This window comes from Pseudomonas zeae (assembly GCF_014268485.2).
Taxonomy (GTDB): Bacteria; Pseudomonadota; Gammaproteobacteria; order Pseudomonadales; family Pseudomonadaceae; genus Aquipseudomonas; species Aquipseudomonas neuropathica.
Map to the genome: position 1 here is coordinate 1,358,520 of NZ_CP077090.1, position 113,797 is coordinate 1,472,316.

104 protein-coding genes and 1 pseudogene (2 of these 105 only partly in view) are annotated in these 113,797 nt (G+C 58.9%); 50 read left to right on the forward strand and 55 right to left on the reverse strand.

The genetic code is table 11. The features are described 5' to 3' along the window. A protein-coding gene (locus HU754_RS05875) for an NADH:flavin oxidoreductase (RefSeq protein WP_186624833.1) crosses the window boundary here: on the forward strand, positions 1–456 show its 3' end. It extends 648 nt beyond the left edge of the window; 456 of the gene's 1,104 nt are visible here — the last part of the coding sequence; its start codon lies beyond the left edge, outside the window; the stop codon is at positions 454–456. Between the two features lie 119 nt (positions 457–575). Here HU754_RS05875 and HU754_RS05880 read toward each other — a convergent pair whose 3' ends face one another. The 3 genes from HU754_RS05880 to cysZ form a co-directional block, all read right to left on the reverse strand. Beyond that, positions 576–1,517 (reverse strand): IS110 family transposase, encoded by a 942-nt coding sequence (locus HU754_RS05880; RefSeq protein ID WP_217827630.1) that lies wholly within the window; start codon positions 1,515–1,517, stop codon positions 576–578. 250 nt (positions 1,518–1,767) lie between these two features. After that, on the reverse strand, positions 1,768–2,967 hold the full coding sequence (locus HU754_RS05885) for a glycosyltransferase family 4 protein (RefSeq protein WP_186625394.1): 1,200 nt from the start codon (positions 2,965–2,967) through the stop codon (positions 1,768–1,770). A 54-nt stretch (positions 2,968–3,021) separates the two neighbouring features. Further along, complete coding sequence (cysZ, locus tag HU754_RS05890) at positions 3,022–3,774, reverse strand: sulfate transporter CysZ (RefSeq protein WP_186625395.1); 753 nt, start codon at positions 3,772–3,774, stop codon at positions 3,022–3,024. Between the two features lie 311 nt (positions 3,775–4,085). Between cysZ and trxB the strand changes: the two genes are divergently transcribed. Further along, positions 4,086–5,048 (forward strand): thioredoxin-disulfide reductase, encoded by a 963-nt coding sequence (gene trxB / locus HU754_RS05895; protein WP_007912350.1) that lies wholly within the window; start codon positions 4,086–4,088, stop codon positions 5,046–5,048. A 187-nt stretch (positions 5,049–5,235) separates the two neighbouring features. Here the strand turns inward: trxB and HU754_RS05900 are convergent, their stop codons facing one another. From HU754_RS05900 to HU754_RS05925, 6 genes are all read right to left on the reverse strand, one after another. Next, on the reverse strand, positions 5,236–5,574 hold the full coding sequence (locus tag HU754_RS05900) for a HopJ type III effector protein (RefSeq protein WP_186625397.1): 339 nt from the start codon (positions 5,572–5,574) through the stop codon (positions 5,236–5,238). Beyond that, the gene (locus tag HU754_RS05905; protein WP_034154503.1) at positions 5,567–5,863 is read right to left on the reverse strand and encodes a DUF1244 domain-containing protein; all 297 of its coding nucleotides are present in this window, start codon (positions 5,861–5,863) and stop codon (positions 5,567–5,569) included. The genes HU754_RS05900 and HU754_RS05905 overlap by 8 nt, the downstream gene beginning before the upstream one ends. Before the next feature lie 99 nt (positions 5,864–5,962). Next, positions 5,963–6,334: a dihydroneopterin triphosphate 2'-epimerase gene (folX, locus tag HU754_RS05910; protein WP_007914273.1), complete on the reverse strand. Its 372-nt coding sequence runs from the start codon at positions 6,332–6,334 to the stop codon at positions 5,963–5,965. After that, positions 6,335–6,895, reverse strand: coding sequence for a GTP cyclohydrolase I FolE (folE, locus tag HU754_RS05915; RefSeq protein ID WP_093436038.1), 561 nt, complete (start codon positions 6,893–6,895; stop codon positions 6,335–6,337). 21 nt (positions 6,896–6,916) lie between these two features. Beyond that, the gene (gene folM / locus HU754_RS05920) at positions 6,917–7,627 is read right to left on the reverse strand and encodes a dihydromonapterin reductase (RefSeq protein ID WP_186625399.1); all 711 of its coding nucleotides are present in this window, start codon (positions 7,625–7,627) and stop codon (positions 6,917–6,919) included. 133 nt (positions 7,628–7,760) lie between these two features. Continuing rightward, the gene (locus HU754_RS05925) at positions 7,761–8,327 is read right to left on the reverse strand and encodes a putative antibiotic biosynthesis monooxygenase (protein ID WP_093436046.1); all 567 of its coding nucleotides are present in this window, start codon (positions 8,325–8,327) and stop codon (positions 7,761–7,763) included. Between the two features lie 214 nt (positions 8,328–8,541). Between HU754_RS05925 and HU754_RS05930 the strand changes: the two genes are divergently transcribed. Beyond that, positions 8,542–9,501 carry a MerR family transcriptional regulator gene (locus HU754_RS05930; RefSeq protein WP_186625401.1) on the forward strand — a complete coding sequence of 320 codons (960 nt, stop codon included), beginning with the start codon at positions 8,542–8,544 and terminating at the stop codon, positions 9,499–9,501. Between the two features lie 3 nt (positions 9,502–9,504). Here the strand turns inward: HU754_RS05930 and HU754_RS05935 are convergent, their stop codons facing one another. Both HU754_RS05935 and HU754_RS05940 read right to left on the reverse strand, forming a co-directional pair. Then, positions 9,505–10,110 (reverse strand): hypothetical protein, encoded by a 606-nt coding sequence (locus HU754_RS05935; protein ID WP_016987019.1) that lies wholly within the window; start codon positions 10,108–10,110, stop codon positions 9,505–9,507. A 54-nt stretch (positions 10,111–10,164) separates the two neighbouring features. Beyond that, positions 10,165–10,641, reverse strand: coding sequence for a PAS domain-containing protein (locus tag HU754_RS05940; RefSeq protein WP_095049774.1), 477 nt, complete (start codon positions 10,639–10,641; stop codon positions 10,165–10,167). A gap of 154 nt (positions 10,642–10,795) precedes the next feature. Between HU754_RS05940 and HU754_RS05945 the strand changes: the two genes are divergently transcribed. Next, positions 10,796–11,251 (forward strand): flavodoxin, encoded by a 456-nt coding sequence (locus tag HU754_RS05945; protein WP_095049775.1) that lies wholly within the window; start codon positions 10,796–10,798, stop codon positions 11,249–11,251. Here HU754_RS05945 and HU754_RS05950 read toward each other — a convergent pair. Then, complete coding sequence (locus tag HU754_RS05950; RefSeq protein WP_186625403.1) at positions 11,241–12,128, reverse strand: LysR family transcriptional regulator; 888 nt, start codon at positions 12,126–12,128, stop codon at positions 11,241–11,243. The two genes, HU754_RS05945 and HU754_RS05950, sit on opposite strands and share 11 nt — an antisense overlap. A gap of 95 nt (positions 12,129–12,223) precedes the next feature. Between HU754_RS05950 and HU754_RS05955 the strand changes: the two genes are divergently transcribed. The 5 genes from HU754_RS05955 (at position 12,224) to HU754_RS05975 (ending at position 16,215) form a co-directional block, all read left to right on the forward strand. Further along, positions 12,224–12,610: a CidA/LrgA family protein gene (locus HU754_RS05955; RefSeq protein ID WP_095049777.1), complete on the forward strand. Its 387-nt coding sequence runs from the start codon at positions 12,224–12,226 to the stop codon at positions 12,608–12,610. Continuing rightward, entirely contained in the window at positions 12,600–13,286 is a 687-nt protein-coding gene (locus tag HU754_RS05960) for an LrgB family protein (protein ID WP_093436067.1), read from the forward strand. The genes HU754_RS05955 and HU754_RS05960 overlap by 11 nt, the downstream gene beginning before the upstream one ends. Before the next feature lie 131 nt (positions 13,287–13,417). After that, positions 13,418–14,200 (forward strand): class II aldolase/adducin family protein, encoded by a 783-nt coding sequence (locus tag HU754_RS05965; protein ID WP_077571168.1) that lies wholly within the window; start codon positions 13,418–13,420, stop codon positions 14,198–14,200. Beyond that, the gene (locus HU754_RS05970; RefSeq protein ID WP_099758022.1) at positions 14,200–15,102 is read left to right on the forward strand and encodes an alpha/beta fold hydrolase; all 903 of its coding nucleotides are present in this window, start codon (positions 14,200–14,202) and stop codon (positions 15,100–15,102) included. Before HU754_RS05965 ends, HU754_RS05970 begins: the two co-directional genes overlap by 1 nt. 201 nt (positions 15,103–15,303) lie before the next feature. After that, positions 15,304–16,215 carry an SDR family oxidoreductase gene (locus HU754_RS05975; protein ID WP_186625405.1) on the forward strand — a complete coding sequence of 304 codons (912 nt, stop codon included), beginning with the start codon at positions 15,304–15,306 and terminating at the stop codon, positions 16,213–16,215. Between the two features lie 48 nt (positions 16,216–16,263). Here the strand turns inward: HU754_RS05975 and HU754_RS29365 are convergent, their stop codons facing one another. Continuing rightward, the gene (locus tag HU754_RS29365; RefSeq protein ID WP_225919964.1) at positions 16,264–16,887 is read right to left on the reverse strand and encodes a hypothetical protein; all 624 of its coding nucleotides are present in this window, start codon (positions 16,885–16,887) and stop codon (positions 16,264–16,266) included. Between the two features lie 669 nt (positions 16,888–17,556). Between HU754_RS29365 and HU754_RS05985 the strand changes: the two genes are divergently transcribed. The 4 genes from HU754_RS05985 (at position 17,557) to HU754_RS06000 (ending at position 27,124) form a co-directional block, all read left to right on the forward strand. Beyond that, entirely contained in the window at positions 17,557–19,350 is a 1,794-nt protein-coding gene (locus tag HU754_RS05985; protein WP_186625407.1) for a DUF1302 domain-containing protein, read from the forward strand. Between the two features lie 23 nt (positions 19,351–19,373). Next, positions 19,374–20,741 carry a DUF1329 domain-containing protein gene (locus HU754_RS05990; RefSeq protein WP_186625409.1) on the forward strand — a complete coding sequence of 456 codons (1,368 nt, stop codon included), beginning with the start codon at positions 19,374–19,376 and terminating at the stop codon, positions 20,739–20,741. 139 nt (positions 20,742–20,880) lie between these two features. Then, positions 20,881–23,433, forward strand: a complete 2,553-nt coding sequence (locus tag HU754_RS05995; RefSeq protein WP_186625417.1) for a LuxR C-terminal-related transcriptional regulator — start codon at positions 20,881–20,883, stop codon at positions 23,431–23,433. Positions 23,434–23,608: 175 nt separating this feature from the next. Then, positions 23,609–27,124, forward strand: coding sequence for a dermonecrotic toxin domain-containing protein (locus HU754_RS06000; protein WP_186625419.1), 3,516 nt, complete (start codon positions 23,609–23,611; stop codon positions 27,122–27,124). A 52-nt stretch (positions 27,125–27,176) separates the two neighbouring features. Here HU754_RS06000 and HU754_RS06005 read toward each other — a convergent pair whose 3' ends face one another. Further along, positions 27,177–27,965: an IclR family transcriptional regulator gene (locus HU754_RS06005; RefSeq protein WP_095125413.1), complete on the reverse strand. Its 789-nt coding sequence runs from the start codon at positions 27,963–27,965 to the stop codon at positions 27,177–27,179. A 164-nt stretch (positions 27,966–28,129) separates the two neighbouring features. Between HU754_RS06005 and hmgA the strand changes: the two genes are divergently transcribed. From hmgA to maiA, 3 genes are read left to right on the forward strand one after another with little or no spacing between them, the layout of a single operon-like run. Further along, positions 28,130–29,434, forward strand: a complete 1,305-nt coding sequence (gene hmgA / locus HU754_RS06010) for a homogentisate 1,2-dioxygenase (RefSeq protein WP_093436108.1) — start codon at positions 28,130–28,132, stop codon at positions 29,432–29,434. 3 nt (positions 29,435–29,437) lie between these two features. Beyond that, on the forward strand, positions 29,438–30,742 hold the full coding sequence (fahA, locus tag HU754_RS06015) for a fumarylacetoacetase (protein ID WP_186625426.1): 1,305 nt from the start codon (positions 29,438–29,440) through the stop codon (positions 30,740–30,742). A gap of 12 nt (positions 30,743–30,754) precedes the next feature. Then, positions 30,755–31,390, forward strand: a complete 636-nt coding sequence (gene maiA, locus HU754_RS06020) for a maleylacetoacetate isomerase (protein ID WP_186625428.1) — start codon at positions 30,755–30,757, stop codon at positions 31,388–31,390. A 37-nt stretch (positions 31,391–31,427) separates the two neighbouring features. Here maiA and HU754_RS06025 read toward each other — a convergent pair whose 3' ends face one another. Then, positions 31,428–32,369 carry an IS110 family transposase gene (locus HU754_RS06025; RefSeq protein WP_102902457.1) on the reverse strand — a complete coding sequence of 314 codons (942 nt, stop codon included), beginning with the start codon at positions 32,367–32,369 and terminating at the stop codon, positions 31,428–31,430. 344 nt (positions 32,370–32,713) lie between these two features. On the opposite strand from HU754_RS06025, the gene HU754_RS06030 reads away from it, so the two are divergent. After that, the gene (locus HU754_RS06030) at positions 32,714–34,054 is read left to right on the forward strand and encodes an MFS transporter (RefSeq protein WP_186624936.1); all 1,341 of its coding nucleotides are present in this window, start codon (positions 32,714–32,716) and stop codon (positions 34,052–34,054) included. A gap of 122 nt (positions 34,055–34,176) precedes the next feature. On the opposite strand, the gene HU754_RS06035 is transcribed toward HU754_RS06030, so the two are convergent. Continuing rightward, on the reverse strand, positions 34,177–34,980 hold the full coding sequence (locus tag HU754_RS06035; RefSeq protein WP_116254642.1) for a SirB1 family protein: 804 nt from the start codon (positions 34,978–34,980) through the stop codon (positions 34,177–34,179). 185 nt (positions 34,981–35,165) lie between these two features. On the opposite strand from HU754_RS06035, the gene HU754_RS06040 reads away from it, so the two are divergent. After that, positions 35,166–36,185 (forward strand): Leu/Phe/Val dehydrogenase, encoded by a 1,020-nt coding sequence (locus HU754_RS06040; protein WP_186624937.1) that lies wholly within the window; start codon positions 35,166–35,168, stop codon positions 36,183–36,185. A 144-nt stretch (positions 36,186–36,329) separates the two neighbouring features. Here the strand turns inward: HU754_RS06040 and HU754_RS06045 are convergent. Next, positions 36,330–36,584: pseudogene (locus HU754_RS06045) on the reverse strand (YebG family protein); the annotation flags it as partial. 327 nt (positions 36,585–36,911) lie between these two features. On the opposite strand from HU754_RS06045, the gene HU754_RS06050 reads away from it, so the two are divergent. Then, complete coding sequence (locus tag HU754_RS06050; RefSeq protein ID WP_026000737.1) at positions 36,912–37,412, forward strand: phosphate-starvation-inducible protein PsiE; 501 nt, start codon at positions 36,912–36,914, stop codon at positions 37,410–37,412. Here the strand turns inward: HU754_RS06050 and HU754_RS06055 are convergent. The 3 genes from HU754_RS06055 to HU754_RS06065 all read right to left on the reverse strand — a co-directional run bounded on the left by HU754_RS06055 (position 37,409) and on the right by HU754_RS06065 (position 40,735). Beyond that, a complete protein-coding gene (locus HU754_RS06055) occupies positions 37,409–37,726 on the reverse strand; it encodes a DUF3509 domain-containing protein (protein ID WP_186624939.1) in 318 nt (105 codons plus the stop codon). The genes HU754_RS06050 and HU754_RS06055 overlap by 4 nt on opposite strands. A 244-nt stretch (positions 37,727–37,970) precedes the next feature. Further along, on the reverse strand, positions 37,971–39,272 hold the full coding sequence (locus HU754_RS06060) for a serine/threonine transporter (protein WP_186624940.1): 1,302 nt from the start codon (positions 39,270–39,272) through the stop codon (positions 37,971–37,973). 86 nt (positions 39,273–39,358) lie between these two features. After that, complete coding sequence (locus tag HU754_RS06065) at positions 39,359–40,735, reverse strand: L-serine ammonia-lyase (RefSeq protein WP_186624941.1); 1,377 nt, start codon at positions 40,733–40,735, stop codon at positions 39,359–39,361. Between the two features lie 135 nt (positions 40,736–40,870). Between HU754_RS06065 and HU754_RS06070 the strand changes: the two genes are divergently transcribed. Together HU754_RS06070 and HU754_RS06075 are read left to right on the forward strand one after the other, a co-directional pair. Then, on the forward strand, positions 40,871–41,818 hold the full coding sequence (locus tag HU754_RS06070) for a LysR substrate-binding domain-containing protein (protein ID WP_093436172.1): 948 nt from the start codon (positions 40,871–40,873) through the stop codon (positions 41,816–41,818). A 200-nt stretch (positions 41,819–42,018) separates the two neighbouring features. Beyond that, a complete protein-coding gene (locus HU754_RS06075; RefSeq protein ID WP_108226198.1) occupies positions 42,019–42,426 on the forward strand; it encodes an HPF/RaiA family ribosome-associated protein in 408 nt (135 codons plus the stop codon). 240 nt (positions 42,427–42,666) lie between these two features. Here the strand turns inward: HU754_RS06075 and HU754_RS06080 are convergent, their stop codons facing one another. The 4 genes from HU754_RS06080 to HU754_RS06095 all read right to left on the reverse strand — a co-directional run bounded on the left by HU754_RS06080 (position 42,667) and on the right by HU754_RS06095 (position 47,228). Further along, the gene (locus HU754_RS06080; protein ID WP_186624942.1) at positions 42,667–43,035 is read right to left on the reverse strand and encodes an endonuclease domain-containing protein; all 369 of its coding nucleotides are present in this window, start codon (positions 43,033–43,035) and stop codon (positions 42,667–42,669) included. Between the two features lie 353 nt (positions 43,036–43,388). Continuing rightward, positions 43,389–45,722 carry a TonB-dependent Fe(3+) dicitrate receptor FecA gene (fecA, locus tag HU754_RS06085; RefSeq protein WP_186624943.1) on the reverse strand — a complete coding sequence of 778 codons (2,334 nt, stop codon included), beginning with the start codon at positions 45,720–45,722 and terminating at the stop codon, positions 43,389–43,391. 88 nt (positions 45,723–45,810) lie between these two features. Further along, positions 45,811–46,743: a DUF4880 domain-containing protein gene (locus HU754_RS06090; protein ID WP_186624944.1), complete on the reverse strand. Its 933-nt coding sequence runs from the start codon at positions 46,741–46,743 to the stop codon at positions 45,811–45,813. Then, complete coding sequence (locus HU754_RS06095) at positions 46,740–47,228, reverse strand: sigma-70 family RNA polymerase sigma factor (RefSeq protein ID WP_186624945.1); 489 nt, start codon at positions 47,226–47,228, stop codon at positions 46,740–46,742. The genes HU754_RS06090 and HU754_RS06095 overlap by 4 nt, the downstream gene beginning before the upstream one ends. Positions 47,229–47,418: 190 nt before the next feature. Between HU754_RS06095 and HU754_RS06100 the strand changes: the two genes are divergently transcribed. From HU754_RS06100 to HU754_RS06125, 6 genes are all read left to right on the forward strand, one after another. Then, positions 47,419–47,724: a DUF3649 domain-containing protein gene (locus HU754_RS06100; protein WP_016986986.1), complete on the forward strand. Its 306-nt coding sequence runs from the start codon at positions 47,419–47,421 to the stop codon at positions 47,722–47,724. Next, the gene (locus tag HU754_RS06105; protein ID WP_186624948.1) at positions 47,721–49,307 is read left to right on the forward strand and encodes a PepSY-associated TM helix domain-containing protein; all 1,587 of its coding nucleotides are present in this window, start codon (positions 47,721–47,723) and stop codon (positions 49,305–49,307) included. Before HU754_RS06100 ends, HU754_RS06105 begins: the two co-directional genes overlap by 4 nt. Continuing rightward, positions 49,307–49,633, forward strand: coding sequence for a DUF3325 domain-containing protein (locus HU754_RS06110; protein WP_093436188.1), 327 nt, complete (start codon positions 49,307–49,309; stop codon positions 49,631–49,633). Before HU754_RS06105 ends, HU754_RS06110 begins: the two co-directional genes overlap by 1 nt. Position 49,634: 1 nt before the next feature. Further along, entirely contained in the window at positions 49,635–50,201 is a 567-nt protein-coding gene (locus HU754_RS06115; protein ID WP_186624949.1) for an RNA polymerase sigma factor, read from the forward strand. Then, positions 50,198–51,187, forward strand: a complete 990-nt coding sequence (locus HU754_RS06120; protein WP_186624951.1) for a FecR family protein — start codon at positions 50,198–50,200, stop codon at positions 51,185–51,187. The genes HU754_RS06115 and HU754_RS06120 overlap by 4 nt, the downstream gene beginning before the upstream one ends. Before the next feature lie 205 nt (positions 51,188–51,392). Next, positions 51,393–53,822: a TonB-dependent siderophore receptor gene (locus HU754_RS06125; RefSeq protein ID WP_186624953.1), complete on the forward strand. Its 2,430-nt coding sequence runs from the start codon at positions 51,393–51,395 to the stop codon at positions 53,820–53,822. A 214-nt stretch (positions 53,823–54,036) separates the two neighbouring features. Here HU754_RS06125 and HU754_RS06130 read toward each other — a convergent pair whose 3' ends face one another. Further along, positions 54,037–54,912, reverse strand: a complete 876-nt coding sequence (locus tag HU754_RS06130) for an AraC family transcriptional regulator (RefSeq protein WP_186624955.1) — start codon at positions 54,910–54,912, stop codon at positions 54,037–54,039. A 139-nt stretch (positions 54,913–55,051) separates the two neighbouring features. Between HU754_RS06130 and HU754_RS06135 the strand changes: the two genes are divergently transcribed. Next, complete coding sequence (locus tag HU754_RS06135; protein WP_186624957.1) at positions 55,052–55,954, forward strand: DMT family transporter; 903 nt, start codon at positions 55,052–55,054, stop codon at positions 55,952–55,954. 19 nt (positions 55,955–55,973) lie between these two features. Here the strand turns inward: HU754_RS06135 and HU754_RS06140 are convergent, their stop codons facing one another. The 5 genes from HU754_RS06140 to HU754_RS06160 form a co-directional block, all read right to left on the reverse strand. Beyond that, entirely contained in the window at positions 55,974–56,483 is a 510-nt protein-coding gene (locus tag HU754_RS06140) for a DUF2165 family protein (RefSeq protein WP_116254631.1), read from the reverse strand. A gap of 148 nt (positions 56,484–56,631) precedes the next feature. Beyond that, positions 56,632–57,606, reverse strand: coding sequence for a 2-hydroxyacid dehydrogenase (locus tag HU754_RS06145; RefSeq protein WP_186624959.1), 975 nt, complete (start codon positions 57,604–57,606; stop codon positions 56,632–56,634). Positions 57,607–58,341: 735 nt separating this feature from the next. Then, a complete protein-coding gene (locus HU754_RS06150) occupies positions 58,342–58,716 on the reverse strand; it encodes a DUF6124 family protein (protein WP_186624961.1) in 375 nt (124 codons plus the stop codon). A gap of 482 nt (positions 58,717–59,198) precedes the next feature. After that, a complete protein-coding gene (locus tag HU754_RS06155; protein WP_186624963.1) occupies positions 59,199–59,573 on the reverse strand; it encodes a DUF6124 family protein in 375 nt (124 codons plus the stop codon). A 411-nt stretch (positions 59,574–59,984) separates the two neighbouring features. Next, complete coding sequence (locus HU754_RS06160) at positions 59,985–60,953, reverse strand: LysR family transcriptional regulator (RefSeq protein ID WP_186624965.1); 969 nt, start codon at positions 60,951–60,953, stop codon at positions 59,985–59,987. A 276-nt stretch (positions 60,954–61,229) separates the two neighbouring features. Here HU754_RS06160 and HU754_RS06165 point away from each other — a divergent pair, with 276 nt between their 5' ends. The 4 genes from HU754_RS06165 to HU754_RS06180 all read left to right on the forward strand — a co-directional run bounded on the left by HU754_RS06165 (position 61,230) and on the right by HU754_RS06180 (position 66,129). Then, positions 61,230–62,729 carry an efflux transporter outer membrane subunit gene (locus HU754_RS06165; RefSeq protein WP_186624967.1) on the forward strand — a complete coding sequence of 500 codons (1,500 nt, stop codon included), beginning with the start codon at positions 61,230–61,232 and terminating at the stop codon, positions 62,727–62,729. A gap of 140 nt (positions 62,730–62,869) precedes the next feature. Continuing rightward, a complete protein-coding gene (locus HU754_RS06170) occupies positions 62,870–65,062 on the forward strand; it encodes an FUSC family protein (RefSeq protein WP_186624969.1) in 2,193 nt (730 codons plus the stop codon). Next, complete coding sequence (locus HU754_RS06175; RefSeq protein ID WP_007914106.1) at positions 65,052–65,252, forward strand: DUF1656 domain-containing protein; 201 nt, start codon at positions 65,052–65,054, stop codon at positions 65,250–65,252. Before HU754_RS06170 ends, HU754_RS06175 begins: the two co-directional genes overlap by 11 nt. Before the next feature lie 10 nt (positions 65,253–65,262). Further along, positions 65,263–66,129 (forward strand): efflux RND transporter periplasmic adaptor subunit, encoded by an 867-nt coding sequence (locus tag HU754_RS06180; protein ID WP_186624983.1) that lies wholly within the window; start codon positions 65,263–65,265, stop codon positions 66,127–66,129. Positions 66,130–66,249: 120 nt separating this feature from the next. On the opposite strand, the gene HU754_RS06185 is transcribed toward HU754_RS06180, so the two are convergent. Together HU754_RS06185 and HU754_RS06190 are read right to left on the reverse strand one after the other, a co-directional pair. Then, on the reverse strand, positions 66,250–66,648 hold the full coding sequence (locus tag HU754_RS06185) for a DUF4440 domain-containing protein (protein ID WP_186624985.1): 399 nt from the start codon (positions 66,646–66,648) through the stop codon (positions 66,250–66,252). Next, positions 66,645–68,015 (reverse strand): MFS transporter, encoded by a 1,371-nt coding sequence (locus HU754_RS06190; protein WP_186624987.1) that lies wholly within the window; start codon positions 68,013–68,015, stop codon positions 66,645–66,647. Before HU754_RS06190 ends, HU754_RS06185 begins: the two co-directional genes overlap by 4 nt. 109 nt (positions 68,016–68,124) lie before the next feature. Between HU754_RS06190 and HU754_RS06195 the strand changes: the two genes are divergently transcribed. Further along, positions 68,125–69,006: a LysR family transcriptional regulator gene (locus HU754_RS06195; RefSeq protein WP_186624989.1), complete on the forward strand. Its 882-nt coding sequence runs from the start codon at positions 68,125–68,127 to the stop codon at positions 69,004–69,006. 109 nt (positions 69,007–69,115) lie between these two features. Here HU754_RS06195 and HU754_RS06200 read toward each other — a convergent pair whose 3' ends face one another. Both HU754_RS06200 and HU754_RS06205 read right to left on the reverse strand, forming a co-directional pair. Then, the gene (locus tag HU754_RS06200; protein ID WP_186624991.1) at positions 69,116–69,940 is read right to left on the reverse strand and encodes an SDR family oxidoreductase; all 825 of its coding nucleotides are present in this window, start codon (positions 69,938–69,940) and stop codon (positions 69,116–69,118) included. Between the two features lie 35 nt (positions 69,941–69,975). Further along, positions 69,976–70,440 carry a multidrug transporter gene (locus tag HU754_RS06205; protein ID WP_093436253.1) on the reverse strand — a complete coding sequence of 155 codons (465 nt, stop codon included), beginning with the start codon at positions 70,438–70,440 and terminating at the stop codon, positions 69,976–69,978. Between the two features lie 178 nt (positions 70,441–70,618). On the opposite strand from HU754_RS06205, the gene HU754_RS06210 reads away from it, so the two are divergent. Next, positions 70,619–73,453, forward strand: a complete 2,835-nt coding sequence (locus tag HU754_RS06210) for an RHS repeat domain-containing protein (RefSeq protein WP_186624993.1) — start codon at positions 70,619–70,621, stop codon at positions 73,451–73,453. A gap of 287 nt (positions 73,454–73,740) precedes the next feature. Here HU754_RS06210 and HU754_RS06215 read toward each other — a convergent pair whose 3' ends face one another. From HU754_RS06215 to HU754_RS06280, 14 genes are all read right to left on the reverse strand, one after another. Then, a complete protein-coding gene (locus HU754_RS06215) occupies positions 73,741–75,192 on the reverse strand; it encodes a mannose-1-phosphate guanylyltransferase/mannose-6-phosphate isomerase (RefSeq protein WP_007914094.1) in 1,452 nt (483 codons plus the stop codon). Positions 75,193–75,407: 215 nt separating this feature from the next. Beyond that, positions 75,408–76,064 (reverse strand): alginate O-acetyltransferase AlgF, encoded by a 657-nt coding sequence (locus HU754_RS06220; protein WP_007914291.1) that lies wholly within the window; start codon positions 76,062–76,064, stop codon positions 75,408–75,410. 14 nt (positions 76,065–76,078) lie between these two features. Next, the gene (locus tag HU754_RS06225) at positions 76,079–77,254 is read right to left on the reverse strand and encodes an alginate O-acetyltransferase (RefSeq protein ID WP_186624995.1); all 1,176 of its coding nucleotides are present in this window, start codon (positions 77,252–77,254) and stop codon (positions 76,079–76,081) included. 10 nt (positions 77,255–77,264) lie between these two features. Then, positions 77,265–78,830 carry an MBOAT family O-acyltransferase gene (locus HU754_RS06230; protein WP_093436261.1) on the reverse strand — a complete coding sequence of 522 codons (1,566 nt, stop codon included), beginning with the start codon at positions 78,828–78,830 and terminating at the stop codon, positions 77,265–77,267. A 382-nt stretch (positions 78,831–79,212) separates the two neighbouring features. Next, a complete protein-coding gene (locus HU754_RS06235; protein ID WP_186625003.1) occupies positions 79,213–80,337 on the reverse strand; it encodes a mannuronate-specific alginate lyase in 1,125 nt (374 codons plus the stop codon). A gap of 8 nt (positions 80,338–80,345) precedes the next feature. Then, the gene (locus HU754_RS06240) at positions 80,346–81,806 is read right to left on the reverse strand and encodes an alginate O-acetyltransferase (protein WP_038357618.1); all 1,461 of its coding nucleotides are present in this window, start codon (positions 81,804–81,806) and stop codon (positions 80,346–80,348) included. 10 nt (positions 81,807–81,816) lie between these two features. Then, complete coding sequence (algG, locus tag HU754_RS06245) at positions 81,817–83,388, reverse strand: mannuronan 5-epimerase AlgG (protein WP_186625009.1); 1,572 nt, start codon at positions 83,386–83,388, stop codon at positions 81,817–81,819. Between the two features lie 26 nt (positions 83,389–83,414). Continuing rightward, on the reverse strand, positions 83,415–84,896 hold the full coding sequence (locus HU754_RS06250) for an alginate export family protein (protein ID WP_186625017.1): 1,482 nt from the start codon (positions 84,894–84,896) through the stop codon (positions 83,415–83,417). Further along, the gene (gene algK, locus HU754_RS06255; protein ID WP_189661611.1) at positions 84,893–86,398 is read right to left on the reverse strand and encodes an alginate biosynthesis TPR repeat lipoprotein AlgK; all 1,506 of its coding nucleotides are present in this window, start codon (positions 86,396–86,398) and stop codon (positions 84,893–84,895) included. The genes HU754_RS06250 and algK overlap by 4 nt, the downstream gene beginning before the upstream one ends. A gap of 9 nt (positions 86,399–86,407) precedes the next feature. Beyond that, a complete protein-coding gene (locus tag HU754_RS06260) occupies positions 86,408–87,577 on the reverse strand; it encodes an alginate biosynthesis protein Alg44 (RefSeq protein ID WP_034154564.1) in 1,170 nt (389 codons plus the stop codon). Between the two features lie 35 nt (positions 87,578–87,612). Next, positions 87,613–89,094, reverse strand: coding sequence for a mannuronan synthase (gene alg8 / locus HU754_RS06265; protein ID WP_161986611.1), 1,482 nt, complete (start codon positions 89,092–89,094; stop codon positions 87,613–87,615). Positions 89,095–89,181: 87 nt separating this feature from the next. After that, complete coding sequence (locus tag HU754_RS06270; protein WP_007914305.1) at positions 89,182–90,498, reverse strand: nucleotide sugar dehydrogenase; 1,317 nt, start codon at positions 90,496–90,498, stop codon at positions 89,182–89,184. Between the two features lie 809 nt (positions 90,499–91,307). Further along, complete coding sequence (yaaA, locus tag HU754_RS06275) at positions 91,308–92,087, reverse strand: peroxide stress protein YaaA (protein ID WP_186625021.1); 780 nt, start codon at positions 92,085–92,087, stop codon at positions 91,308–91,310. 175 nt (positions 92,088–92,262) lie between these two features. Next, a complete protein-coding gene (locus tag HU754_RS06280; RefSeq protein WP_217827574.1) occupies positions 92,263–93,408 on the reverse strand; it encodes an integrase core domain-containing protein in 1,146 nt (381 codons plus the stop codon). Between the two features lie 275 nt (positions 93,409–93,683). Between HU754_RS06280 and HU754_RS06285 the strand changes: the two genes are divergently transcribed. The 6 genes from HU754_RS06285 to HU754_RS06310 all read left to right on the forward strand — a co-directional run bounded on the left by HU754_RS06285 (position 93,684) and on the right by HU754_RS06310 (position 99,039). Further along, complete coding sequence (locus tag HU754_RS06285) at positions 93,684–94,823, forward strand: polysaccharide deacetylase family protein (protein ID WP_437182478.1); 1,140 nt, start codon at positions 93,684–93,686, stop codon at positions 94,821–94,823. 337 nt (positions 94,824–95,160) lie between these two features. Next, positions 95,161–96,555 carry a PhoH family protein gene (locus tag HU754_RS06290; protein WP_016985016.1) on the forward strand — a complete coding sequence of 465 codons (1,395 nt, stop codon included), beginning with the start codon at positions 95,161–95,163 and terminating at the stop codon, positions 96,553–96,555. Positions 96,556–96,796: 241 nt separating this feature from the next. Further along, positions 96,797–97,270, forward strand: coding sequence for a cyclic pyranopterin monophosphate synthase MoaC (gene moaC / locus HU754_RS06295; RefSeq protein WP_093437022.1), 474 nt, complete (start codon positions 96,797–96,799; stop codon positions 97,268–97,270). Next, positions 97,267–97,521: a MoaD/ThiS family protein gene (locus HU754_RS06300; RefSeq protein ID WP_095050975.1), complete on the forward strand. Its 255-nt coding sequence runs from the start codon at positions 97,267–97,269 to the stop codon at positions 97,519–97,521. The genes moaC and HU754_RS06300 overlap by 4 nt, the downstream gene beginning before the upstream one ends. A gap of 3 nt (positions 97,522–97,524) precedes the next feature. Further along, on the forward strand, positions 97,525–97,977 hold the full coding sequence (moaE, locus tag HU754_RS06305) for a molybdopterin synthase catalytic subunit MoaE (RefSeq protein ID WP_095050974.1): 453 nt from the start codon (positions 97,525–97,527) through the stop codon (positions 97,975–97,977). Positions 97,978–98,262: 285 nt separating this feature from the next. Then, positions 98,263–99,039, forward strand: a complete 777-nt coding sequence (locus HU754_RS06310) for an ABC transporter substrate-binding protein (protein WP_093437010.1) — start codon at positions 98,263–98,265, stop codon at positions 99,037–99,039. A 100-nt stretch (positions 99,040–99,139) separates the two neighbouring features. Here the strand turns inward: HU754_RS06310 and HU754_RS06315 are convergent, their stop codons facing one another. The 5 genes from HU754_RS06315 to HU754_RS06335 all read right to left on the reverse strand — a co-directional run bounded on the left by HU754_RS06315 (position 99,140) and on the right by HU754_RS06335 (position 104,451). Further along, positions 99,140–99,766 carry a helix-turn-helix transcriptional regulator gene (locus HU754_RS06315; RefSeq protein WP_064586076.1) on the reverse strand — a complete coding sequence of 209 codons (627 nt, stop codon included), beginning with the start codon at positions 99,764–99,766 and terminating at the stop codon, positions 99,140–99,142. 93 nt (positions 99,767–99,859) lie between these two features. Then, the gene (locus HU754_RS06320) at positions 99,860–100,987 is read right to left on the reverse strand and encodes an NAD(P)/FAD-dependent oxidoreductase (RefSeq protein WP_186625360.1); all 1,128 of its coding nucleotides are present in this window, start codon (positions 100,985–100,987) and stop codon (positions 99,860–99,862) included. Between the two features lie 150 nt (positions 100,988–101,137). Then, positions 101,138–102,082 (reverse strand): ornithine cyclodeaminase family protein, encoded by a 945-nt coding sequence (locus tag HU754_RS06325; RefSeq protein WP_186625362.1) that lies wholly within the window; start codon positions 102,080–102,082, stop codon positions 101,138–101,140. 136 nt (positions 102,083–102,218) lie between these two features. Next, complete coding sequence (gene rhlB, locus HU754_RS06330) at positions 102,219–103,697, reverse strand: ATP-dependent RNA helicase RhlB (RefSeq protein ID WP_186625364.1); 1,479 nt, start codon at positions 103,695–103,697, stop codon at positions 102,219–102,221. Positions 103,698–103,794: 97 nt separating this feature from the next. Continuing rightward, positions 103,795–104,451: an alpha/beta hydrolase gene (locus HU754_RS06335; RefSeq protein ID WP_186625366.1), complete on the reverse strand. Its 657-nt coding sequence runs from the start codon at positions 104,449–104,451 to the stop codon at positions 103,795–103,797. A gap of 467 nt (positions 104,452–104,918) precedes the next feature. Between HU754_RS06335 and HU754_RS06340 the strand changes: the two genes are divergently transcribed. From HU754_RS06340 to HU754_RS06355, 4 genes are all read left to right on the forward strand, one after another. Beyond that, positions 104,919–105,950, forward strand: a complete 1,032-nt coding sequence (locus tag HU754_RS06340) for an amino acid ABC transporter substrate-binding protein (protein ID WP_095050968.1) — start codon at positions 104,919–104,921, stop codon at positions 105,948–105,950. Between the two features lie 66 nt (positions 105,951–106,016). Beyond that, positions 106,017–107,198, forward strand: coding sequence for an amino acid ABC transporter permease (locus HU754_RS06345; RefSeq protein WP_093436981.1), 1,182 nt, complete (start codon positions 106,017–106,019; stop codon positions 107,196–107,198). Between the two features lie 10 nt (positions 107,199–107,208). Continuing rightward, on the forward strand, positions 107,209–108,303 hold the full coding sequence (locus HU754_RS06350; protein ID WP_093436977.1) for an amino acid ABC transporter permease: 1,095 nt from the start codon (positions 107,209–107,211) through the stop codon (positions 108,301–108,303). Positions 108,304–108,314: 11 nt separating this feature from the next. Next, entirely contained in the window at positions 108,315–109,079 is a 765-nt protein-coding gene (locus HU754_RS06355) for an amino acid ABC transporter ATP-binding protein (protein ID WP_008080191.1), read from the forward strand. A gap of 53 nt (positions 109,080–109,132) precedes the next feature. Here HU754_RS06355 and HU754_RS06360 read toward each other — a convergent pair whose 3' ends face one another. Both HU754_RS06360 and HU754_RS06365 read right to left on the reverse strand, forming a co-directional pair. Next, positions 109,133–109,621, reverse strand: coding sequence for a type II toxin-antitoxin system MqsA family antitoxin (locus HU754_RS06360; RefSeq protein WP_034154577.1), 489 nt, complete (start codon positions 109,619–109,621; stop codon positions 109,133–109,135). Beyond that, complete coding sequence (locus HU754_RS06365) at positions 109,618–109,929, reverse strand: type II toxin-antitoxin system MqsR family toxin (RefSeq protein ID WP_186625368.1); 312 nt, start codon at positions 109,927–109,929, stop codon at positions 109,618–109,620. The genes HU754_RS06360 and HU754_RS06365 overlap by 4 nt, the downstream gene beginning before the upstream one ends. A 166-nt stretch (positions 109,930–110,095) precedes the next feature. Between HU754_RS06365 and HU754_RS06370 the strand changes: the two genes are divergently transcribed. The 6 genes from HU754_RS06370 to HU754_RS06395 all read left to right on the forward strand — a co-directional run. After that, positions 110,096–110,755: a FadR/GntR family transcriptional regulator gene (locus HU754_RS06370; RefSeq protein ID WP_186625370.1), complete on the forward strand. Its 660-nt coding sequence runs from the start codon at positions 110,096–110,098 to the stop codon at positions 110,753–110,755. After that, positions 110,745–112,049: a CynX/NimT family MFS transporter gene (locus HU754_RS06375; RefSeq protein WP_093436962.1), complete on the forward strand. Its 1,305-nt coding sequence runs from the start codon at positions 110,745–110,747 to the stop codon at positions 112,047–112,049. Before HU754_RS06370 ends, HU754_RS06375 begins: the two co-directional genes overlap by 11 nt. A gap of 204 nt (positions 112,050–112,253) precedes the next feature. Next, positions 112,254–112,724, forward strand: a complete 471-nt coding sequence (locus HU754_RS06380; protein ID WP_077571232.1) for a nuclear transport factor 2 family protein — start codon at positions 112,254–112,256, stop codon at positions 112,722–112,724. A gap of 39 nt (positions 112,725–112,763) precedes the next feature. Beyond that, positions 112,764–113,066, forward strand: coding sequence for a GIY-YIG nuclease family protein (locus HU754_RS06385; RefSeq protein ID WP_008083651.1), 303 nt, complete (start codon positions 112,764–112,766; stop codon positions 113,064–113,066). A gap of 50 nt (positions 113,067–113,116) precedes the next feature. Then, positions 113,117–113,317: a hypothetical protein gene (locus HU754_RS06390; protein ID WP_186625371.1), complete on the forward strand. Its 201-nt coding sequence runs from the start codon at positions 113,117–113,119 to the stop codon at positions 113,315–113,317. 317 nt (positions 113,318–113,634) lie between these two features. Continuing rightward, positions 113,635–113,797, forward strand: partial view of a phage portal protein gene (locus HU754_RS06395; protein ID WP_225919991.1) — the 5' portion only. It continues 746 nt past the right edge of the window; 163 of the gene's 909 nt are visible here — the first part of the coding sequence; its start codon is at positions 113,635–113,637; its stop codon lies beyond the right edge, outside the window.

Below are 113,797 nucleotides of genomic sequence, written 5' to 3' on the forward strand. Positions count from 1 at the left end.
TTCCCGATCATCTTTCGTTTCTCGCAATGGAAACAGCAGGACTACACGGCGCGTCTGGTGCAAACCCCGCAAGCGCTGGGTGAACTCCTCAAGCCGCTGTCTGACGCTGGCGTGGATATTTTCCACTGCTCGACGCGCCGCTTCTGGGAGCCGGAATTTGACGGTTCCGAGCTGAACCTGGCCGGCTGGACCCGCAAACTCACCGGCAAGCCGACCATTACCGTTGGCAGTGTTGGCCTGGATGGCGAGTTCCTGCAATTCATGGTCAACACCGACAAGGTCGCGCAACCGGCCAGTCTGGAGAATCTGCTGGAGCGTCTGAATAAAGAGGAGTTCGATCTGGTGGCGGTGGGGCGTGCGTTGCTGGTCGATCCGGATTGGGCGCAGAAAGTCCGCGAAGGGCGTGAACAGGATATTTTGCCGTTCAGCCGTGAGGCGTTGATGACGCTGGTTTAAGCGGCGTTCTCACTGACCCCTTCGCGAGCAAGCTCGCTCCCACAGGTTTCTCTGCTGTTCACAAAATTTGTGTTCACTGGAGATCCCCTGTGGGAGATTCTATGGTTGAGGGGAAGCCCTCAACTGACTTTTGCCTGATATTCGCTTTGCCCTTTCAGCAAGGCGAATACCACCCGAGCAAGCTTGCGAGCCAGCATCACCAACGCCTGCGTGGTGCTGAAACCCCGTGCTCTTTGGGCTTCGTAAAACCCTTTCCAGGCTATCGTACGGCTAGCCGACATCGCTGCGTTGTGCAAAAGTCGGCGGGCCTCGGGGTCTCCGCGCTTGGTCAAGCTGCGGCGGCCGTCCTTTTGCCCTGATTTCGATACCCGTAAATCCATGCCCAGGAAGGCGATAAACGCATCCGCGTTGCTAAACTCCCCCCGCTGAAACGCCGTGAGCAGGCGCGCTCCGGTCAGAAATCCAATGCCCTCTACTTTCAGGCAACGCTTCAATTGGCCGAGCAAGCCGGCTTGTTTGAGCTGATCGTTGATCGTCTTTTCGATCATCGTTTCAAGCCGCTGCATGGATTTTACTTGTTCAGCAAAAGCTGCCTTCAACAGCGGCTCATTCGACCAGCTCTGCACCAGGCCGACCCTTGCCTGGACCAAAGCCGCGCGGCGGCGGAAAAGGCTCAGGAGCTGGCGGTAAAGCGGTGATGGCGGGGTCCAGGGGCGCAACTCCTCGGCTTCGTTCTTCAGGTAACGGGCCAGCAACTTGGCGTCCAAGGCGTCGGTTTTGGCGCGGATCTTCACGCCTTCGCGGTAATGTTTGAGTTCATAGCCGCTCACCATGTAAATCGTGCAACCGGCCGCATAGGCCAAATCAGCGAATTCCAGGTGGTAGATGTTGGTTGCCTCAATGGCAATAGACACGGGGCCGAGCAAGGCTTTCAGCCACTGCTTGATGGATGTTTTGGTGTTGGGAATCGCTTCAAGCAGATCGCTATCGGCCTGATAAATCACCAGTTCATTTTTGGCAACATCCACGCCAACGATCGGATTTGATAGAGCGACTGGCATTGCCACAGGATTTCCTCCGGGATAAGGTTTGAGCACTTGAAGGGCTCACCCAGAGGCGCAGGCTTGTTCCTATCGTCGGTCTAGCCAGATGCATTCTTTATCGGCGCTTGGGTGAAAGGAGGAGGGGCGAAATCTCCCACGGTCTGTACTGCGTCAACAGTCAGAATCGAGCCTTGTCCCTCCTCCTCCCTTCAAGTCCTACCATACAAGCGAGCTTGCTCGCGAAGGCGGTTCTAACGTCAGCAGAGAATCAGGGCAATGTCTGCGCATTCGGCACCACTTGCTCCCCCACACAAGCCCCGCGCAAATGCTTTTCAAACTGCTCGATAACCGCCGGCCAGCCCTGGCGACTCGCATGCTGCCGCGCATTCAGGCGCACGCAGCGCAACGTTTCATCCTCTTCCAGCAACCACGCCGCCGCCTCGCAAAAGGCTTGCTCATCACCAGGCATCGCCAGCACGCCGTTGTAGCCATGGCGAATATGCTGCGCCGCCGCAGCCTGATCGTAGGCCACCACACCCAGCCCGGATGCCAGCGCCTCCAGCACCACATTACCGAAGGTTTCGGTCAGGCTTGGAAACAGAAATATATCGCCGGACGCATAGTGCGCCGACAACGCTTCACCGCGCTGCGCGCCGCAGAAAATCGCCTCGGGCACATCCTTTTCCAGCGCTAGCCGCTGCGGCCCGTCGCCGACGACGATCAGTTTCAGATTGCGCTGTGGATAAGTGTCGCGCAGGTTTTCGAAGCAACGTTTGAGCAGGCCAAGGTTCTTCTCCGGCGCGAGTCGTCCTACGTGAATCACCGCAATGTCCTGCTCGGACAGGCCCCATTGCTCACGCAAGGCGTTCAGCCGTTTGCTCGGATGAAACAACTGGCTGTCGACACCACGCGATAACAGTGCCAAGCGCTCGAAATGCCGCCGTTCCAGTTCCAGGCGCTGGCTGACGCTTGGCACCAGCGTCATGGCCGAGCGATTGTGAAACCAGCGCAGATAATGCGTGAGCATCCGCGTCAGCAGACCGAGCCCGTATTGGCTGGTGTATTGCTGAAAATTGGTGTGAAAACCGCTGACCACCGATATCCCCAAACGGCGCGCCGCACGCAGTGCCGACAACCCGAGCGGGCCTTCCGTGGCGATGTACAACACGTCGGGACGCTGGCGCTTCCAGCGCCGCAGCAGTTTGTGCATCGACGACTGACCCCATTGCAGCCCCGGATATCCCGGCAACGGCCAGCCCCGACACAGTAGCAGCGCGTCATCTTCACTGCGCTGCGGATCACCGGCCTGACGCGGCCGCACCAGTTCAACCTGATGCCCACGCGCGCGCAGTCCATCGCACAAGCGGCCAAGGGTATTGGCCACGCCGTTGATTTCCGGTGGAAAGGTTTCGCTGATCAGAGTGATATGTAGAGCTGTCGTCATGACCCGAGTATCGACTGAGGCCATGTCGTGCTTGTGACGTTCGGATGATGGATTTGTGACGGGCTGTTTGTTGCCGGCCTAGCGTTGAGCCACAAGATTCTCGGCACCGCGCTCACGCACCCAGAACAACGTCGCCCCTGCCACAGCCGCCGGCATCATCAGGATGTTGACCACCGGGATCAGCAGCACCAGATAGACGATCCCGCCAAAGCTCATGCTCTGCCAGCGCTTTTGCCGCAACCAGGCAAGCATTTCGTTCCAGCCCAGTTTGTGGTTGTCCGCCGGGTAGTCGATGTACTGGATCGCCATCATCCACACGCCGAACAACAGCCACAGCGGTGCAGCAATGATATTCACCACCGGGATGAACGAGAGAATGAACAGTCCGATCGCCCGTGGCAGGAAGTAGCCGAGTTTGCGCATTTCCCGGGCGAAGGTGCGCGGGACCATCGCGATCAGTTCGCCCCAGCTGAACGCCGGGAAGTCATCAGTGCCGCGTACCACCACTTCGACTTTCTCGGCAAGGAAGCCGTTGAACGGTGCGGCGATCACGTTGGCCAGCATGGTGAAAGTGAAGAACACCATCAGCGCCACTAGCACTACAAACAGTGGCCAGAGGATGTAACTGAGGAAGCTCAGCCATTCGGGCAGCGATGGCATCAGCGTATCGACCCATAGACTGAACTGGTGGCCGGCCAGATAAATCAATCCGACGAACAGCACCAGGTTGATCGCCAGCGGCAACAACACGAACAGGCGCAGGCCGGGGCTGAGAACCAGTTTGAGGCCTTCGCGCAGGTATTGCGGGCCGGACAGAACAGGGGCGGGCATAAGGTGCTCCGAGCAAGGGAAAACGCGCCGACCTTACCGACTTTGCAACGACGGCGAAAGCGCGGTAGAGCGATCGACATTCACTGTAACAAAGACGTCCATCTCGTCAGTGTGTCGGCATAGAGACCACCTATGAGCTGGATTGTTAAACCGTATTTCCTTAATCTTGCCCCCCTCGATACGCTGCACCCAACTTTTTACAGGACTGTCGAGCTCAAGCCTTCCCCTAGGTTTTCCACGGTCCTTTTTTATTCCCGCCGGCAGTCCGGCGATCCGTGCCAGTTTTTCGGCCCGGTCAACAGGAGCAGGTCATGTCTGAAGTCCGTCATTCGCGAGTGATTATTCTCGGTTCCGGCCCTGCCGGTTACAGCGCTGCGGTATACGCGGCTCGCGCCAACCTCAAGCCACTGCTGATCACCGGCATGCAGGCTGGCGGTCAACTGACCACCACCACCGAAGTCGACAACTGGCCGGGCGACGTTCACGGCCTGACGGGTCCAGCCCTGATGGAGCGGATGCGCGAGCACGCCGAGCGTTTTGAAACCGAGATCGTTTTCGATCACATCAACGCCGTGGACTTTGCTGCCAAGCCTTACACCCTGACCGGCGACAGCGCGACCTACACCTGCGACGCCCTGATCATCGCCACCGGTGCCAGCGCGCGTTACCTGGGCCTGCCATCGGAAGAAGCGTTCATGGGCAAAGGCGTTTCCGCCTGCGCAACCTGCGACGGATTCTTCTACCGCAACAAGCCTGTTGCAGTGGTCGGCGGCGGCAACACCGCTGTTGAAGAAGCACTGTACCTGGCCAACATCGCCAGCACCGTGACCCTGATCCACCGTCGCGAAACCTTCCGCGCCGAGAAGATCCTGATCGACAAGCTCAACGCTCGCGTCGCTGAAGGCAAGATCATCCTCAAGTTGAACGCCAACCTCGACGAAGTGCTGGGCGACAACATGGGCGTGACCGGTGCGCGCCTGAAGAACAACGATGGCAGTTTCGACGAAATCACCGTCGACGGCGTATTCATCGCCATCGGTCACACCCCGAACACTTCGCTGTTCGAAGGCCAGTTGACCCTCAAAGACGGTTATCTGGTGGTGCACGGCGGCCGTGAAGGCAATGCTACGGCGACCAGCGTCGAAGGCATCTTCGCCGCCGGTGACGTGGCTGACCACGTTTACCGTCAGGCAATCACCTCGGCCGGCGCCGGCTGCATGGCCGCACTGGACACCGAGCGTTACCTGGACGGTCTGCAGAACGCTTCGTTCTAAATCGCAGACATAAAAAAACCGGCCAGATTGGCCGGTTTTTTTGTGCCCGAGAATCACAGTCACCACAGATCAAATGTGGGAGCGAGCCTGCTCGCGAATGCGGTGTATCCGTCGACATCAATGTTGAATGTCAGTCCGTATTCGCGAGCAGGCTCGCTCCCACAGGGATTTTGTGTGGATAGAGGAATCAGCGGCGGGTCAGGGGTTGAGCGGTGAATTTGACGCCGGCCAGACCGTGCTGGATCAACGCACGGATATTGCCGTGATCACTGCCCTCAGGCGTCGCCACTACCGAGCGGTAATGCTCGCCGAACGCCAGCAGCGCTTCTTCATCGCTCAGGCCTTCCAGCAGTGCCAGACCCAGGGTCTTGCAAGAACCTTCGTTCTGCCCGGCGGCGTTTTCCACGCCACCGTTGTTGAACGCCTGCGGCTGATAGTCGTAACCGGCGGCGATGAAGGCCAGTGTGTCGGCGAAAGCGTGTTCGCCGGTCTTGAGGCTGGCGCGCAGGGTGTTCAGATCACTCATGGGTTTTTCCTTTGGCGAACGCGGCTTGTTGCTCGGCATTGGCTTCTTGCTGAAATTGGGCTTTCCACTCGGCGTACGGCATGCCGTAAACCACTTCGCGGGCGTCGTCGAGGCTGACCTCGATCTGGCGTTCGTCGGCTTCGGCCTTGTACCACTTCGACAGGCAGTTGCGGCAGAACCCGGCAAGGTTCATCAGGTCGATGTTCTGCACGTCCTTGCGGCTGTCCAGGTGGGCGACCAGCCGGCGGAAGGCGGCGGCTTCGAGTTCGAGGCGTTGTTGCTCGTTCATGGGAGTCTCTGCGAGACAGCTTCAAGCGGCAAGCTTCAAGCTGCAAGGTTAAATCGGGGTCGGTCGTTAGCTTACCGCTTGCAGCTCGAAGCTTGAAGCTCAGCGGCTAGCCGCGAGCGTGATCGATACCGACTCGGCAAAACGCAGCGCGTGCGGCTTGTCGACTTCAACTTCGGCATACAGCACTGAACCGTTGCTCATCACCAGATCGAGCAATTCCTGAGTCAGGCGTTCGAGCAGCGCAAAGCGGTTGCCCTCGACGTGGGCGATGATCGCTTTGGTGATCGTGCGGTAATTCAGCGCGTGGTCGATATCATTGTCACGCACCGCCTCCTGCGCGGCATACAGAATGGTCAGGTTGATCAGCACATCCTGCTTGTTGAGGATTTCGTCCTCGTTGATCCCGATAAAGGTGCGCAAGCGCAGATCCTTGACCCGGATGCGCGCCATTCCCGGCTGAAGTTGTGGCATTTACTTGCTCCGTCCAATCAATTGCAGGAACTCCTGGCGAGTGTTGCTCGACTCGCGGAACGCGCCGAGCATGACCGAGGTGTTCATGGTCGAATTCTGTTTCTCGACACCGCGCATCATCATGCACATGTGTCTGGCTTCAATGACGACCGCGACGCCGGCGGCATCGGTGACCTGTTGCACCGCATCGGCAATTTGCCGGGTGAGGTTTTCCTGAATCTGCAGGCGCCGGGCGAACATGTCCACCAGTCGCGCGATTTTCGACAGACCCAGCACCTTGCCCGTCGGAATATAAGCCACATGGGCCTTGCCGATGAAGGGCAGCAGGTGATGTTCGCACAAAGAGTACAACTCGATGTCGGCGACGATGATCATCTCGTCACTGTCCGAGGCAAACAGCGCGCCGTTGACGATCTCATCGACGCTTTGCTCGTAACCGTGACACAGGTATTGCATGGCCTTGGCCGCGCGCACCGGGGTGTCTTGCAGTCCTTCGCGGTCGGGATCTTCACCGAGGCCAATGAGGATTTCGCGGTAATTCTCGGGCAGTGAGCGGGTCATGGGCAGCCTCGCAGGCAGGTGTTATTTGACGTGCCTTCCGCCGTTGACGGTCAGGGTCGTACCGGTGACATAAGGGTTGTCGAGCAGATAGCGCAGGCTCTGGTAGATCACTTCGCTGCCGGGTTCGATGCCCAGCGCGGACTTGGCCAGTGCCTTGGCGCGGTACGCCGCGTCGTCGTCGGGATTGAACAATAGCAGGGCCGGGGCGATGCCGTTGACCTTGATGGTCGGCGCATAGCGGGCGGCGAAGGACAGGGTCAGGCTGTCGAGCCCGGCTTTGCTGGCGCAATAGCCAATGTGCTTGCTGCTGCCCTTGCGGGTGACATCGTCGCTGATATGAATGATGTCGGCGGGCGTAGAGTGCTTAAGCAGTTCACCGCAGTGCAGGTTGATCAGGTACGGTGCGAGCATGTGCAGATTGAACATGCGCGTGAAGGCTTCGGCTTCGCTGCCCGGGGTTTCGGCCAGCCACTCGGAGGCGTTGTGCACGATGGCGCGCAAGCTGTCGGTGTGGGTTTTCAGTTCGGCGATGAAAGCGAAAATCGCGGCTTCGCTGGAAAAGTCGGCGAACAGGCCGAGGGCGCCCAGATCGCGCAGCGTTTGCACGCCGGGGCGTTCGCTGCGGTAAGTGAAGATGACGCGATAGCCATCCTCGAGCAGCCGCTGCGCACAATGCAGGCCGACACGCTGGCCGGCACCGGTGATGAGGATCGGGGCTGAGGAATCAGGCATGAACGGCTCGCATCGCGGTTGGAGCAAAAACTATAACAGCGACGAGCCTGAAAAGATCGCAGCCTGCGACAGCACCTACCCTGGTCTGTGTTCAGTCCTGCAGGAGCTGTCGAGTGCAACGAGGCTGCGATCTTTAATGTTTCTGAGGTGTCGCCGAAACAGGCAGTCGTACCGGCGTACTGTTCAGCCAGTTCGCCAGCAATCGGGTCGACAATGGAATAAAGAAGTAAACCATCAACGGCGTCAGGCACGCCGTGCTGATCAACATACGCGGCAACAGGCTCAGTTCTGCGAGCAACGGGCCGAGGACAAAGTTGAACAGCAGTGACACCGGAAAGAACGCCAGCCAGATCGCGACGGCCTGTTTCCACCGTGGAGGACGTTGCCCGGCAGCGCCGAACCAGCCTTCGATGCCACTGACTCGATGTTCTTTCGGGTGGGCAAACAGGTCGCTGCCACGGCTCAGCCACGCGGTACGTGAAACCGAATGTTCCCATGCATGCAACGTCTGCTCATCGACAAAGCGGAAGATGATCTGGAATTCGTTATCGCCGGGCGGCGGAGCGAGCACGCCAGAGCCCAGGTAGCCGGGGAAATCAGTGGCCAGTTGTTCGCCTTCGCGCAGCCAGGCGATCAAGTCCTGATAACGGCCATCAGCGACGCGACGGGCAACCATCAGCGTGACAGGGGAAGTAGACATTATGTATCTCCGTATTTCATTTGCGTTGCTCCGGGTAGGAGTTTCGCCTGACGCAGGACCGGGGTAGAGGCCTGCGTTTTTCAACAAGCAAGGATTATTCCGGTTTTTCCCGATTAAACCAGCGACTTTCGTCGCATTTCTGCACTTGATCGCAATCGGGGCATAAGCGTTAGAATGGGATCCAAATCTCTCCGACATGGAAGTTGAACACCCTATGCCTGTCATCACGGACGCAAAGCCTGCTTCGCAGACATCTTCTGCGCTCGAGCGCGAGGATCTGTTCCCTATCCGTGAGGTCGCCCGCCTGACAGGTGTAAACCCGGTGACCTTGCGCGCGTGGGAGCGGCGCTATGGTCTGATTCAGCCCACGCGCACCGAAAGTGGGCATCGGCTCTATTCGATGACCGATATCGAGCGCGTGCGCAGCATCGTCGACTGGATTGATCGCGGTGTCGCCGTGAGCAAGGTCGGCAAGATCCTCGCCAAGACCGAACCGATGAAAGTATTGGCGCACATCATCCCGGATGACTTGGTGCAGGCGGATTACCTGCAATGGCAGGAGCAGATCCAGCAGGCGGTCAGTGCGTTCGACGACCAGCAACTGGACCGCGTCTATGGGCAGATTTTCTCTTCATACTCATTGCCGGTGGTGTTTCAGGACATCCTCATGCCTTTGTGGCTGCAATTGTTGCAGCGCCAGGAGGCTTTCGGGCAAACCAGCGAGTGGCTGTTCTTCGATGGATTCCTGCGGGCGCGGGTATTGCAGCGGATCGTCATGCTGCGTGGTACGCAACCGCGCCGAGTGATCGTCAGCGCGCTGGCCGGGCAATGTCGAGAGCTGGAGTTGTTGGTGGCGGCGCTGTTTCTCAGCGACAGCAATTCCGGTGTTCGTGTGCTGACCACAGGTCAGCCGTTCGATGAACTGACGTTGGTCTGCGAAAAGATCAAACCTGATGCACTCGTGCTGTTTTCCAATCACGCGCCCAGCGCCGAATTGCCTCGGCGTCTGAACCGCTTGGCATTGAGTCTCGATTGTCAGTTGATGCTGGCGGGCGACGCTTCAGATCTGGCACAGGACAGCCTGGCCGGATCCTCTGTTGCTTGCCTGGGCAATGAAGGCGCGAACATGCGTCAGCGCATGCTGCAGTTTCTGGCCGGCAATCTGGATACCTGAAACTCAAGTGTGAAGGGCAGGGTGCGTCAGACGATGTTGCTGCAGGATGAACTGGCGCAGACGCTCGGTTTCATCGGTGTCGGTCTGGCTCAGTTCGTAGGCGTAGAAACCGCTCTCGGTTTCCCGTTCGAAATTGCCGCGCAATGAAATCCGCTCGTAACCCGAAGGGCTGAACCACAGCGCGAAATGCTTGGGCGGTTTGGTCTTGTTGCGCACTTCCAGCAGCACACCTTTGTGCGAAACCTCGTGGACCCACAACGTGCCCGGCTGACCTTTGGCGTTTTCCAGAGCTACCGGCTCTTCGAGAGTCAAACGCCATGGCCGCACCATCGGGCCATCTTCGTAAATACTCGGTACGCCGAGACGCAGGTGCAACGCGTGAAACTCGTCTTCGACCAGATGCAACGGGAAGGTCATCTGCTGATTTTCGAAGTTGGCCTGAATGGTCACTTGCTCGTGAGCGGCCAGGCGCGTGAGCAAATCACGGATTTGCGAACCGCCGTTAACCAGCAGACTCGACGTCGCATCCCGCACGTTCAGTTGCGGGTTGTGCTGCATGGTCTGGATGAAATCCAGCTCATCCTGAGTGAGGAGGGCGTCGCGCTGCATGGCTAACTCGAAAGATATAGTTACAAAGTCATTGGTGATTGTAGTTAATGACACTTAGTTCGCGATTTTGTTTTGACCGTTTGTCGCTTTCAATGCAGCCAGTTCTGCTTTGAGGGCAACGACCTCAGCTTCCAGTTGAATCACGCGCTGTTGTGCCTTGACCTGAACGGTGACGTCCTTCTGCACGCCAACGAAATACGTCTGCCCGTCTTCGACATTTTTCACCGTCGAAATCGACAGTTCATTCCAGAACGGCGTACCGTCCTTGCGATAGTTACGCAGGATTTCCCGGCACGAGCCGCCGTTATCCAGCGTCTCGCGAATCAGTTTCAGGCTGTCCTGATCGCGGTCTCCAGACTGCAGAAAGCGGCAGTCCTGATAGAGGATTTCCTCACTCGTGTAGCCGGTCAGTCGTTCAAAGGCCGGGTTCACATAGATCAGGATATCGTTCTGTTCACCTTCTTTCTCCGCGACCACTATCCCGTCATTCGACGCATTGATCACCATTTGCAGCAGGCTGGCGTTGATCATCTTTGAATCCTTTCAGAGTTGTCAGTGGCAGGCATTCTAGAAGAACCGCACGGCCTGTCTACTGGCCATTACCGCCAATTGAGATCCAGTCGCAGCTTTGCGCTTGAGACTGTTACTATCGCGGCTCTTTTTTTTCAGTTTCAGGATCAGATTGATGAAAGTCGCCATCCTCTCCGGTTCGGTCTACGGCACCGCCGAAGAAGTCGCCCGTCACGCCGAGAACCTGTTGAAAGCCGCTGGCTTTGAAACCTTCCACAACTCGCGCGCCAGCCTGGCCGACATCCAGGCGTTCGGCCCTGAAGCATTGCTTGCGGTGACCTCGACCACCGGCATGGGCGAATTGCCCGACAACCTGCAACCGCTGTACTCAGCGATTCGCGACCAGTTGCCCGCCGCACTGCTCGGTTTGCCGGGCGCAGTGATTGCCTTGGGCGACGCCAGTTACGGCGACACTTTCTGCGGCGGTGGCGAGCAAATGCGTGAACTGTTCGGCGAGCTGGGTGTGCGCGAAGTGCAAGAGATGCTGCGCATCGACGCCAGCGAAAGCGTCACCCCGGAAACCGACGCCGAGCCTTGGCTGGCGCAGTTGATCGACACGCTCAAGGGCTGATTCCACGCTCGCGCAACAGCGCCAGCCATGCCTGCGCCGCTTTTGACAGATACGCGCCGCGCCGCCAGATAAACGCGATATCCCAACGCAGATAATCCGGCGCGCGTAAGGTCAGGCGCACCACGCCTGGCCGCACCAGACCGCGTGCAACCACGCTGGGCAACAGCACCACGCCTTGCCCGGCGGCCACCAGCGCCGCAAGGAAATCCGCCTGACCGCTGCGCCCGCCTTCCTTCGGCGTAAAGCCCAGTTGCTGGCACGCCTGCAGCAAGCGGTCGTTGAGCACGAAGCTGCGCTGATAGAGCAGAAAGGGCGTCTCGGCCAATTCCTCCAGACCGATTTCACCTCGATCGGCCAGTGGATGATCCACCGGTAGCAGGGCGTCGAGTTGCTCATCGCAAAACGGCTGACAGTCGAATTGCGGATCCTTGGGCAACAGACTGCCGCCCAATTCCAGTTCACCGCTCAGCACAGCCTGCTCGATATTGCGGCTACCGCCCTCGAGCAACTGAATGCTGATATTCGGGTAGCGTCGCCGGTATTCGGCAAACAGCCCAGCGAACAGCGCGTCACTGCCCAGCAGCGGCAGACCGAGACGCAACTCTCCGCGTGCCAAATGACTCAGGTCGTCCAGTTCCGCGAGCAGTTCGTTGCGCAAGCGCAGCATGCCTTCGGCCCGTTGCAGCACCACGCTGCCAGCGGCCGTCAGGCGCAATTGCGAACCCAGCCGCTCCAGCAAAGGCGTGCCGAGACTCTGCTCAAGTTGCGCGATCTGTTTGCTCACCGCTGACTGGCTGATGTGCAGGGTTTTTGCGGCTTGGGTAAAACCGCCTTGATGCATCACTTCGACAAAGCTGCGCAGTTGTTTGAATTCCATTGTCCGATTCCATTTTGGAATGGTATTGAGTCTAACAATTCGCTTCGGGGATGGCAGGGCGCTTCGTAAAATAAGCGCCTGTCTGGAGCAAAATCATGAACGCCGTCCCGCTCAAACATCTGTCTCGTCTTCTCGCTGAACTCGCTGTATTGCTCGGCCTCTACTTGCTCGGCTGCCAACTCGCGGTCTGGCTGGCGTGGCCGATTCCTGGTGGTGTGATCGGTATGGCGCTGTTGCTGCTGGCCTTTGCCTTTGGCTGGATAAAACCCGCCGCCCTGCAATTGGGCGCAGGGTTGCTGATGGCCGAGATGTTGTTGTTCTTCATTCCTGCGCTGATGAGCCTGCTCGACTATGGCGCACTGTTGCGCAATGACGGCTGGCGAATCCTGTTGGTGATCGCCGCCAGTACATTGATGGTCATGCTGGTGACGGCTTTCACCGTAGAACTTGCCGTGCGCATGAGGCGTTCCCATGAAGCTTGAATGGATGCCGATGTTCTGGCTGGCCTTCACCCTGTTGGCGTATCTGTTCAGCCGCTGGTTGTATCGGCGCACCGGGCGCTACGTCTTGTCACCACTGATTCTGGTGCCGGCGTTGCTGCTGGCGCTCGCCGTGCCCCTGCACACTGCCTATGCCGAATATTCCAGCAACACCCACTGGCTGATGCTGGTGCTCGGTCCCGTCACCGTGGCTTTTGCCGTGCCGATCTGGCAGCAACGCCGTTTGTTGATGCGGCACTGGTCGGCGCTGTTGTTGGGCATGGTTGCCGGCAGTGCGGCGTCGATCGGCACTTCATTCGGGCTGGCCAGGGCGCTGGCGCTCGACAGCTCGGTGACGCTGTCACTGGTGCCGCGTTCGATCACCACACCGTTCGCCATGCCGCTGGCGCAGGACCTCGGCGGCGTGCCGGAGTTGACCGCGGTATTCGTGATGTTCACCGGAGTGTTCGGGGCGATGCTCGGTGGCGTGTTGTTGAAGTGGTTGCCGTTGCGCAGTGCTCTGGCGCGCGGTGCGCTTTTCGGGGTTGGCGCGCATGGTGCCGGTGTCAGTCGGGCCCATGAAGTGGGCGGCGAAGAAGGCTCTGTCGCCGGGCTGGTGATGGTCTTGACCGGGTTGCTCAATCTGTTTGCCGCGCCTTTGTTGGCGTCGTGGCTTTGACATGGATCCAAGGAGTTTGCCTGGCTGACCCGCTCAGTCATCAAGCTGGCTGGCAATGCAACTACGCAATGCTCTGCGCCTGACTAGACTGCTCGTACGTGCAGAACAATAAGAACGCAGAGGTGCATACAGTGAGCGTAGCCCCCGTCCAATCGTCCCTTAATGTCAAAGACCAGGTCAGTGCCGCAGAGTGGCAGACCCGTGTCGATCTCGCCGCTTGTTATCGTCTGGTCGCGCTGCATGGCTGGGACGATCTGATCTTCACCCATATTTCCGCCAAGGTGCCTGGCACCGAAGATTTCCTGATCAACCCGTTTGGTCTGATGTTTCATGAGATCACTGCGTCGAGCCTGGTGAAAGTCGATCAGGCCGGCAACAAACTCATGGACAGCCCTTACGAAATCAACCCCGCCGGCTACACCATCCACAGCGCCGTGCACGAAGTGCGGCACGATGTGGTTTGCGTGCTGCATACCCACACCGCCTCCGGTGTCGCGGTGTCGGCGCAAAAGCAGGGTGTGTTGCCGATCAGCCAGCAGTCGCTGTTCGTGCTTTCGAGCCTGGCTTATCACGCTTACGAAGGCGTGGCGCTGAACCATGAAGAGAAAGCGCGCCTGCAAGCCGATCTTGGCGAGAACAATTTCCTGATGCTGCACAACCACGGTCTGCTGACCTGTGGCGGCACCATCGCCGACACTTTTCTGATGATGTTTACCTTCCAGCGCGCCTGCGACATTCAGGTCATGGCGCAAACCGGTGGCGCTGAACTCATTGCCATCGAACCGCAAATCCTGGCAGGCGCCAAAGCGATGATCGCCGGTGTCACCAAAAGTGCTCAAGGCATGGGTGGCGCGCTGGCCTGGCCAGCGTTGCTGCGCAAACTCGATAAACAAGACCCCGGATATAAACTCTAATGCCTCTTGCCGAGATTCCTCTGTGTGTCTGGCGTAAACGCAGCCAGACGTTTGTCTTTCGTGGCCAGCCGATTCGCTACTGGACGGCCGGGCAGGGTGAGCCGCTGCTGCTGATCCACGGTTTTCCGACCGCCAGTTGGGATTGGCATTATCTGTGGCAGCCGCTGGCCCAGCGATATCGGGTGATTGCCTGCGACATGCTCGGCTTTGGCGATTCGGCCAAACCGCTCAATCACACCTACAGCCTTTTGGAGCAGGCTGACCTGCAGCAGGCATTGCTCGCGCATCTGCAGGTCGGGCAACCGGTTCACTTGCTTGCTCACGACTACGGCGACAGCGTTGCCCAGGAACTGCTCGCCAGGCACTACGAAGACAAGATCGAGATCGCCAGTTGTGTGTTCCTCAACGGCGGGTTGTTTCCGGAAACCCATCGTCCGGTGCTGATGCAGAAACTGCTGCTCAGCCCGTTGGGCTGGATGATCGGTCGGGCGTTTACCCGTGATGCTCTGGTGAAAAGCTTCCGGCAGATCTTCGGTCCGCAAACCCGGCCGAGCGAAAGCGAACTGGACGACTTCTGGAGCCTGGTCGACAGCAATCGCGGGCCACGGATCATGCACAAATTGATCAGCTACATTCCCGAGCGTCGAGTGCAGCGTGATCGTTGGGTGAGCGCGATGCAGCGTGGCGAGATTCCGTTACGGGTGATTGATGGCGAAGTCGATCCGATTTCCGGGGCGCACATGGTCGAGCGTTACCGTGAATTGATCCCCGACGCCGACACGGTGTTGCTGCCAGGCATCGGCCACTATCCACAGACCGAGGCGCCGGTGCAGGTGCTCAAGCATTATCTGGAGTTTCGCGATCGTTTTGTGCTGCCACCGCGCAAAGTCGCCTGCTCCTGAAAGATCAAAAGATCGCAGCCTGCGGCAGCGCCTACACAAATTCAATGTAGGCGCTGCCGCAGGCTGCGATCTTTTGATCTTTTGACGCCTTCATCATCCCCTAACCTTATCGCACACCATTCAGCCTCAGCCGTATTCGTTGTGACCCAAAGCCCTGTGCCTGACACTCGGACTCAATACTGGCCTGCTGGAGTTGCTGCGATGAATGAGTCTGTGCGTTTCGAAGATAAAGTTGTCATCGTCACCGGAGCCGGTGGTGGCCTCGGACGCGCCCACGCATTGTTGTTCGCCAGGCAGGGCGCCAAAGTGCTGGTCAACGACCTCGGCGGCTCGACCCAGGGCGAAGGCGCCAACGCCTCCGCTGCCGACCGCGTCGTCGCCGAAATCCGCGAGGCCGGCGGCATTGCCGAAGCCAACCACGACTCGGTCACCGACGGCGACAAACTGGTGCAAAACGCCCTTGATGTCTTCGGTCGCGTCGACGTCGTGGTCAACAACGCCGGGATCCTGCGCGACAAGACCTTCCACAAAATGGACGACGCCGACTGGGATCTGGTTTACCGCGTCCATGTCGAAGGCGCCTACAAAGTCACCCGCGCCGCGTGGCCACACCTGCGCGAGCAAAACTACGGCCGGGTAATCTTCACCGCCTCGACCTCAGGCATCTACGGCAACTTCGGCCAGTCCAACTACGGCATGGCCAAACTGGGTCTTTACGGTTTGACCCGTACGCTGGCCATCGAAGGTCGCAAGAACAACATCCTCGTCAACGCGATCGCGCCTACCGGCGGCACCCGCATGACCGAAGGCTTGATCCCGCCGCAAGTATTCGAGCAATTGAAGCCAGAACTGGTCAGCCCGTTGGTGGTGTATCTGGCCAGTGAGCAATGCCAGGAAACGTCAGGGCTGTTCGAAGTCGGTGGCGGCTGGATGGGCAAGGTGCGTTGGGAGCGCAGCCTCGGTGCCGGGTTTGATCCGCGGGTGGGCTTCTCGCCGGAAGATGTCGCGGCGCACTGGCAGCAGATCTGTGATTTCGAAGGGGCGGCGCATCCGAAGGACAATATTGAGGCGTTGAAGGAAATGATGGCGAATTTGCAGAAGTATTCGCTTTAAGAAACGTTTGAGCCTCGCTGCGTTCTGGATGCGGCGAGGCTCCTTCTATTACTCCTCGTACCGCTTATCAATCATGAATTCCGGGATTTCCCAGTTTGGACCCGGAATGGCAACAGCCGCATTACCCTCAGCCAGTACACCCTCACGAAATAATTCCTCGTATGTTCTCCACAATTCACCGCGCGCGATAACTTCAAAACGATAACGTCCGAACAGTGTGTCGATGGAGGGAAATGCCAAACCGATAGCCAAAACTGATAACAAATCTCTGAGATTTTCTTGCCTGACAGCTTGTTCGAGTTTGGCAGTCGAACTCTTGGATCTGCTGACGCATTCAAATGCTTCCAACTCTTGTTTTTTCGCCGCGTCGATGGCCTCTTCCGTATAGCGTAATGACTCATCGTCGCTCAGTTTGAAGTCTTCAAGTGTGGCCGTATGGAGGTTATTCCAAAGGGACGGATTACTTTTGGGAATGTAGTCGTCGGCGAATCCCATCGCTCTGAATCGCTCCATCATTCGAAGTGAATAGGCATAGAACCGTCGATCGGTATCGGTTATCTCGAGCTTGCGCTCCAGTATGGCGTCAAGACGCTTGATCATGATGAGGTTGGCTGCAGACCCTTTTCCTTCAATTTTTGTTTCGGCGCCCTCAACAAAACTTTGCTCCAACATTCGTTTTACTCACTGCGAATTTTTCGGTTTGCGGAGCAATTAACCTACATCAGCTTTCGAACGGAAATATCTGCATCAATCGTCAGTAATGACCTGCCTGGTTGTATGAATAATGTGGAAAGCGGTTTGATAGCTTGGCATTAAAAGACCAAAAGGATATTTCCTACAGCAATGGGGGGATCTTCCCGCTGATGCAGGTGATGTGAGTAAAACGGCGCCCATAAAAAAGGCCGCTGCAAACGCAGCGGCCAAGGTAAGACGTTGGATCAAGGAGCTACAAATCAACGTCAGTGAACACCGGGGCGATAAACCGAAGTCTTCGATTCATCTGAAATCTGTCAGCAATGGCCTGAGTCGCTCAAAGGCCAGTGCTTCGTGCTTTGCGGCGTGTGCCGTGAAAGCGCGTTCAGAATAAGGTGTTGAACACGTAGGAAAAATACCGATTCCGGACATGCACTGTTGCGGGGCACGTAACAGTCCCATGTGCGGATGTGCACCATGCGCGGCACTGATGTTCTTCCATCCAGCCGATCCATGAACGGCGCAAAGCCCCGTCGTTCAAGGCCATTCATCCTTTCGAGCGACAACACGAATACCTCCTTGGTGCGCTTATCGACCCGGTCACCCGGCAGTAGGGTGGGGCCTTCTGTCACTCACCGGGGAAGACGCATGACAAAAACAACAATGCGCGCCATCTTCACACCGCAGGCGCTGGCCGCCGCGGTGGCTTTGGGGTGCTGCGCCCAGGCGCACGCGGTTGCGTTCAACATTGGCGAGATCGAGGGCACCTTCGACTCTTCGCTGTCGATCGGTGCGAGCTGGGGCATGCGCGATGCCGACAAGTCGCTGGTCGGCACGGTCAATGGCGGGACCGGGCAATCCTCGACCGGTGATGACGGGCGTTTGAATTTCAAGAAGGGTGAGACCTTCTCGAAGATCTTCAAAGGTATTCACGATCTTGAACTCAAGTACGGCGACACCGGTGTCTTCGTGCGTGGCAAGTACTGGTATGACTTCGAGCTGAAGGACGAAGACCGCGAGTTCAAGCCGATCAGCGACAGCGGACGCAAAGAAGGTGCGAAATCTTCCGGCGCGCAGATCCTTGATGCATTCGTCTATCACAACTATTCCATCGCCGATCTGCCGGGCACCGTGCGCGCGGGCAAGCAGGTGGTGAGCTGGGGCGAAAGTACCTTCATCGGCAACTCGATCAACAGCATCAACCCGATCGACGTTTCGGCGTTTCGTCGCCCCGGAGCGGAGATCAAGGAAGGCCTGATTCCGGTCAACATGCTGTTTGGCTCGCAAGGCCTGACCGATCAACTGACCGTCGAAGGGTTCTATCAACTGGAGTGGGATCAGACCGTTCTCGACAACTGCGGCACCTTCTTCGGTGTCGATGTGGCGGCGGACGGTTGCAACAACGGCTACACCGTTGGCAACCCGGCAATCGCACCGTTTGTGCCGCTGACCCAGGCTTTTGGCCAAGGCATTCAGGTGACTCGCGAAGGCGTGGTGATCCCCCGTGGCGGCGACCGCGATGCGCGGGATTCCGGGCAATGGGGAACGGCGTTGCGCTGGCTCGGTGATGACACCGAATATGGCCTGTACTTCATGAACTACCACAGCCGTACGCCAACGGTTGGCACTACCACGGCTGGCCTGTCGACGCTGGCGGCATTGCCGGGCATGGTCGGGATCGCCAATGGCCTGGCTCCCGGCAGCGGTTCCGGCCTGGCGCAGAGCGTGATGCTCGGGCGCGGTGGTTACTACCTTGAGTACCCGGAAGACATTCGCCTCTACGGCGCGAGTTTCTCCACCACATTGCCGACCGGCACGGCATGGACTGGCGAAATCAGCTACCGCCCGAATGCGCCGGTACAGGTCAACACCAATGACCTGACGCTAGCGCTGCTCAATCCGATTGCCGGTGGCGCTGCTTCGCCGATCGCCACCACTGCGGGAGCCGACAACAAGGGCTATCGGCGCAAAGAAGTCACGCAAATCCAGAGCACCCTCACGCACTTTTTCGATCAGGTGTTAGGCGCGGAACGCCTGACCGTGGTAGGCGAAGCTGCGGTGGTGCATGTCGGTGGCCTGGAGTCGCGCAGCGATCTGCGTTATGGCCGCGACTCGGTATACGGCCAATACGGTTTCGGTGGTGATACCGACGGTTTCGTCACCTCGACCTCATGGGGCTACCGTGCCCGGGCGATCCTCGATTACGCCAACGTGATCGGCGGGGTCAACTTCAAACCCAACCTGTCGTGGTCGCATGACGTCGCCGGTTATGGCCCCAACGGCCTGTTCAACGAAGGTGCGAAAGCGATCAGCGTCGGCGTCGATGCCGACTACCGCAACACCTACACCGCAAGCCTCAGTTACACCGACTTTTTCGGTGGCGACTACAACGTCCTCGAAGACCGTGACTTCGTCGCCCTGAGCTTCGGCGTGAACTTCTGATCTGCCCGAGAAGGATGAATGCAATGCGCAAAATGATTCTGCAATGTGGTGTGCTGGCCCTGAGTCTGCTGGCGGCCAACGTGATGGCTGCGGTGTCGCCGGAGGAGGCCAATAAACTCGGCACCAGCCTGACGCCGCTCGGCGCCGAGAAGGCCGGCAATGCTGACGGTTCGATACCGGCATGGACCGGCGGCATCCCGAAAAACGCCGGGGCGGTGGACAGCAAAGGCTTCCTCGCCGACCCGTTTGCCAATGAAAAACCGCTGTTCACCATCACTGCAGCCAACGTCGACAAGTACAAGGACAAGCTCTCGGACGGGCAGGTGGCGATGTTCAAACGCTACCCGGAAACCTACAAGATCCCGGTCTATCCGACCCATCGCACGGTCGCCGTACCAGCGGAAATCTATGAGTCGGCCAAACGCAGCGCGCTCAATGTCACCAGCATTAACGATGGTAATGGCCTGGCCAATTTCACTGGCAACCGCTACTACGCCTTCCCGATTCCGAAGACTGGCGTGGAGGTGTTGTGGAACCACATCACCCGGTATCACGGCGGTAACCTGCGGCGCATCATCACCCAGGTGACCCCGCAGACCAACGGCAGCTACACGCCGATCCGCTTCGAAGAAGAGATCGCCGTGCCGCAACTGATGAAGGATCTCGATCCGGAAAAAGCCGCCAACGTGCTGACTTTCTTCAAACAGTCGGTAACGGCGCCTGCACGTCTGGCCGGTAACGTGCTGCTGGTCCACGAAACCCTCGATCAGGTGAAGGAACCGCGTCTGGCGTGGATCTACAATGCCGGCCAGCGCCGCGTGCGTCGGGCGCCGCAAGTGGCCTATGACGGCCCGGGCACCGCCGCCGATGGCCTGCGCACGTCGGACAACTTCGACATGTTCTCCGGCGCTCCGGATCGCTACGACTGGAAACTGGTCGGCAAAAAGGAAATGTACATCCCGTACAACAGCTACAAACTCGATTCGCCGAAGCTCAAGTACGACGACATCGTCAAGGCCGGGCATATCAATCAGGACCTGACCCGCTACGAACTGCACCGCGTCTGGGAAGTGATCGGCACGGTCAAGCCGAGCGAGCGGCACATCTATGCCAAGCGTCACATGTACATCGATGAAGACAGCTGGCAAGTGGCGCTGGCGGACCACTACGACGGTCGCGGGCAACTGTGGCGTGTCGCCGAAGGTCACGCTCAGTACTACTACGATCACCAGGCGCAGGCCTACACACTGGAAGCGCTCTACGACATCATTGCCGGTCGCTACATTGCCCTGGGAATGAAGAACGAAGAGAAGCACAGTTTCGAGTTCGGCTTCGAAGCCAAGGCTGCCGACTACACGCCAGCGGCCTTGCGCGCAGAGGGCGTGCGGTAACGGTTGTGATACACAGGCGAGGCAAAAGGCGACCGCTCGGTCGCCTTTTTTATGGACACCAATCAGCGCGCTGAATACTCGTCAACAAGTGCAGGGGAGAGGGCTAGGGTGAGGGCACAACGATAAAAAGGCTCACCCGATGACCGCTATGACTGCCTGTCTGGATCGCCCCGGATTCTTGCCCAGACTATCTTCCCATCATCAACTTCGGCCTCGACTGAGTGAGCCGCTACTGACATCGGTGGCGCGGATCAGGCTGATTTGCGCGCCGCCCGGCAGTGGCAAAAGCGCGTTGCTCTCCGAATGCCTGTCACAGGCACCGGCACACTGTGTAGTGCACTGGCTGCCACTGATGGGCGTGTCGTTGAGTACGGAGGAGTTCTGTCGGCGGCTGAGTCTGGCATTGGGGCTGGCAGCAATGGATGAGGCGCAATTGGCGGCGGCACTGGCACGCTGGTCAGCGCCCACCTGGCTGTTTATCGACGACTATTGTCGGCTCCCCGACCCGGCTCTCGATGTATTGTTGGACCGCTTGCTGGCGCGCAGCAGCCCGGCATTGATCTGGTGGATCGGCACGCGTCGACGCCCCCAGTGCAATTGGCCACGGTTGCTGCTGGACGACGAATTGTTTGAATGCGAAAGCGCGACGCTGGCGCTGACCCCGGAAGAAATCGCCCAGGCGTTAAAACACCTGTCCGCGGAGCAGGCTGCCAGTGTGGCCGCGCGGATTGTTCATCGAACCGGTGGCTGGTGCGCCGGGGTGCGCATGGCGCTGCTGCAAAAATGCGACTGGTCGCAGACCCTTCAGCCGCAGCAACGGGTGGAAACGCTGCTGGATTATCTGCAGCACGAACTGTTCAGCGGTCTGACGCCGGAGTTGGCCGAGGTCTGGCGGGTACTGGCGAATCTGCCGCGCTTCAATGCTGAGTTGTGTGAGCACTTGTTCGGTGCCGGAGAAGGCGCGGACTACCTGCGCACCCTGCAAACGCTGGGTTGTTTCATCGAACCATGGAATGACTCGTCCCAGTGGTTGCAGATCTTTGCACCTTTGGCTCAAGTGATGCGCGATGAGCGTTGGCCTGCGGCCCGCTCATGGCATCGTCGGGCATGCCAATGGTTCGCCGCTGCCGGGGACTGGCGCTCGGCTTTCGAGCAGGCGTTGCTTGCCGAGGAATTCGAAACGGCAGTGAGTCTGTTGCAGCACTTCAACTTCGAGCATCTTTTTGAAGAGCAAACGGTGGTGCTGTTGTTGCGCCTGCATGAATCTCAGGGGGAAGGAGTGACCTTGGGATCACCGCAGTTGGTTGGTCTGATTACCGCAGCTCTTCTGTTTGCCGGCCGTTTTGAACAGGCCACGCAGTGCATCGCGCACTTGGCGAGGTTCATGCCGCAACCTTCGGCGGCACTGGAACGACAACTGATTGCAGGCTGGCAAGCACAACAAGGCTGGCTGATGCATTTGCAGGGGCGTATGACGCCTGCGCGCGAACTTTTTCAGCAAGCTCTGGAAGCGCTCGATGGCGATGCCTGGGCCACAAGGCTGCTGTGCCTGTCAGGGCTGACTCAACAAGCCTTGCTCTGTGATGAACTCGAACAAGCGCACGCCATCAGTCGCGAAGCGTTGTGTCTGGCGCGGGCACAAGGCTCCTTGCTGTTTGAAGGCTTGCTGGAACTTGATCACGCGCAGTTGCTTGAGCAGCGTGGTGCTCCAGCCCGCGCTGACAACCTGCTACTGAGCATTGAGCAGTTAATTGGCCAGCGCGCTGAGCGGCCATCGCCGCTGCTCGGTCGTATCGCCCTGCGTCGTGGTCGATTGGCGTTGGTCATGGGGCTGGAGGAGCAAGCCGCGGTTCTGTTCAAACGTGGCCTGGAGGATTGTCTGCGCAGTCACGATAAACGGGTGTTGTTCGGCTATCTGGGGCTGGCGCAGATAGCGGCCAACCACTGTGAATACACGCAAGCATTCGAGCGCTTGCACGAGGCTGAGCGGTTGATGCAGCAGCGCAGGATTCCAGACACGGTTTACCGTGGTGTGTTGTTACAGGTCAGTAGCCAGATCTGGCTGCAGCAGGGGCGGGCGCAGTTGGCACATGAGGCGTTGAGCCGGGTGCTGCGCCACTATCAACCGCCGAACGCGTTGCAGGCACCTCCGGCGACGGTTCAACTGATTGCGCGTATCCAGTATTTGCTGATATTGGCCACGGCATCTTTGCAGCGCGGTAGTGATCTCCCGGAGCAACTTCAGGTGTTGCTGGATAAAGCCCGCAAGTGCGGGGCGCAGACACTTGAGGCGGAGTTGCATTTTGCCCTCGCCGAAGTGGCATTGCTGCACAGCGAGTCGTTACGGGTGGTTGAGCATGTGGAGTGCGCGTTGAAGATCGTCCGGCGCTCGGAGGCGCAATTGCTGATACGCCAGGTCACCCTGCGCTCGCCGAACATATTTGATCGGACAAATGTGCTGGAGGAAAAGCCACAAGTTGTAGCCGAATCTGAAGCTGAAAGTTCACTGAGTCAGCGAGAGTTACAAGTCTTGGTGTTGATTGCGGCAGGTGATTCCAATCAACAAATCGCAGAAAAACTTTTCCTTTCATTGCATACCGTTAAAACTCATGTCCGAAGGATCTATATAAAATTGGGGGTGATGCGTAGAACGCATGCGGTGGCCAGGGCCAGAACATTGGGTTTGATGTAGGTGCGAGGTTGTTAGATGTTTGTAGTTGTAACTTAGGGGCTTGTTGGTGTTGTAATTAAACACTGTTGGAAACAGTGTGGTGGGTATCTTTCTGCTCTGAATCTGAATTAGCTTGATTTGGCGAGGCAAGTTGTAATTGGCCACTTGTCATTATCAAGCTGATAGAGATTTCATTATGGAAATTAATAAAGAAGCCGAAAGCCAAAGTCTGCGTGAAGTGGGGAAGGCCCTGGAAAGTATCTCGCAGGAATTGAAGCGTGTTCCGTCATTTTCAGTGGTGGTGCAGGACACTTTGCGTGAAGCGTTATGGAAGGTCTCCGAAGGTGTGCGGCTGAGCAGCCTGTTCGTCAATGTCGTGGCGGGCGCCAAACCGAAAAATAAACAGCCGGTCGGACGTTTGCTGGATGTCGCGCTTGAGTGCCTGCAAAGTGGTCGGCCGCCAAACTATGATGTCAATGATTATGGTGTTTTCAATCACCCGAATTTTACCAGTCGTGAAGACATTCTTACGCAAGTCCCGATCTCGGCTATTGAAAAATCAGTAGCAGATTTGCTGAAGAAACTGGAAGTCGATTACACGGCGACTGTGCGGCAGTACTGGGAAAATCCGACCGTTCAAAAAACAAGTGGAGCTTATCCTCAGTTAACGCGAAAGTCTGCTTTAGGTGTGCTCGAAGCTAACCTTTTCATTAGTGAGCTGGAGGCGCTGACGATTCAAGGGGTCATTACTCAGCAACAAAGCGCGCTGATCAGTACGACCGTACAACCCAGTCTGACCGGCACTTGTTACGGGGTTTTCATTGAAGGTCAGAATGGCAAATACATCGAGCAGAACGCGATGTTTGTATTGCCCCTTACAACCCCTGTCTATGAACAGTTGATTCCCGGTGAGCAGGGCGCTGTCGTACTCTACTGCGCGAATCGTGGTCTCGAAGTGTTTTCTTCCATTTGGAAGCTTGAACAAGCGTTGTTGAGCCGACTGGGCTCCTCGGAAACTCAGGAAGAGTTTCTGCAAACGCTGTCGCTCAGTGAACGCGTTGGGTTCGCCTACGTCCCTGCTATTCGTTTTTTGAAAGTTCGTGCGAATTTGTTTGAGAGATTCGTTGATAAGCGGATTCAGACGATGTACAGCGACATCACTGGGTATCTTGAATCTGTCGGTAAGCCAGGTTCGGAGTTTGATAAAATTGTTGTCGCCGTAGAGGCCGCACAATCGTTGCCCGATTTGAATCGTCAGGCCAGAAAACGCCAGGTACAACTGATTAAGCATGTCGAGCGGAATGCTTGGCCGCAATGGTTGAAAAGCACTTCCGATGTCAATCAGGAAGTGTATGTTTCCCTGCAAAAAGAGCTGCTTGAAGCCGAAGTAAAACTTCATGAGGTCACTCACGGAGTTGCTTCGCTGAAAGACTACGCGCGGTTGGCCGTAGAGGACTTCATATCGCCGGGTAAAGATGAGCGTATCGACCCGGACACGGTATTCGTGAAAGTCACCCATACCGTGCCTCTGGCGGATGGAAAAAAGGTGGAACTCACCGAGCGCAAAACGCTGACTCAGGCCTTTATGCAAGGTGCTCATGATCTGGCAGGGCAATATCAGATCGTTCCGGAGGTCCCCTCCAGTCTGCCAAAGTTGAGTCCATCGAACATCCTGCGTGCCATCAAGTCGTTGGACGTTCGTGTTGCCTATACCTCGGCTCAACGTCTTCTGTATTCGCAAGCCGAAGTTACCGAGTCGCTGCGTTTGGTCCTTAGCCGTAAAACAGCGCTGACCCTGTTCGCGGCGATCCTGCAGAAACACGTGGGACCTTCAGCTCATAAATTGGTGATGGGTTATAACCTCGGCGATACGTCCATTGAAACGCTAGGCGTGGCGCTCAAACACTGGTTCAAGCCTTTCAATGGTTTGCTGGTTTATCGCAGGAAAGGTGTGGCAGCCGATCGCAGCGCGCATGTCCTGCATATACCGGGTTCGTCAGCCGGGCAGGAGTGGTTTGAGTTCACCGACCTGAAAAGCTTGCAGCAAAAGTTGGCGCAATGGGCGGCCAAGGCTGAAACCTGGGCGTACTTGCTGAGTCAGGCACATGCCAGCGACAGTGCGCAGATGCAAAGTGATTATCTGAGTCTAAAACCATTTGAGGTACTGAATGAATGGTGGTGGTCTAAGATTAAGTTGGTCGATTTACCCGAAGCGGAGCCTTTGTTCGGAGCCGTTCAAAATCACATCTTGTGGAGTATCGATCAAACCGAGGCTGCCACCCCTCAATGGTACAGAAAGGCCAGCTCGAACGATCAGCACCTGCTCAATCGTCTGAACGCTGATTTCAAGGCTATTCACCATCATTCCCGGGAAATGCTGGCGGTCGAGCCGTTCAAACAGTTTGCCAGCCATTTGGTGAAGAAGGAGCTGAAGCAGTATTTTGCCCGGACAGGTTCAGCTGTGGACATTAATCCTGACGAGGTATGGGTCAAATTTCACGCAGACTCGAAGATCAGCCTGACCGATCTGTTTATTCAGTGGCAAAAGTGGCGCAGTGACGTAAGCGCGTTCGAGAAATTTTTCACCTGGGTGAACCCTCAATTGGCCGGTATTGAAAATTTGCGAGAGCAACTCAGACAGGCCACCTTCTGGACGTTTACCGGACAACCCATTGCCCAACTGAATGCCAGAGTTATCAATGATCTGATCGATCTGAGGCCCGGTGAAAAGTATCTTCAATATCTGAAAGATAAATTCCTCAATGCGTCCGACATTGACTTGAAAGCAAGTCTGTATCGAAAAACAAAACAAAATGAAATGCTCCGGACCGCGTTGATTCAGAAAATCAAAGGCGAGCTCTCCCTCGACCAATTCAGCTGGTTGCAGGGACTCATTAACGGATTTGATCGCGATCTGCCTCGTCAGGGCATCATCACCACGGGTGGGAAGCCGGGCATTGGCGTTTACGAGTTCACTCTCAGGGGACGCGCCCTTGTCGGGGCTTACGTTTTTGGGCGCAAAGTCAGCGGGCGTGATGAGTTTTTTGTCTATATTCCCGATACGCCTGATGGCAAGGATTTCTTCCCTGTCCAGGAACTTGCAGGTCGATTGAAAAGCGTGACCTTCAACAAAAAGGTCTTGAGCCTCGCTCGTCTGGAACATCAGCAGGCGGTGAAAAACCTCCTGGACACCTACTGGGACTCGAACCCGGTAGCGACCAGCAATCCGGAATTGACCAACAGTTATCCAGTACTGGCTTTCAAACAGGAGTACCTGGCTAAAATCGGGCAACTCGTCGCTGATGTGGATTTTCAGACGAGCAGTTATCTGGAAGCGCTGTGGAAGGATGTGAGGGTACTGGCCGAATTTGCCCTGGATGTAGCTTCGATGTTCATTGCGCCACTTGGCCTGGCACTGACCGTACTGCGCATTACTCAGTCGGTTGTGCTGGGCATTGTGGCTTCCAGTCAGGGCTCGGATGAGGCTGCGAACGCACACTTTGCATCGGCGTGGCGAGGGGCGATTCTGTTGTACGTTGGCAAAGTGGCGGCGATCGGCGCGCCCGTGAACCCGATTGCTCTGCTATCGAGCGTCAGGGATTTCGCCGATGTGATGGCAGGCGTCACCGGTGTTGAAGTCAGCATCAACTACGTGACAGCAATCACCGCACCTCCTGCGGTCGTGAATAGCACCACTCGTCTGCTCAACTGACAGATGAAACTGCGCGAGTAACGGCCCTCGTTACTCGCTCGATTGGCGCCGTTCAGGCCTGCAGAGGTTCATAACCCATCCGCCAACTCACGGCCCGCGTCGCCGCCAGCAACCGCTGCGCCGCCGGGCCGTTTTCGTCGGCGTGGAACAATGAAGTGGGGCCAACGATGGTCAACACGGCGGCGACCTGGCCGACGGCGTTGAACACCGGGGCGGACAACGCATCCACACCCGGCATCAGCAGGCCATGCACATGATGCAGACCGCGTTCGCGGATCTGTTCGCACAGGGTTGCGTAGGTTTTTTCATCCTTCAATGGATGATCCACAGCGGCAATTTCCTGCTCGCGCAACTCATCGGTTTCCCGATGGGGCAAGTAGGCGCTGAACACCAGTCCAGTCGATGAACTGAGCAGTGGCAACACTGAACCCAGTTGCGTCACCACCGTCACCGCGCGCACCGCCGGTTCGATATGCACCACGGTCGCGCCCTGATTGCCCCACACCGCCAGAAAGCAGGTTTCGTTGAGTTCGTCGCGCAGTTCGGCCAACGGCAGGGCGGCGACTTTCAGCACGTCCATACTGTTGAGTGCGGCCAGGCCTACGCGCAAGGCTTCGCGGCCGAGCCCGTAATGGTTGGTAGCGGTGTTCTGCTCGGCGAATCCTGAAGCGATCAACGCTTGCAGATAGCGATGAACCTTGCTCGCCGGCATCTGCACATGTTCGGCCAGACGCGACAACGAAGTGGACGGCGACAACTCGGCCAGAGCCTTGAGGATGTCGGTGCCGACTTCGGCGGAGCGGACTTTCTGTTTGCCGTTGCTGTCGCTGGTTTTTTCCATGGTGCGGCCGGGTTCCGAAACGAATGGGCGTCTTTATAGCTTGACGCTGGATAGCGAGCAAATTACGTTATGCGTAATCGAATTACGATAATAACAACCCCGGCGTGCCGAAACCTCTGAGCCAGAGCGATGGGCCACTGCCGACTCCCTGTTCAGGAGGCTCCATGAACCCCGATTCAACCGCCCAGGCGCTGGCGTATCAGTCCGGTTTCGGCAACGAATTCAGCTCTGAAGCGTTGCCCGGCGCGCTGCCCGTTGGCCAGAACTCCCCGCAAAAAGCCCCCTACGGCCTCTACACCGAATTGTTTTCCGGCACAGCATTCACCATGACCCGCAGTGAAGCGCGGCGCACCTGGATGTACCGGATCCAGCCGTCGGCCAATCACCCGGCCTTCGTCAAACTGGAGCGGCAACTGGCCGGTGGGCCGCTGGGCGAAGTGACGCCCAATCGCCTGCGCTGGAACCCGCTGGAGATCCCGGCCGAGCCGACCGATTTCATCGACGGTCTGGTGAGCATGGCCGCTAACGCGGGTGCAGAGAAACCGGCCGGCATCAGCATCTACAACTACGTCGCCAACCGCTCGATGGAGCGGGTGTTCTTCAACGCCGACGGCGAACTGCTGCTGGTGCCGCAACTCGGCCGTCTGCGCATCGCCACCGAATTGGGTGTGCTGGAAGTCGCGCCGCTGGAAATCGCCGTGCTGCCGCGCGGCCTGAAATTCCGGGTTGAATTGCTCGACCCACAAGCGCGCGGCTATGTCGCCGAGAACCACGGCGCGCCGCTGCGTCTGCCGGATCTGGGACCGATCGGCAGCAACGGTCTGGCCAACCCGCGTGACTTCCTGACCCCGGTTGCCGCTTACGAGAACCTCCAGCAACCGACCACGCTGGTACAGAAGTTCCTTGGCCAGTTGTGGGCCACCGAACTCAATCACTCGCCGCTGAACGTGGTCGCCTGGCACGGCAATAACGTGCCGTACAAATACGACCTGCGCCGGTTCAACACCATCGGCACCGTCAGCTTCGATCACCCGGATCCGTCGATCTTCACCGTGCTGACTTCGCCGACCAGCGTGCACGGTCTGGCCAACCTCGACTTCGTGATCTTCCCGCCGCGCTGGATGGTCGCCGAGAACACCTTCCGTCCGCCGTGGTTTCACCGCAACCTGATGAACGAATTCATGGGCCTGATCCAGGGCGAATACGACGCCAAGGCCGAAGGCTTCGTGCCCGGCGGTGCGTCGTTGCACAGCTGTATGAGCGCCCACGGCCCTGATGGCGAGACTTGCACCAAAGCAATCAACGCCGAACTCAAACCGGCGAAGATCGACAACACCATGGCCTTCATGTTCGAGACCAGTCAGGTGCTGCGCCCAAGCCGCTTCGCCCTCGACTGTCCGCAACTGCAATCCACTTATGACGCCTGCTGGGCCACTTTGCCCGCCACGTTCGACCCGACCCGGAGATAACCCATGACGCAGAATTCCATCACCCGCAGCTGGGTTGCCTCGGCCAACGGCCACGCTGATTTCCCGCTGCAGAACCTGCCGCTGGGTGTGTTCAGCAGCAACGGTGCGATGCCGCGCGCTGGCGTGGCGATTGGCGACCATATCTTCGATCTGCAAGTAGCGCTGGAAGCCGGGCTGTTCGACGGTGTTGCGCGCAGCGCTGTCGAAGCCATGCACGGCGGCCAGTTGAACGCATTCTTCGAACTCGGTCGTGAGGGGCGTGTGGCACTGCGCACCCGTCTGCTGGAACTGTTCAGCGAAGGCAGCACGCACCGCGGCAACATCGAAGCCCAAGGCGCGAAACTGCTGCCCCTGGCCGCCGATTGCCAGCTGCATCTGCCGGCACGCATCAGCGATTACACCGACTTCTACGTCGGCATCGAGCACGCGCAGAACGTCGGCAAACTGTTCCGCCCGGATAACCCGCTGCTGCCGAACTACAAGCATGTGCCGATCGGTTATCACGGTCGCGCCTCCACCGTGCGTGCTTCCGGTACCGACGTGCGTCGCCCTAAAGGCCAGACGCTACCGGCCGGTCAGACCGAGCCTGTGTTTGGCCCGTGCGCGCGCCTGGACTATGAGCTGGAACTGGGCATCTGGATCGGTCAAGGCAACGAGATGGGTGACTCGATCGCCATCGGTGACGCCGCTGATCATATTGCCGGTTTCTGCTTGCTCAACGACTGGTCGGCGCGCGATATCCAGGCCTGGGAATACCAGCCACTGGGGCCGTTCCTGTCGAAGAGTTTCATTACCAGCGTCTCGCCGTGGGTGGTCACCGCCGAAGCGCTGGAACCGTTCCGCACCGCGCAGCCGAAGCGTCCTGAAGGTGATCCGCAGCCGCTGCCGTACCTGTTCGATAAACGCGATCAGGACGGCGGTGCCTTCGACATCGAACTGGAAGTTTTGCTGCTCACCGAAGCCATGCGCGAGCAGAACCTGCCGGCCCATCGCCTGACCCTGAGCAACACCCGCTACATGTACTGGACCGTCGCGCAAATGGTCGCGCACCACAGCGTCAACGGTTGCCAGTTGCAGGCCGGCGATCTGTTCGGTTCGGGCACCTTGTCCGGCCCTGAAAACGGTCAGTTCGGTAGCCTGCTGGAAATCACCGAGGGCGGTAAAAAACCGATCGAGCTGGCTTCTGGAGAAGTACGTAAGTTCCTTGAAGATGGCGACGAAATCATCCTGCGCGCACGTTGCGCTCGCGACGGTTTTGCCTCGATCGGCTTCGGCGAATGCCGCGGCAAAGTGCTGGCGGCGCGCTGACAGGAGTGGGTTATGGATCTCTATACCTATTACCGTTCGACCTCGTCGTACCGCGTGCGAATCGCGCTGGCGCTGAAGGGCCTCGACTATCAGGCGTTGCCGGTCAATCTGATCGCGCCGCCGGTTGGCGAGCATCGGCAAGCGGCGTATCTGGCGATCAATCCACAGGGGCGGGTGCCGGCCCTGCGCACTGATGAAGGCGGTTTGCTGATTCAATCGCCGGCCATCATCGAGTACCTGGAAGAACGTTATCCACAGGTGCCGTTGCTGCCGGAAGATTTGTTCGCCCGCGCGCAGGTGCGCGGTGTGGCGGCGGTGATCGGTTGCGATGTGCATCCGCTGCACAACGTCAGCGTGCTCAATCGCCTGCGCCAGTCGGGGCACGACGAGCCGCAGGTAGTGGAATGGATCAGTCACTGGATCAGCCAGGGGCTGGCGACGGTGGAGCAATTGATTGGCGACGAGGGCTTCTGTTTCGGCGAGTGGCCGTGCGTGGCCGATGTGTACCTGATTCCGCAGTTGTATGCAGCGGAGCGGTTCAATGTCTCGTTGGATGCCTACCCGAAAGTCCGCCGCGTTGCCGCACTGGCGGCTGAACATCCGGCGTTCATCAAGGCGCATCCCGCCAACCAACCCGATACCCCGTAATTCCCCTGTGGGAGATTCTATGGTTGAGGGGAAGCCCTCAACTGACTTTTGCCTGATATTCGCTTTGCCCTTTCAGCAAGGCGAATACCACCCGAGCAAGTTTGCGAGCCAGCATCACCAACGCCTGTGTGGTGCTGAAACCCCGTGCTCTTTGGGCTTCGTAAAACCCTTTCCAGGCTATCGTACGGCTAGCCGACATCGCTGCGTTGTGCAAAAGTCGGCGGGCCTCGGGGTCTCCGCGCTTGGTCAAGCTACGGCGACCGTCCTTTTGCCCTGATTTCGATACCCGTAAATCCATTCCCAGGAAGGCGATAAACGCATCCGCGTTGCTAAATTCCCCACGCTGAAACGCTGTGAGCAGGCGCGCTCCGGTCAGAAATCCAATGCCCTCAACTTTCAGGCAACGCTTCAATTCGCCGAGCAAACCGGCTTGTTTGAGCTGATCGTTGATCGTCTTTTCGATCATCGTTTCAAGCCGCTGCATGGATTTTATTTGTTCAGCAAAAGCTGCCTTCAACAACGGCTCATTCGACCAGCTCTGCACCAGGCCGACCCTGGCCTGGACCAAAGCCGCGCGGCGGCGGAAAAGGCTCAGGAGCTGGCGGTACAGCGGTGATGGCGGGGTCCAGGGGTGCAACTCCTCGGCTTCGTTCTTCAGGTAACGGGCCAGCAGCTTGGCGTCCAAGGCGTCGGTTTTGGCGCGGATCTTCACGCCTTCGCGGTAGTGTTTGAGTTCATAGCCGCCCACCATGTAAATCGTGCAACCGGCCGCATAGGCCAAATCAGCGAATTCCAGGTGGTAGATGTTGGTTGCCTCAATGGCAATAGACACGGGGCCGAGCAAGGCTTTCAGCCACTGCTTGATGGATGTTTTGGTGTTGGGAATCGCTTCAAGCAGATCGCTATCGGCCTGATAAATCACCAGTTCATTTTTGGCAACATCCACGCCAACGATCGGATTTGATAGAGCGACTGGCATTGCCACAGGATTTCCTCCGGGATAAGGTTTGAGTACTTGAAGGGCTCACCCAGAGGCGCAGGCTTGTTCCTATCGTCGGTCTAGCCAGATGCATTCTTTATCGGCGCTTGGGTGAAAGGAGGAGGGGCGAAATCTCCCACGGTCTGTACTGCGTCAACAGTCAGAATCGAGCCTTGTCCCTCCTCCTCCCTTCAAGTCCTACCATACAAGCGAGCCTGCTCGCGAAGGCTGAGTGTCAGTCACCATTCATTTTGCTGACACAGCGCATTCGCGAGCAGGCTCGCTCCCACAGGGTTCGGCGTTGAACTACCCCAAAATCATAAAAACAAAACAGGTACCTTGCGATGCACAACCAGATTGCCAGCTTCCGGGCGGCACTCGACGCCCGTCCTGTGTCCCGTTATCAGTGGTTGCTCTTGATCCTGCTCGCCTTGCTGCTGGTCACCGATGGCTATGACGCCCAGGTGCTCGGTTATGTGGTGCCCGCGCTGGCGCAGGATTGGGGTCTGGAAAAGTCTGCATTCGGGCCTGTTTTCAGTGCCAACCTGCTCGGTCTCACCCTTGGTTCACTGGCGGTTACGCCGCTGGCTGACCGCTTTGGCGTACGACGGATTCTGCTCGCTTGCGTACTGATCTACGCCACGCTGACCGTGCTGATGGTCTTCGCAGACTCGCTCAATACGCTGATGATCGCGCGCTTTATCTGCGGCATCGGCATGGGCGGGGCGATGCCCAGTGCTATGGCGTTGATGTCGGAATATTCGCCACCGCGCCTGCGCACCTTGATGGTGACGCTGGCGGCCTGTGGCTTCTCGTTCGGTGGCGCAGCCGGTGGTTTCGTCGCGGCAGGCTTCATCGACCAATTCGGTTGGCAAGCGGTGTTCCTCGCCGGTGGCGTCACGCCGTTGCTGCTGTTTCCGTTTCTCTGGTGGATGCTGCCGGAGTCGTTGCCGCGTTTGCTGCGTGATGCGCCACCGTATGCGCGACTGCGCAAAGTCACCGCGCGGATGTTGCCGGATTGGCAACCGCCCGTTGCCAGCCTCGAACAGAACGAGCGGGAGCAGGGCAGCAAACTGACGGTGGTCGAGTTGTTCCGCAATGGCTACGCGCGACCGACGTTGCTGATCTGGGCAACGTTTTTCGTCAGCCTGATTCTGTTGTATTTCATGATCAGCTGGCTGCCGACGCTGCTCCTGGAAAGCGGCCTGAAACTCAACGAAGCCAATCTGGTGACGTCGATGTTCCTGTTCGCCGGCACCATGGGCGCGATCTGCATGGCCTGGTTCGCTGACCGCTTGAAGCGCAAGGTGCGGTTGTTGTCAGCGGTGTTGGCAGGGGCGGCGCTGTGCACGATCCTGCTGGGGCTTAATCACGACAATCCGCGATATCTGGTCGCCTGCGTGTTCGCCGCCGGGTTCTGCATCATCGGCGGGCAACTGACGCTGAATGCGTTTGCCAGCAATTTCTATCCGGCGCATGTGCGTGCGACCGGCACCGGTTGGGCATTGGGCGTGGGGCGTTTCGGTTCGATTCTCGGGCCGCTGTTCGGCAGCCTGTTGTTGGCGATGCACATTCCAGTGGCGCAGATTTTCTTCTTCTGTGCGATTCCGGCGGTCATCGCCGCGTTGCTGATTATTCAGGTGCGTTCGCCCACTGAAATAGCGCAATCCCCTGTGGGAGGCTGATGTGTTGGCTCTGCGCTGAACCCTGTGGGAGCGAGCCTGCTCGCGATGGGGGTGTGTCAGGCACTAATGATCTGACTGACCCACCGCTATCGCGAGCAGGCTCACTCCTACAAAAATCGTATTCAGTGGACGACGGAGTTGGGCGGCAGGTGGCTGAGGCGTTCAGTCAGGCGCAGGCGCTGAATCGGGTCGTCGCTGAGCATCAACGCATGCTCCAGATCAAAGCGCTCGGCATTCGGGCAGTCGAGCCGCTGATAAAGACTGGCCCGTGCCAGGTAATCGACGGCGCCAGCGTCACCCAGTTCGAGCACCCGTTCGGCGTCGATCAGCGCGGCGATAAAATCATCATGAGTCAGGTGCAGCTGGCGCAGGTTGCGCGACAGGCGCTGGAGCATCTGCTTGGGGCTGGCGGTCAGCAGATGCTCGGCGGTCAGCTTCATGTTCGGCCCGTACTGGCGCTGCAACAGTTCGCGACAATCGTTTGGGTACAAACGCCGGCCGCCGCACGGATCCAGCAAGTGATCAGCGCCGGGCACCCGCAACAGGAAGTGTCCGGGGAAGTTGACCCCGACCAGAGGAATCTCCAGGCCACGCGCCAGCTCCAGGGCAATCAGCGCCAATGCCAACGGCTGGCCGCGACGGGTCTGCAACACTTTGTGCAACAGCGCCGCTTGCGGGCGCAGCGGCAGGAAGTGGTCCTGGGCAAAGCCCAGATCAGTCATGCGGCGCAACAGGGGCTGCGCCAGTTCACTGACCGGCAACATCGGCAAGCCGTAACTGACTCGTTGTTGCAGGTCTTTGAATTCTTGTAACAGCGCGTCGGGATTGACCGTTTTTTCGTGCTCGGCCGCCATCCACAGCGCGGCTTCGAACAGCGCGGGCGGTGAACGGTGCAGGCATTCGAAAAAACGTTGACGCGCACTCATCGAAATCTCCGGGGAATGCCTCGTTTTAGCCCCGCCCGCAAGATTCGTCCAGTCCCCCGCTGCGCGGGTGTCGGGTTATGCCGCAAAGCCGTTGTCGGCGCGGGCGCTTATTCCGGTGCGCTCCAGCAATTTTCAGGCGCAGGCCTATACTGGCGTTCTACAAGAAGTGATTCGGGAGCCCAACGATGTTTGCGCTCATGCAAAGCACTCGCCTGGAATCGCTGCACCTTAGCGTTGATCCGGTCACCGGGTTGAAGGCGGTCATTGCCATCCATAACAGTCGCCTCGGGCCAGCCTTGGGCGGATGTCGTTATCTCGCCTATCCCAATGACGAATCCGCCGTCGAAGATGCCATTCGCCTCGCTCAGGGCATGAGCTACAAGGCTGCGCTGGCGGGGCTGCCGCAGGGCGGAGGCGTGGCAGTGATCGTGCGCCCGGCTCATGTGGAAAATCGTGGTTCGCTGTTCGAAGCTTTTGGTCGTTGCATCGAACAGCTCGACGGTCGCTACATCACCGCCATCGACAGCGGCACCTCGGTGGCGGATATGGATTGCATCGCCCAACAGACTCAGCACGTCACCAGCACCACCTCGGCCGGCGACCCCGCTCCGCATGCCGCGATGGGTGTATTTGCCGGCATTCGCTCAACGGCCATGGCGCGGCTGGGCAGCGACAACCTCGAAGGCTTGCGCATCGCGATTCAGGGCCTGGGCAATGTCGGCTTTGCCTTGGCCGAGCAATTGCACGCCGCCGGCGCGGAACTGCTGGTCAGCGATATCGACCACGGCAAGGTACAACTGGCGATGGAACAACTCAACGCTCACCCGATCGCCAACGACGCGTTGCTCAGTACGCCGTGTGACATCCTCTCGCCGTGCGGTCTGGGCGGGGTTTTGAACAGCCATACCGTCACGCAATTACGCTGTTCGGCAGTGGCAGGCTCTGCCAATAACCAGCTGACACATCTGGATGTGGCCGATCAACTGGAACGGCGCGGGATTCTGTATGCGCCAGACTACGTGATCAATGCCGGTGGTTTGATCTACGTCTCGCTGAAACATCGTGGTGAAGAGTTGTCGACGATTACCGCGCATCTTTCGAAAATCAGCTCACGGCTGACCGAAGTCTTCGCCCACGCGCAGGCGGAAAAACGTTCGCCGGCACGAGTGGCGGATGAGTTGGCGGAGAAAGTTTTGTATCGCTGAGTTTCACAGGCATGAAAAAGGCCCTGAGCCATTCGACTCAGGGCCTATTCAATTTGGGCTGGATTACTTCGCAGCCTTCGCCGCTTTGGCTGGCTTCGCAGGCGCTTCAGCAGCTTCCGTCGCTTCACCATTCTCCATCGGTTCGGCCGGTGCATTGAGCAGTTCGGACAGTGCATCCGGCTGGCTTTTGAACGCCCGGGCGAACACATCGCGATTCTTCGCCATGTAGATCCCGGCTTCTTCCACTTGCTGTTCAGTCAGGGACGGAACGGCTTTTTGCAGCACATCGGCCAGATATTCGGCCAGTTCGAGCATTTTGTCATGACGGTCAGCTTCGGCTTTATCCATGAACAAGCGCTCCAGATCTCGGCTGCTGCGGTATACCACTTCGACGGCCATTCACCACCTCACATGCCTTCACATTAAGTTGTCTTGACGACTACTGTATCCATATACAGCGAAAAGGATAAGCGAATCCCTGCGCCATGGGTAGTGGCTTTTCAATGTAGACCGGATTTCGGGTTTGTCAGGCCAACCGTGTCGCTGCATTCGCGAGCAGGCTCGCTCCCACAAAAGCACAGCGGTGCGACCAAACGCCACGGCGCGGGTTTGGCGGCGGCTCGCCATGATGGCGTGGCCTCTTTTCTGCATGAAAACCGTTACGTGCAGAAAACTGTCACGTCCAACACGCATCATCCGCTCGCATTCGAGCTAAGGAACATCATCGTGAAAATCAACTGGGCCGAGAAACTGCGGCAAAACGTGCATCAACTGGCCGAGTCCCTGGGCAACCTGTTCGTCGAAACCTTCCACTATCTGGCGCTGTTCGCCATCGGTGCGGTGACGGCATGGGCGGCGGTGATGGAATTTCTCGGGATGCTCGAGGAAGGCCATATCAAGATCGATGACATTCTGCTGCTGTTCATCTATCTCGAATTGGGGGCAATGGTCGGGATCTACTTCAAGACCAACCACATGCCGGTGCGCTTCCTGATCTACGTGGCGATCACCGCGCTGACCCGTTTGCTGATCTCCAACGTCTCGCACCACAACCCGCCGGACATGGGCATTATCTACCTGTGCGGCGGCATTCTGTTGCTGGCGTTCTCGATTCTGGTGGTGCGTTACGCCTCGTCACAATTTCCCTCGGTGAAGATCGAGAAACCGCAGCGCAAACTTGGCGCCGGTTCCAGCGAACATCCGGAAGTCGAGAAGGGCGAGCTTTAAAGCCCGGCTGCTTGCCCGGGCTGGCCGATGATGCGTGGTGGTGGCGGGGTCAGCCCGTCGCCGCTGGTCATCGCTTCGAGGATCGCCATGGCGCTGTGGCCTTGCTCGATGGCAATGCCGAACTGGATGCTTTGCACCAGACGCTTGAGGCGCACGGGGTCGTTGCGCTGCTCGGCGCTGATCATGCGTTTGGCCACGATCCGGCCGCTGTTGGACAGGGTCAGCATGATGCTGCCGTCCAGGCCTTGAATGCTCAGGTTGATCTGATAGTCCGGCGCAAAGGCATCGGTAATGATCTGAAAAGGATTGTCCATGATGCGTCACCGCCTGATTGAACGTGCAGTTGTTGACCGGCCGTGATCGGGTTGGTTCGCCCAACCGGATCATCGGCCATTCCGTGGCCTGTATTTGTTGCTTCATGTAGAGCTGTCGAGTGAAACGAGGCTGCGATAGCTCCCACAGGGGAGTAGCAAGGGCTGTGCCGGGAAAATTGTCGAACAATGAACACGGGCATAAAAAAGGCGAGCCGCTTGGCTCGCCTTTTTTTATGGCGCGTTTTCAGGGCAGAACCGAGTAGATGATCGCTGACAGTGCAATCAGGCCGATCAACACCACAAACACGTTGGACGCCTGGCCCGAATACTGGCGCAAGGCCGGCACACGGCGGATGGCGTACATCGGCATCAGGAACAACAGGCAGGCAATCACCGGCCCGCCGAGGGTTTCGATCATGCCGAGGATACTTGGGTTGAACGTTGCCACGGCCCAGCAACTGAGGATCATGAACACGGCGGTCGCACGGTTCAGCCAGCTCGCTGACACCACCCGGCCACGGCTGCGCAGGCTTTTCACGATCATGCCCTGGAAGCCTTCACTGGCACCGATGTAGTGGCCGAGGAAGGATTTGGTGATCGCCACCAGCGCAATCAGCGGCGCAGCGTAAGCGATGACCGGGGTCTGGAAGTGGTTGGCCAGGTACGACAGGATCGAAATGTTCTGCGCCTTGGCCGCTGCCAGATCCGCCGGCGACAGCGCCAGCACACAGCTGAAGCAGAAGAACATCACCGTGACGACCATCATGCCGTGAGCCATGGCGAGGATGCCGCTGGTTTTGCGTTCGGCCTGCTCGCCGTAACGTTGTTTCTGCTCAACCGCGAACGCGGAAATGATCGGCGAATGGTTGAACGAAAACACCATCACCGGAATCGCCAGCCACATTGTCTTGAAGAAAGCGGACATTGGCATGGCTTCTTGGGCACTGGCAAAAAACGCACCGTTCCAGTTTGGAATCAGGCTGAGCGCCAGTAGCAGCAATGCGGCAACAAATGGATAAACCAGCACGCTCATGGCTTTGACGATGACGCTTTGACCACAGCGCACAATCGCCATCAAACCGAGGATCAACACCAGCGAGAGGATCGCCCGTGGTGGCGGGGCGATGTGCAATTGATGCTCGAGGAAACTGCTCAGGGTGTTGGTCAGCGCCACGCTGTACACCAGCAGAATCGGGAAGATCGCGAAGAAATACAGGAGCGTGATCAGCTTGCCGGCACCGATGCCGAAGTGTTCTTCGACCACTTCGGTGATGTCCCCGGAACGCCCGGACAACACGAAACGGGTCAGCCCACGGTGGGCAAAAAACGTCATCGGGAAAGCCAGTACGGCAAGAATCAACAAAGGCCAGAAACCGCCGACGCCGGCATTGATCGGCAGGAACAAGGTGCCAGCACCGATCGCAGTGCCGTACAGACCGAGCATCCAGGTGGTGTCGAATTTGTTCCAGCCCTTGTGGGCCGTTTCTGCATTGCGTGTGCGGTCTACAGCGGGATTTTCGGCAGCAGGTGTACGTACATCGGTCATCGGTATCGCCTCGTTATTATTTTTGCTCGGGCTCACGGTTGGCAGGCGGCTTTGTGCGGCCTGCCGGGGCGGTCAGGGAATGCGCCTCAGCATTCCACCCAGCTCACGGCCAGGCCGCCCCGTGAAGTCTCTTTGTATTTGTCGTGCATGTCGGCGCCGGTATCGCGCATGGTGCGGATCACCCGATCGAGGGAAATGAAGTGCTTGCCGTCACCGCGCAGGGCCATTTGCGTGGCGTTGATCGCTTTCACGGCGGCGATGGCATTGCGCTCGATGCACGGCACCTGCACGAGGCCGCCGACCGGGTCGCAGGTCAGGCCAAGGTTGTGTTCCAAGCCGATTTCGGCGGCGTTCTCCAGTTGTTCCGGGGTGGCACCGAGCACGTCGGCCAGGCCAGCAGCGGCCATCGCACAGGCCGAACCGACTTCGCCCTGGCAGCCGACTTCAGCGCCGGAGATCGAAGCATTTTTCTTACACAAAATGCCGACAGCAGCCGCGCCCAGAAAGAAAGCGACGACATCATCGTCAGACGCGTCCGGATTGAATTTCATGTAGTAGTGCAGAACGGCCGGGATGATTCCGGCTGCACCGTTGGTCGGCGCGGTGACCATGCGCCCGCCGGCGGCGTTCTCTTCGTTGACGGCGAGGGCGAACAGGTTGACCCATTCCATTGCCGACAGAGTGGAACTGATCACGTTCGGCTTGCCGATTTCCAACAGGCTGCGATGCAATTTCGCTGCACGACGCGGCACATTCAGACCTCCGGGCAGAATCCCCTCGTGGCGCAGACCCTGTTCGACGCATTCGCGCATTACCGACCAGATGTGCAGCAGGCCCTGGCGGATTTCCGCGTCAGTGCGCCACGCGCGTTCGTTGGCCATCATCAGTTCGGACACGCGCAGGTTGTGCTGTTTGCACAGCGACAGCAGTTCGGCGGCGCTGGAGAAGTCGTACGGCAACGCCACGTCACCGGCCGGGGCGACACCGGACTCGGCTTCTGCCGCTTCGATGATGAAACCGCCGCCAATCGAGTAATAGGTCTGCTCGAACAGCTCGGCCGTTTCGCCAAAGGCTGTCAGGGACATGGCGTTGGGGTGGTAGGGCAGGCTCTCGTCCAGCAGCAGGAGATCACGTTGCCAGTCAAAGGCAATTTCTCTCTGACCGGCGAGGGACAGTTGGCCGGTCTCGCGCAGTTGCTGGATACGTGGATCGATGGTCGCCGGATCGATGCTGTCCGGCCATTCGCCCATCAGGCCCATCACCGTTGCGCGGTCGGTGGCGTGCCCGACGCCGGTGGCCGACAGTGAGCCGTATAAACGGATTTCCACACGGCGCACATCGTTCAATAAACGTTGATCAATCAGCACCTGAGCGAAGGTCGCGGCGGCGCGCATCGGGCCTACGGTGTGGGAACTGGACGGGCCGATGCCGACTTTGAATAGATCGAAAACACTGATAGCCATGCTAAACCCTTACAAGCAATGGAGTAGGAATCGCTGCCATTTTTTGTAGGACAAGCGCAATGTCGGCGATACTGCCTACCTCGGTCCAACGTGACTAACGAAACTTCCTAAGTAAGCCTTTAGCAGGACTAAACGATGAGCCGTCAATTGCATGCGCAGACCTATGTCTGGCTGCAGGTGTTTTCCTGTGCCGCGCGGCACCTGTCGTTCACCCGTTGCGCCGAAGAACTGCACATCACCCCGGGGGCGGTCAGTCAGCAAATTCGTCAACTTGAAGAACGACTTGGTTTCCGTCTATTTCATCGGCGCGCGCGTGGTGTGGAGCTGAGTGCGGAGGGGCAGCGGCTGGCTATCACGGTCAACGAGGCGTATGGCAGCATTGATGCCGAACTACGTCGACTGGACGCCGGGATGATCAGCGGGATTTTGCGTGTGCGCTCGATTCCGTCGTTTCTCAGCAAGTGGCTGACGCCGCGCTTGCCGCGCCTGCAGCAACGCTATCCGGACATTCAGTTGCGCTTGGTGGCAGAGGACAGCAGCGTGCCCTTGCACGAAGGCGATTTTGATCTGGCGATCGATTTGAACGACGGCAGCTACCCGGGATTGTTATCCACAGCCTTGCTCGACGAGCAGATTTTCCCGGTGTGCGCACCGAGCCTGTTGCGCGGGCGACCACCGTTGCACGGACCGGCGGATCTGGTGCATTTCCCGGTACTGCACGACATCACCGCCTGGCGTGGCAGTTATGAATACGCGGAATGGGAATTCTATTTGAACGCGATTGGTTTTGAGGGCGCCGACGTACGGCGTGGGCATACCTTCAATCGCAATCATCTGACCATCGAAGCGGCGATTGCCGGCATGGGCGTGGCGATTGCCCGCCGCACCTTGCTTAACGATGAATTGGAGCGAGGGACGTTGATTGTGCCGTTTGGCCTGTCGGTGCCCAATCACAAACGCTATGTGTTGCTCTATGCACCGGGGGCTTTAAGCCATCCGGGTGTGCGTGCGGTGCATGATTGGCTGGTCGAGGAGGCGGGGATATTTCGCAGTTTGCACCCGTTGAACGACGGGCAGTTGTGAGCAAATTTTGCAACATTGCCAAGCGACCCAACTCCCGACCTTACCAGTGCTTTGCCCGGTTGTCCGGCTTTTTTTGCGAATGAATATTTATCTTTTTTCAGGGGTTGAAATGTTCGGCAGTCGGGCCGATTGTTGTAACCAGGAGGTCAGGAAATTCAACTCAAGGCCTCTCACGAGCTAGCTGAAATAAGGGATGAACTATGCAAATCCAAGTCAACAGCGATAACCATATTCAAAGTAGTCAACGACTGGAGGAGTGGGTACGTACAACCATTGAGAGCACGCTCGAACGTTATGAAGAAGACCTGACCCGTGTCGAAGTCCACCTGAGCGACGAGAACGGTGACAAACCAGGTCCCCATGACTTGCGCTGCCAACTGGAAGCGCGGCCAAAAGGCCATCAACCGATTTCCGTGACCCACAAGGCCGATTCGCTGGAACAGGCAATCGACGGCGCTGCCGAAAAACTCGAGCACGCCCTGGAGCATCTTTTCGGCAAACTGCGAGGTAAACCACGTGCCGCTGTGGTGCCAATCGACGGCAAAGCCAATGACAAACTGCTGGCGGAAGAGTTTGACGAGAACGAACAGGCAGCGATCAACAGTTGATGCGCTGATTTTATAAGCCAGCCAATGAGAACGGGCCTGCGAATGCAGGCCCGTTTTTTGTTTGTAGCAGAAAAGCCCCTCACCCCAGCCCTCTCCCGGAGGGAGAGGGAGCCGACCGAGGTGTCTGAAGAGGTACGTCGACCTGAAAAACTACGTTGATTATGGATTCGGCACAGTTCTTTCAGGTCGATGAATTTCTGAAGCATCCAGCTATCAGTCCCCTCTCCCTCTGGGAGAGGGTTAGGGTGAGGGCATTTTTCGATTCGCCGCAATTCTTATGATCTGCTCCAGCACGTCATTCATCTGCTGAAGTATTTCCAGATTGTTGAAACGTATGACTTGAATGCCTCGCTGGTACAGATGGTTTGTTCGGCGCTGGTCGTACATCAATCCCGGCGTTTCAAAGTGCTGACCACCATCCAGTTCAATCGCCAACTTCAGCTCATCACAATAAAAATCCAGCACGTAAGGCGGACAGGGAAACTGCCGACGAAATTTCAGATTGGCGATCTGGCGGGAGCGGAGTTTTTGCCAGAGCAGGTGTTCACAGTCGGTTTGGTTGACGCGTAACTGGCGGGCGAATTGGGCGAGGGTGGGGCGAGTTTGCATGCTTCACGATCCTTGTGAAGTTGGTTTGAAGTTTTACTGTAGACCATGACCCGCTGACCCTCACCCCAGCCCTCTCCCGGAGGGAGAGGGGGCCGACCGAGTCGTATTGCGGGGTACATCGACCTGAAAGACCGAGTCGATTATGGATTCGGCAAAGCGGTTTCAGGTCGAGTCGATTATGGATTCGGCAAAGCGGTTTCAGGTCGAGTCGATTATGAATTGGGCAAAGTAGTTTCAGGTCGAGTCGATTATGGATTCGGCACAGCACGTTCAGGTCGGCGTACCTCGCAAGCATCCCCCAATCAGTACCCTCTCCCTTAGGGAGAGGGCTAGGGTGAGGGGCTTTTCAATCCTCAGAACGCTACAGAAGTCTGGACGTACACCGTACGCGGCTCACCCACATACTTGCCCTTGTTGTTGTCATCAAACGAGCGCGTGAAGTACTGCGTGTTGAAAATGTTCTTCACGCCCACCGCCACATTCAAGTCCGACAACTGCGGACCGAAGTCATACCCGGCGCGGCTGCTGAACAGCATGTAACCGGGGATCTTGCCGGTGCTGCCATCGGCGCTTTCCTTCGAGGTGTTGGCGTTGTCGGCGAACTGGTCGCTCTGGAAGCTGCTGTCGAGATTAAGCTTCCACGGTCCTTCGCTGTAACCCACACCAATCGTGCCTTTGTGTTTCGACGAGAACGGCACGCGGTTGCCCTTGTTCGGTCCATCTTCGCGGATAGTCGCGTCAACATAAGCGTAAGTGGCGTAGACATCGAAACCGGCCAGCGCCGGGCTCAAGTCATCCAGCGCGTAATTGACGCTGGTTTCGATCCCTTGATGGCGGGTTTCGCCTCGGGCAATTACCGAGTCGTTGGTCTGGTTGCTTTCGTACTGGTTGTCGAAGTTGATCAGGAACGCGCCGATCTCCGCGCGCAACGCGCCGTTGTCATAGCGCGTGCCGAGTTCCCACGTGCGCGCCTTCTCCGGTTTTACTTCGCCGCTGGTCACCCGGTTGGGCATCTGGCTGTATTGCACACTGCCGAAGGAGCCTTCGGTGTTGGCGTAGAGGTTCCAGCTGTCGGTCAGGTGATAGAGCACGTTCAACGCTGGCAGTGCGGTGTTGTAGTCGCCCTTGTATTTGACGTTGGTCAGGTTGTTGGTCTGCTGCGATTCGATCATTTCGTAACGCACGCCCGGGGTGATCGTCCATTTGCCGATGTCGATGCGGTCGTCGACGAAGAACGCATTGGCCTCGGTGCCGCCACGGGTGTCGCGGTCGTTGCGGCTGGCGGTGGTCGGGTATTGGTTGCTGCTGATCGGTGTGCGATAGCGCAGTTCGTGACCGGCCTCGTTGATGTAGCGATAGCCGACGCCGACTTCATGGCTGGTCGGGCCGAGGTCGAAACCTTGGGCGAATCGGGTTTCCAGGCCACGCACCCAATACTCGCGCGGTGACAGCGAGAGGAAGGTGCCCTGATCGAGATAACCGCTGCGCAAGGTCTTGGTGAAGAACGTGTTGGCGGTGAATTCGCGGCGATCTTCCTGATAGCGATAGCCGAAATTGAACATCGTGCGGCGGCCCCAGAACTGGTCCTTCGGGCGCGTCGATTGATACGGATCGGCGTCGTAATCGGCCACGTTCAGACCGCCGGGCATGTCAGCCTTGCCTTCGTAATACTGGGCCATGGCGTTGAAGCTATTGGCTTTGTCGAGCTGGTATTTGCCCTTGAGGATCAGGTCGTCGATTTCAGTGTCGCTGTGTTCGCGCCAGTCGCCGCCGCGCGTCCCGGAGTAGAGCAACGCACCGCCGAGGCCATTGGCGTTAGTGCCGCCGGCCAGCAGGTTGGCGCTGGTCTTGAAGCCGTCGTGGCTCGACGATGGGCTGGTTTCCGTCTGGAAGCCACCCTTGACCGTTGGCTCGTCAGGAATCGCCCGGGTAACGAAGTTGACCACGCCGCCGACGTTCTGCGGACCATAACGCACGGCGCCACCGCCGCGCACCACGTCCACGGCATCCATGTTGCCCATGCTGATCGGCGCGAACGACAACTGCGGTTGGCCATAAGGCGCGAACGGCACCGGGATGCCATCCATCAACACGGTCGAGCGGGCAGCCAGTCGCGGATTCAAACCACGAATGCCGAAGTTCAGCGCCATATCGTGGCTGCCGGTGCCGTTGTTTTCCGGGGCGTTGACGCCGGGGATGCGGTTGAGCACATCGCGCGCCTGCGTCGCGCCCTGACGCTCGAATTCTTCGCGGCGGATCACATCGCGCGCACCGGGATGTTCGAACACATTGATTTGCGCAGCATCGCCGAGCCAGTCGCCGACGACAGTCGAGGTGTCCAGCTCTAGCGCGGCATCCGCCACCGGTTGCAGACTGAACGCGTTATTGCCCTCGGCGCGTGCTTGCAGACCGCTGCCTTCGAGCAATGCGTTCAAACCTTGTTCTGCGGTGTAACTGCCTTCCAGGCCACGGCTTTGCACGCCGCTGGTGACTTGCGAACCAAACGAAATCAGCACGCCCGCTTCACGGCCAAACTGGTTGAGGGCGTTTTCCAGTGACGACGGCGCGATGTGATAAGCCTTGGCTTCAGCGGCCAGTGCGGCGGGCAGGGCGCTGAAACTCAGACTGGCGCCGAGGACGAGATTGCGCAGGCTGCGGGCCAGTGGCGTGAGGCGGGTGGGGTGCATGGTGGATGATCCTGAGAAGGTTGAATCAAGGGGGCTTTCCTTCTCTGTCACGCCAGATCTGAAAAACGGCTCATTTATTTTTGAGTTTTCAAACCCGCGCTTCGACGGTCACCCAGTAGCGGGTAAAACGCCTCACCTTCACCGGCAAACTGATTTCCAGCAGATCAAGAATCCGCTCGCTGTCGTCCAGCGGGTAAGTTCCGGAAATCAGCAGGTCGGCAACGTTCCGGTCGCAATTGAGCTGGCCGCGACGATAGCGGCCGAGTTCATCGAGAAAGTCGCCCAATCGCATATGCGCGGCCACCAGCATGCCGTCGGCCCAGGCGCCGCTGTTCGCGTCCAGAGGTTTGGCCTCGCTGACGGAGGTCGAGGTAAAACTCAACTGACGCGCGAGCGGCAGCAACATCGGCGCGCGTCCATTACCGATCAGTTCGACGCGACCTTCGAACAGCGCAATCTGCGTGCGATCGGCAAACTGACGCACATTGAGGCGCGCGCCTTGGGTTTTCAGAAGGCCCTGAGCCGTGCGCACTTCGAAAGATTGCGCGGCCGTCAGGAGGATTTCGCCTTCGAGCAAGCGGATCAATCGCTGCGCACCGTCGACGTCCACGGCACTGGCGGTATTGAGTTGCAACTTATCACCGCCACCCAGGGAAATTTTGCGTCGCTGCCCCAGCGGGCTGCGGTAATCAGCGAGCAGCGACGGCACAGGATTGTGCTCGCGCATGCCCCAAGTGACCGCCGTGCCCGCGCCGAGAATCAGCAACAGTTTCAGTGCCTGACGACGACTGCCGGACTTCGCCCCGTTCAACGCCGCATGCGCCAGCGGCGAAGACACACCGCGCAGACGCTGATTGACCCGCTGAATATGCTCCCACGCTCGCCGGTGTTCGCTGTGTGCCTCCAGCCATTGTTGCCAGGCCTGTTGCTGGCGCGGGGAGAGCGTGCTCTGCTGCATTTCCATCAGCCAATGCACGGCCTGCTCAGCCACTTGCGAGGAGAAATCCGGCGCGCGGTTCATAGGGCGAAGTAGCAGCGCATGGCGGCTTTGTTCAGGTGACGTTTGACCGTGGCCACGGATATGCCCAGTTCAGCGGCGATCTGTGGATAAGTCAGGCCATCGACCTGCGCCAGCAAAAAGGCGCGTTTGACCTGACGCGGCAAACCGTCGAGCAACTGATCCAGCTCCATCAGGGTTTGCAGGATGATCGCCTTGTCTTCTTCCGACGGCGCGACCATGTCCGGCATCTGCGCCAAGGTGTCGAGGTAAGCGCGTTCGACATCCTGACGGCGGTAATGATTGAACAGAACGCGCTTGGCCAACGTCGTCAGAAAGGCGCGTGGCTCGATGATCACCGATGGCTCGCGGGCGGTCAGCACCTTGATAAACGTGTCCTGCGCCAGATCCGCTGCGCTGTCCGGGCAGCCGAGTCTGCGCCGCAGCCAGCCGGTGAGCCAGCCGTGATGGGCCTGATAGAGCGATTCGACGGGATGGGCGGACGACAACGGTATTACTCCGGGCGCTTGATGGCGCGGTAGAGAGTATGCGTTAGAGAACAAGAACTGTTCGCATTGTAAGGGGCGAAACGCTCAACCGGCAATCAGATGCTTTTGCGTATGAGAATATTTATCATTAATATTGCTCGCCTGTAGGTTCGGCTGATCGGCCGGACGTTTTTCGTTTCAGGGTCGAAACATGAAAGGCAAACTCGCCACACTTCCCATGTCCTATCGTCTGGCCGTCACCTCACGGGTGCTGGCGGCGGTGTTTGGCGGCTATCTCGTCGCGGCGCTGGCCAGTGTCACCCTGACGCTGTGGCTGCCGTTGAGCCGCGCCGAAGCGGTGGTGACCGGCATGACCATTTCCTTTCTGGTCTATCTGGTGGCGGTGCTCTGGTGTTTCGCCTGTCGTACGGCGTGGTCGGCCTGGGTCGGTTTGCTGGTGCCAAGCGTGATTCTGGCGACCATCTCTGGCGCAGCACGTGGATTGGGCCTGGCATGAAAGAGGGCTTTCGTCAGGCGATGGCCTGGCTGCACACCTGGGCCGGACTGCTGTTCGGCTGGTTGCTGTTCGCGATTTTCCTGACCGGGACGCTGGCCTATTTCAAAGATGAGATCAGCCACTGGATGCAGCCGGAAATCCCCGCGCGATCGGTGAGTGCCGAGACGAGCCTGACGCTGGCCCAGGATTATCTGCAGCAACACGCGGCCGGCGCCTCACGCTGGCTGATCGATTTGCCTGATGCCCGAGATCCCGGCCTGACCGTGCGCTGGCAGCCAGTGCCGGCCAATCCCGGTGAGCGCGGGCGCTTCGAGTCGAAAACCCTCGACGCGCAGACCGGCGCCGAAGTGCAGGGCCGCGACAGCATGGGCGGCGAGTTCTTCTATCGCTTCCACTTCCAGTTGCAAATGCCTTATCCGTGGGGCCGCTGGCTGGCGACGATTGCCGCGATGGTGATGTTCGTCGCGCTGATCACCGGGATCATCACCCACAAGAAAATCTTCAAGGACTTCTTCACCTTCCGCCCGCGCAAGGGTCAGCGCTCCTGGCTCGACGGGCATAACGCGGTGGGTGTGCTGGTGTTGCCGTTTCACTTGATGATCACCTACAGCAGCCTGGTGATTTTCATGTCGATGGTCATGCCGGCGAGCATCGTCGCTTCGTACGGCAGTGACGTGCGCACGTTTTATGATGAAGTTTTCCCCGCCTCGAAAACGCCCGAACGCGCCGACAGCGCGGCACCGTTGGCGGCCATGGCGCCGCTGTTGAGCAAGGCCAGCGAGCAATGGTCGGGCGGCCATACGGCGCGTCTGTCAGTGAGCAATCCGGGGGACGCCAATGCCACGGTGGTGCTGTCCCGTGCGGGAGATCGCGTGGTGCATGATTTCGGCCGCGCCGTGACCTTCAACGGGGTGACCGGGCAAATGCTCGGCAGCACACCGGAGCAGCCAATGGCGATGGCGGTGGGTGGTGCGTTCTATGGCTTGCACATGGGCCACTTCGCCGGGCCGCTCCTGCGTTGGCTGTATTTCATTTGCGGATTGGCCGGCACGGCGATGATCGGCACCGGGCTGGTGATCTGGTTGGGCAAGCGTCAACTCAAACACGCCAAGAGCGGCGTGATGCCGTTCGAACTGCGGCTGGTTGAAGTGCTGAACATCGCCAGCATGGCCGGGTTGGTTGCGGCGGTGGCTGTATTCTTCCTGGCCAATCGTCTGTTGCCAGTGAGCCTCGCCGAGCGCGCAGATTGGGAAGTGAATGCGTTCTTTATCACTTGGGCTGTGAGTGTGCTGCACGCGCTGCTGCGTCCGGGACGAAAGGCCTGGGTTGAGCAACTTACCCTGAGCGCCGCCCTGTTTGTCGCGGTGCCGCTGGTCAATGCGCTGAAGACCCCGTGGAATCTCGCCGTCAGCCTGATGCAGGGTGATTGGGCGTTAGCCGGGTTTGATCTGACGTGCCTCGCAACCGGTTTCTTCCTGGCTTGGGCCGCGTGGAAAATGCAGCACACCGGCAACACCGTCAGCATTAAAAAGCCCCGCCGCGAACAGGCCCGGCCGATCACCCTTGAACAAGGGGCGAACTGATGCTCTTGCCCTTGTTGCTCACCTACACCGGATTCACCGCGTTGTGCCTGTCGATGCCTCGCCACCACGATGAATTGCTCGGTCACAAACCGTCCACGCGTCGCCGTCAGGGCCTGAAAGTCGGCGGATGGTTATTGCTGTGTTTGTCGCTTTGGGCGGCGGTGAAGGCCAACGGCTGGAGCTTCGGCCTGGTCGACTGGTTCGCCGTGCTGATGCTCAGCGCCTTGGCGTTGGTTTTGTTGCTGCCGTATCGCCCGCGTTTCGTATTGGCGCTGGCCGGGGTCAGTCTGCTGGCCAGCCCGGTCGCCGCATGGGCGCAGTGCTGAAGTGCTGATCGGTCTGCCGCCAGAATCCCGCGACGATGAGCCGCGTGGGGCGCGTGCGCATTTTCTTCAGGTGTTCCTGTCCCAGCGTTCGCAAATGGAAGCGCTGGTGAACCGGCGCGTCGGTTGTCGGGCGACGGCGGCGGATCTGGTCCAGGATCTGTTTCTGCGTTTCTGGCGGCGGCCGCTGGTGCAGGTCGAAGAACTCAGCACCTATCTGTTGCGCTGCGCCGGCAATATCGCGATCGATCATCTGCGCAGCGAAGGCACGCGCACGCGGGTCAACGAAGGCTGGCAACCAGACGCGCCGCACAGCCACGGCAGCGAACCGCAAGCAGCGCTGGAAGCGGGCAATGATCTGAAGTATGTCGAAGCGGCGTTGCGCGCCTTGCCCGAGCGCACTCGACAGATCTTTTTGCTCAATCGCATCCACGGCCGCAAATACGCGGACATCGCCAAAGCCATGGGCCTGTCCCAAAGTGCCGTGGAAAAACATATGATGCGCGCCCTCGAGGCCTGCAAGGCCAGCCTGCGCGAACCCGCGCCACGCCTGCCAGGGAAAGCACCGTGAAGCCCTCCGATTCCGTCGTCCCCACGCCCGCGCAAGAGCAGGCTGCGTTTGCCTGGCTGAGCTTGTTGCATGATCGGCCGAGCGCCGGCGATCAATTGACCTTCAGCCAATGGCTGCGGGCCGATCCGGCGCATGCCGAAGCTTACGCACAGGCTCAGGTTGTGTGGGAGTTGAGTGAAGGCCCGGCGCGAACATTGGCCGATGAAGAAGCCTTCGCGTTGCAGGATTACCTTAATGCGATGGACCGCCCGCGTCGTTCGCCCGTTTTACGCTGGTCCGGCGCGCTGGCGATGGCCGCGTGCTTGTTGCTGATGATCAGCCTTGGCACCGGTTGGCAGCCGCAGCGCTGGATCGATGACCTGGGCGCCGATTATGTCTCGGCACCCGGTGAGATCCGCACGGTGACACTGGCCGATCAATCGCAAGTGACGCTGAATGGCGACAGTGCGATTGCCGTGGATTTCAGTCATGGCGAGCGGCATGTGCAATTGCGTCGCGGTGCCGGTTTCTTCAGCGTCACGCATACGGGGGATCCGTTTGTGGTCGCGGCGGAGAAGGGCGAGGCGCGGGTGCTTGGCACGCAGTTCGAAGTGCGACTGCAGCCTCACGGTGCGCAGGTTACGGTGTTGTCCGGGCGCGTTGGTGTGACGGCGGATCGTGATGCTGAGCAGCAAATTCTTACGGCCGGTCAGCAGGTCGCTTACGGTGACGGTACGGCAGAAAAACTGCATACGGTGGACAGCGAAGCGCAACTGGCCTGGCGTCAGGGCTGGCTGACTTATTACAAGTCGACGCTGGCCGATGTGATCGAGGATCTGCGGCGTTATTACCCGGGGCGGATTGTGTTGCTCAACGATGAGCTGGCGGCGCGCAAGGTCAGTGGCAGTTTTCCGAGCAAGGATCCGCAGGCCGTGTTGAGTTCGCTGCAAGGGGTGATGGGGTTTGAGCAGCATCAGGTGTTGGGTCATCTGATTATTTTGCGTTGAGGCTGCTGGCCTCTTCGCGAGCAGGCTCGCTCCACAGGGGAACGCATTCCAAATGTAGGAGTGAGCCTGCTCGCGATGGAACCCGATCGAACACCACAAAAAATAATTTTCAAATGTTGGTGAGGTAAACCTCAGCCCCATCCGTGTAGTGACTGAAACTGCGAGTCATTCGCATCCGTTGCGGTTCTACACAGGTCATTGAGCAATGAAGTCCAGGGCAAAATCGGGTTCGGTCAAACAATGGTTAGGCGTTTCGGCACTGAGCTTTTCGGCATTGGCGCTGTTGCCGCTGAGCGTCGCGCTCGCCGCTGAAACCATCAGCAGCCAGGCGCAAAAGCAGTTCAACTTTTCCCTGGTCGCCAAACCGCTGCCCCAAGCCTTGAGCGACTTCAGCCGCGTCACCGGGCAAAGCGTGGTCTACACCGACGAAGCGCCGTACGGCCTGACAGCTCCGGCTGTCAATGGCCAGATGAGTGCCGAACAGGCATTGCAACGCTTGCTCAGTGGCTCTGGCCTCAACTTCCGCCGCACCGACAGCCACACGCTGGCGCTGGAGCCTCAGCCTACTGAAGGTGCGCTGAATCTCGGCGCCACGACCATCACCTCGACCCGCGACGAATCGATGAGTTATCAGCCACCGGAAACCAGTTCGGTGATGCGCTCCTCAGCTTCGCTTCAGGAAGTCCCGCAAACCGTCAACGTCATCCCGGCGCAAGTCATCCGCGATCAGGCGCCGCGCAATCTGGATGACGCGCTGGCCAATGTCAGCGGCATCACCCAGGGCAACACCTTGGGCAGCACTCAGGATTCGGTGATGACCCGCGGTTTCGGTGACAACCGTAACGGCTCGATCATGCGCGACGGCATGCCGATCGTGCAGGGGCGTGGCATGAACGCCACGGTCGATCGGGTTGAAGTGCTCAAAGGCCCGGCCTCGTTGCTCTACGGGATTCAAGACCCGGGCGGTGTGGTCAATATGGTCAGCAAGAAGCCTGAACTTACCCAATACAATGCGCTGACCTTGCGCGGCTCGACCTACGGCGAGGGCAAGAACGGCAGTGGCGGCACCTTCGACAGCACCGGCCCGTTGGGCGATTCCGGGCTGGCCTATCGCATGGTGCTCGACCACGAAGACGAAGATTACTGGCGCAACTTCGGCACCCACCGTGAAACCCTGATCGCCCCGTCGCTGGCCTGGTTCGGCGAGAGCACCAAGCTGTTGTTCGCCTACGAACACCGCGAATTTCTCACGCCGTTCGACCGTGGCACGCTGATCGATCCACGCACCAATCACCCGCTGGACATCTCGCGCAAAGAGCGCCTCGACGAGCCGTTCAACAACATGGAAGGCCGTTCGGACCTGTATCACTTTGAAGCCGATCACGAGCTCAACGACGACTGGAAAGCCCACTTCGGTTACAGCTGGAACCGCGAAACCTACGACGCCAGCCAGGTCCGCGTGACCGCCATCGACACCAAAAAGGGCACGCTGACCCGCAGCATGGACGGCACCCAGAACGCGATCAGCACCGACCGTTTCACCACGGCCAGTCTTGAAGGCAAGGTCAATGTGCTGGGCATGCAGCATGACCTGGTGTTCGGCGTCGATGACGAGTACCGCAAGATCTACCGCGAGGACTTGATCCGGCAGAAAAGCCTGACCACCTTCAGCTACCTCAATCCGGTGTATGGCCGCGAAGTCGCCGGCACCACGGTCAGCGCTCCCGACAGCGCGCAGACCGATGAACTGCGCAGCGATTCGGTGTTCCTGCAGGACTCGATTCACCTCAACGAGCAGTGGATTCTGGTCGCCGGCGGGCGCTTCCAGGAATACGACCAGTACGCCGGCAAAGGCGTGCCGTTCAAGGCCAACACCGACAGCAACGGCCAGAAGTTCGTCCCGCGCGCAGGTCTGGTGTATCGCTACACCGACGCCTTGTCGTTCTACGGCAGCTACACCGAATCGTTCAAACCCAACTCGACCATCGCCCCGCTGAGTGGCAGCAGCACCGTGCTCGACGGCAGCATCGCCCCGGAAGAAGCCAAGTCGTGGGAGCTGGGTGCGCGACTGGACATGCCGGGGCGTGTCACCGGCAACATCGCGTTGTTCGACATCAAGAAACGCAACGTGCTGGTGGCCAATTCCGAAGGCCCGACGACGATCTACAGTGCCGCCGGTGAGGTGCGTTCGCGCGGTCTGGAAATGGACCTGACCGGTCAGTTGAGCGACCACTGGAGCATGATCGGCAGCTACGCGTACACCGATGCCGAAGTGACCGAAGACCCGGACTACAAAGGCAAGCGCCTGCAGAACGTGGCGAAGAATTCCGCTTCGTTGTCGGCGGTGTATGACTTCGGCAGTGTGATCGGTGGCGACCAGCTGCGTGTCGGCGCCGGGGCGCGTTATGTCGGTGAGCGTGCGGGTAACGCGGTGAATGATTTTGATCTGCCGAGCTACACCGTGGCCGATGCGTTTGCCACTTACGACACTCGGGTCGAAGGGCAGAAGGTCAAGTTTCAGCTGAATGTGAAGAACCTGTTTGACCGCACGTACTACACCTCGGCGGCGAGCCGGTTCTTTGTGTCGATGGGGGATGCGCGGCAGGTTTCGTTGTCCAGCACGCTGGAGTTTTAAGGCAAGATCAAAAGCCCCTCATCGGAACGCCGCCCGCCTAACCCTCTCCCCGAGGGAGAGGGGACTGATTGGGGGATATTGGAGAACTCCGCCGACGTGATCGATCTTTACCGAATCCATAATCGACTCGGTCATTCAGGTCGATGTACAACGCCAGACACCTCGGTCGGCCCCCTCTCCCTCTGGGAGAGGGCTGGGGTGAGGGCAGAAGGGCTCAACGCAAAAACGCCTGCCGATACTCCCCCGGCGTCCCGCCCAGAACCTGCTTGAACCGATTGGTGAAATGACTGGCGCTGGCAAACCCGCACGCCAGCGCAATCTCACCCAACGGCAACGCCGTGCCGCGCAACAACTCCCGCGCCCGGCTCAGGCGCCGCGCCAGCACATATTGATGCGGCGGCAGGCCGAAACTGGTGCGAAACATCCGCGCAAAGTGGTATTCCGACAGCGCACACAATCCGGCCAGTTGACCGAGGCTGATCGGCTCGGCCAACTGGTTGTCGATGAACTCCACCAGTTGCCGACGCTGGTGTGGTGCCAGTCCGCCCTTCAATCGCAAACCCTGACGCGCGCCGACCTGACTGAGCAAAGTGTGGCTGATCAACTCATGGGCGAGGCTGCTGGTTAGCAGACGCTCGGCTGGCTCGTCCCAATTCAGCGTCAGCAACTGCCGGAAGCGTTGCGCCTGTTGCGCGTCTTCGAGAAAGGTCTGCTCGCGCAACTGCATCTCGCGGGGTTCGCGATCGAGCAGCGTGACGCAACCGAGGGCGAATTGTTGGGCGCTGAAATACAGGTGCGCCAAGCGAATATCACCGTTGATCACCCAGCCCGATTCATGATCGGCCGGCAGGATGCACAACTTGTCCGGCCCGCCTTTTTGCCCGGGCTGATCGCGACGAAAAGTGCCGGTGCCACCGGCGATGTAGCAGGACAACGTGTGGTGGCTTGGCGCTTCATAATCCTGCGCATCGTGGTGGTTGGTCCACAAAGCGGCAGACAAGCCGTCACCGAGCTCGGCGCTGTGCACCAGGCGTGCGTTCGGCGAGCTGTTCAACGCTTGAAAGACTTGCAGGGTATCGATGGCGGCCATGGTCGGTTCTCTTCAACGCCTTGCATCCTACTCCGTAGACACCGCGCTGCCAGCCTGCCGCCAGACAAAAGCGCAAGAATCTGCAAGCGCACAAGCCTGACCCGGACGGACACTCAAGGCCTACCGAGGAGTGTCTGCCATGAACCTGTCGTTGTATTTGCTGACCGTGCTGATTTGGGGCACCACCTGGATTGCCCTGAAATGGCAGCTTGGCGTGGTGGCGATTCCGGCGTCGATCGTCTATCGCTTCGGTCTCGCCGCGCTGGTGCTGTTTGCGCTGTTGCTGCTCAGTCGGCGCCTGCAACCGATGAACCGCCGCGGGCATCTGATCTGCGTGGCTCAGGGCTTGTGCCTGTTTTGCGTCAACTTCATGTGTTTCCTGACCGCCAGTCAGTGGATCCCCAGCGGTCTGGTCGCGGTGGTGTTTTCCACCGCAACGCTGTGGAACGCGCTGAATGCGCGGGTGTTCTTTGGCCAGCGCATCGCGCGCAATGTGCTGATGGGCGGTGCGCTGGGGCTGTTCGGCCTGGGCATGTTGTTCTGGCCGGAACTGGCCGGGCATCACACCAGCCCGCAAACCTTGCTGGGACTCGGCCTGGCCTTGTGCGGCACCTTGTGTTTCTCGGCGGGCAACATGCTCTCGAGTCTGCAGCAGAAGGCCGGTCTCAAGCCGCTGACCACCAACGCCTGGGGCATGGCCTATGGCGCGGCGATGCTGTCGGTGTGGTGCCTGGTCAAAGGCATTCCATTCGACATGGACTGGAGCCCGCGTTACGTCGGTGCGCTGCTGTATCTGGTGATCCCCGGTTCCGTCATTGGTTTCACCGCGTATCTGACGCTGGTCGGGCGCATGGGGCCGGAGCGTGCGGCTTACTGCACGGTGCTGTTTCCGGTGGTGGCGCTCAACGTTTCGGCGTTTGCTGAAGGTTACCAATGGACAGCGCCGGCGCTGGTCGGTCTGGTGTTAGTGATGCTGGGCAATGTGCTGGTGTTTCGTAAACCGAAAGCAGTGGTGCCGCCAGTACAGGGAAAGTTGGCTTGAAATAAACGAGCGCTGAACGTCAGCGCTCGACTTTCAAGGTGATGTAAATCATCACCGGGAATATGAAGTCAACAATATGCCGTGCCCAGTCCTTGGCATTCCATGATTGCGAAGTGTCCATGTCGAACCATTCCACACCCACGGTTTGCAGGCACACGTAATAAATGAAGATGGCCGCGAGTATGCCCATGATCGAGAACTTCTTTGCCTCATGGAATACCTCGGCAGGGGCATTGATATGGCGCAACAACTGATAGGTGCCCATCAGGCACAGCGCGGTATAGGTGACTTCCAAAGTGATGATGAACCAATAAATCCGGTGATGAATCATCGGCGATTCGATGGCCCGATACTTGATGGTTTCGCTGGCAGTGGTGGTGTCCATGCTCAGGATATGGGCCACGTAAGTGTAGTTTGAGTCATAGTCGGTGAAGTTGTGGATCATCACCAACAGGCCAAAGAAACTGATGTAGGCCATCAATATAACTTTGCTGTAACGGATAAGTTTGTCGGTGGTCAGGGTGTTCAATGTTTTGGCTCTCCATAGCGCTTGTCGATTATTCGGCAGCCAGGCAGAGCTTATAACGCTGTTGTTTGAATTGGTTTGTTGTTCAATTTCAAGTTGTGTATGGCAATAACTAACGGGCAAGTGCGATGTTGCACTTGCCCGTATTTTTTTATCCGCGCCAGACTTGCGGGTTGACCAGATCCTGCGGGCGTTCGCCGAGCAGGGCGCTGCGCAGGTTGGCGAGGGCGCGATTGGCCATGGCTTCGCGGGTTTCATTCGTCGCTGAGCCGATGTGCGGCAGGGTCACGGCGTTACTCAACTGGAACAGCGGCGATTCGGCCAGCGGTTCTTTTTCGTAGACGTCGAGACCAGCGCCACGAATGCGTTTGTTTTGCAGGGCTTCGATCAACGCCGGTTCATCGACGACCGGGCCACGAGAGATGTTGACCAGAATCGCGTCGGGTTTCATCAAGGCCAGTTCGCGATGGCTGATCAGGTGGCGGGTCTTGTCGCTGAGCGGCACTACCAGGCAGACGAAATCGGCCTCGGCGAGCAGTTGATCGAGGCTGCGAAATTGCGCGCCGAGTTGTTCTTCCAGTTCGGTCTTGCGGCTGTTGCCACTGTAGATAATCGGCATGTTGAAACCGAAGTGGCCACGGCGGGCGACGGCGGCGCCGATGTTGCCCATGCCGACGATGCCGAGGGTTTTGCCGTGGACGTCACAGCCGAACAGTGGCGCGCCGACGCTGGCTTGCCATTGGCCGGCCTTGGTCCAGGCGTCGAGTTCGGCGACGCGGCGGGCGCTGCTCATGATCAGGGCGAAGGCGAGGTCGGCGGTGCTTTCGGTGAGCACGTCGGGGGTGTTGGTGAGCATGATCCCGCGTTCGTTGAAGTAGGCGAGGTCGTAGTTGTCGTAGCCGACGGAGACGCTTGAGACCACTTCCAGTTTTGTGGCGTTTTCCAGTTGTGCGCGGCCGAGTTTGCGGCCGACACCGATGAGGCCATGGGCGTGGGGCAGGGCTTCATTGAATTGGGCGTTGATGTCGCCGGCCTTTGGATTGGGGACGATGACGTCGAACTCTTGCTGGAGGTGTTCGATCATGGGCGGGGTAATGCGGCTGAAGGCCAGGACAGTTTTTTTCATCGTTTTTGGCTCTTGTTCGGGCTTGATACCAAGCACGCTAACATTTTTGTTTTGGGGTGTCTTGGCGGCCTTTGGGCCGACCATGTTGTGGTTGTTCGGTGTGTATATCCGTTTCTTCGGTAACGGCGGCTTAGGGTTTCGCCCTGACGGCGACTCACTTTTTTTACAAACGCCTAAAAAAAGTAAGCAAAAAAACGCTTGCTCCTGCGTGCGGCCCGCTCGCTGGGGCTCGGGGTTCCTTCGCTGCGGGATCGATCCGGGCGCAGCGCCTACGGTTTGCTTCGCTGCACCTCCTCTCGCTGTGTTTGGCTTCGCCAAACGGTCGCTGCGCTCCCACCCCCGGATCAATCCCTCCACTCAGCCTCCCGACGTCGCCCGTGGATCAAGATCAAGAGCAGGCGAGCTGACACTCGGCCTATTGAGTGGTGAAGAGCACGGCGCGCACGGCTTTGGTTTTTGTGGTGCTCTTGCCCCTCACCCCAGCCCTCTCCCGAGGGAGAGGGAGCCGATTTTTAAGCTTTTCGAAGTGTGTGTTCGACTCGGTATTTCACGTCGGCGTAACTCGTCCAAACACCTCGGTCAGTCCCCTCTCCCTCCGGGAGAGGGCTAGGGTGAGGGGCTTTTGATCTGTTTGCAGAATCTGAGGGTAGACTCGGTATTTCACGTCGGCGTATCTCTCGCAATCACCTCGGTCAGTCCCCTCTCCCTCCGGGAGAGGGTTAGGGTGAGGGGCTTTTAGCTGTGTGCCGGGGATTGGGAGATTTCGTGGTTATCCAGCACCCGATTCACCGCCAGTTCAGCGAGCATGATGATCTGCTGAATCGCCAGAATCGTGCGCCGTTGCGGCAAGTCGATGTAGGCGGCGATGTCGCTGGTCATCAGGCTGGCTTGTGCCAGTGATTCGCAGGCGTGGACCAGCAGGCTTTCGCTGTCCTGTTCGGGGGCGACCTGGAACATGGTGCTGGGTTTGTGAAAGCGCAGGGTTAACGCGTTGGGTTTGAGGTAGTGGTCGAGGGCGCGCTCGGCGGCTTCGTGGAATTTCTTCGAACCGGGGAATTCGTAGGGGGTGGTGTCGTCGGTTTCGGGGGGATTTTGAGGGGGATTGAGCACGGTGGAACTCCTTGAAGTGCTCCATTCATAAGCCGAGCGACCAAGCCCGGTTGCTGATTCGTCAGCGACACCCAAATCCTAGCCACCGAACTTCCGACGGACAACCTGCAAAACCTGTGGGAAACATCCGCGAAATCCCGGTTTTCGTAGGAGTTGTCGTAGGTGTGGATTGCTTGATTTTTAAACAGAAAGTCCCTCAGTCGCAGGCTGTGGCTGATCTGCGTGAAGATGATGTTCTGTTTAAAGTTAGCGCGATGACCGCAGCCGAACTTACGTCCTGCCCGCTGGATGGAAAGACACGCGCTCGGCTTTTGTTTTGCGGTGAATTTACCCCTCACCCCAGCCCTCTCCCGAGGGAGAGGGAGCCGATTTTTGGGCCTTTCAAAATCTGAATTCGACTCGGTATCGCACGTCGGCGTAGCTCATCCAAACACCTCGGTCAGTCCCCTCTCCCTTTGGGAGAGGGTTAGGGTGAGGAGCTTTTAGCTGTGTGCCGGGGATTGGGAGATTTCGTGGTTATCCAGCACTCGATTCACCGCCAGTTCGGCAAGCATGATGATCTGCTGAATCGCCAGAATCGTCCGTCGCTGCGGCAGGTCGATGTAGGCGGCGATGTCGCTGGTCATGAGGCTGGCCTGGGCCAGGGATTCGCAGGCGTGGACCAGCAGGCTTTCGCTGTCCTGATCGGGGGCGACCTGGAACATGGTGCTGGGTTTGTGAAAGCGCAGGGTTAACGCGTTGGGTTTGAGGTAGTGGTCGAGGGCGCGCTCGGCGGCTTCGTGGAATTTCTTCGAACCGGGGAATTCGTAGGGGGTGGTGTCTTCGGTTTCGGGTGGATTAGGCGTTGGTTTGAACATAGGAAACATACTCGTGGCAAGTTGAGTTGAAGCTGCCACTTTTCGTTTTCCAGGCGAAAGGGTGGCAGCTGTGCGCGGACTGGAAAAACCGGTCAACTCACCAAAACCGGCAGGCCCTAGGGCCTCCCGCGCACAGCCGCCATAACATTGCGAGCTAAAAAGCGCCGCAGTATGCCATGAGCTTTGGTAGTTGAAATCGGGTTTTCCAGACCCGGTCGCTGATGCGTCAGCGACACCCAAATCCTAGCCACCGCACTTCCGACGGACAACCTGCAAAACCTGTCGGAAAGATCCGCGAAATCCCCGTTCTGTAGGAGCTGCCGTAGGCTGCGATCTGTTGATTTTTAAACATCAAGATCAAAAGATCGCAGCCTGCGGCAGCTCCTACAGAAGACGCATTGTGTTTAAAAATCAGTTAGCGACACGCACGCCGGCAAGACTGCTGCTTAATTCGTATGCGGCCAATTCCGCCTGATGCGCCGCGAGAATTTCCGGCAACGACCCGCGCAGATACTCAACCCACGTCTTGATCTTCGCATCCAGATATTGCCGCGACGGATAGATCGCATACAGGTTCAGCTCTTGCGAGCGGTAGTTCGGCATGACCCGCACCAGTGTGCCGTTGCGCAAGCCTTCGATCGCCGCATACACCGGCAACACGCCCACGCCCATGCCACTGGTGATCGCGGTTTTCATGGCGTCGGCGGAGTTCACCAGAAACGGCGAGCTGTTGATGGTGACCATTTCCTGGCCTTCCGGGCCGTCGAAGGCCCATTTTTCCAGGGGGATCACCGGGCTGACCAGGCGCAGGCAGGCGTGGTTGAGCAGGTCGCTGGGCTTTTGCGCGGCGCCGTTGGCTTTCACGTAGGCCGGGGAGGCGCAGACGATGCTGTAGGTGATGCCCAGGCGTTGCGACACAAAACCCGAATCCGGCAGTTCGCTGGCGAGCACGATGGACACGTCGTAGCCCTCGTCGAGCAGGTCCGGCACGCGGTTGGCCAGGGTCAGGTCGAAGGTCACGTCCGGGTGGGTTTTGCGGTAGCGGGCAATGGCGTCGATGACGAAGTGCTGGCCGATGCCGGTCATGGTGTGCACTTTCAATTGTCCGGCCGGGCGTGCGTGGGCGTCGCTGGCTTCGGCTTCGGCCTCTTCGACGTAGGCAAGGATCTGCTCGCAGCGCAGCAGGTAGCGTTTGCCCGCTTCGGTGAGGGCGATGCGCCGCGTGGTGCGGTTGAGCAAGCGGGTTTGCAGGTGGGCTTCCAGGTTGGAGACCGCGCGCGAGACGTTGGCGGTGGTGGTGTCGAGTTGCACGGCGGCGGCAGTGAAGCTGCCGGCTTCGGCGACACAACTGAAGGCGCGCATGTTTTGCAAAGTGTCCATGGGGTGCTCTCAAGGGAGATGGCAAATTGTGACACGAAGTTTCGGGGGCTGAGACCCCAGACTTAAGGATTATCTCGTTAACCGTAACAAAGATTCACAGAAATCCCAGCTTATCGCCGTACGGGGCCTTCCATAGAATTGCGCCGATCCCTGTAGGCGCTGCCGAAGGCTGCGATCTTTTGATTTTGTTTTAAGGGAATCAAGATCAAAAAATCGCAGCCTGCGGCAGCTCCAACACGGGTTCTCGATCTACCCCTCTCTCAGGAATTCGCAGCTGTGCCGCGTCGCATCAACAGAGCGCTTTTGCCGCTCAGTGTTCTGGCTTTTACCCTGGGTCTTGGCGGCTGCATCTCAACGGACGGAATTGCCCCACAGGGCACGGCAATGGAGGCCAATACACTGGCCACCGATGACGCCATCGCCCACGCCGCCCGTGACGCCAACTGGCCCACCGCGCAATGGTGGCAAGCCTACGGCGACCCGCAACTCAATCGCTGGATCGACCTCGCCGTGCAGGGCAGCCCGAGCATGGCCATGGCCGCTGCGCGAGTACGTCAAGCCAAAGCCATGGCCGGTGTCGCCGAATCCGCCGAGTCATTGCAGATCAATGGCGAGTCGACCCTCAAACGCCACAACTGGCCGACCGATCAGTTCTACGGCCCGGGCGATCTGGCCAACACCACCACCTGGGATAACAACGCCGCGTTGGGTTTCAGCTACGCGCTCGATCTCTGGGGCCGTGAAAGCAATGCCAGTGAACGCGCGGTGGATCTGGCGCACATGAGCGCGGCCGAGGCGCGGCTGGCGCAACTGGAATTGCAAAACAACATCGTCCGCGCCTACATCGAACTGTCGCTGCATTACGCTCAGCGCGACATCGTCGCCGCGACGCTCAAGCAGCAACAACAGATCCTCGATCTGGCGCAAAAGCGCTTGAACGGCGGGATCGGCACGCACTTCGAAGTCAGCCAGGCCGAAACGCCGCTGCCGGAAACCCATCGTCAGCTCGATGCGCTGGATGAAGAAATCGCCCTGAGTCGCAACCAGATCGCCGCGCTCGCCGGCAAAGGTCCGGGGGCGGGCGCACAGTTGCAGCGCCCGACATTGTCCCTCGGTGCTGCGCTGAAACTGCCATCGGCATTGCCCGCCGAATTGCTCGGCCAGCGTCCCGATGTAGTCGCCAGTCGCTGGCAAGTGGCGGCGCAGGCGCGCGGTATCGATGTGGCGCATGCCGGGTTTTACCCCAACGTCGATCTGGTCGGCAGCCTCGGCTACATGGCTACCGGCGGGGGCGCGCTGGAGTTTTTGACCGGCAAGAAACTCAACTACAACGTCGGGCCGGCGATCTCGCTACCGATCTTCGACGGTGGCCGACTGCGCGCCGAGTTGGGTGAAGCCTCCGCCGGTTACGACATCGCCGTGGCGCATTACAACCAGACGCTGGTCAATGCGCTGAAGAATATTTCCGATCAGTTGATCCGCCGCGAGTCGATGGACAAGCAGCAAGGCTTCGCCGCCGAGTCGGTGGCCACGGCGCAGAAGACCTACGATATCGCGATGATCGCTTATCAGCGCGGCCTCACCGATTACCTCAACGTGCTCAATGCGCAGACGTTGCTGTTCAAGCAGCAGCAGGTGCAGCAGCAGGTGCAGGCGGCGCGGTTGAGTGCGCATGCCGAACTGGTGACGGCGCTGGGTGGTGGACTGGGGGCAGGCAACGATGTGCCGACTGCCGAGAAAACCCAAGCGCCGAAAACCCCGGTTCTCCTGCATTGAACACACATCAAATTGTAGGAGTGAGCCTGCTCGCGATAGCGGTGTATCAGTCAACAGAAATGTTGGATGTAAAATCGCCATCGCGAGCAGGCTCACTCCTACAGGTATCGCGTCTTGCCTGAATTCTTGAGCACAATTAAATGACCCCCTTGCCCGCACCTCTGCGCTGGCTCTACTCCCTGGAATGGCGCCGTGGTTTCTTCGACTGGGCGCGCAGCGATGGCGTGACCTGGGTCTACATCTTCAAGGTGTTGATCGCCGCATTCCTCACGCTGTGGCTGGCCATGCGCCTGGAATTGCCGCAACCGCGCACGGCGATGATCACCGTGTTCATCGTCATGCAGCCGCAGAGCGGCCAGGTGTTTGCCAAGAGTTTCTATCGCTTCCTCGGCACGTTGGCCGGGTCGGCGATGATGGTCACGTTGATCGCGTTGTTCGCGCAAAACACCGAGCTGTTCCTCGGTTCGCTGGCGATCTGGGTCGGCATCTGCTCGGCCGGTGCCGCACGTTGCCGCAACTTCCGCGCCTATGGTTTTGTCCTCGCCGGCTACACCGCGGCGATGGTCGGATTACCCGCGTTGGCGCACCCGGACGGCGCGTTCATGGCAGCGGTTTGGCGAGTGCTGGAGATCTCGCTGGGGATTCTCTGCTCGACCCTGATCAGCGCCGCGATCCTGCCGCAAACCGCCAGCGCGGCCATGCGCAACGCCTTGTATCAGCGCTTCGGCGTGTTCGCGCTGTTCGTCACCGATGGCCTGCGCGGGCGCAGCAAAGCCGAGTCTTTTGAGGCGAGTAACGTGCGCTTTATCGCCGAAGCCGTGGGGCTGGAAGGGCTGCGCAGCGTGACCGTGTTCGAAGACCCGCACATGCGTCGGCGCAACGGTCGCCTGAGCCGTTTGAACAGCGAATTCATGGGCATCACCACGCGCTTCAACGCGCTGCATCAGTTGCTTGAACGCTTGCGCGGCAATGGCGAAGAACATGTGGTTGCCGCGATCAGACCGGGTCTGCAGGATCTCGCCGAAGTGCTCGACGGCTTCAGTGGTCGTGCCCTTACCAGCCCCGACGCCGCCCGTTTGGCGACAGCGCTGGCGACCTACAAGGAGGGGCTGCCGGCACGGGTTCGAAGCTTGCGAGCAATCTTCCAGGAAACCGATCCAAGCGACGCCGAACAACTGGATTTCCACACTGCGTACGAACTGCTGTATCGCTTCGTCGACGACCTGCACAGTTATGCACAGACCCACGCGTCATTGGCCGATCACCGCCACGAGCGCGAGCGCTGGGACGAACCATTCACCCCGCAAACCAATTGGTGGGCGGCAGCGGCTTCGGGGATTCGCGCCTCGTTCATCCTCATTGTGCTGGGCAGTTATTGGGTCGCGACCGCTTGGCCAAGTGGCGCGACGATGACCCTGATCGCCGCCGCCACGGTGGGTCTCTCGGCTGCTACGCCGAACCCGAAACGCATGGCGTTCCAGATGGCATGCGGGACCTTCCTCGGTGCGCTGATCGGCTTCGTCGAGATGTTTTTCATCTTCCCGTGGATCGATGGTTTCCCGCTGCTGTGCGTGATGCTCGCGCCGGTGATCGTGCTCGGTTCGTTCCTCACGTCGCGCCCGCAATACGCCGGTGTCGGCCTAGGTTTGCTGATCTTCTTCAGCACCGGTTCGGTGCCGGACAACCTCACGATCTACAACCCTTACACCTTTATCAACGACTACATCGCCATGGTCATGGGCATGCTGGTCTGCGCGGCGGCGGGGGCGATTATCCTGCCGCCGAACAGCCGCTGGTTGTGGAGGCGTCTGGAGCAGGATCTGCGTGGCCAAGTGGTTTACGCGATCAGCGGCAAGCTCAAAGGCCTGGCGTCGAGTTTCGAGAGTCGCACCCGTGATTTGCTGCATCAGGCTTACGGTCTCGCGGCCGGGCAGCCGAAGGTACAGAAGAACCTGCTGCGCTGGATGTTCGTGGTCCTGGAAGTCGGCCACGCAATCATCGAGCTGCGCAAGGAGCAGGCGATTTTGCCGGTGCACCCGGCCTATGCCGAATCGCAACCGTGGCGCCAGGCGATCCGCGTAATGGGTCGCGCGCTGGTGCGGCTGTTTCTGCAACCGAACGCCAGCAATCTCGAACGCGCACTGGTCGCTGTCGATCATGCGATCAGTCGCGTGGCGGCGACCGATGAGCCATTCGCGCCGCACTTCGATACCTCAGCATTGCGTCGGGTGAAGAGCTATCTGCACTTCATCCGCACTTCGCTGCTCGACCCGCAATCTCCACTCGCTGCCTACGCCGTCGCCAAGCCCGAAGGACTTGCCCATGCCTCGTGAAATCGCCTTCCACGGCGTGTACATGCCGACCATGACCTTGATGTTTTTCATCGCTGCGGCACTGGCCTGGGCGGTGGACCGCTTCTTGTCGGGGTTCGATCTGTACCGCTTCTTCTGGCACCCGGCGCTGTTGCGTCTGAGTCTGTTTACCTGTCTGTTCGGCGCCATGGCGCTGACTGTCTACCGTTGAGAACATCGTGATGAAAAAGTTTTTCAGCCTGCTCGCAACCCTGTTGGTGCTGGCCCTGGCGTTGTGGATCGGCCGCACGCTGTGGGAGCACTACATGAACACGCCGTGGACCCGCGATGGTCGGGTACGCGCCGACATCATCAACGTCGCCGCCGACGTCACCGGTGAAGTCATCGACGTGCCGGTGCGCGACAACCAACTGGTGAAGAAGGGCGATCTGCTCATGCAGATCGACCCTGAGCATTACCGCATCGCCGTCAAACAAGCACAGTCTTTGGTTGCCTCGCGCAAGTCGACGTGGGAGATGCGCAAGGTCAATGCCCATCGCCGCGCCGACCTCGACAACCTGGTGATCTCCAAGGAAAACCGCGACGACGCCAGCAACATCGCCGACGCCGCCCTGGCCGATTACCAACACGCTCAGGCGCAACTGGAAGCCGCCGAACTCAACCTCAAACGCACCGAAGTACGCGCGGCGGTCGACGGTTATGTGACCAACCTCAATGTGCATCGCGGCGACTACGCGCGCATCGGCGAGGCGAAAATGGCCGTGGTCGACATGAACTCGTTCTGGGTTTACGGCTTCTTCGAAGAAACCAAACTGCCCCACGTCAAAGTCGGTGACAAGGCCGACATGCAGTTGATGAGCGGCGAAGTGCTCAAGGGCCACGTGGAGAGCATCTCGCGCGGCATTTATGACCGCGACAACCCGGAAAGCCGCGAGCTGATTGCCGATGTAAACCCGACGTTCAACTGGGTACGACTGGCACAGCGGGTGCCGGTGCGGATTCATATTGATGAAGTGCCGGATGGGGTGCTGTTGGCAGCGGGGATTACCTGCACGGTGGTGGTGAATCAGAGCACGGTGGTTAACTGACAGACCGTGTGGCTCCTTTCGCGAGCAGGCTCGCTCCCACAGAGGTCATGCATTTCAAATGTGGGAGCGAGCCTGCTCGCGAATGGGGGCGACTCGGTATTTCAGACCAACACCGAGCAATCACTCAGCGCAAAACGTCTCCTGCAAATGCAGCCACAACACCCGCCCGGTTTCGAGTTTTTCAAACACCACGGTCGAACGCCGATCCGTGTGCACACCGCTCGCATCGCTCTGCTGTTCGCGGTAACTCACCGTCGCGCCGCGCTGATGCAAAGCAATCACACGTAACTCACTGAGCTGGATTCTGAAACCTTTCTTCTGTCCGCCTGCGGCTCGGAACAGCACGCGCAAGGCATCGACATCCAGGGCTCGGCCCAACGGCGTCACCATGGAAAAGCGTGGCGAAAAACGCGCCAGCAAGCGCTGCAACGCGGCGTCATCTTCTTCTACGGCAAACCATCGTTCGATGGCTTCGTGCGCCTGGATCACTTCGTCCAGGTAGGGCGTGGCGTCGTTCATGCAGTTTTTTCCTCAAGGGTAGTCGGGTTCAATAGCGCGAGCACGTGGGTCGAGTCGAAACGCAGGACGGCGACCATCGGCAACAGCGTGAGCAGCGCGGCAGCGATAAAACAGGCTTGGAAACCAACACCGCCCAAGGCGCCCAGCAGTGAACCGAGCAGCGCCGCCGCGAGGCAGAAACCGAGTTGACGATTGATGTTCCACAGGGCACTGGAGTGGCCCATTTTTTCTGGCGCGATGCCAACAAAGGCCAAAGTCTGCGCGGTGACGCTGCACAGGCTACCGCCCAGCCCCATCAGGGCATAGGCAATGATCAGCGGCGTGCTGGCGAGTTGTTCGCTGCGCATCAGCAAAACGATGCCCAGGCATTGCACGAGCATGCCGGCGCTGAGCAATGGCTTGGGGCCGAGGCGGTTGAAGCTGCGCTTGCCAAGCATGATCGCCACGCCCGAGCCGACTGCCCACGGCAGCATCAGCGCGCCGGTTTGTGCCGCGCCGACACCGAGGTTGTGCAGGTACAGCACGGCTATCATGTGGGTGCCGGTGAACACCCCCGGCACGCACAGGTAGATCAGCATCGCCAGACGCAACGACGGGTTCTTGATCAGTTGCAGGTCGAGGATCGCGCCGGGTTTGCGCCAGCCATCGCGCAGGTAAATGCACAGGGTCAGAAGGCTCAGCAGCAGGGCAACGATGCCGAGGTTACGGGTGTCGGCGTCGCTCAACAGACTGATGGCGATCAACAGTAAACTTAGCGCCAAGGCGGCCAGCAGCAGGCCGCGCGCGTCCAGCGTCGGGCGTTCAGTCAACGGTTGATCGGCTTTCAACCAGAGCAGGCCAAGCCCAAGTGCGAGCAGTGTCACCGGCAGATTCAGGTAAAAAATCCAGCGCCACGACAGCGCTTGAACGATCAGTCCACCGGCCGCCGGCGACAGTGCCGGCACCAGCAGCGCCACCAGCAACACCACTCCGGTGAAGTGCGCGCGTTGCGTCGCCGGGAACTGTCGATACACCAAGGCCTGGCCCACCGGCAGCAGCAGTCCGCCACCGAGGCCTTGCAGCAGTCGCCAGGCAATCAGGCTTTCAATCGATCCCGCCTGCGCCACCAGTGCCGAGCCCACACCGAACAGCAGCAGCGAGGCGAGGATCAAGCGCCGCTCGCCGATCCGGGTCGCCAGCCACACGCTCAGCGGAATGATCAGCGTCAGGCCCAACATGTAGGCGTTGCTGATCCACGCCAGTTGCGTCACCGAGGCGTGCAATTGTTGCGCGATGTCGGGGTAGGCGATGCTGGCGACGAACATGTTCAGCAAGTCGAGCGCGAAGCCCAACAAATACACCAGCGCGACTTTCGAGCGATAAGCCATGGCAGCTTCCCTGTGATGAGACGTGCAGGGTAGGGCGCTTCGGGTCATAGGAAAACGCTGGTTTGGCTGCTAGTTTGTCAAAATCATTTTGACAAAGAGTGCTTTGGATATGGTCAGTCTGGATCGGTTTGACACCTTCAAAGCGGTGGTCGAGGCGGGGTCACTCACGGCTGCTGCCGACACATTGGGGCAAACGCGCGCCGTGGTCAGTTTCAACCTCAAGCGCCTGGAGGAAGAACTGGGCGTGACCTTGCTCACCCGCAATACGCGGCAACTGGCGCTGACCGATGCCGGTGAGCGCTTTTATCGACGCTGTTTGCGCACACTGGATGAGGCGCGGCTGGCGATCGAAGAGGCGCGTTCGGAGCACGCTCAGCTTAAGGGCACCTTGCGCATCACCACGACTGTCGAGTTTGCTCTGGCCCAGGTGGTGCCGGCGCTGGAAGTGTTTCGCCAGCAGCAACCGCAACTGAATATTCATTTGTCCACATCATCGACCCATGCCGATCTGATTTCCGAACGGTTTGACCTGGCGATTCGTCTGGGGCGCATGCACGACTCCAATCTGCGTGCAGTGCAGTTGTCGACGTTCGAAGTGTTTGCAGTGGCGGCGCCGGGGTTGGTCGAACGCTTTGCGCCGGTGGCCACGTTGGCAACGCTGGAGTCGATGCCGACGTTAGGGCATGGGCGGGTGCCGGAAATGACCGTGAGCGATCCGGCCGGTGTGGAGCATTTCTATCAGCCTAAACCGGGGAACACCGCGATTGTTGCGGATAACTCGGCAACGCTGCGGGCCTTTGCATTGACCGGGCAAGGTGTGGCGATTTTGCCGCAATGGTTGATTCAGGACGATCTCGAAGCGGGGCGGTTGCAGCGTTTGCTGGTGGATTACCGGTTTGCGCAGCAGGGGGTGTATGCGTTGTACCCGGACACCCGGCATTTGCCGCTGAAAGTGCGGGCGTTCATTGATTTCATGAAAGGCTGGGGATGAGTGTTGGCTGATCTGGCCTCTTCGCGAGCAGGCTCGCTCCCACAGGGGACCTTCGGCATGACAGATATCCAATGTGTGCGAGCCTGCTCGCGAAAGCGTCAACCCGGTCTCAGAGCTTTGCGCGCAACCCGAACCGCTTCATCAATGTCGACTCCAGCAACCCTTTAGGCAGCAACGCCGCCAACAACGGCAACGCCCGACTGCCATTACCAATGCGGATCAAGCGTGGCGGTTTGCTCTGCTGCACAGCCTTCAACAGTTCAGCGGCAAACTCACTGGCCGGGGTCGGCTTGTCCTGCGACGCCTTGGCCCGCGCGCGAATGCCTTCACGCAGTGGAAACCACGGCGATTGTTCATTGATCAACTGTTCGGCTTCATGCCCGGCGTTCTTGGCAAAACTCGACTGGATTGCCCCCGGTTGAACCTCCATGACGCGAATGCCGAACGGTGCCAGTTCCATGCGCAAGGCATCGCTCAAAGCATGCACTGCCGCTTTCGAGGCGCAGTACGCACCGGCGAACGGCGTGACCAGAACCCCTGAAACGCTGCCGATATTCACCACCAGCCCCTTGGCCCGGCGCAGCACCGGGAACAGCGCGCGGGTGACGCCGACAATCGAAAACACGTTGGTTTCGAACTGGCGCTGCATGGCCGCCACACCGCCGTCGAGCAGCGGTCCCATAGCGCCATAGCCGGCGTTGTTGATCAGCACATCGAGGCCGCCGTGTTGCTGGTTGATCCGCTCGGCGAGTTGTTCCAGCGCCGCGCTGTCGTTGACGTCGAGTTGCACCGCAGTGAACCCGGCTGCCGCCAGTACCACCACGTCTTCAGCCTTGCGCGCACTGGCCCAGACTTCGTATCCGGCGGTTTTGAACGCATCGGCGAGGGCGCGGCCGATGCCGCTGGAACAACCGGTAATCAACGCAACGGGCATGGCGCATTCCTTGTGCAAAAAATCGGGGGAGGGGATCAGTCGGAGAAACTACCCTGCAATCGCTCGGCGCGAAACTCCAGGGTTTGCGGGCGATATCCGGGGCGCAGGGGCGGCATCGGCAGGCAGTCTTCCCATTCGCCGCCGGCCTGCAATTCGCCGGGGCCACGATAGCGCGGGGCGGTGTATTGGTTGTCGGCCAGATTGACCGTGTCGCCCGGCGCGTAGGCAGCGATGCGCCAGCGCAGTTCGGTCAGGGGCACGTCGTTGCCGTTCTTCATTTTCAGTTGCAGCGGACGATCGGCCGGGCATTGTTCGGGGGCGTAGGCAATACGCATCTCAAGGCGCGCCAGTTGCTTGATCTCGCGGTTGTCCAGCCACACCACCCACATGGCCACGAAACCCAGGCCAATCGCCGCCGCCACCGACACCGGCAGGGCCTTGGCCGGGTAGCGCAACAGCAGGATCAACCAGGTGATGACCAGCAGAATGCCGATGAACATGTTGGAACGCTCCTTGAGTTCGTGCACACCATCCTACCGAAGGGCTGTCGGAATGGACATTCGGCTGTCAAACCACTGCACCGTTGGTCGGGACTGTAATTTCTGACAGTTGGCATGTGCGCCTCGAGTTGCTTTGCTACTGGCAGACAAAAAGGACGCTATGGTGCGGAGGGATATCGTGGGCGTGCATAGCAAAACACCGTCACTGCTGGTGCGCGACCCGCGTGGATTGTCGATACGTACGGTCGATTATTGGCGCAGCGAAGAGATTGGCCCGGCTCAGGCTCTGGTGCACCGCACCTTTCATGATCCGGCGGGGCGGCCGGTCGCTCAGTGGGATCCGCGGTTATGGGCCCTGCACGCAGACGGTCCGCTGGTCCGCGCCAACCTGACCACGGTGTTTGCGTTGAGCCGACAAGTACTGCGCTCGGACAGCGTTGATGCCGGAAGGCAAATCGCCTTGCCCGGGCTCGCTCAGCAAGCGCTGTTCGAGTGGGACAGCCGCGGTACCACGCGCGAAGTGCAATACGATCAGTTGTTGCGTCCGATGGTGGTATTCGAAGAAGGACAGACCCAACCGCGACGCTGCGTCGAACGTTTCCTGTACGGCCAGCCCGGCGTCGCTGACCCGGTCCGCAACCAGCTCGGGCAACTACTTCGCCATGACGACCCGGCGGGCAGCGTGTTGTTGGAAGCCTTTGCCATCAGCGGTCAATGCACTGAAAACATCCGGCAATTCACGCAGGATCCGGCGACTCCTGACTGGCCCGAATCGGTGGCTGAACGGAGCCGGTTACTGGAACCCGGCGAGGGAGCAACAACCCTATGGCGTTTCGGGCCGCTGGGCCAAGTGATCGACCAGCTCGATGCACGGGGCAATCGCCAAGGCAGTGAATTGTCACTCGATGGGCGCTTACGGGCCAGTCACCTGCAATTGAAGCACCAATCTGAGCCGCGAACGCTGGTGAGCGATATCCGCTATAACGCGCAGGGGCAAGTCGAATACGAACGGGCGATTAATGGCGTCGTGACGACATTGACTTATCGACCCGAAGACGGTCGCTTGCTGAAGCGCTACGCCGCCAACAGCGCTGGTGAAGCATTGCAACATTTGCTCTATGACTATGATGCGATGGGCAACGTACTGAGCATTGAGGACAAGGCCCTGCCGATCCGCTATTTCGCCAATCAACGCATCGATCCGATCAGTCGTTTCAACTACGACAGCCTTTATCAGCTGAGGGATGCAACCGGCTGGGAGGCGGGCTCTGCGAGCCAAGGCCCAGCCTCCATTCAACGTTTCGATCCGGCGGCGCTGAGTAACTACCGCCAGACCTACCGCTACGACGAGTCCGGCAACCTGCTGGAGTTGACTCATGTCGGCGTGCGTAACGGTCGCAAGATGAAAGCCTCTCTTTTCAGCAATCGCTGTCTACCTTACAGAGATGATGTTCCGCCCACGGAAGATGAAATCACGGCGGCATTCGATCCCCGAGGCAACCTGCGGGCACTGGAGCCTGGGCGGCCACTGATGTGGAGTCTGCGTAATCAACTGCAGTCGGTGACTCCTGTGGAGCGGGGCGATGAGCGCAATGATGTTGAACAATATGTCTACGACGGTGGAGGCTTGAGGGTGCGCAAAACTCGCTCGTTGCAGACAAACATCCGTGGCCTGGTTTACGACGTGCGCTATTTGCCAGGACTGGAACTGCGCAGCAACACCGGTACTGCAGAACAGCTGCAAGTGATCATCGCCGAGGGTGTACTCAACAGTGTGCGCGTGCTGCATTGGGAAAGTGCACTGCCCGGTAGTGCCAATGACCATTATCGCTACAGCCTTACTGATCATTTGGGATCGACCAGTCTGGAACTGGGCAAGGATGCCCGGATTATCAGTCAGGAAACCTTTGATCCCTTCGGTGAGACGGCGTGGAGCAAGGACACCGAAGTCAGTTACAAAACCATTCGTTATTCGGGCAAGGAACGGGATGCGACGGGGCTGTACTGCTACGGTTATCGCTATTACATGCCTGGCTTGCAGCGGTGGCTTAACCCGGATCCGGCGGGTGCTATCGACGGTCTTAATCTGTACCGGATGGTGCGCAACAATCCGCTGACTTACAAGGATGCGGATGGAGCCGAAACCCGAAAAAAACAGGCCAACGGTTTATGGACGCCAGTGCTCGCGGTCGGCGCGGATCGTGACATTCCAGGGGCGGTTCCTGTTGATGCAGGTAAAGCGCACAACTCGGTGTCGTTCACCGCCAAAGCGACCAATATTCGCGAGGCGTTAACGGTTCCGCAATTCAGTCAACAGACCGTCAATACCGACTTGTTCATGCCCCAAAAGGCTGGGTATTCCAAGGACATCGCTTCGCAACTTGCGAAGAAGCAGGGTGGCGCCAGCTTGATATTTTCCATGCAGCGAATAAGTTACAGCGGCCCTGTACGCGGAGAGTTCAATGCGATCAAGGTTGTCGATATTCCTGGCGGGGAAATACCTGACCAATCCAGCGCCGTGTCAGGTTATTGGGTGGCTCAGGGTGGTTATATCGACATACCGATGCATCCAAAGGGGACCGAACCCGAATACGTTTTTACGCCCGGGTTCAGTGGTTGCTCGCTGACCGTCGATCAGCTGAATGACAACACTTTGAGGGTACGGCATGTTGAGGGTAATAAAGAGGCAGACCAATACAATCGCTTGTCATCAGCCGATCATGGAATGGGCATGAGTGTGGCCATGGAATACATGGACTATGGCTTCGATAATGAAGGTGGCAAGGTCGTAACCCAACTAACTGCTTTCGCTTTCATGAAGTACGAACCCAAAACCAAGTCTTGGGATATCCACTATCAGAGCAGTCAGGGGGCGGCAACGATCGGGGTTTATTCCAGAGAACGAAAACTGTTCGGAGGATCGAAGTCCTTTGCCAGTGTGATGGAGAAACCGAAGGTGCGAAGGACGATGAGCAAGCAAGCGGTTACCGTCCGCGCACGCCCACACGGGTAAAACAACTGCCTGAATCGATGTGGCGAGATTCGCAAAGCATAAACATCAGCGCCGCGTAAAAATGTTGAATCGGGGAAAGAGATTTTCGCGCTCCTGTCCTCATGACTCAACACGGAGGAAAAAACTGTCAGTCAGCGATACTTCGTATTGATCAATCGGGACGCTGTCGAAAAAAAAAAGGGCAACACTGTTCAGCTCGGTAGCGTTTTAAAAAAAAGCCCCCGCCCAACCCGCTGCGGATAGGGGACGCAGCAGGCTGGACGGGGGCTTCTTGTTTTATCGATCAGTTATTGCGCGATGGTCTTCACCGACACGCCGCGTTCGATCGGGGTGGAGCGGCCGTAGATATCTTCGAAACGTTCGATATCGTCTTCACCCAGGTACGAACCCGATTGCACTTCGATGATTTCCAGCGGGATCTTGCCCGGGTTGCGCAGGCGGTGCACCGAGGCGATCGGGATGTAGGTCGACTGGTTCTCGCAGAGCAGGAACACGTTTTCATCGCAGGTCACTTCAGCAGTGCCGCTGACCACGATCCAGTGCTCGGCGCGGTGGTGGTGCATCTGCAGCGACAGGCACGCGCCCGGTTTTACCGAGATGTGCTTGACCTGGAAACGCCCGCCCATGTCCACCGAGTCATACGAGCCCCACGGACGATAGACCTCGCAGTGGTTCTGGGTTTCGCTGCGGCCTTGCTCGTTGAGCGTGTTGACCATCTGCTTGACGCCCTGAACCTTGTCTTTGTGGGCGATCATCATGGCGTCTTTGGTTTCGACCACCACAATATTTTCCAGACCGATCACCGACACCAGTTTGCCGTTGCCGTGGATCATGCAGTTCTTGCTGTCCTGAATCACTACATCGCCTTTGGTGACGTTGCCGTTGGCGTCTTTCTCGTTGACTTCCCACAGCGACGACCAGCAACCGACATCGCTCCAGCCAGCGGTCAGCGGCACGACGCAGGCGCGCTGGGTTTTTTCCATGACGGAGTAGTCGATGGAGTTGTCCGGGCAGCAGGCGAAGGTGGCTTCGTCGAAGGTGATGGTGTCGGCGTCCTGCTGGCTGCGTTCGAGGGTCAGCAGGCAGGTGTCGTAGATGTCCGGGTCGTGCTTTTTCAGTTCTTCGAGGAAGCGGCTGGCGCGGAACAGGAACATGCCGCTGTTCCAATAGTAGCCGCCGGATTCGACGTACTCGGTGGCACGTTTGACGTCAGGTTTTTCGACGAAATGCGAGACGCGGCTGACGCCTTCTGGCAGCAGCGAATCGCCGGTGGATTTGATGTAGCCGTAACCGGTTTCCGGTTTGGTCGCCGGCACGCCGAACAGGACCATTTCGCCGTTTTCGGCAGCGACGGTGGCCAGAGCCAATGCGCGTTGCAGGGCTTTCTGATCTTCCAGCACGTGGTCGGCCGGCAGTACCAGCATCAGTTCGTCACGGCCTTCATTGACCAGCATCATCGCAGTCAGCGCTACGGCTGGCGCAGTGTTGCGGCCGAACGGTTCCATCAGGATGCGCTGGCATTCCAGTTTGCGATTGGCCAACTGCTCGTTGACGATGAAGCGGTGATCCTTGTTGCAGACCACGATCGGGGTGTCCATGCCTTCGAACACCAGGCGCTCGAGGGTCTGCTGGAACAGGGTGTGTTCGCCGGTCAGGGCGAGGAATTGCTTAGGGAACTGCTTACGCGAAAGCGGCCAGAGACGCGAACCGCTACCACCTGACAAGATCACCGGAATCATATTGTTTACTCCATAAAATCGATTGGTTAGAGGCACGAACGCTGTGTCGTTTCACTCTTGTTTTTGTCTCGTATCCGAACTGACAACCCGGTCAAGGGTGGGAGCGAGCCTGCTCGCGAAAGCGGCGTATCAGTCGACATTGATGTTGGATGTCAGACCGTATTCGCGAGCAGGCTCGCTCCCACATGGGGCACTGCGTCAGTTCGGGAAATTTGTTAGCGAGTCGATACCGGGCGTTTCACCCAGACTGGCGACAGGCTGCTGCCGCTGCCGGTGACGTACAGCACCGCGGCTTCACCTCGCTCAAGGGCGACCGGTTTGACGTCGCCGACTTTCTTGTCACCTTCGTACAGCGCCAGGCTGACTTTCACCGGGTTGATTTCACGTTCGCCACGGCCCTTGGCGGCCACGTTCGGCACCACATCGGTCTTGCCGTCGGCGGTCTTCAGGGTCAGCGGCTTGTCGCTGAGGTTCTGTACGCGCACCAAGGATTTCTGCTTGTTCTTGAACGGCGGCTCTTCAATCAATTGCGGCGCGCCGGAAGCGTTGTTGACCAGGGTGTAGTAGTGGTCACCGGCGAGTTTCACCGGCAGGGTCTGGCTGCCAACTTTGGCGCTGTAATCACCGCCCGGCATGAAGCTGAAGTCACTGCTGGCCAGTGGCGCAACGTCGCTCAGGTTGGTGCTGCCGACAGTGGCGCTGACTTCAGCGTTGCTGGCGTTATAGACACGCACAAAGGTCGAGCCTTTCGGTGCGGTCGGGCCGTACAGCGCGGCGTCGCCACCGGCGAAGGCAGGCACGGAAAGCACGCTGAGGCCAGCAACCAGTGCGAAGCTTTTAGCGAGACGACGAGGAGTAGTAGTGAAAGTCATGGTGTACCTCTCTTTCAGTTTTGCGCCCGATCGGGCGTCTCGGATTTAGTGTTGATGGCTACGTTTTGTTGGCGAGCACCGGCTTGTTTAAGCTCTGCGACCCACTGCGGGTCGGCGTCGCCGATTTCGTTGTTCACAGGCAGATAACGTTCAGGAAACTCCCAGATCAGCACCTGTGGCGGGCTGTTCTTGAAGTCATCACTTTTCAGGTAGCTGAGCATCGGCAGGATCGGGCCGTGGCCGTCTTCGGCGTAGCTCACCACGTCGCTGTGCAGCGCTTGCTTCAGCGCACCGACGAAGTTCCAGTTGGGGTTGGCGCTGTAGCTGGTGCCGACCAGTGCCACCGGCACTTCATTGCTGGCGAACAGCGCGTCGTCACCGGCAGGCTGCTCGCCCGCTGCGACGGTATTGCGTTTTTGCAGCGGCTCTTGCGCCGGCATCAGGTTTTCGAACAGCGGATCGAGCGGCAGGAACAGACGCAGGTCGCCCTTGTGCGTGACCTTCTCGGCTGGCGTGGTGACGAAGCGCTGCGGCTCGCCGCTGAGCGGGAACTTGTCGGCGATGGTTTTCGCCAGGGTGTTGGCTGCGATCTCGGCGCCTTCCGGCGTCCAGTGGGTGTCAGTCCGCAGGAACACTTGCTGACCGTTCTGCTTGGCCTGTTGCAATGGCTTGAGCAGGTCCGGGGCGAGGATCTTGTCGGCCGCCACACGTTGGTGGAAATCCTGATAGAGGTTTTCGTGGATGCTCGCCGGTTTCACTTCACCCAGATGCTCCGGGTACAGACGAACCTTGGCCGGCACGATCGCCATCACCAGTTTCACGCCTTTCGCTTTCAGGGTCTGGCGCACGCCTTCGACCAGCGCGTAGTTGCCTTGCAGGTTCAGCTCTTCGTTGACGATCGGGTTGAATTCCTCATCGCTGTACAACCACTGATCGCGACCGAGCACCACGCCCGGACGACCTTCGTTGAACAGTTTGAAATCCAGCGCGGCCCAGAGATTGGTGCCCAGACGCTTGATCGGGAATTCATCGTCGTAGTGGGTTTCCACAGCCTTGGTCCAGCGGCCATTGAGCACCGTAGCGTCGGCATTGGTGCTGAAACCGAAGAAGCTGCGAACCGACCACAAACCAAGGACCAACAGGGTCACCAGGAACAGGGCGATGTAGAAGATGCGTAATGAGCGGGTCATGTCAGATCCCTCAGAACTGGAAGTAAAGGAACGGCGAGAAGCTTTGCGCCGAGAGTTTGAGAATCGAGGCGATGAACAGCAGCAGGATCAGACCGCGCATCACGTAACGGGACCAGTCCGCCGTCCAGTAAGCCGGTTGCACCTGGGCTTCGACGCCGACGGTGTAGCCAGGTTCATGGATGCTCGCCGGGTTTTCGCCGGGTGCGGCTTTGATCATTCCCGGGGTCGCGGTGGCAGGGCCGTTGGCCTCGACGTTGACTTCAGGCTTGGTCTTGGCTGGCGGTTGATTGGTGTACAGATCGCGCAGACCGAAGAACGCCAGCGTCACGTACGCCACTACCAGAGTCGCCACTTGCAGGCCGGTGAGGCTGGCCTGATTGAGTTCCGACAGCGACCAGTCGCCGAAGCTGAACATCGCGCCGTACATGCGCCCGGCAACGTGCAGATTTTCGGCACGGAAGATTACCCAGCCCATGACCACGAGCAGGAAGGTCAGCGCCCAGCGGATCGGGTTGAGGCTGCGCGGCGAGGTGTTCAGGCCCAGCGCCTTTTCAATCGCCAGCCACATGCCGTGCCACGCGCCCCAGACGATGTAAGTGATGTTCGCGCCGTGCCACAGACCACCGAGGAGCATGGTCAGGAACAGGTTGCGATAGGTCATCAGCGTGCCTTTACGGTTACCGCCGAGGGTGATGTACAGATAGTCACGCAGCCACGTCGACAGGCTGATGTGCCAGCGGCGCCAGAACTCGGTGATCGACTGACTGATGTACGGCTGCTTGAAGTTTTCCATGAAACGGAAACCCATCATCAGGCCCAGACCAATCGCCATATCGCTGTAGCCGGAGAAGTCGAAATACAGCTGCGCGGTGTAGGCCAGCGCGCCGAGCCAGGCATCGCCGGTGGTCGGGTTTTGCAGGGCGAAGCAATGGTCAGCGACCACCGCGAGGGTGTCAGCGATGAAGACCTTCTTGATGAAACCCTGCATGAACCGCGTGCAGCCCTCGGAGAATTTATCGAGGGTGTGCGTGCGGTTGTTGAACTGGTCAGCGAGGTCGCGGAAACGCAGGACCGGGCCGGCAATCAAGTGCGGGAAAATCGCCACGAACGCCGCGAAGTCGATCAGGTTGCGCGTGGCCGGGGTGTCGCCGCGATACACGTCGATGATGTAGCTGATCGACTCGAAGATGTAGAACGAGATACCGATCGGCAACAGCACGTGGGTGAGGATGAACGGCTCAAGACCGACCGACGTCATCATCGCGTTGATGCTGTCGACACCGAAGTTGGCGTACTTGAAGTAGCCGAGGATGCACAGGTCAACCGCGACGCCAAGCAACAGCCAGCGCTGCGCCGGTTTGGTCCGCACACCGGCGGCACCGACTTTAAGGCCGATCCAGTAGTTCCACAGCGTGACAGCTGCGAACAGCGCGAGGAAGTCCACACGCCACCAGGCATAGAACACGTAGCTTGCGATCAGCAGCAGCAGGTTGCGATAGCGTTGCCCGCTCAAGTAGTACAAGCCGAGAAAGATCGGCAAGAACAGAAACAGGAACACGTTGGATGAAAATACCATCCCGATCTCTCCATGTTTGAACCAACAGTCAAGGGCCAAAGCCCCCCCAAACCCCCCGTGGTCGTGGAGGGGTGAAACGGTGTTTCTGTCAGGGTTGTGCCGGGCCTTGAAAACTTGCCCTCACCCCCCGCCCTCTCCCGGAGGGAGAGGGAGCCTGATCTCCATGGTTTTCAAAAATGGAGATCGACTCGGTATTTCCTTGCAGCCTGATCTCGGTTGTTTTTCAACACCTGAGATCGACTCGGTATTTCTGTGCAGCCTGATCTCGATTGTTTTTCAACACCTGAGATCAACTCGGTATTTCCTTTCGGCGTAACTCGTACAGCCACCTCGGTCAGTCCCCTCTCCCTTTGGGAGAGGGTTAGGGTGAGGGGCTTTTGCTTTATGAGCCTTTGTTGCCCTTCTCATGCGACGGGTCGTAGACCTTGGTCAGATCCCCACCCAGGCGGAAGGTCTTGAACGGCTGCATGCCGTGCTTCTTCTCGATCACATCCGGCGGGCAGGTGTAGAGCGTGCAGAACGGTTCGAGCCAGGCGAATTTCATGTCCTCTTTCAGATCGGTCATGTCCTGCTCTTTGCCGTTCTTCTTCTCGAATTCATCCGGGTCTTTCACCCCCGACAACACTCGATCACCGAGACGTTTCAGCGCGCCGTTGTTTTCCTGACGCAGATCGACACCGTTGACCTGGGCGAAACTGGCGATCATCGCCAGCGGCGGCAGGGCGTAGTTGTGATAGGCGAGGGCGCGTTGCTGGCGCTTGAGTTCGTTCGGCAGGAAGCCGTCGGCATCGACTTGGTTGACGCCAACCTTGTATTCCTTCACTGCCCAGTCAAACAGGTCGCGGCGGTTGGTCGCGACCGAAGTCGCCATCACCGACCAGGCGGCCCAGTACGAGTGGTTGTTGGTTTTTTCCAGCGGCAGGTTGTCCCAGTCGCTGACGACCTGGTCAGCCATTTTGCTGAACCATGCCTCGATCAACTGCGCTTCCTGCTGATGCTGCGCCAGCGGATGTGAGTCGGAGAACTTCAGGCGAATGTACGAAGAGGCCATGCTGCCCAGCGCCCATTTGCGCATCGACTTGCCGGTGTGGTTGAAGTCTTTCGACATCAACGCATCGGCCTTGGCCCACGCGGTCAGCCAATTCAGCGTGCAATCGAGCTGCTCCGGGCGACCGTCGCGCATGAACTGCATCACCCGTTTGGCGGTGCCGCGTTCCAGCGTGGTGATGTCTTTGGTGGTGTCGCGAAAGGCTTTTTCCGACTGCACGTTCAGCGTTGCGCGGGCCTTGTCCGAACCTTCGTATTTGCTGCGAAATTGCAGCGGCCCGGTGTACGGCGTCGGCATCGCATCGCAGCCTTCGCTTTTGTCACCGGTCTTGAATTTATCCACAGGCGCAAAATAGCCCTGAGGTGGACGCAGTGGCGCGGCGGCCTGCGCGGTGCCGGCGAAGATTGCCAGCCCGAGCAGCGTCGGCGCTAAAAGAGTTTTCAGTTTCGAGTTTCGCATAGCAGACCTCATTGCCCGACCTGAGCGGTTTGTTGCCCAGCGCCCGGGAATACGTTGCGTTTGCAGATTTTCGCTTCGACTTTCTGTGGCGCGGTGCCCGCTTCCGGGCCCTGGACTTCGACCGCCAGCAGGTTTTGCGAGGCCCAGTCTTCGTCCGTGCGCAGCTCAAAGGCGAAACGACCGTCGGTGTCGGAGGTTTCCGGTTTCTCGATCTTGATGTCCTCGTGGCGACCGTTCATGTACCAGAGGGTGGCTTGCAGGGTTTTCACCGAAGGGTCGGCGAAGCGGATGTCGACCTGATGGCTGCTGTTCTGCAGGTTCAGGTTCTTGCTGTTGACCAGCAGTTCTTGTTTGCTGCCCGGCTTGAGCGTGGTGCTCGCGGACATTTGCGCGTCTTTGCCTTCGCAACCGTTGTCGAGAAGAGACATCATCTGGCGATAGATGGTTTCCTGGTCGAGGCGGTACAGCGGCGAGAATTCCCAGATGAGAATTTTCGGCGGGGTCTTCTGGAATTCGTCGCTGCCGAGGTACTGCAACATCGAACCTTCCAAGCCACCGCCGGGGAAGGCGACGTTGAGAATGTCAGCGCCGATGGCTTCTTCGAGGAAGCCGGCGAAGTTGTAGTTCTTGCCGCTGTGCGAAGTACCGACGAGGGTGATTTGCGGGTTGCCGGAATCACCGAACAGGTCGCCATCGCCAGCCTCACCTTTCGGCTCGGTGGTGAACTGGTCCATGTACTGGATCGCGTAACTGGTGCCGCACAGTTGCCCGGCCATGTTGTGCAAGGTACCGGTCTTGCCCATGCGCCCGGAGCGCTTGGTTTCGAATTCACGCTTGGGAATGTCGGCGAAGGCCGGGATCTGCTTGACCTTCTCGGCAACAATTTTCGCCGTGCGCTGTGCGCCGTAAGGGGTCCAGTGCTGGTCGCCGCGGAAGTAGAAATCGTGGGCGGGCAGGGTGTCCGGCAGCGATTCGTTGGTCAGCGGCGACAGGTCTGGCACCACGTAACCCATCTTGGCGAAACGGCCGAGCATGGTCTTGTAGTTGCCCAGTGCTTTCTCGTAATCGAACGCGGCTTTTTCCTGCGGGTTGAGCTTGTTGCGGTTCACCAGGCCACGGGTCGGCTGGTAAACGATCACCAGTTCGACACCTTTGGCCTTGAACGCATCGTGCAGTTGTTGCAGGCGCTTGTAGCCGGCCGGGGTGGTGTTGAATTCGGTGCGCAAATCTTCCTGCGTGCGGAACAACCAGTCGCCTTGCGCTTGCACCAGGGTGGTGAAGTTTTGCTGATAACGCGTGGTGTAGTTCTTCGCGTCATGCGCCGCCGGGCACAGGTTGCAGCACGGTTCGGCGCTGAATTTTGGCGGCGTGGCGGCGGCGCCTTCGTCGGCACGGGCGCCGTTGCTGGCCGCGAGAATGCCCACGGTCAGGGCCGACAGGCTGAGTAATTTGATCAAGTGTGGGTGCATAAAATTATCCTCAGTCCTGCATTTCGGTCTGGCGTTCGACAGGGTCGATCAGCACGGCTTTCTGCTGGCGCACCAGCAGGTCGAGAATTTCATCCTGGCGCTCGCCGAGGATGCCGTTGAAGCTGATGCCGCTGGATTTGGTCGGCGCCAGCATCGACACGCGATACAGCTCGACGCTCAACGGTGAATCGATCGACAGCGGGCCGCTGCCATTGGCCGCCAGCTCACCGCCAACGACGATCAGCGACACCTGCGCATCGAACGGGTCGAGCTTGATGTCACGGTCGGTGTCGGTGAGGTCTTTGATGTGGCCGTAGACGCCGGTCAAACCGTTGGCCATGGCGACGTTTTCGTAGAGGCGGATGTTCACGCTGTTACGAATGCGGATGCCGTGGCGCTTGTTGCTGATGACCTTGTTGCCCCACAGCAGGTTGTCGGCGGACTCATAGAGCGTGATGCCGTCGGTGTGGTTCTTGTAGATCTCGTTGTAGGCAATGATGTTGTTGACGCTGTTCCGGTCGATCACCAGGCCCGAGAGGTGGTTGTCGTAGCTTTTGTTGTTGAAGATGAAGCTGTCGTTGACCTCACGGGAAATAATGATCCCGTGCTTCTTCTTCGTGCCGTGCACGGTGTTCTCGGCAATGATCAGGCCGTGGGAACGGTCGTGCGGGTCGATGCCGTAGACGATGTTGTCTTTGTAGGTGTTGCCCTTGACCACAAAGTCGCGGGTCTCGTAGCAGTAGAAGCCGTACCACATGTCGGAGAACTCGGAGCCGACGATCCAGCCGGTCGGTTCAGGACGCTTGAGGACCTTGGCCATGTTTGGCGTGTACTGGGAAATACTCACGCCGTACGACTTACTGTTGGCGTAACCGAAACTGGCCATCTTGCTGTTGACGATGTAGGTCTCGGTGCCACCCCAGGCGAGCAGAAACGGACGGAATTCCTTCGGCGTACGGAAAGTCGCCGGGCCGTTGTCCTTTTCGCGCCAGCCGGTGACTTTGGTGTCACGCACAAACAGTTGGCCGTCGTTGACCAGGAACGAACCGGCCTCTTGCGACAGGCGCAATTCCTGGGTTTGGCCGTCGATTTCGAGGATGCCTTTACGGCCGACGACGATCGGCAGCTTCGACAGGTACACGCCCGGCGAGGTCTCGCTGAAGTACTGCTTGGGCAGTTTCTGCGCCAGGTCTTTGAGGTTCATGTAGCCGTCATCGACGAAGATCGCCTGGGGGATGCCGTGCTGACGCACCACCCATTCGGCCATCTTGTTGTCGCCGCCGATAAAGTCCTTCAGCGCGTCTTCCTGCATCATCCGGCGCACGCTGACTTTGCCTGCTTTGCTGCGGACGATTTTCGCCGCAGCGGCTTCGGCGGTGTAGCCGGAAATGTCCGGCAGTTTCGGCGCGGCCAGGTTCAGCGCTTCGGTCGGCGCGCTGCTGACCGTGTAGGTCTTGGCTTGTTGCAACTCTTTCGCGGTGGTCACCGGTTTAACCGGCTCCACAGTCGCGAAGGTGCTGGCGCTGGCCAGCAGCATCGCGCCGGCCAGCAGGCTGAGTGAGCCTGTCCTGGTGCTGATCATGTCGGGCACTCCCTTGGCGGTTTGCATCAGAAGCGCCAGATCACGTCGATGAACGCGCGGTGCATGTACGAATCAACCTGCTTGCCGTAGGCATCGCCCGGTTTGAACACACCGCCACGGAAGCGCACCAGGGCCGATGGCTCGTCGATCGACTGGCTCAACGCCGCCGGCAACAGGCCTTGCTTGAAGTACTTGGTGACGACCAGGTCCATCTCCTGACCCAGATCCTTGTTGCCGTCTTCAAGCGGCAGCGAGGTGCTGGAGAGGATCGCGCCGGTGGCGTCGTCGGTGTTGTTTTCCACGGCGTTGATGCCGTTGCTGCCCACCGGCTTGTTGCCGTCGACACGCCAGAACTTGTGGTAGATCAGGCTGGCGTCGTACTCGTCGTTGACCATCCACGAACCGAACAGCGTTGCGGTTTGCATGTTGTTCATTTCGCCACGGAACGCTTCACCGAAACGGTGAACCCGCGAGCGGGTACCGGTGTAGTTGGAGCGGTTGCTTTCCAGGCCGTTCTGCTCGTAATCGGCGCTGGCGCGGGCGTAGGCACCGCCGACTTGCCATTGCGGATCGAGGCGCAGGCGCACACCGATGTCGGTGGTCCAGCCGTTGACGTCTTCGCTGCGCTTGGCTTGTGCCGGGCGCGAGCCATCGGCGTTGAGGGCGTTGACCGTGTCACGGTCGCCGCTCATGCCGGTGATGCTGCCCCAATAGTTGACGGTGTTGGTGTTGCGCCAGTTGTAGGCGTCGCTGTCGGCGGTCAGGCCGAGCCAGCTGATGTCACCGTTCTGGGTTTTATCCAGCGAGTCGCGCGGGACGCCCGGCTCGGCGTAATCGAGTTTGCCGTCATCGTGGGTGTGATGACCGCGAATGCCGACCCATTGCCCTGGCGTCCACTGGTAAGCGGCATCGGCGTAGGCGTGCAGGCGATCCTTGTCTTTCGGCGCCAGCTCTTTGAGGTCGGTGCGGTATTCGCTGAAGCGTTCGGCGACACCGGCGTTGGCGCGCAACAGGGTGGTGTCGAAGGTCCAGTTCAGCGCTTCGATGTTGGTGTCGCGCCATTGGCCGTCGTCATTGCGCAGACGCTGGCGACCGAACTTGAGCATCTCGCCCGGGTACGGGGTGAGGCCGCTGTAACCGACCCAGAACTCACGCATCGCCAGGTAGTTTTTCTTGGTTTTGCGATCACTGTTGTCGGTGGCTTGTTCACCGTCGGATTGTTGCAGGGTGTCGGTTTCGATGATGTCGGTCGAGGTCACCGCCTGGCCCATGGCGTAGGCGCTCCACGCGCCGCTTTCGCCGTAGATCCACGGACGCAGGTCGAGGCCGACGCCGTTGACGTCGCCGCCCTTGGCGGTGCCGAGGTCACGGTCGTCTTCGGACTGGCCGGTGACTTTCACTTCGAGGCCGAAGTTCTTGGTTTCAGTCATCGCGGCCAGTGTCGGGCAAGACCAGATCAGCGCGAACGAAAGGCCAATGCCGGCCTTCACGAATGGATTCAACTTCATAATTTTTCCTCGCCGTCTTCTTCTTGCAGGGCGTGCAGTTGCAGCGTGTTCGGGTTTAGAGCGCCACGGCTGGCTTGCTCTTGTTGCAGCAGACGCTGGGCTTCGGCCAGACGCTCGGGCGGCAGTTGCGCGGCGAGGGTGGTCGCCAGCTCATCGGCTTGCGGAGTGTTTTGTGCTTTGGCCAATTGGCTGAACACGTAGGCGTTGAGCGGATCGGGCTTGGTGCCTTTGCCTTGGGAGAACAGCTGGGCGATGGCGAAGTCGGCGCTGTTCTGGCCGTTGCGCGCAGCGGTCAGCAGGTGGTCGAGGGCTTTCTGCGGATAGACCTTGCCCAGGTAGCCACGGCGATAGATCTGGCCGAGGTAGTAATCGGCGGCGACTTCACGGCCGACGGCTTTCTGGAAATGTTCTTCGGCGACTTTGGCGTCGGCCGGGACCAGTTTGCCTTCGTAATAGAGCTTGCCCAGCAACAACTCGGCGCGTGGCTGGTCGGCGGCGCGGCCGTTGTCGAGGTACTTCATCATCTGGTCGACGTCGCCCAGTTCCGGGTAGTCGTAGAGCAGTTGTGCGAGGGTCACCCACGACGCCGGGTAACCCGGAGCGATCGGCTCGAGCAACGACTGCGCGGTTTTCTCGTCAGTCTTGCCGAGGGTCGAATCGGCCAATACGCGGGCGACGGAATCAACACGTTGAGCGGTGACGGTGCCACGGCTGTAGCCGGCTTGCATCTGCTTGATCAATTCGGCCTGTTGCTCTGGCTGGGCACGTTTCTGATAGACCGTGGCCAGTTCGACGTAGCAGATGTCGGTGGTGTTGAGTGCGGCTTTGCAGATCTTTTCCACATCATCCAGGTGCTGGTCGTAGGTGCCTTGGGTGCGATACAGCAGCACCTGCGCCAGACCCGCTTCCGGGTAGCCGGATTTGCGCCACTGATCGATCTGCTGCTGGGCGTTGATGTTGGGGAAGCTGTGCGGGTATTGCAGGTACAGCATCGCCAGCGGGATCAACGTGTTGCCTTCGCCATTGGCGGCGGCTTTTTTCAGCAGGCTTTCGGCTTCGTGGTGCTCGGCTTCGGTGGAACCCGGCTTGGCTACCAGCAGGCGACCGAGACGCGCCTGAGCGCGCGGCGAAACACTGGCAGCGGCGCGGTAAGTCGCTTCGGCCTGTTTCATTTGCTCAGGGTCGCGGCTGTCGACCTGGATATCGGCGAGGCCGACTTGCGCTTCGCTGTAACCGAGATCGGCCAGTTGCTGATAATTCTGCGCGGCGGTGGCGGTGTCGCCACGTTTGAGCGCTTCGTTGGCCAGACGCTGATCGGGCAGGCCGGCGCAACCGGCCAGACTCACCGCCAATGCCAAGGCACACACCGTTCCCATGTAGGAGTGAGCCTGCTTGCGATTCAGGCAACTCGGTACATCAGACAAACCGCGGCGCTCCCATCGCGAGCAGGCTCGCTCCCACAGGGTCGACGGTGTGTTGAAGATAGGAGTAGTCACAGGCATATCCTCGACTTAAAGACCGGCAGCCATGGCTTTGTCGATCAGCCAGTTCAGGTTCGGGCCACGGTCGCTGTTCACTTCCACCGGGCGGCCGGCCAAGCTGCTGTCGAGCGGCTCGTCAGGCTGGATCTGTACGCGGATGTCGGAGGAGAGGTCGGCGCTTTTCAGGCTGGTGCTGCTGACGATCTTGCCGGTGCGGGTCTTGTCTTCGCCGGCGATCTGGAAGCTCACCGGGGTGCCCGGACGCACGTCGCCGAACTGGCGATAGGAGAAGCGCGCATCGACGGTGGCCTGGGTGTTGCGCGGCACCAGTTGGAAGATCACGTCGCCTTTGCTCGCGTATTGACCGTCCGCCACCAGTTGCTGGGCCACGGTGCAATCGCACGGCGAAGTCAGGGTGCCGGTCATTTGCTTGCCGAACAGTTCTTCAACCTTGGCCGGCGACAATTGATCTTCTTCCAGATGACCCTTGAGCACGTCGAGCATGCTGGTGCTGAAGGTCGCCAGTGGCGCACCTTTGGCCGCGACGCCGTCGGACTTGACCAGACTCTGCACGGTGCCGTCACGCGGCATGGTGATGTTCATCCCCGGTACGCTGACCAGACCGGCCTGCGCGTGGCTGACGAAGTACATGCCGTATACCGATTTGAAAATGAAGCCCGCCGCGACCAGGCCGACCGCGAAGATACCGGCGCTGAAGGTCACTGCTTTCAGGCGCCCGAACGGGGTCATGCCGGAGCCGCCGTCCTTGACCTTGCGTGCCTTGGTGAAGTTGTCGCGCTGCAGGGTCGCCAGCACTTCGCCGATGCTGACGATGTCGCCGGCCAGGTGCGAAGTGATCAGGTGGCGCAGGGTGGAAATATCCTGCGGCTCCAGATTCTGGAACTGGCAGCCGGCACGGCCGGTCTGGCGGTCGAAGGAACGCACTTGCAGTTCAACGTCCATGGCGATGCCGAGGTTGTCGATGACGAATTGCAGACGCGCCTTGTACACCTGGCCAATGGTCAGTGGCATTTGCCCGGCGTTAAACGCCAGACCACCGGCGGACAGGTCCAGGACCCGCGCTTCGACCGGCGTCCGGTCGGGACCGAAGAAGCGTAGTTTGGCCGGGATTTTCACGCGGGCGTGTTGGCGTTGGGCTTCGGATTCATGCACTACGTTGGCGTTGACGGCGGTATTCATGGGGGCGATTTCCTTGTTAATTCAATAGGGGCAGGTCAGACCATCATCAGCAGCACGGCGACGAAAATGCTGCCGGCGGAGAAGGTCATGGTCCGAGACGACCAGGTGTTGAACCAACGTTGAAAGCTGGCGAGATCACGGGTCAGGGAAGTGGGTTGGCGAGTCCAGGATTGTTGGTCGAGGCGGAAGAACACGTAGATCTTCACCAGCGCACCGACGATCTGGTTGTAATACAGAATCGCTGGGTAAGCCGGGCCAATGCGGTGACCGGAACACGACAGCAGCAACGTCAGGATCAGGCGGGTGATGCCGATCCACAGCAGGTAAACGAGGATGAACGCGGTGCCGTACTTGAAGCTGGCGATCATCGCCACGGTCAGGCCAAGCAAGGAGGTCCACATCGATACGCGCTGATCGAACAGCACCACCGAGGTGAAGGCGCCGAGGCGTTTCACGCCCAGGCCCAGTGCTCGCGAGTTCTGCCGCAGGTTGTTGCCGTACCAGCGGAACATCAGTTTGCGGCTGGCCTTGATGAAGCTCTTTTCCGGCGGGTGTTCAACGGTGTTGATCGCTGCGTCAGGCACGTAGAAAGTGTCGTAACCGAGGCGCATCAGGCTGAACCAGCTGGACTTGTCGTCGCCGGTCAAAAACTTGAAGCGGCCTAGACGCCAGTGTTGCAGCGAGTCGCTTTCCACGTCGGCGATGAATTCCGGGTTGGTCACCACGGTGGCGCGAAACACCGACATACGACCGGTCATGGTCAGCACGCGCTTGGACAGGGCCATTGAGCACATGTTGATGTGGCGCTGGGCGAAACGCAGCTTGTGCCATTCGCTCATGATGTAGCCGCCGCGCACTTCGCAGAACTCGTTGGTGGTCAGGCCGCCGACGTTGCCGAACAGCTGGAACCACGGCACGGTCTTGCGCACGGTGCCTTCGCCGAGCACGGTGTCGCCATCGATCACGGCTACCACGGCGCGGTCGTCCGGCAAATGGCGGGAAATCGCGCGGAAACCATAGGCCAGGCCATCACGTTTGCCGGTACCGGGAATGCGCACGAAGTCGAGCTTCACGCGGTCTGGCGGATTCATTCGCGCCCACAGCGCCTTGACCAGCAGCTCATCGGACATTTCCACGATCGAGCAGACCACGGTGGTCGGCAGTTCGCAGTCGATGGCTTCGCGGATCACCGAGCTGTAGACCTGCGCAGTGGTCAGCGCGTCGATACGGAAACTGGTGACCATCAGGAACACATGCGACGGGTCCGCCGCCTTACCCAGCTTGCGTACTTTGCGACGCAGGTGCGGGTAAACGATGTAGAGAAAAATCATGCCGCGCACAAAATGCGTTGCACCCATCGAGTAGCGCCAGATACCCACGGCGCCAATCAGGAAAATGAAGTCCTTCGACTCGGAGTCGAATGTGGACGTGGGCAGCATCAAGGCCAGGCCCATCAGCAGACTGAGATAAAAAAGCCAGCCGGCTGATTGCAGAAAAAAATGTTTGAGCTTGCTCATCAGCGTCATCCGAAGGTAAGGGAGGCTTCAAGCTGCAAGCTTCGAGCTGCAAGTACTGCAGCTCGAAGCTTGTCGCTTAGGTCTGCATTACCAGCAGATACCCTCGGTGCGCGTACCAGCGTCGGTGGCTTTGGCCATGAAGCCGACCAGGTCGATGACCTGTTTGCCGTGCGGCGCTTGCTGGGCCAACGGGCGGAACTTCTCGTCGCGGTTGCCGAGGATGATCACGTCGGAGTTATCGATCACCGAATCGAAGTCCGCGTTGAGCAGGGACGACACGTGCGGGATCTTCGACTCGATGTAGTCCTTGTTCGCGCCGTGAACACGGGCGTACTCGACGTTGCTGTCGTAGATGCTCAGGTCGTAACCCTTGCCGATCAGCATCTCGGCCAGTTCCACCAGCGGGCTTTCGCGCAGGTCGTCGGTACCGGCCTTGAAGCTCAGACCGAGCAGGGCGACTTTACGTTTGTCGTGGCTTTCCACGATGTCGAAGGCGTTCTGCACTTGCGATTCGTTACTACGCATCAGCGAGTTGAGCAGAGGCGCTTCGACGTCCAGCGAACCGGCGCGGTAGGTCAGGGCGCGCACGTCTTTCGGCAGGCACGAACCGCCGAAGGCGAAGCCCGGGCGCATGTAGTACTGGGACAGGTTGAGGGTCTTGTCCTGGCAGACCACTTCCATCACTTCACGGCCATCGACGCCGACTGCTTTGGCGATGTTGCCGATTTCGTTGGCGAAGGTCACTTTGGTCGCGTGCCAGACGTTGCAGGTGTACTTGATCATCTCGGCAACGGCGATGTCCTTGCGGATGATCGGTGCGTCGAGTTCTTCGTACAGCGATTGCAGAACGTCGCCCGAGGCCTTGTCGAACTCGCCGATGACGGTCATCGGTGGCAGGTCGTAGTCGGCAATGGCGGTGGATTCACGCAGGAATTCCGGGTTGACCGCAACGCCGAAGTCGACACCGGCCTTCTTGCCCGAGCAGTCTTCGAGAATCGGGATCACCACGTTGGCCACGGTGCCCGGCAGCACGGTGCTGCGCACGACGATGGTGTGGCGGGTGGTTTTTTCACGCAGGACAAAACCGATCTCGCGGCATACCGCTTCGATGTAGTTCAGTTCCAGGTCGCCGTTCTTTTTGCTCGGCGTACCCACGCAGATCATCGACAGGTCGGTGTCGCGAATCGCCTCGGCGAAGTTGGTCGTGCCACGCAGACGACCGGTCTGGATACCCTGTTGCAGAAGTTCGCCCAGGCCGGGTTCAACAATCGGCGACTTGCCGGCGTTGATCATGTCGATCTTGTCTTTGGCAACATCGACGCCAACTACGTCATGGCCCCGTGCAGACAGGCAACCGGCACATACTGCGCCAACGTAACCCAAACCAAATATGCTGATGCGCATCGCAATTACCTCTGTATATATCAGGCCTTAGAGGCCGGAGTTAATGGTGTTCAGCGTTCATTAGTGCACTCGAAAGTGCGGCACACAGGCGCCACAATGCCGTGTGCAGGCATACTAAGTTTCGAGTGTCTAAATAAGTGCACTCAAGATGTGCGCAACCAGGCCTTGTTGTTATGACTTGCCCTGTTATGCAGCCGATCCTCTTTGGAGAAGACTCTTGTGCAATCGTCTTGCGCGCTCGATGTCAGGATGAAAGTCCCGTAAATCAAGCGGTTGGGTGCTCAGGCGAGCACGTTTATTAGGGCGCGGCCATGGCCTTTGTAGGGGATATAAATGGTGCGTATCTCCTGTCCATCGTCTGTTTTGAGACTAGTTAGTCATCTAGGCAAGTTGCTGTGACAACTTGGTTACATGGCTATCTGCTCTGCGTAAGTTATCTCGTACAAACTCGGCGAGAATCGTTACCGGTGGTATGAGCTATGCATTCGGACGAAGTTCCTGTCCGCTCATCGCGAAATCTGAAATTTCTTGAAATATTGTCAGAGATGGCACTAGTCTCAATTTGATAGCACTTTCGTTTTCGACCTTTAATAACAGGCGAAAAATCACGTTAGATAGTTTTGTGCCACTACGCTGAAAAAAGTTAGGTGCCACTACTGAAAAAAATGATCAGTGTCGAGTGAAACTAATCTTAGAAAAGACAGGGAGGGTTTTCTGGCGCCATTAAAATGGCGAAATGGTGCGAGGGTTTTTTGACATCGTGCGAGCTGCACGACTCTTTATAGAAAGAGTCGTGCATTGGGCATGCTTTATTCCGGGGCGTGGTCGCGCAAAAACACCAGATTGTCGGGTTTCGACTGTTCGACGCTGTAGCGATAACCCTGCACATCGAACTGTTTGAGCTGGGCCGGATCGTTGATCTTTTCCTGGATCACGAAACGGCTCATCAGGCCCCGGGCTTTTTTCGCGTAGAAGCTGATGATCTTGTACTGACCGTTCTTCTGGTCCTTGAACTCGGTGTTGATGATCCGCGCGTTCAGGGCTGTGCGTTTCACTGCCGAAAAGTACTCATTGGAGGCGAGGTTGAGCAGCACGTCGTCGCCTTGATCGGCCAGCGCTTCATTGAGCCATTCGCTGATGCGCGTACCCCAGAAGGCGTACAGGTCTTTGCCACGGGCGTTGGCCAGTTTGGTGCCCATTTCCAGACGATAGGGTTGCATCAGGTCGAGCGGGCGCAGCAGCCCGTAGAGACCGGAGAGCATGCGCAGGTGTTTTTGCGCGTAATCGAAATCGGCTTCGCTGAAGGACTGGGCGTCGAGACCGGTGTAGACATCGCCCTTGAACGCGAGCAGTGCCTGTTTGGCGTTTTCCGGAGTGAAGGCAGGCGTCCAGCTGCCGAAGCGCGCGGCGTTGAGCCCACCGATTTTGTCGGACACGTGCATCAGTTCGCTGATCTGCGCAGGCGTCAGGTCGCGCAGTTGCTGGATCAGTTCCTGGGAATGGTCGAGGTATTGCGGCTGGGTGAAGCGCTGGGTCGCCGGCGGTGTTTCGTAATCGAGGGTCTTGGCGGGGGAAATCACCATCAGCATGAAGTCGTCTCCTTTAATCGTGGGGGCGATTCTAGGGGGTTGTCCGATTTGACTCCAGCTATGGGGGTTATAGGTCGGGGTTAGCAGAGGCATTTGCGACGGTTGGTGGATTTTTCCCTCACTGTAGAGACCGGTACATCCTTTACAAATTAGACCGGGGACATCGTTTACACCTTTACAGGCTTGAAACGCGTTTGACGCCGCTTTCAAGCCTGCCTAAACAGTGGCTGCAAAGGTACAGTTCCCAAGTGTCATCAGCCACTTCCTTCAGCGCGATGTCCTCTCCAATCAGAGCTTCTCCCAGAAAAATCAGCTGTCCTTTCCATTTAATTTCCCCATTTGACCGAACCTTGCGTACTTCAACATCGGAACCGTATTCAAGCGCAGGCAAGTAACCGGGATAAGCGCGTATCGACGGGCGATAGACAGATGCCGGCGGTTTCATGCCCAGCGCGGTGTGCGGTCGGTGGTGGTTGAAGTCTTGGATGAAATCCTGAAAAGCCAGCTGCTGGCGCACCAGGTTTTCCGCCGGTGGCACTGCTGCCTTTAGCGTTCGATGCATCCGTTCATGTCGACCATTTTGGTCGGGACGGCCAGGTGTAATCGTTTCGACATGGATTCCGAGCCTGATGAACCAAACCGATAACTTCGAAAGTCGCGCCAGACCTGTCGACGCAAAAGGAGCGCCATTATCAGTGCGGATCACATCCGGCAGCCCATATTCTCGAAAAGCCCACTCGAAGCCTTCCCGCGTCGGCGCTCCGTGCGTACTGGGCAAAGCGCGACAGACGAATAAAAAGCGGCTCATCTGATCGGTAATGGTCAGCGGATAGCACCAATTACCGTCCTGCATTTTGAACTGCCCTTTGTAATCAGCACACCAAGTCTGGTTGGGCGCGTCGACCGGACGTAAATGTGTTGGAGCACGGGGACGCGGGGGATAGGGCCGTCGTGCCACCACCAAACCAGCTTTCTTCAACCACTCCCCGGCGGTACTCGCCGCCGGCCATTGGATATGCGGATCGGAATCGCGCAGGCGACCAATGATCTGCTTGGGTCCCCGATCGGGATGTTCGTTTTTCTTGGCCAGCAACTTGGCGATGATTTCATCGGAAGTTTGGTGAGGGCAATTCAGCGGCTTACGCGACTGCTCTTTCAAGCCATCCACGCCCAACGCTGCATACCGTTCCAGCCACTTGTCGATGGTTGGACGACTGACGCCATACCGCCGGCTTAATTGGCTTTTGGTGTAGCTGCCGCTGAGCCAATCGCTAATTAACTTCACTCGTTGATCCATTGGGGACTCTTGTTTCCAGGGCATGGTCAGCACCTCCTGACCATGATTGATACCTGTAAACCATGTCCCCGGTCTCAAACGTAAAGGATGTATCCGGTCTTTACCCACCCCAGCCCTCTCCCGGAGGGAGAGGGGGCTGACCGAGTTGTACTGTCGATTTACGCCGACATGATCTATCGAGTTGAACTCAAATTTTGAAATCAATGAAGGTCAGCTCCCTCTCCCCCCGGGAGAGGGCTGGGGTGAGGGCGGCATCCTTCACCCTTGCACATCAGCTATAGTGCCGCGCGGGTTTTGTTATGGAGACATCCCTTTTGCGCATTGTTCTTTTATTCACCGCGTGGCTGTTGAGCTTCGGTGCCGTCGCGGCGCCGGGCGATGTGGCGACGCTGGATCGCAGCACCTGGCCGGAGCAGCTTAGCAACCCGACCCTGTTTGACGTGGCGTCACGGGCGGAAATCCTGATGTTCGCCCGTGTCCTGCTGGGCACCGAGTCGATGGACGAGGCCGCTCTGGCGCAGCGTCTAGGCTTACGCACGGTCAATATCGATGCGGTCAACATTCTGCGCCAACGCCTCTGGCCGCGCCTGCTGGCCAACTACAACTTCGCCCAGCAAAGCTGCGATCAGGACGCCTCGTTCTGCTTCCTTGTAGAAGACTTGCCAACGCTGCGCGAGCAAGCCGCCAAGTTCGTCGTCAGTGACGACAGTTATTACACCAAGTGGGCCGAGCCGAGCCGGATCTTCCATGTGCAGTACCTCGACGAGTTGTTGCGCAAGGCCGCGTTGTCGCCGCAGAGCAGCAACGAATTCGATCGTTTCGGTGACTACGAGCGCAACGGTGACGCGATGCACGACCGGCTGTTCCTGCTGACCTTCGACAGCGCCGCCAATCTGCAACCGGACAACACCGGCTGGCTCACCGAATACCTACGCAAATCGAACCTGAGCGGCACGTTCTTCGTGCTGGGCAAGGATATTCAGGCGCGACTGGCTGATCGCTCGGTGAGCAGCCTGCAAGCAGAGTTCTCGAAACAGTGCGTCGGCGTTCAAGGCTGGGAGTTCCGTTCCCACAGCCACTGGCAGGACTGGCAGGATTCGGTGCGGCGCAGCGCAGATCTGGTGAAGAACAAGTTGCCGGAAAACTACGTGCCGCTGTTTCGTCCGCCGGAAGGGCAGCGCCGCAGCGATGCGCAAGGTTTTTTCAACACACAAGGCCTGCAAGTGGCGCTGTGGGACATCGATGCCCAGGACGGCGCCGGCAAACTCAAGGGCGCAGCGAGCGCGCAGAGGGTGCTGACTCTGATGCTGTTGTGGCGACACGGGGTGATCAATTTCAACATGAAGCAGGACGCGGTGAAGACCTCGTTACCGTGGTTGATCACGCAGACCGCGCAGAGCGGTATCGGTTGGGAAGACTGTCAGGACGCTTTTCGCTGAGAAACGAAAAAAGCCCGGAAACATTGGGCTTGGGGCGATTTTTTTGAAGAGTTCGATGCAGGCGGACTTCCGACTTTAGCGGGGTCTGGGCAGTCCGCCAAGGGCTTTTCGTCACTCTGAAAAATAAACTTAAAAAAACCGTCAAAGTACTTTTTTATGTCATCGGTTTTGGAGTATTACGAAGACAGACCGCCGAAACCTGCAACACAGGTGGCGTCTTCCAAGACCCGTTTGTTTGCAGTCACTTGAATCTCCGCAGGTGAGATTTCGGCAGTCACTTCGAGGCGCAGCACCGCTCAGGTATTGCGTCCAATGGCTCTGACAAAGGTGACCGAGTATGGATGATCACGGACGTAGCCCTTCCTCCAACCAGCCAATCCTTTATGTACTCGATACCAACGTATTGATTCACGATCCAAATGCCCTGCTGAATTTCGAAGAACACCACGTCGCGATCCCGATGACCGTGCTTGAAGAGCTGGACAAGCTCAAGAGCGGGCATCACAGCGTTGCCGCCGAATGCCGTCAGGCCATCCGGCTGATCGACAAGACCCTGGGTGACGCTTCCCCTGAAGACGTCGAGCTGGGTGTGCCGATCCAGCGCGGTAAAGGCGGGCCGAAGGGCTTGCTGTCAATTCTGATGAGCAAACAGGCCGAATCGAATCTGATTCTGCCCGAGCATCTGAACGACAATAAAATCATCAACCAACTGATCGATTTGCACACCCGCGATCCGAAAAAGCCTGTGGTGCTGGTCACCAAAGACATCAACATGCGCCTCAAGGCGCGCGCCTGTGGCATCGATGCCGAGGATTACAGCACCGACCAACTGGTCGATGACGTGTCTCTGCTGCCTAACGGCTATCACAACATGACCGGCTCTTTCTGGGACCGCGTGAGCAAGGTCGACACCCGCCAGGATCACGGCCGCACCTGGCACCAAGTGCAACTGATCGACAACCTGCCGGCGGTGCACATCAACGAGTTCATCATCGACGAACAGGGCTTTGTCGGCTGGATCAAGGAGATCGACGAGGCCAAGCTGCTGATCCTCGACCTGCATCAGGAACCGCTGCTGCATCAAGAGGCCTGGGGGCTGAAGCCACGCGACATCTATCAGAGTCTGGCGCTGTACGCGCTGCTCGATCCGGACATTCATCTGGTCAACCTGTCGGGTGCCGCCGGTTCCGGTAAAACCATTCTGGCCCTGGCCGCGGCGATCGAGCAGACCATGGTCAGCAAGCGTTATCGCCGCATCATTGCGACCCGCAGCGTGCAGGGCCTGGACCAGGAAATCGGCTTCCTGCCCGGGACTGAAGCGGAAAAAATGGAGCCGTGGCTGGGCGCCATCACCGACAACCTCGAAGCCTTGCACATGGATGACGAAAACACCCATGGCAGCGTCGACTACATCCTCAGCAAAGTGCCGTTGCAGTTCAAATCGCTCAACTACATTCGCGGGCGCAGCTTCCAGCAGAGCCTGATCCTGATCGACGAGTGCCAGAACCTCACGCCGCACCAGATGAAAACCATCATCACCCGTGCCGGCGCGGGTTCCAAAGTGGTGTGCCTGGGCAACCTCGCACAGATCGACACCCCTTACCTGTCCGCGACCAGCTCCGGGCTGACCTACCTGACCGAACGCTTCAAGGATTTCCCCAACGGTGTGCACATCACCCTGCAAGGGGTGCCTCGTTCGATTCTGGCCGAATACGCTGAAACCCATTTGTAACTGCATCACAACCAAAACCGGGCGGCCCAAAAGCCGCCCGGTTTTTTATGGCCCTGCACAAATCCAAATGTAGGAGTGAGCCTGCTCGCGATAGCGGTCGATCAGTCGACATCAGTGGTGAATATCAGACCGCTATCGCGAGCAGGCTCACTCCTACAGGGATGGTGGTGATTTCATAATCAATGATGCGGAAATTTGACCCGCAGGTTTACAATCGTCGCTCCTGATCAGGAGTAATCCCGTGCTGACTCATCTCGATTCCCAAGGTCGCGCCAACATGGTCGACGTCACCGAAAAAGCCGTGACGTTCCGTGAAGCGACGGCCCAAGCGCTGGTGCGCATGCTCCCCGAAACGCTGCAGATGATCGTCAGCGGTGGCCATCCCAAGGGCGACGTGTTCGCCGTGGCGCGCATTGCCGGCATTCAAGCGGCGAAGAAAACCAGCGATCTGATTCCCCTCTGCCATCCGCTGATGCTCACCGGCGTCAAAGTCGAACTCAGTGCTGATGGCGACGACACCGTGCGCATCGTTGCCCGCTGCAAGCTGTCCGGGCAGACCGGCGTTGAGATGGAAGCGTTGACCGCTGCCAGTGTTGCCGCCCTGACCATTTACGACATGTGTAAAGCCGTCGATCGCGGCATGACCATTGAAAGCGTGCGTCTGCTGGAGAAGGTCGGTGGCAAGAGCGGGCACTTTCAGGCGGAGCAGCCATGAACCTGACCGTGAAGTTTTTTGCCCGTTACCGCGAAGCGCTGGGCGTGGATTCGGTAAAGATTGAAGGTGATTTCGCCACTGTCGATGATGTGCGTGCACATGTTCTTCAAATGCAGACGCAACGGGATGGCGCCGAGGTACTGAGCGAGCAGAACCTGATGTGCGCACGCAACGAAGACCTCTGCCAACTCGATGAGCCGGTGGTCGATGGCGACGAAGTGGCGTTTTTCCCTACCGTGACCGGGGGCTGATCCATGGCGATTCGCGTGCAGGCCATGCCGTTCGATCCGGGCGCTGAAGTCAACGCGATGCATGCGGCCAATGTCGGCGTCGGCGCGGTGGTGAGTTTTGTCGGCTACGTGCGCGACTTTAACGACGGCCTCGATGTAGCGGGGATGTTCCTCGAACACTATCCGGGCATGACCGAAAAAGCCCTCGGTAAAATCGCCATCGAAGCCGAACAGCGCTGGCCGTTGCTGAAACTGGAAGTGCTGCACCGCATCGGCGCATTGGAGCCGGGCGAACCCATCGTGTTTGTCGGCGCCGCCAGCGCCCATCGCCAGGCCGCCTTCGATGCCTGCGCCTTCGTCATGGACTACCTGAAAACCCGCGCGCCGTTCTGGAAGAAAGAAAACACCAGCGACGGGCCGCGTTGGGTTGAGGGGCGGGACAGTGATCATGCAGCGGCGGATCGCTGGAAAAAGTAATTCCTGTAGCGTCCCTCAGTACGCCTTCGCGAGCAAGCTCGCTCCCACATTGGATCTGTGTCGTTCACAAATCCAATGTGGGAGCGAGCTTGCTCGCGAAGGGGCCATCTGTAACAGCAAAAACCTCGCAGACACTCTCTTCTCGTGGATTGACGGCTTGTACCTATAAGTCCAATATGGATTTCCAAGTACAAAAAAGTTTCAGTCTTGCCGCTCGTAGCTCCCCGCTAGCAGCTGCTCTTCTTCATCTTGCCAAACCAACAACAACCCCGCGAGAGAACGAACATGAAGAAACTCCCCCTCATCACCGGTCTGGCCCTCAGCCTGTTGGCCTCCGCCAGCGTGTTCGCCGCCGAGCAAACCCTGCGCATCGGTATCGAAGCCGCTTACCCGCCATTTGCGTCGAAAACCGACAAAGGCGAAATCGTCGGTTTCGACTACGACATCGGCAATGCCCTGTGTGCGCAGATGAAGGTCAAGTGTGTGTGGGTCGAAGGTGAGTTCGACGGTCTGATTCCTTCGCTGAAAGTGAAAAAGATCGACATGGCGCTGTCCTCGATGACCATCAACGAAGACCGCAAGAAGTCGGTGGATTTCACCCACAAGTACTACTTCACTTCGTCACGACTGGTGATGAAGGAAGGCGCCACGGTCGACGATCAATACGCGAGCCTCAAGGGCAAGAATGTCGGCGTGCAGCGCGCGACCACCACCGATCGTTATGCCACCGAGGTGTTCGAGCCGAAGGGCATTAACGTCAAGCGCTACAGCAACAACGAAGAAATCTACATGGACCTGGCGGCGGGGCGCCTCGATGCGATTTTTGCCGACACCATCCCGCTGAATGACTTTTTGTCGATGCCGCGTGGCAAGGGTTATGCGTTTGTCGGGCCTGAGTTGAAGGATCCGAAGTACGTGGGCGAGGGCGCAGGGATTGCAGTGCGCAAGGGCAATACCGAGTTGGTCAGCCAGTTGAATGGCGCCATCGATGGCATTCGCGCGAGTGGCGAGTATCAGAAGATTTCCGAGAAGTATTTCAAGTCCGACATCTACGGCGACTGATCTACCGCTTTCGCGAGCAGGCTCGCTCCTACATTTGGAATGCGTTCACCTGTAGGAGTGAGCCTGCTCGCGATGGCGTCAGAGAAATCACCGCAAATCTCTAGCCCTTCAATTCCTTCAAATGCTTGTACACCGTCGCCCGCCCCATGTTCAGCACGTTGGCCACATAGTTCGAGGCGCTCTTGCCCTTGAACGCGCCTTCGGCGTGCAGCGCCAGCACCAGTTCACGTTTGTGATCGCGGGTGAGCAGGTTCAGGCTCAGCTGCCGCTCGCGCAGCCAGGCGTGGAGGAAGGTGTTGATGCGTTCCTGCCAGTCATCGCGAAACAGTGAGTCCGGTTGCGGGATCAGTTTGCTCGGCGAGAGAAACAGGTCCAGCGCGGCCTTGGCGTTCTCGAACAGCGAAATATTCAGGTTGATGCACAACACCGCCAGTGGCCGGCCTTCGCTGTCGCGCAGCACGGTGCTCAGGCTGCGAATCTTCTGGCCATCCCAATTGAGCTTTTCGTACGGGCCGATATTGCGGTCGCTGACATCCTCGCTGAGCATGTCCTCCAGTGACGAGTCGTCGCCGATCTCGCGCTTGGACAGGTTGTTGGCGATGTAGTCGACCTTTTGCGTGCGCAGGTCGTGCAGCACCACTTCGGCGTGGGGAAAGAACAGCGTGGCGATGGCGTCGGCAACAGCGCGGAAGTTATCCAGCGCCGGGTCGAATTCAGGGGCAGTCATGACAGTGGAGCTCCAGGCAGCGTCAACGCCTCCGTGATCAGGAGGCGTTGCGAGTGTGCCGCAATCCGTTGGGCGCGTCATCCGCAGGGACAATCAGGCGAGACGGGCAGGGGCGAGCATGGCGCTGTCCAACCCGAACTGCTGCAAGTGCTCGGGCAACGGCTCGCCGCGTACCAACGCCGCGCTGGCCTGGCCCATCGCCGGGGAAGTCTGAATGCCGTAACCACCCTGCGCCGCCACCCAGAACAGCCCCGGCACCTGCTGATCGAAGCCACTGAGCAAATCACCGTCGGCGACGAAGCTGCGCAGGCCGGCCCACGTACGCGTCGGACGGCGGATGGTCAGCGTGGTGGCCTCTTCGATCTGGTAGATGCCCATGGCGATGTCGAGTTCTTCCGGCTGCACATCGTGAGGCTCGACCGGGTCGGCGTTGGCCGGCGAGCCTAGGAACATGCCTGCGTCGGGCTTTATATAGAAGGATTCGTCGAGGCTGACCAGCATCGGCCAGTGATGAATGTCGACGCCTTCGGGGCCGGCGAAGATGAATGCGGCGCGGCGTTTCGGTTGCAGGCCCAGCGGCTTGGCGCCGGCCAGTGCGCCGATCTTGTCGGCCCAGGCGCCGGCGGCGTTGATGATCACCGGCGCGGTGAAGGTCTGGCCGTTGGTTTTTACGTGCCAGAGACCGTCGGCATCGCGGTTGAGGCCGAGCACTTCGCAATCGGTATGGACTTCACCGTTATTGCGACGAATGCCGCGCAGGTAGCCCTGATGCAAGGCATCGGTGTCGATGTCGCTGGCGCTCGGATCGTAGATCGCACCATGGACTTTTTCCCGACGCAGGATCGGCAGTCGCGCGCAGGCTTCGTCGGCGCTGAGCAGTTGCATCTGCGGCACGGTGGCTTTGGCGCTGAGATATTGGTTGTTGAGTTCGGCGGCATCACCGGTGAAATCCACGGTCATTTCACCGCGTGGGGTGAGCAGTGGGTGTTCGCAGAAACCGGCTGGCGGGTGGTCAAAAAACGCCCGGCTGGCCTGGGTCAGCGCGCGAACTTGTGGCGTGCCGTACGCGGCGGTAAACAGCGCGGCGGAGCGCCCGGTGGAGTGATAGGCCGGGTGGGATTCACGTTCGAGCACGATCACTTTGCCGTGCGGCGACAGCCAGAAACCGGTGGATGCGCCGGCAATCCCGCCGCCGATGATGATGAAATCTGCCTGGCTCATGTAGGTCTCCAGTGGATACGCAATATCGAGGCGTTCGCTAGTCCCTTGTGGGAGCGAGCCTGCTCGCGAAAGCGGTATATCAGTCGACATCTTCGGTGAATGTCAGACCGCTATCGCGAGCAGGCTCACTCCTACAGGGGATTTGTGGTGTTAGTGAGTCAAGTGGTAAACCGCATTGGCCAGGGCGATGTCTTCCAGTCCCAGGCCAATTGAGCGGAAAAACACGTGACGGTCGTAATCGGGGCGCTGCACTTTCTCGCTGAGCAAGTCGGCGAGGTCGCCGACAATCGAATCCTTGCTCCAGCCATGCTGTTCACTGGCAATCAGCATCTCACCTGCCGAACCCGGCGTGGTCAGACGATAGTCGCAGAACACCTGCATGTCGTTGAGGCTCTGCGGCGGCACTTCATGGGCACGCGGGGCGTTGGTGCTGATCGAGGTGATCAGGGCTGGTGTGCTCAGCGCGGCCGGATCGATCACCGGGCCGGCGGACGAGGTGCACAGCATGATCACGTCGGCCTCGACGAGGGCGGCTTCACGGCTGTCAACGATCCTCAGGTTGGGAGTGATGGCTTTCAACAGTGCCTTGGTTTGAGCGTCGGCGGACAGGCTTGGCGAATACAGGCTGATGCTCTGCCAGTCGCGCAGACCTTTCACATAGTGCAGATGCGCCTGCGCAACCTTGCCACTACCGATGATTGCCAGTCGCGTGGCGTTTGTCGGAGCGAGGGTGTCGACCGCCACAGCCGTGGTCGCGGCGGTGCGCGCGGTGGTCAGTTCAGCGGCATCGCAGAGCAGCAGTGGCTGACCGGTTTTCATCGACATCAACAATGTCCAAGCCGTCACCAGTGCACCTTGTTCGCGAACGATATACGGCGAGGTCTTCACGCCGTACACGCCGTCTTCGGCCAGCACGCCCAGATAATTGATGAAGTCGCCGGCACCTTGCGGAAATTCCACCAGTTGCTGCGCCGGTTGCACGGCGTTACCCGCCGCAAGATCACGGAACAGCTTGCGCAGGATTTGCGGAACATCAATGCGCGCCAGCAGCTCACGGGCCTGATGCTGGTCGATCACGTAGGGCGTACTGGACATATCAGGCTCCGAAAACGAAAAATAAACTTATTTGTCTATTATGGACTTTTAGTTTTCTCTCGCAAGCACCTGATGAAACACCGGGCGAAAAAAAAGCGCAGTCCGTTGCCGGCTGCGCTTTCCTTTTAAACGTCGTTTACTGCGGACGCTTGCGCTCAACCGCGCGCAACAGATGCGTCGGCGGCGTTTCACAGCTGATCTTGCGACCGAGCTTCTCTTCGATGGACGGCAACTGGTAGGAGTCGTCCTCACCGGCGAAGCTGATCGACACACCGTCGGCGCCGGCACGACCGGTACGACCGATGCGGTGCACGTAGTCGTCCGGGACTTCCGGCAGGGTGAAGTTGATCACGTGGCTGATGCCGTCGATGTGGATGCCGCGACCGGCCACATCGGTGGCGACCAGTACGCGAATCTTGCCTTCGCGGAAACCTTCCAGGGTCTTGATGCGTTTGTGCTGCGGCACATCGCCGGACAGTTGCGCGGCGTTGATGCCATCGCGCACCAGGCGTTCTTCGATGCGGCGCACTTCGTCCTTGCGGTTGGCAAACACGATCACGCGTTCCCAGCCGTTATCGTTGACCAGGTTGTAGAGCAGTTTGTACTTGTCGGCACCGGCCACCGCATAGATGTGCTGCTCGACGTTTTCGTTGGCAACGTTGGTGATTTCGATTTCGACGATCGCAGGGTCAGTGGTCCACTGCTTGGCGAGGTTCATCACGTCTTCGGTGAAGGTCGCGGAGAACAGCAAGGTCTGGCGTTCGGACTTCGGTGGCGTCTGGCGAATGATCTGACGTACCTGCGGGATGAAACCCATGTCGAGCATGCGGTCGGCCTCGTCCAGCACCATCACTTCGACCATGTCCAGGTGCACGTCGCCACGCTGGTTGAAGTCGAGCAGACGGCCGGGTGTGGCGACGAGGATGTCGCAGTGACGCGCTTCGAGGTGCTTGAGCTGCTTGTCGAAGTCCATGCCGCCAACAAACGTCATGACGTTGAGGCCGGTGTACTTGGTCAGGTCAGCGGCGTCCTTGGCGATTTGTACCACCAGCTCACGGGTCGGCGCGATGATCAGCGCACGGGGTTCGCCCATGTAGCGTTCTTTCGGCGGCGGGGTCTGCAGCAGTTGGGTGATGATCGAGATCAGGAACGCGGCGGTTTTACCGGTGCCGGTCTGCGCACGGCCAATGGCGTCTTTGCCGGCGAGGGTGTAACCCAGCACCTGCGCCTGAATCGGCGTGCAGTACGGAAAACCCAGATCCTGGATGGCGTGCATCAGTTCTGGAGACAGCTTGAAATCGTGGAAGCGGGTTTTGCCTTCCTGTGGCTCGACGACGAAATCCTCGAGTTTCCACGGAATAACCACTGCCTTGGGCTTCGGTTCGCGGCGCGGTCTGGCCGGTTTCGGCGCTTCGCTGCGGGCAGGTTCGGCGGCGATTGGCGCGGCCGGTGCAGGTTGTGGTTCTGCCTTCGGTGCCGCTACGTGAACGGGGCGGTCGGCCTGTGGCGCATCGTTGCGCTGACCGGGGGCGTGCGACGGCGCACTGGGAACTGGCGCGAGCTGCTCAGCCTCGCTTTTACCGAACATCTTCTTGAGTGCTTTGAGCACGGTCATCTCATCAATTGGTTAAGGAATGTACGCCGGCCAGTGTAATGCAAGAAACGGGCGCGGCGTAGTGGGAGGGATCAAAGGGCGGTTTTAATCTCGACGCTTAGCGCAAACGTTCGCTCAACCAGGTACCGATGTCGCGAATTTCCTCGGGTAACACTTCGTGCTCCATTGGGTATTCCTGCCATGTCACGGTGACACCATGCTTCACCAAATGCTCATAAGCACTGCGCCCCATCGAGTTTTGCACCACGCCATCGAACTGGCCGTGCAGGCATATCGCGGGGATCCGCTGCTGACTGGCTGACAGCTCCATCTCATCACTGAAGGTCGGCGCATATGTCGACAACGCCAGCACGCCGCCCAACGGTCCCTGCCATTTCACAAAAGCGGTGTGCAACACCACCGCCCCACCCTGGGAAAACCCGGCGAGAAAAATTCGCGAGGCGTCTATTCCGCTGGCGCGCTCGTTTTCGATCAATTCAATGATGCGATCCGCCGACGCTTCCAGCTCATCACGATCGATCGCGCGTGCCGGGCTCATGGCTTTGATGTCGTACCAGCTTGGCATGGCATATCCGCCATTTATCGTCACTGCACGAGTTGGCGCCTGTGGCAACACGAAGCGCGTGCTCAGCAGGCTTTCCTGCAATGCCTCGGCCACCGGCAGGAAGTCGTAACGGTCGGCGCCGAGGCCGTGCAGCCAGATCACGCAGGCGTCTGCGGGCTTAACAGGCTGAAGAATCAAGGGCTCGGTCATGTCTGCTCCAAAAATGTGCGGACGCTCTCATTAAGTGCGTGGTTCGAGTGCGCGTCCGGTTGATCCGTTAAGAAGATGTCGCAAGGTTACAAGTTTTGCTATTGACCTGTCGCCGAATCGATTCGGCGAGCGGTGTGGTACGGGCTTTGCTATGGCTTGAACCGTGCAACCGATCTTGCGTGGGCGGTAACACTATCAGTGTACGACCCGCGACGGGATTGCAAAGAATCCGGTGATGGATGTTCGCCAATGGCCGCTACGGGCTTAGCGAATGTGAAAGGGCTACAGCCCGTTCGGCCGATTGGTGAGAAGTGAGTTGTCCATGATGTGGATTTTCTCCTACTAGACTCATAGCGAAGGTCTTACGTCGGTTGACCCCAAAAAAAGCCAACACGGGTCAACAACGCCTCAAAAGGGTGCGACTGGACTCAAGCTCCGACACAACAAGAGCAAAACTGGAGGTTTGAATGAAGATGTTGAAATCCACTCTGGCGATCGTGACTGCAGCAACAGTTCTCGGCGTCAGCGGGTTCGCTCAGGCGGGTGCAACCCTGGATGCCGTGCAGAAGAAAGGTTTCGTGCAGTGTGGCGTGAGCGACGGTCTGCCGGGCTTCTCGGTACCGGACGCAACCGGCAAGATCCTCGGGATCGACGCTGACGTCTGCCGCGCTGTGGCCGCTGCCGTATTCGGCGACGCGACCAAGGTCAAATTCAGTCAGTTGAACGCCAAAGAGCGCTTCACCGCGCTGCAATCGGGCGAGATCGACATCCTGTCGCGCAACACCACCATGACCAGTTCGCGAGACGCGGGCATGGGCCTGAAATTCCCGGGTTTCATTACCTACTACGACGGCATCGGTTTCCTGGTGAACAACAAGCTGGGCGTGAAAAGTGCCAAAGAGCTGGACGGTGCAACCATCTGCATCCAGGCCGGTACCACCACCGAGCTGAACGTTTCCGACTACTTCCGTGGCAACGGTCTGAAATACACCCCGATCACCTTCGACACCTCCGATGAAAGCGCCAAGTCGCTGGAATCCGGTCGTTGCGACGTGCTGACCTCCGACAAGTCCCAACTGTTCGCCCAGCGCTCCAAGCTGGCATCGCCGAAGGACTACGTGGTTCTGCCGGAAACCATTTCCAAAGAACCGCTGGGCCCGGTCGTGCGTAACGGCGACGACGAGTGGCTGGCAATCGTACGCTGGGTTGGCTACGCGCTGCTCAACGCTGAAGAGGCCGGTATCACTTCGAAGAACGTCGAAGCGGAAGCCAAGTCGACCAAGAACCCGGACGTTGCCCGTATGCTCGGCGCTGACGGCGAGTACGGCAAAGACCTGAAACTGCCGAAAGACTGGGTTGTGCAGATCGTCAAACAAGTCGGCAACTACGGCGAAATCTTCGAGAAAAACCTCGGCAAGAGCACTCCGCTGGAAATCGACCGCGGCTTGAACGCCCTGTGGAACAACGGCGGCATTCAGTACGCACCACCAGTGCGCTAATGGTTCTATCGCCCGGCGGGCCAACCGCCGGGTGATGTTCTTGTTCCATTTCTTCCGGGGCACTTCATGCAAAATTCAATCGGCGCACCAAAGCAGAGGCTCAGCCTCAGCGATCCACGAGTGCGTGCGTGGCTATTCCAGATCATCACCGTTGTGGCGGTGGTCTCGCTGGGCTGGTACTTGTTCGACAACACGCAAACCAACCTTCAGCACCGGGGCATTACTTCCGGTTTCGGCTTTCTGGAGCGCAGTGCCGGATTCGGCATCGCTCAACACCTGATCGACTACACCGAAGCGGACAGCTATGCCCGCGTCTTTGTTATCGGTCTGCTCAACACCCTGTTGGTGACCGTGATCGGCGTGGTTCTAGCGACGATCCTCGGTTTCATCATCGGTGTGGCACGGCTGTCGCAGAACTGGATCATCAGCAAACTGGCGACCGTGTATGTGGAAGTGTTCCGCAACATTCCGCCGCTGCTGCAAATCCTGTTCTGGTACTTCGCGGTATTCCTGACCATGCCGGGACCGCGCAACAGCCATAACTTCGGTGACACCTTCTTCGTCAGCAGCCGTGGCCTGAACATGCCGGCCGCGTTGGCCGCTGATGGTTTCTGGGCGTTCGTGATCAGCATCGTGGTGGCCATCGTCGGCATCGTGCTGATGTGCCGCTGGGCCAACAAGCGCTTTGAAGAAACCGGCGTGCCGTTCCACAAGTTCTGGGTCGGTCTGGCGATTCTGCTGGTGATCCCGACCTTGTGCGCACTGATCTTCGGTGCCCCGTTGCATTGGGAAATGCCGAAGCTGCAAGGCTTCAACTTTGTCGGCGGCTGGGTGCTGATCCCGGAACTGCTCGCCTTGACCCTGGCCCTGACCGTGTACACCGCGGCGTTCATCGCTGAGATCGTGCGTTCCGGGATCAAGTCGGTCAGCCATGGCCAGACCGAAGCGGCGCGCTCGCTCGGCCTGCGCAACGGCCCGACCCTGCGCAAGGTGATCATTCCGCAAGCCCTGCGCGTGATCATTCCGCCCCTGACCAGCCAATACCTCAATCTGGCGAAGAACTCCTCGCTGGCGGCCGGTATCGGTTACCCGGAAATGGTGTCGCTGTTCGCCGGCACCGTGCTCAACCAGACCGGTCAAGCCATCGAAGTGATTGCCATCACGATGAGCGTGTACCTGGCGATCAGTATCAGCATCTCTCTGCTGATGAACTGGTACAACAAGCGCATTGCGCTGATCGAGCGGTAAGGAAAAGCGCATGAGTACTCATACTTTCAAACCCGACATGCCCCCACCGAACAGCAGCATCGGCGTAGTGGCGTGGATGCGCGCGAACATGTTCTCCAGCTGGCTCAACACCCTGCTGACCCTGTTTGCGTTCTACCTGATCTACCTGGTGGTGCCACCGATCCTCAGTTGGGCGATTGTCGATGCCAACTGGGTCGGCACCACTCGCGCCGACTGCACCAAGGAGGGCGCCTGCTGGGTGTTCATTCAGCAGCGTTTTGGCCAGTTCATGTACGGCTACTACCCGACGGAGCTGCGCTGGCGCGTCGACCTGACCGTGTGGCTGGCGGTGATCGGCGCGGCGCCATTGTTCATCTCGCGTGTTCCGCGTAAAGCGATCTACGGGCTGAGCTTTCTGGTGCTGTATCCGATCATTGCCTTCACCTTGCTGCACGGCGGTTTTGGTCTGAGCAATGTGGCGACCAGCCAGTGGGGCGGCCTGATGCTGACCCTGGTTATCGCCACTGTCGGTATCGCCGGTGCGTTGCCGCTGGGGATTGTGCTGGCGCTGGGCCGTCGTTCGAACATGCCGGCGATTCGTGTGGTCTGCGTGACCTTCATCGAGTTCTGGCGCGGCGTGCCGTTGATCACTGTGCTGTTCATGTCCTCGGTGATGCTGCCGCTGTTCCTGCCTGAAGGCATGAACTTCGACAAACTGCTGCGGGCACTGATCGGCGTGATCCTGTTCCAGTCGGCCTATGTGGCCGAAGTGGTACGTGGCGGTCTGCAAGCGATCCCTAAAGGTCAGTACGAAGCGGCCGCGGCGATGGGCCTCGGTTACTGGCGTTCGATGGGCTTGGTGATCTTGCCGCAAGCCCTGAAGCTGGTGATCCCGGGCATCGTCAACACCTTCATTGCGCTGTTCAAGGACACCAGCCTGGTGATCATCATCGGCCTGTTTGACCTGCTCAACAGCGTCAAACAAGCCGCTGCCGATCCGAAATGGCTGGGCATGGCCACCGAAGGCTACGTGTTCGCCGCCCTGGTGTTCTGGATTTTCTGTTTTGGTATGTCGCGCTATTCCATGCATCTGGAACGCAAGCTCGACACTGGCCACAAGCGTTAGGAGTTCTGTAAATGAGTGAAGCAATCAAAAAGCCTGTAGGTCCTGAAGGCATTATTCAAATGCAGGGCGTCAACAAGTGGTACGGCCAGTTCCACGTGCTCAAAGACATCAACCTCAACGTCAAACAAGGCGAGCGTATCGTCCTGTGCGGGCCGTCGGGGTCCGGTAAGTCGACGACGATTCGTTGCCTCAATCGTCTGGAAGAACACCAGCAGGGCCGCATCGTCGTCGACGGCGTGGAACTGACCAACGACCTCAAGCAGATCGAAGCGATCCGCCGTGAAGTCGGCATGGTGTTCCAGCATTTCAACCTGTTTCCGCACCTGACCATTTTGCAGAACTGCACCCTGGCGCCGATGTGGGTGCGCAAGATGCCCAAGCGCAAGGCTGAGGAAATCGCCATGCATTACCTGGAGCGCGTACGCATTCCGGAGCAGGCGCACAAGTTTCCGGGGCAGCTGTCCGGTGGTCAGCAACAGCGTGTGGCGATTGCTCGCGCGCTGTGCATGAAACCGAAAATCATGCTGTTCGATGAACCGACTTCAGCGCTCGATCCGGAGATGGTGAAAGAGGTGCTCGACACCATGATCGGCCTGGCTGAAGACGGCATGACCATGCTCTGCGTGACTCACGAAATGGGCTTTGCCCGCACCGTGGCCAACCGTGTGATCTTCATGGATAAAGGTGAAATCGTTGAGCAAGCGGCGCCGAATGACTTCTTCGATAATCCGCAGAATGAGCGGACGAAGTTGTTCTTGAGTCAGATATTGCATTGATGGTTTGTGAGTAAAACAAACCCGGCCTTGTGCCGGGTTTGTTTTTTTGTGGGTCAGGAAACGGTAAGGGTTTCGTGTTCCTTGTGCACTGTGTGCGTGAAACCTCGCAGGTCTGCGCCTTCAGCCAAGGTCTGGATATCGACGAGCATGTAGGGATGACGATCCAATAAGCGCATCAGCAGCACCAATGCTTTTGGGGGAAGTAACTCGCCCCGTTCGTAGCGAGAGAATGCGTTATGCCCGCCACCAGAGAGCAGTTGCACTGTCTCTTTCTGCGTCAGGTGCAATTTGCGTCGAATTCGTTTCATCTCGGCGCCGATCATTTGTCTGCCAGCGAGAACCAACTCATCACCGGCATCACAATAACGCTCAGCACTATCGGTGTCGAAATCCCATTCCACTTCACCGCACTTCTGGCACTCCCAACCAGATAGATCGTCTACACGGCGCTCCATGCCTTTGACACTCAGGGTTTCTCCGCGACCCTGGAAATGCCTCATTCCCTCACGTGCACCGCAGCTGACACATTGCTGGGTTTTCATGGGTTTTTCTCCTTGAAGGAGATTACCGGTGGGCTGCCGCCGGGGCGATAGGTCACCTTGATGTAAATCTCCTGATCTCGTGAATTGATGTGATACACGTCTTGCCAGATTCGATGATCGTCATAAGTCGTCATCGATTTGTACAACATCCTGGTTTGTAGCTCGAAAACGATCTCTAGCATTTCGCTGAGGTTGAAGCCGAGTTTCTCAGCTGATTTAACCGAAGCTTTGGTGAAAGCTTTTCGACCTAACCGCCTCACCTCAGCCTTGATCACCGCCAGCTCATAATGGGGTGTGTTCTTTTCCATAAGAAACCAAAACCCTGTCCCTGAAATTACCCTTAAAGGGTAATTTTGACCAATCGAAAATCCCGCTCCATGTGTCTCCGATTGACCCTAGATGGTTGCCGTCCTACACGGGTCTGACTAACATGTCAGAAAATTCATCCTATGATTGGATGAAAGGGAAAATCCTATGTCAGACATTTCTCCACTCGTTAAGCGATCCCTGGTCGATCAGGCTCTGGATCAACTCCGCCAGCGCATCAACAGCGGTGCCTGGAAGGTCGGCGAGCGTCTGCCGACCGAACCCGAGCTGTGCGCCGAGCTGGGTATCAGCCGCAACACCGTGCGCGAAGCCATGCGCGTGTTGGCGTTTTCCGGACTGATCGAGATTCGCCAGGGCGATGGCAGTTACTTGCGCGCCGTGGTCGATCCGCTCGATACGCTCAAGGCCTTGTCGCGCTGCTCGCTCGATCAGGCGCGGGAAACCCGGCACATCCTCGAAGTCGAGGCCATCGGCCTGGCGGCGTTGCGCCGTACCGACGAGGACCTCGTCGCATTGCGTGAAGCGCTCGGCACCAGCGGCAGCCACTACCACGGCGATCTCGACACCTATATCGCCTGCGATCTGGTGTTCCACCGTCGTCTGGTCGATGCCGCGCACAACCCGACCCTCAGCGAGCTTTATCGCTATTTCTCCAGCATCGTCGGTGCGCAATTGCGCCAGACCCTGAATATCGTCCCGCGCCGTCAGGAAGTGTTCGACTTGCATATCGAGTTACTCGATGCGGTCGAGCAACGCGACCCGGAACGGGCCAAAGCTTTGTCGAGGCAGTTGATCAATGAACCTTGAAACCGAGAAATCCATGTCCCGCAGTGAGCTATCCACAACCCCAAAGCGCACGGCAGAGCTTGAAGAGCTGCTGATCGACGCCGAGGCTGACGACGAGCAAGTGCAACAAAGCCACCCGCTGGTGCGCCGGCCGTGGTTGTTGCTGCTCGGCTTGATTCTGGTCGCGCTGAATTTGCGTCCGGCGCTGTCGAGCATGGCGCCGCTGCTCAGTGATGTGTCGAAAAGCCTCGGTTTGTCGGCGGCTCAGGCCGGTTTGCTGACCACACTGCCAGTGCTGTGCCTGGGATTGTTCGCCCCACTGGCACCGATTCTGGCGCGGCGTTTTGGCGCTGAACGGGTGGTGTTGGGAATTCTACTGACACTGGCCGGCGGGATTATCTTGCGCAGCAACTTCGGCGAGATCGGCCTGTTCGCTGGCAGCGTATTGGGCGGCGCGAGTATCGGCATCATCGGAGTTTTGCTGCCGGGCATCGTCAAGCGCGACTTCGCCAAACACGCCGGCACCATGACCGGCGTGTACACCATGGCGCTGTGTCTGGGCGCGGCGATGGCGGCGGGTTCCAGCGTGCCGCTGAGTGAACATTTCGGTCACAGTTGGGCGATGGGCCTGGGTTTCTGGGTGATTCCGGCGCTGGTCGCGGCAGTGTTCTGGCTGCCGCAAGTCGGGCAGAAACATGGCGCGCACAACGTCGCCTACCGTGTGCGCGGGCTGCTGCGTGATCCGCTGGCCTGGCAGGTGACTTTGTACATGGGCCTGCAATCGTCGCTGGCCTACATCGTGTTCGGCTGGTTGCCATCGATCCTGATTGGTCGCGGCCTGACGCCGACCCAGGCCGGCCTGGTGTTGTCCGGTTCGGTGATCATCCAGCTCGCCAGTTCGTTGGCTGCGCCGTGGCTGGCGACGCGCGGCAAGGATCAGCGTCTGGCGATCGTCGTGGTCATGGCGCTGACTCTTGGCGGGCTGTTCGGGTGCCTGTACGCGCCGATCGAAGGCCTGTGGGGCTGGGCGATTCTGTTGGGGCTGGGGCAGGGCGGTACGTTCAGTCTGGCGCTGACGTTGATTGTGCTGCGTTCGCGTGATTCGCATGTTGCGGCGAATCTGTCGAGCATGTCTCAGGGTTTCGGTTACACGTTGGCGTCGATGGGGCCGTTTGCGGTCGGCGTGGTGCATGACTGGACCGGCGGCTGGAATGCCGTGGGCTGGATCTTCGGCATCATTGGCACTGGCGCGATCATCGCCGGCCTCGGCGCCGGGCGTGCGCTGTACGTGCAAGTGCAAAGCGAGAAGATCTGACGCGGTTCAAACTGTAGGAGTGAGCCTGCTCGCGATAGCTTTATACCAGTCAACGTTGCGCTGACTGACACACCGCTATCGCGAGCAGGCTCACTCCTACATGGGTTTTGTGTACAGCGGGTATTCGGTTTACGAATGCCGATAGTGTTTCTGCGCATTGCAGATTATCGTGCTGGCACTCTGTACCTATTTTGGAGTTTGCCCATGAGCGAAGCCCACGCCGCGTTGATCACCCGCTTCTACCAGGCCTTCCAGCGCCTCGATGCCGAAGCCATGGCCGCCTGCTACACCGACGACGTCGTGTTCAGTGATCCGGCCTTCGGCGAACTGCGCGGGCGCGATGCCGGCGACATGTGGCGCATGCTCACCACCCGCGCCAAAGACTTCTCGCTGACCTTCGACAACGTCCGCGCCGATGAGCGCAGCGGTGGCGCACATTGGGTCGCGACCTACCTGTTCAGCCAGACCGGCAACATCGTCATCAACGATATCCAGGCCCGCTTCGTCTTCCGTGACGGCAAGATCTGCGAACACCACGATCACTTCGATCTGTGGCGCTGGTCGCGTCAGGCACTGGGTTTCAAAGGCCTGCTGCTGGGCTGGACACCGCTGGTGCGCAACGCCGTGCGCGCCCAGGCATTGAAGGGACTGAAGGCATTTCAGGCCGGTCGCTGATAAGATCGCGGCCTGTTTCCTACACGTCTTGATCCCGAAGTGACCAGCCTTAGCGAAAAATCTGTCGACGTCGCCGAACCCGTGAGCAAGTCCTGGTTCGTCTACCTCGTTCGCGCCGCCAATGGCTCGTTGTACTGCGGGATCAGCGATGACCCGGTGCGCCGTTTCGCCAAGCATCAAAGTGGCAAAGGCGCACGGTTCTTCCTCTCCAGCCCGGCGATGGCGCTGGTTTATACCGAACTGTGCCGCGACAAGAGCGATGCACTGCGCCAGGAACGCTTGATCAAAAAACTCAGAAAGAGCGCCAAGGAATGCCTGGTCGCGTCTTATCAATCTGACTGATTGGTTCTCTTCAGTCTGGCCTGTCGTACCTGACGCTGGCATTCGTTTACGTGCCAGGCCGCGAAGGTTCAGGAATCTGCAAGCGTTTCAACGATCAGTACATCGGCAGCGATGTCACCGGTGTGGGTCGCGGCGTGTTCGATTTGGTGCGCGATTTATATCCACGAGCCACGCCGATCCATTACAGCCTGGAGACCAAAAACATGTTGGGTGCTAAAGGCTCAGGACACGATTCAGGTTCGGCGCATTGAGTGGGATGCGGGTTGGAATGATATCGCCGCGGCATTCCTGACCATCAAGCGCGCCGCGACGAACAGCGGCCAGATCACTTATAGCGTTTCCCGCGCCGACGCTACTGGCCATACCGATATCGCGTGAGCGGTGATGCATGCGCTGACCAACGAATCCCTTAACGTCAACAGGAAGCGGCGCAATCGCTGGTCAACCCTCGAAGGCACTCATGAGCGAACCCACGCTACAAACCCTGCGGGCATCAGCAGTGCAATCAACCGCACGCAAGGTGCGGACGTTCATCTTCGGCGAGTCGGATTCGGTACTGGCCGGGCACATGGGCGAATACCTGGGCGTGTTCGCCAGCGACGACGGGCAAATTTACACGTCGCCCGTGTCGCGCACGGGGCTGGCCAAGTTGCTGAGGGCCAATGCGCATCACGGCACTATCCCGCGCTTCAAGCGCAACCTGTTGCTGCGTGACTTCATTCCATCGGCCG

What these genes read in the sequence shown, in the direction of transcription:
- HU754_RS05880 (WP_217827630.1), bottom strand. Translation starts at nt 1,517, where the DNA reads ATGCCAGTCGCTCTATCAAATCCGATCGTTGGCGTGGATGTTGCCAAA.
- HU754_RS05885 (WP_186625394.1), bottom strand. Translation starts at nt 2,967, where the DNA reads ATGGCCTCAGTCGATACTCGGGTCATGACGACAGCTCTACATATCACT.
- cysZ (WP_186625395.1), bottom strand. Translation starts at nt 3,774, where the DNA reads ATGCCCGCCCCTGTTCTGTCCGGCCCGCAATACCTGCGCGAAGGCCTC.
- trxB (WP_007912350.1), top strand. Translation starts at nt 4,086, where the DNA reads ATGTCTGAAGTCCGTCATTCGCGAGTGATTATTCTCGGTTCCGGCCCT.
- HU754_RS05900 (WP_186625397.1), bottom strand. Translation starts at nt 5,574, where the DNA reads ATGAGTGATCTGAACACCCTGCGCGCCAGCCTCAAGACCGGCGAACAC.
- HU754_RS05905 (WP_034154503.1), bottom strand. Translation starts at nt 5,863, where the DNA reads ATGAACGAGCAACAACGCCTCGAACTCGAAGCCGCCGCCTTCCGCCGG.
- folX (WP_007914273.1), bottom strand. Translation starts at nt 6,334, where the DNA reads ATGCCACAACTTCAGCCGGGAATGGCGCGCATCCGGGTCAAGGATCTG.
- folE (WP_093436038.1), bottom strand. Translation starts at nt 6,895, where the DNA reads ATGACCCGCTCACTGCCCGAGAATTACCGCGAAATCCTCATTGGCCTC.
- folM (WP_186625399.1), bottom strand. Translation starts at nt 7,627, where the DNA reads ATGCCTGATTCCTCAGCCCCGATCCTCATCACCGGTGCCGGCCAGCGT.
- HU754_RS05925 (WP_093436046.1), bottom strand. Translation starts at nt 8,327, where the DNA reads ATGTCTACTTCCCCTGTCACGCTGATGGTTGCCCGTCGCGTCGCTGAT.
- HU754_RS05930 (WP_186625401.1), top strand. Translation starts at nt 8,542, where the DNA reads ATGCCTGTCATCACGGACGCAAAGCCTGCTTCGCAGACATCTTCTGCG.
- HU754_RS05935 (WP_016987019.1), bottom strand. Translation starts at nt 10,110, where the DNA reads ATGCAGCGCGACGCCCTCCTCACTCAGGATGAGCTGGATTTCATCCAG.
- HU754_RS05940 (WP_095049774.1), bottom strand. Translation starts at nt 10,641, where the DNA reads ATGATCAACGCCAGCCTGCTGCAAATGGTGATCAATGCGTCGAATGAC.
- HU754_RS05945 (WP_095049775.1), top strand. Translation starts at nt 10,796, where the DNA reads ATGAAAGTCGCCATCCTCTCCGGTTCGGTCTACGGCACCGCCGAAGAA.
- HU754_RS05950 (WP_186625403.1), bottom strand. Translation starts at nt 12,128, where the DNA reads ATGGAATTCAAACAACTGCGCAGCTTTGTCGAAGTGATGCATCAAGGC.
- HU754_RS05955 (WP_095049777.1), top strand. Translation starts at nt 12,224, where the DNA reads ATGAACGCCGTCCCGCTCAAACATCTGTCTCGTCTTCTCGCTGAACTC.
- HU754_RS05960 (WP_093436067.1), top strand. Translation starts at nt 12,600, where the DNA reads ATGAAGCTTGAATGGATGCCGATGTTCTGGCTGGCCTTCACCCTGTTG.
- HU754_RS05970 (WP_099758022.1), top strand. Translation starts at nt 14,200, where the DNA reads ATGCCTCTTGCCGAGATTCCTCTGTGTGTCTGGCGTAAACGCAGCCAG.
- HU754_RS05975 (WP_186625405.1), top strand. Translation starts at nt 15,304, where the DNA reads ATGAATGAGTCTGTGCGTTTCGAAGATAAAGTTGTCATCGTCACCGGA.
- HU754_RS29365 (WP_225919964.1), bottom strand. Translation starts at nt 16,887, where the DNA reads ATGTTGGAGCAAAGTTTTGTTGAGGGCGCCGAAACAAAAATTGAAGGA.
- HU754_RS05985 (WP_186625407.1), top strand. Translation starts at nt 17,557, where the DNA reads ATGACAAAAACAACAATGCGCGCCATCTTCACACCGCAGGCGCTGGCC.
- HU754_RS05990 (WP_186625409.1), top strand. Translation starts at nt 19,374, where the DNA reads ATGCGCAAAATGATTCTGCAATGTGGTGTGCTGGCCCTGAGTCTGCTG.
- HU754_RS05995 (WP_186625417.1), top strand. Translation starts at nt 20,881, where the DNA reads ATGACCGCTATGACTGCCTGTCTGGATCGCCCCGGATTCTTGCCCAGA.
- HU754_RS06000 (WP_186625419.1), top strand. Translation starts at nt 23,609, where the DNA reads ATGGAAATTAATAAAGAAGCCGAAAGCCAAAGTCTGCGTGAAGTGGGG.
- HU754_RS06005 (WP_095125413.1), bottom strand. Translation starts at nt 27,965, where the DNA reads ATGGAAAAAACCAGCGACAGCAACGGCAAACAGAAAGTCCGCTCCGCC.
- hmgA (WP_093436108.1), top strand. Translation starts at nt 28,130, where the DNA reads ATGAACCCCGATTCAACCGCCCAGGCGCTGGCGTATCAGTCCGGTTTC.
- fahA (WP_186625426.1), top strand. Translation starts at nt 29,438, where the DNA reads ATGACGCAGAATTCCATCACCCGCAGCTGGGTTGCCTCGGCCAACGGC.
- maiA (WP_186625428.1), top strand. Translation starts at nt 30,755, where the DNA reads ATGGATCTCTATACCTATTACCGTTCGACCTCGTCGTACCGCGTGCGA.
- HU754_RS06025 (WP_102902457.1), bottom strand. Translation starts at nt 32,369, where the DNA reads ATGCCAGTCGCTCTATCAAATCCGATCGTTGGCGTGGATGTTGCCAAA.
- HU754_RS06030 (WP_186624936.1), top strand. Translation starts at nt 32,714, where the DNA reads ATGCACAACCAGATTGCCAGCTTCCGGGCGGCACTCGACGCCCGTCCT.
- HU754_RS06035 (WP_116254642.1), bottom strand. Translation starts at nt 34,980, where the DNA reads ATGAGTGCGCGTCAACGTTTTTTCGAATGCCTGCACCGTTCACCGCCC.
- HU754_RS06040 (WP_186624937.1), top strand. Translation starts at nt 35,166, where the DNA reads ATGTTTGCGCTCATGCAAAGCACTCGCCTGGAATCGCTGCACCTTAGC.
- HU754_RS06055 (WP_186624939.1), bottom strand. Translation starts at nt 37,726, where the DNA reads ATGGACAATCCTTTTCAGATCATTACCGATGCCTTTGCGCCGGACTAT.
- HU754_RS06060 (WP_186624940.1), bottom strand. Translation starts at nt 39,272, where the DNA reads ATGACCGATGTACGTACACCTGCTGCCGAAAATCCCGCTGTAGACCGC.
- HU754_RS06065 (WP_186624941.1), bottom strand. Translation starts at nt 40,735, where the DNA reads ATGGCTATCAGTGTTTTCGATCTATTCAAAGTCGGCATCGGCCCGTCC.
- HU754_RS06070 (WP_093436172.1), top strand. Translation starts at nt 40,871, where the DNA reads ATGAGCCGTCAATTGCATGCGCAGACCTATGTCTGGCTGCAGGTGTTT.
- HU754_RS06075 (WP_108226198.1), top strand. Translation starts at nt 42,019, where the DNA reads ATGCAAATCCAAGTCAACAGCGATAACCATATTCAAAGTAGTCAACGA.
- HU754_RS06080 (WP_186624942.1), bottom strand. Translation starts at nt 43,035, where the DNA reads ATGCAAACTCGCCCCACCCTCGCCCAATTCGCCCGCCAGTTACGCGTC.
- fecA (WP_186624943.1), bottom strand. Translation starts at nt 45,722, where the DNA reads ATGCACCCCACCCGCCTCACGCCACTGGCCCGCAGCCTGCGCAATCTC.
- HU754_RS06090 (WP_186624944.1), bottom strand. Translation starts at nt 46,743, where the DNA reads ATGAACCGCGCGCCGGATTTCTCCTCGCAAGTGGCTGAGCAGGCCGTG.
- HU754_RS06100 (WP_016986986.1), top strand. Translation starts at nt 47,419, where the DNA reads ATGAAAGGCAAACTCGCCACACTTCCCATGTCCTATCGTCTGGCCGTC.
- HU754_RS06105 (WP_186624948.1), top strand. Translation starts at nt 47,721, where the DNA reads ATGAAAGAGGGCTTTCGTCAGGCGATGGCCTGGCTGCACACCTGGGCC.
- HU754_RS06110 (WP_093436188.1), top strand. Translation starts at nt 49,307, where the DNA reads ATGCTCTTGCCCTTGTTGCTCACCTACACCGGATTCACCGCGTTGTGC.
- HU754_RS06125 (WP_186624953.1), top strand. Translation starts at nt 51,393, where the DNA reads ATGAAGTCCAGGGCAAAATCGGGTTCGGTCAAACAATGGTTAGGCGTT.
- HU754_RS06130 (WP_186624955.1), bottom strand. Translation starts at nt 54,912, where the DNA reads ATGGCCGCCATCGATACCCTGCAAGTCTTTCAAGCGTTGAACAGCTCG.
- HU754_RS06135 (WP_186624957.1), top strand. Translation starts at nt 55,052, where the DNA reads ATGAACCTGTCGTTGTATTTGCTGACCGTGCTGATTTGGGGCACCACC.
- HU754_RS06145 (WP_186624959.1), bottom strand. Translation starts at nt 57,606, where the DNA reads ATGAAAAAAACTGTCCTGGCCTTCAGCCGCATTACCCCGCCCATGATC.
- HU754_RS06155 (WP_186624963.1), bottom strand. Translation starts at nt 59,573, where the DNA reads ATGTTCAAACCAACGCCTAATCCACCCGAAACCGAAGACACCACCCCC.
- HU754_RS06160 (WP_186624965.1), bottom strand. Translation starts at nt 60,953, where the DNA reads ATGGACACTTTGCAAAACATGCGCGCCTTCAGTTGTGTCGCCGAAGCC.
- HU754_RS06170 (WP_186624969.1), top strand. Translation starts at nt 62,870, where the DNA reads ATGACCCCCTTGCCCGCACCTCTGCGCTGGCTCTACTCCCTGGAATGG.
- HU754_RS06175 (WP_007914106.1), top strand. Translation starts at nt 65,052, where the DNA reads ATGCCTCGTGAAATCGCCTTCCACGGCGTGTACATGCCGACCATGACC.
- HU754_RS06180 (WP_186624983.1), top strand. Translation starts at nt 65,263, where the DNA reads ATGAAAAAGTTTTTCAGCCTGCTCGCAACCCTGTTGGTGCTGGCCCTG.
- HU754_RS06185 (WP_186624985.1), bottom strand. Translation starts at nt 66,648, where the DNA reads ATGAACGACGCCACGCCCTACCTGGACGAAGTGATCCAGGCGCACGAA.
- HU754_RS06190 (WP_186624987.1), bottom strand. Translation starts at nt 68,015, where the DNA reads ATGGCTTATCGCTCGAAAGTCGCGCTGGTGTATTTGTTGGGCTTCGCG.
- HU754_RS06195 (WP_186624989.1), top strand. Translation starts at nt 68,125, where the DNA reads ATGGTCAGTCTGGATCGGTTTGACACCTTCAAAGCGGTGGTCGAGGCG.
- HU754_RS06200 (WP_186624991.1), bottom strand. Translation starts at nt 69,940, where the DNA reads ATGCCCGTTGCGTTGATTACCGGTTGTTCCAGCGGCATCGGCCGCGCC.
- HU754_RS06205 (WP_093436253.1), bottom strand. Translation starts at nt 70,440, where the DNA reads ATGTTCATCGGCATTCTGCTGGTCATCACCTGGTTGATCCTGCTGTTG.
- HU754_RS06215 (WP_007914094.1), bottom strand. Translation starts at nt 75,192, where the DNA reads ATGATTCCGGTGATCTTGTCAGGTGGTAGCGGTTCGCGTCTCTGGCCG.
- HU754_RS06220 (WP_007914291.1), bottom strand. Translation starts at nt 76,064, where the DNA reads ATGACTTTCACTACTACTCCTCGTCGTCTCGCTAAAAGCTTCGCACTG.
- HU754_RS06225 (WP_186624995.1), bottom strand. Translation starts at nt 77,254, where the DNA reads ATGACCCGCTCATTACGCATCTTCTACATCGCCCTGTTCCTGGTGACC.
- HU754_RS06230 (WP_093436261.1), bottom strand. Translation starts at nt 78,830, where the DNA reads ATGGTATTTTCATCCAACGTGTTCCTGTTTCTGTTCTTGCCGATCTTT.
- HU754_RS06235 (WP_186625003.1), bottom strand. Translation starts at nt 80,337, where the DNA reads ATGCGAAACTCGAAACTGAAAACTCTTTTAGCGCCGACGCTGCTCGGG.
- HU754_RS06240 (WP_038357618.1), bottom strand. Translation starts at nt 81,806, where the DNA reads ATGCACCCACACTTGATCAAATTACTCAGCCTGTCGGCCCTGACCGTG.
- algG (WP_186625009.1), bottom strand. Translation starts at nt 83,388, where the DNA reads ATGATCAGCACCAGGACAGGCTCACTCAGCCTGCTGGCCGGCGCGATG.
- HU754_RS06250 (WP_186625017.1), bottom strand. Translation starts at nt 84,896, where the DNA reads ATGAAGTTGAATCCATTCGTGAAGGCCGGCATTGGCCTTTCGTTCGCG.
- algK (WP_189661611.1), bottom strand. Translation starts at nt 86,398, where the DNA reads ATGCCTGTGACTACTCCTATCTTCAACACACCGTCGACCCTGTGGGAG.
- HU754_RS06260 (WP_034154564.1), bottom strand. Translation starts at nt 87,577, where the DNA reads ATGAATACCGCCGTCAACGCCAACGTAGTGCATGAATCCGAAGCCCAA.
- alg8 (WP_161986611.1), bottom strand. Translation starts at nt 89,094, where the DNA reads ATGAGCAAGCTCAAACATTTTTTTCTGCAATCAGCCGGCTGGCTTTTT.
- HU754_RS06270 (WP_007914305.1), bottom strand. Translation starts at nt 90,498, where the DNA reads ATGCGCATCAGCATATTTGGTTTGGGTTACGTTGGCGCAGTATGTGCC.
- yaaA (WP_186625021.1), bottom strand. Translation starts at nt 92,087, where the DNA reads ATGCTGATGGTGATTTCCCCCGCCAAGACCCTCGATTACGAAACACCG.
- HU754_RS06280 (WP_217827574.1), bottom strand. Translation starts at nt 93,408, where the DNA reads ATGCCCTGGAAACAAGAGTCCCCAATGGATCAACGAGTGAAGTTAATT.
- HU754_RS06285 (WP_437182478.1), top strand. Translation starts at nt 93,684, where the DNA reads ATGGAGACATCCCTTTTGCGCATTGTTCTTTTATTCACCGCGTGGCTG.
- HU754_RS06290 (WP_016985016.1), top strand. Translation starts at nt 95,161, where the DNA reads ATGGATGATCACGGACGTAGCCCTTCCTCCAACCAGCCAATCCTTTAT.
- HU754_RS06300 (WP_095050975.1), top strand. Translation starts at nt 97,267, where the DNA reads ATGAACCTGACCGTGAAGTTTTTTGCCCGTTACCGCGAAGCGCTGGGC.
- moaE (WP_095050974.1), top strand. Translation starts at nt 97,525, where the DNA reads ATGGCGATTCGCGTGCAGGCCATGCCGTTCGATCCGGGCGCTGAAGTC.
- HU754_RS06310 (WP_093437010.1), top strand. Translation starts at nt 98,263, where the DNA reads ATGAAGAAACTCCCCCTCATCACCGGTCTGGCCCTCAGCCTGTTGGCC.
- HU754_RS06315 (WP_064586076.1), bottom strand. Translation starts at nt 99,766, where the DNA reads ATGACTGCCCCTGAATTCGACCCGGCGCTGGATAACTTCCGCGCTGTT.
- HU754_RS06320 (WP_186625360.1), bottom strand. Translation starts at nt 100,987, where the DNA reads ATGAGCCAGGCAGATTTCATCATCATCGGCGGCGGGATTGCCGGCGCA.
- HU754_RS06325 (WP_186625362.1), bottom strand. Translation starts at nt 102,082, where the DNA reads ATGTCCAGTACGCCCTACGTGATCGACCAGCATCAGGCCCGTGAGCTG.
- rhlB (WP_186625364.1), bottom strand. Translation starts at nt 103,697, where the DNA reads ATGACCGTGCTCAAAGCACTCAAGAAGATGTTCGGTAAAAGCGAGGCT.
- HU754_RS06335 (WP_186625366.1), bottom strand. Translation starts at nt 104,451, where the DNA reads ATGACCGAGCCCTTGATTCTTCAGCCTGTTAAGCCCGCAGACGCCTGC.
- HU754_RS06340 (WP_095050968.1), top strand. Translation starts at nt 104,919, where the DNA reads ATGAAGATGTTGAAATCCACTCTGGCGATCGTGACTGCAGCAACAGTT.
- HU754_RS06345 (WP_093436981.1), top strand. Translation starts at nt 106,017, where the DNA reads ATGCAAAATTCAATCGGCGCACCAAAGCAGAGGCTCAGCCTCAGCGAT.
- HU754_RS06350 (WP_093436977.1), top strand. Translation starts at nt 107,209, where the DNA reads ATGAGTACTCATACTTTCAAACCCGACATGCCCCCACCGAACAGCAGC.
- HU754_RS06355 (WP_008080191.1), top strand. Translation starts at nt 108,315, where the DNA reads ATGAGTGAAGCAATCAAAAAGCCTGTAGGTCCTGAAGGCATTATTCAA.
- HU754_RS06360 (WP_034154577.1), bottom strand. Translation starts at nt 109,621, where the DNA reads ATGAAAACCCAGCAATGTGTCAGCTGCGGTGCACGTGAGGGAATGAGG.
- HU754_RS06365 (WP_186625368.1), bottom strand. Translation starts at nt 109,929, where the DNA reads ATGGAAAAGAACACACCCCATTATGAGCTGGCGGTGATCAAGGCTGAG.
- HU754_RS06370 (WP_186625370.1), top strand. Translation starts at nt 110,096, where the DNA reads ATGTCAGACATTTCTCCACTCGTTAAGCGATCCCTGGTCGATCAGGCT.
- HU754_RS06375 (WP_093436962.1), top strand. Translation starts at nt 110,745, where the DNA reads ATGAACCTTGAAACCGAGAAATCCATGTCCCGCAGTGAGCTATCCACA.
- HU754_RS06380 (WP_077571232.1), top strand. Translation starts at nt 112,254, where the DNA reads ATGAGCGAAGCCCACGCCGCGTTGATCACCCGCTTCTACCAGGCCTTC.